Source organism: Micromonospora sp. NPDC000442 (assembly GCF_042898635.1).
Lineage (GTDB): Bacteria > Actinomycetota > Actinomycetes > Mycobacteriales > Micromonosporaceae > Micromonospora.
In genome coordinates, this window is record NZ_JBIAYZ010000003.1 from 111543 (window position 1) to 210975 (window position 99433).

102 protein-coding genes, 2 tRNA genes and 3 pseudogenes (1 of these 107 running past the window's edge) are annotated in these 99433 nt (G+C 71.2%); 71 read left to right on the forward strand and 36 right to left on the reverse strand.

The features are described 5' to 3' along the window. The 4 genes from ACFY2A_RS05435 to arfB all read left to right on the forward strand — a co-directional run. Positions 1–24, forward strand: partial view of a VWA domain-containing protein gene (locus ACFY2A_RS05435; RefSeq protein WP_387168828.1) — the 3' end only. 936 nt of this gene lie to the left of the window's left edge; 24 of the gene's 960 nt are visible here — the last part of the coding sequence; the start codon falls outside the window, past its left edge; the stop codon is at positions 22–24. Positions 25–84: 60 nt separating this feature from the next. Continuing rightward, on the forward strand, positions 85–945 hold the full coding sequence (locus tag ACFY2A_RS05440) for a trypsin-like peptidase domain-containing protein (protein ID WP_363916905.1): 861 nt from the start codon (positions 85–87) through the stop codon (positions 943–945). Between the two features lie 108 nt (positions 946–1053). Further along, entirely contained in the window at positions 1054–1350 is a 297-nt protein-coding gene (locus tag ACFY2A_RS05445; protein WP_363916907.1) for a hypothetical protein, read from the forward strand. 76 nt (positions 1351–1426) lie between these two features. After that, positions 1427–1852 carry an alternative ribosome rescue aminoacyl-tRNA hydrolase ArfB gene (gene arfB, locus ACFY2A_RS05450; RefSeq protein WP_210938751.1) on the forward strand — a complete coding sequence of 142 codons (426 nt, stop codon included), beginning with the start codon at positions 1427–1429 and terminating at the stop codon, positions 1850–1852. 26 nt (positions 1853–1878) lie between these two features. Here arfB and ACFY2A_RS05455 read toward each other — a convergent pair whose 3' ends face one another. Together ACFY2A_RS05455 and ACFY2A_RS05460 are read right to left on the reverse strand one after the other, a co-directional pair. Continuing rightward, complete coding sequence (locus ACFY2A_RS05455) at positions 1879–2772, reverse strand: 3-methyladenine DNA glycosylase (protein WP_387169484.1); 894 nt, start codon at positions 2770–2772, stop codon at positions 1879–1881. 115 nt (positions 2773–2887) lie between these two features. Beyond that, positions 2888–4198: a hypothetical protein gene (locus tag ACFY2A_RS05460; RefSeq protein ID WP_387168833.1), complete on the reverse strand. Its 1311-nt coding sequence runs from the start codon at positions 4196–4198 to the stop codon at positions 2888–2890. Between the two features lie 133 nt (positions 4199–4331). Here ACFY2A_RS05460 and ACFY2A_RS05465 point away from each other — a divergent pair, with 133 nt between their 5' ends. The 3 genes from ACFY2A_RS05465 (at position 4332) to ACFY2A_RS05475 (ending at position 5513) form a co-directional block, all read left to right on the forward strand. Further along, complete coding sequence (locus ACFY2A_RS05465) at positions 4332–5135, forward strand: fumarylacetoacetate hydrolase family protein (protein ID WP_210830059.1); 804 nt, start codon at positions 4332–4334, stop codon at positions 5133–5135. Positions 5136–5231: 96 nt separating this feature from the next. After that, positions 5232–5303: transfer RNA gene (locus ACFY2A_RS05470), tRNA-Gln, on the forward strand. A gap of 137 nt (positions 5304–5440) precedes the next feature. Beyond that, positions 5441–5513 (forward strand) — tRNA-Glu (locus tag ACFY2A_RS05475). A 160-nt stretch (positions 5514–5673) separates the two neighbouring features. Here the strand turns inward: ACFY2A_RS05475 and ACFY2A_RS05480 are convergent. Continuing rightward, positions 5674–6360, reverse strand: a complete 687-nt coding sequence (locus ACFY2A_RS05480; RefSeq protein ID WP_092373513.1) for an IclR family transcriptional regulator — start codon at positions 6358–6360, stop codon at positions 5674–5676. 49 nt (positions 6361–6409) lie between these two features. Between ACFY2A_RS05480 and leuC the strand changes: the two genes are divergently transcribed. The 4 genes from leuC (at position 6410) to ACFY2A_RS05500 (ending at position 11295) form a co-directional block, all read left to right on the forward strand. After that, positions 6410–7855, forward strand: a complete 1446-nt coding sequence (gene leuC, locus ACFY2A_RS05485) for a 3-isopropylmalate dehydratase large subunit (RefSeq protein WP_387168837.1) — start codon at positions 6410–6412, stop codon at positions 7853–7855. 14 nt (positions 7856–7869) lie between these two features. Then, positions 7870–8457, forward strand: coding sequence for a 3-isopropylmalate dehydratase small subunit (leuD, locus tag ACFY2A_RS05490; protein WP_387168840.1), 588 nt, complete (start codon positions 7870–7872; stop codon positions 8455–8457). A 172-nt stretch (positions 8458–8629) separates the two neighbouring features. Continuing rightward, on the forward strand, positions 8630–9235 hold the full coding sequence (locus tag ACFY2A_RS05495) for an HU family DNA-binding protein (RefSeq protein ID WP_387168843.1): 606 nt from the start codon (positions 8630–8632) through the stop codon (positions 9233–9235). 152 nt (positions 9236–9387) lie between these two features. Next, positions 9388–11295 carry an endonuclease/exonuclease/phosphatase family protein gene (locus ACFY2A_RS05500; RefSeq protein WP_387168846.1) on the forward strand — a complete coding sequence of 636 codons (1908 nt, stop codon included), beginning with the start codon at positions 9388–9390 and terminating at the stop codon, positions 11293–11295. A 28-nt stretch (positions 11296–11323) separates the two neighbouring features. On the opposite strand, the gene ACFY2A_RS05505 is transcribed toward ACFY2A_RS05500, so the two are convergent. From ACFY2A_RS05505 to cofC, 5 genes are read right to left on the reverse strand one after another with little or no spacing between them, the layout of a single operon-like run. Beyond that, the gene (locus ACFY2A_RS05505; RefSeq protein WP_387168849.1) at positions 11324–12193 is read right to left on the reverse strand and encodes an NUDIX domain-containing protein; all 870 of its coding nucleotides are present in this window, start codon (positions 12191–12193) and stop codon (positions 11324–11326) included. After that, positions 12190–13722 (reverse strand): CHAD domain-containing protein, encoded by a 1533-nt coding sequence (locus ACFY2A_RS05510; protein WP_387168852.1) that lies wholly within the window; start codon positions 13720–13722, stop codon positions 12190–12192. The genes ACFY2A_RS05505 and ACFY2A_RS05510 overlap by 4 nt, the downstream gene beginning before the upstream one ends. A 23-nt stretch (positions 13723–13745) precedes the next feature. Then, complete coding sequence (locus ACFY2A_RS05515; RefSeq protein WP_363916926.1) at positions 13746–16040, reverse strand: RNA degradosome polyphosphate kinase; 2295 nt, start codon at positions 16038–16040, stop codon at positions 13746–13748. A gap of 53 nt (positions 16041–16093) precedes the next feature. Beyond that, entirely contained in the window at positions 16094–16291 is a 198-nt protein-coding gene (locus tag ACFY2A_RS05520) for a cold-shock protein (RefSeq protein ID WP_363916928.1), read from the reverse strand. Positions 16292–16341: 50 nt separating this feature from the next. Then, positions 16342–16983, reverse strand: coding sequence for a 2-phospho-L-lactate guanylyltransferase (cofC, locus tag ACFY2A_RS05525; RefSeq protein ID WP_363916930.1), 642 nt, complete (start codon positions 16981–16983; stop codon positions 16342–16344). Between the two features lie 129 nt (positions 16984–17112). On the opposite strand from cofC, the gene ACFY2A_RS05530 reads away from it, so the two are divergent. The 5 genes from ACFY2A_RS05530 (at position 17113) to ACFY2A_RS05550 (ending at position 21975) form a co-directional block, all read left to right on the forward strand. Further along, entirely contained in the window at positions 17113–17850 is a 738-nt protein-coding gene (locus ACFY2A_RS05530) for a lysophospholipid acyltransferase family protein (RefSeq protein ID WP_387168857.1), read from the forward strand. Between the two features lie 64 nt (positions 17851–17914). Beyond that, the gene (locus ACFY2A_RS05535; protein WP_363916934.1) at positions 17915–18913 is read left to right on the forward strand and encodes an NAD(P)H-dependent glycerol-3-phosphate dehydrogenase; all 999 of its coding nucleotides are present in this window, start codon (positions 17915–17917) and stop codon (positions 18911–18913) included. Positions 18914–18921: 8 nt separating this feature from the next. Then, positions 18922–20070: a cystathionine gamma-lyase gene (locus ACFY2A_RS05540; RefSeq protein ID WP_387168860.1), complete on the forward strand. Its 1149-nt coding sequence runs from the start codon at positions 18922–18924 to the stop codon at positions 20068–20070. Then, positions 20070–20891, forward strand: a complete 822-nt coding sequence (locus ACFY2A_RS05545; protein WP_387168863.1) for a putative protein N(5)-glutamine methyltransferase — start codon at positions 20070–20072, stop codon at positions 20889–20891. Before ACFY2A_RS05540 ends, ACFY2A_RS05545 begins: the two co-directional genes overlap by 1 nt. A 37-nt stretch (positions 20892–20928) precedes the next feature. Beyond that, complete coding sequence (locus tag ACFY2A_RS05550) at positions 20929–21975, forward strand: ROK family protein (protein WP_387168866.1); 1047 nt, start codon at positions 20929–20931, stop codon at positions 21973–21975. A gap of 84 nt (positions 21976–22059) precedes the next feature. Here the strand turns inward: ACFY2A_RS05550 and ACFY2A_RS05555 are convergent, their stop codons facing one another. Then, complete coding sequence (locus ACFY2A_RS05555) at positions 22060–22260, reverse strand: DUF397 domain-containing protein (RefSeq protein ID WP_363916940.1); 201 nt, start codon at positions 22258–22260, stop codon at positions 22060–22062. A 5-nt stretch (positions 22261–22265) separates the two neighbouring features. Next, positions 22266–23111 (reverse strand): helix-turn-helix domain-containing protein, encoded by an 846-nt coding sequence (locus tag ACFY2A_RS05560; protein ID WP_387168869.1) that lies wholly within the window; start codon positions 23109–23111, stop codon positions 22266–22268. Between the two features lie 275 nt (positions 23112–23386). Between ACFY2A_RS05560 and ACFY2A_RS05565 the strand changes: the two genes are divergently transcribed. Continuing rightward, complete coding sequence (locus ACFY2A_RS05565; protein WP_363916944.1) at positions 23387–23623, forward strand: hypothetical protein; 237 nt, start codon at positions 23387–23389, stop codon at positions 23621–23623. A 149-nt stretch (positions 23624–23772) separates the two neighbouring features. Further along, positions 23773–24879: a D-alanine--D-alanine ligase family protein gene (locus ACFY2A_RS05570; protein ID WP_363916946.1), complete on the forward strand. Its 1107-nt coding sequence runs from the start codon at positions 23773–23775 to the stop codon at positions 24877–24879. 43 nt (positions 24880–24922) lie between these two features. Here ACFY2A_RS05570 and ACFY2A_RS05575 read toward each other — a convergent pair whose 3' ends face one another. Continuing rightward, positions 24923–25543, reverse strand: coding sequence for a DUF3515 family protein (locus ACFY2A_RS05575; protein ID WP_363916948.1), 621 nt, complete (start codon positions 25541–25543; stop codon positions 24923–24925). Further along, positions 25544–25777, reverse strand: coding sequence for an Lrp/AsnC ligand binding domain-containing protein (locus ACFY2A_RS05580; protein WP_111134411.1), 234 nt, complete (start codon positions 25775–25777; stop codon positions 25544–25546). 177 nt (positions 25778–25954) lie between these two features. Here ACFY2A_RS05580 and ACFY2A_RS05585 point away from each other — a divergent pair, with 177 nt between their 5' ends. Both ACFY2A_RS05585 and ACFY2A_RS05590 read left to right on the forward strand, forming a co-directional pair. After that, positions 25955–26893 carry a thiamine-phosphate kinase gene (locus ACFY2A_RS05585; protein ID WP_387168874.1) on the forward strand — a complete coding sequence of 313 codons (939 nt, stop codon included), beginning with the start codon at positions 25955–25957 and terminating at the stop codon, positions 26891–26893. A gap of 49 nt (positions 26894–26942) precedes the next feature. After that, complete coding sequence (locus tag ACFY2A_RS05590) at positions 26943–27404, forward strand: GNAT family N-acetyltransferase (RefSeq protein WP_363916952.1); 462 nt, start codon at positions 26943–26945, stop codon at positions 27402–27404. A gap of 89 nt (positions 27405–27493) precedes the next feature. On the opposite strand, the gene rpmB is transcribed toward ACFY2A_RS05590, so the two are convergent. Then, positions 27494–27685, reverse strand: a complete 192-nt coding sequence (gene rpmB, locus ACFY2A_RS05595) for a 50S ribosomal protein L28 (protein WP_093401721.1) — start codon at positions 27683–27685, stop codon at positions 27494–27496. A gap of 216 nt (positions 27686–27901) precedes the next feature. On the opposite strand from rpmB, the gene ACFY2A_RS05600 reads away from it, so the two are divergent. Beyond that, positions 27902–29503 (forward strand): DAK2 domain-containing protein, encoded by a 1602-nt coding sequence (locus tag ACFY2A_RS05600; RefSeq protein WP_387168878.1) that lies wholly within the window; start codon positions 27902–27904, stop codon positions 29501–29503. Further along, the gene (gene recG, locus ACFY2A_RS05605; RefSeq protein WP_387168881.1) at positions 29500–31704 is read left to right on the forward strand and encodes an ATP-dependent DNA helicase RecG; all 2205 of its coding nucleotides are present in this window, start codon (positions 29500–29502) and stop codon (positions 31702–31704) included. Before ACFY2A_RS05600 ends, recG begins: the two co-directional genes overlap by 4 nt. A gap of 224 nt (positions 31705–31928) precedes the next feature. On the opposite strand, the gene ACFY2A_RS05610 is transcribed toward recG, so the two are convergent. Then, positions 31929–33446 carry a cell wall anchor protein gene (locus ACFY2A_RS05610; RefSeq protein ID WP_363916958.1) on the reverse strand — a complete coding sequence of 506 codons (1518 nt, stop codon included), beginning with the start codon at positions 33444–33446 and terminating at the stop codon, positions 31929–31931. Positions 33447–33731: 285 nt separating this feature from the next. Between ACFY2A_RS05610 and rsmD the strand changes: the two genes are divergently transcribed. From rsmD to mutM, 8 genes are all read left to right on the forward strand, one after another. Further along, a complete protein-coding gene (gene rsmD / locus ACFY2A_RS05615) occupies positions 33732–34295 on the forward strand; it encodes a 16S rRNA (guanine(966)-N(2))-methyltransferase RsmD (RefSeq protein WP_387168885.1) in 564 nt (187 codons plus the stop codon). Then, a complete protein-coding gene (gene coaD, locus ACFY2A_RS05620; protein ID WP_387168888.1) occupies positions 34292–34777 on the forward strand; it encodes a pantetheine-phosphate adenylyltransferase in 486 nt (161 codons plus the stop codon). Before rsmD ends, coaD begins: the two co-directional genes overlap by 4 nt. Before the next feature lie 231 nt (positions 34778–35008). Then, the gene (locus ACFY2A_RS05625; RefSeq protein WP_363916964.1) at positions 35009–35506 is read left to right on the forward strand and encodes a hypothetical protein; all 498 of its coding nucleotides are present in this window, start codon (positions 35009–35011) and stop codon (positions 35504–35506) included. A 230-nt stretch (positions 35507–35736) separates the two neighbouring features. Further along, positions 35737–36300 (forward strand): YceD family protein, encoded by a 564-nt coding sequence (locus ACFY2A_RS05630; RefSeq protein WP_363916966.1) that lies wholly within the window; start codon positions 35737–35739, stop codon positions 36298–36300. A gap of 5 nt (positions 36301–36305) precedes the next feature. Further along, entirely contained in the window at positions 36306–36479 is a 174-nt protein-coding gene (rpmF, locus tag ACFY2A_RS05635; protein WP_091435485.1) for a 50S ribosomal protein L32, read from the forward strand. 129 nt (positions 36480–36608) lie between these two features. Beyond that, positions 36609–37562, forward strand: coding sequence for a phosphate acyltransferase PlsX (locus ACFY2A_RS05640; RefSeq protein ID WP_387169485.1), 954 nt, complete (start codon positions 36609–36611; stop codon positions 37560–37562). Further along, positions 37559–38437 (forward strand): ribonuclease III, encoded by an 879-nt coding sequence (rnc, locus tag ACFY2A_RS05645; protein ID WP_387168892.1) that lies wholly within the window; start codon positions 37559–37561, stop codon positions 38435–38437. The genes ACFY2A_RS05640 and rnc overlap by 4 nt, the downstream gene beginning before the upstream one ends. Next, on the forward strand, positions 38430–39287 hold the full coding sequence (gene mutM / locus ACFY2A_RS05650; RefSeq protein WP_387168896.1) for a bifunctional DNA-formamidopyrimidine glycosylase/DNA-(apurinic or apyrimidinic site) lyase: 858 nt from the start codon (positions 38430–38432) through the stop codon (positions 39285–39287). The genes rnc and mutM overlap by 8 nt, the downstream gene beginning before the upstream one ends. A 106-nt stretch (positions 39288–39393) precedes the next feature. Here the strand turns inward: mutM and ACFY2A_RS05655 are convergent, their stop codons facing one another. Together ACFY2A_RS05655 and ACFY2A_RS05660 are read right to left on the reverse strand one after the other, a co-directional pair. Next, positions 39394–40236: an endo alpha-1,4 polygalactosaminidase gene (locus ACFY2A_RS05655; protein ID WP_387168899.1), complete on the reverse strand. Its 843-nt coding sequence runs from the start codon at positions 40234–40236 to the stop codon at positions 39394–39396. Positions 40237–40344: 108 nt separating this feature from the next. Next, complete coding sequence (locus tag ACFY2A_RS05660) at positions 40345–41703, reverse strand: CAP domain-containing protein (RefSeq protein ID WP_387168902.1); 1359 nt, start codon at positions 41701–41703, stop codon at positions 40345–40347. Positions 41704–42074: 371 nt separating this feature from the next. On the opposite strand from ACFY2A_RS05660, the gene ACFY2A_RS05665 reads away from it, so the two are divergent. The 3 genes from ACFY2A_RS05665 to ACFY2A_RS05675 all read left to right on the forward strand — a co-directional run bounded on the left by ACFY2A_RS05665 (position 42075) and on the right by ACFY2A_RS05675 (position 46801). Continuing rightward, on the forward strand, positions 42075–42269 hold the full coding sequence (locus ACFY2A_RS05665; RefSeq protein ID WP_093401709.1) for a hypothetical protein: 195 nt from the start codon (positions 42075–42077) through the stop codon (positions 42267–42269). Between the two features lie 297 nt (positions 42270–42566). Continuing rightward, entirely contained in the window at positions 42567–46181 is a 3615-nt protein-coding gene (gene smc, locus ACFY2A_RS05670; RefSeq protein ID WP_387168905.1) for a chromosome segregation protein SMC, read from the forward strand. Further along, positions 46181–46801 (forward strand): HAD family hydrolase, encoded by a 621-nt coding sequence (locus ACFY2A_RS05675; protein WP_387168908.1) that lies wholly within the window; start codon positions 46181–46183, stop codon positions 46799–46801. The genes smc and ACFY2A_RS05675 overlap by 1 nt, the downstream gene beginning before the upstream one ends. Positions 46802–46835: 34 nt before the next feature. Here ACFY2A_RS05675 and ACFY2A_RS05680 read toward each other — a convergent pair whose 3' ends face one another. Both ACFY2A_RS05680 and ACFY2A_RS05685 read right to left on the reverse strand, forming a co-directional pair. Further along, a complete protein-coding gene (locus tag ACFY2A_RS05680; protein WP_387168911.1) occupies positions 46836–47357 on the reverse strand; it encodes a DinB family protein in 522 nt (173 codons plus the stop codon). A 53-nt stretch (positions 47358–47410) separates the two neighbouring features. Further along, entirely contained in the window at positions 47411–49120 is a 1710-nt protein-coding gene (locus ACFY2A_RS05685) for an alkaline phosphatase D family protein (RefSeq protein WP_387168914.1), read from the reverse strand. Positions 49121–49306: 186 nt separating this feature from the next. Between ACFY2A_RS05685 and ftsY the strand changes: the two genes are divergently transcribed. The 7 genes from ftsY (at position 49307) to ACFY2A_RS05720 (ending at position 58132) form a co-directional block, all read left to right on the forward strand. Beyond that, a complete protein-coding gene (ftsY, locus tag ACFY2A_RS05690) occupies positions 49307–50491 on the forward strand; it encodes a signal recognition particle-docking protein FtsY (RefSeq protein WP_363916984.1) in 1185 nt (394 codons plus the stop codon). A 6-nt stretch (positions 50492–50497) separates the two neighbouring features. Further along, positions 50498–51361: an aminoglycoside phosphotransferase family protein gene (locus tag ACFY2A_RS05695; RefSeq protein ID WP_363916986.1), complete on the forward strand. Its 864-nt coding sequence runs from the start codon at positions 50498–50500 to the stop codon at positions 51359–51361. A 313-nt stretch (positions 51362–51674) separates the two neighbouring features. After that, positions 51675–52937 carry an ammonium transporter gene (locus ACFY2A_RS05700; protein WP_387169486.1) on the forward strand — a complete coding sequence of 421 codons (1263 nt, stop codon included), beginning with the start codon at positions 51675–51677 and terminating at the stop codon, positions 52935–52937. A 25-nt stretch (positions 52938–52962) separates the two neighbouring features. After that, positions 52963–53301, forward strand: a complete 339-nt coding sequence (locus tag ACFY2A_RS05705) for a P-II family nitrogen regulator (protein WP_166458079.1) — start codon at positions 52963–52965, stop codon at positions 53299–53301. Between the two features lie 12 nt (positions 53302–53313). After that, positions 53314–55689 (forward strand): [protein-PII] uridylyltransferase, encoded by a 2376-nt coding sequence (locus ACFY2A_RS05710; protein WP_363916990.1) that lies wholly within the window; start codon positions 53314–53316, stop codon positions 55687–55689. Between the two features lie 217 nt (positions 55690–55906). After that, complete coding sequence (gene ffh / locus ACFY2A_RS05715; protein WP_363916992.1) at positions 55907–57478, forward strand: signal recognition particle protein; 1572 nt, start codon at positions 55907–55909, stop codon at positions 57476–57478. A 66-nt stretch (positions 57479–57544) separates the two neighbouring features. After that, complete coding sequence (locus ACFY2A_RS05720) at positions 57545–58132, forward strand: Uma2 family endonuclease (protein WP_387168919.1); 588 nt, start codon at positions 57545–57547, stop codon at positions 58130–58132. A gap of 24 nt (positions 58133–58156) precedes the next feature. On the opposite strand, the gene ACFY2A_RS05725 is transcribed toward ACFY2A_RS05720, so the two are convergent. Continuing rightward, positions 58157–59209 carry an NAD-dependent epimerase/dehydratase family protein gene (locus ACFY2A_RS05725; protein WP_387168922.1) on the reverse strand — a complete coding sequence of 351 codons (1053 nt, stop codon included), beginning with the start codon at positions 59207–59209 and terminating at the stop codon, positions 58157–58159. Beyond that, complete coding sequence (locus ACFY2A_RS05730) at positions 59206–59691, reverse strand: MerR family transcriptional regulator (protein WP_387168925.1); 486 nt, start codon at positions 59689–59691, stop codon at positions 59206–59208. Before ACFY2A_RS05730 ends, ACFY2A_RS05725 begins: the two co-directional genes overlap by 4 nt. A gap of 101 nt (positions 59692–59792) precedes the next feature. Here ACFY2A_RS05730 and ACFY2A_RS05735 point away from each other — a divergent pair, with 101 nt between their 5' ends. From ACFY2A_RS05735 to ACFY2A_RS05795, 13 genes and pseudogenes are all read left to right on the forward strand, one after another. Next, the gene (locus ACFY2A_RS05735) at positions 59793–60872 is read left to right on the forward strand and encodes an amidohydrolase family protein (RefSeq protein ID WP_387168928.1); all 1080 of its coding nucleotides are present in this window, start codon (positions 59793–59795) and stop codon (positions 60870–60872) included. A 132-nt stretch (positions 60873–61004) separates the two neighbouring features. Then, positions 61005–62411: a proline--tRNA ligase gene (gene proS / locus ACFY2A_RS05740; RefSeq protein ID WP_387168931.1), complete on the forward strand. Its 1407-nt coding sequence runs from the start codon at positions 61005–61007 to the stop codon at positions 62409–62411. Between the two features lie 211 nt (positions 62412–62622). Next, positions 62623–63270, forward strand: a complete 648-nt coding sequence (locus ACFY2A_RS05745; RefSeq protein ID WP_363916998.1) for a DUF402 domain-containing protein — start codon at positions 62623–62625, stop codon at positions 63268–63270. A gap of 250 nt (positions 63271–63520) precedes the next feature. Then, positions 63521–63982: a 30S ribosomal protein S16 gene (gene rpsP, locus ACFY2A_RS05750; protein WP_210940945.1), complete on the forward strand. Its 462-nt coding sequence runs from the start codon at positions 63521–63523 to the stop codon at positions 63980–63982. A gap of 1 nt (position 63983) precedes the next feature. Beyond that, a complete protein-coding gene (locus ACFY2A_RS05755; protein ID WP_013732101.1) occupies positions 63984–64217 on the forward strand; it encodes an RNA-binding protein in 234 nt (77 codons plus the stop codon). Between the two features lie 2 nt (positions 64218–64219). Next, positions 64220–64774, forward strand: coding sequence for a ribosome maturation factor RimM (gene rimM, locus ACFY2A_RS05760; protein ID WP_387169488.1), 555 nt, complete (start codon positions 64220–64222; stop codon positions 64772–64774). Positions 64775–64791: 17 nt separating this feature from the next. Beyond that, positions 64792–65565 (forward strand): tRNA (guanosine(37)-N1)-methyltransferase TrmD, encoded by a 774-nt coding sequence (gene trmD, locus ACFY2A_RS05765; protein ID WP_363917002.1) that lies wholly within the window; start codon positions 64792–64794, stop codon positions 65563–65565. 145 nt (positions 65566–65710) lie between these two features. Beyond that, the gene (gene rplS / locus ACFY2A_RS05770; RefSeq protein WP_093401691.1) at positions 65711–66067 is read left to right on the forward strand and encodes a 50S ribosomal protein L19; all 357 of its coding nucleotides are present in this window, start codon (positions 65711–65713) and stop codon (positions 66065–66067) included. A 183-nt stretch (positions 66068–66250) separates the two neighbouring features. Beyond that, a pseudogene (lepB, locus tag ACFY2A_RS05775) lies at positions 66251–67119 on the forward strand (signal peptidase I). Positions 67120–67128: 9 nt separating this feature from the next. Beyond that, the gene (lepB, locus tag ACFY2A_RS05780) at positions 67129–67764 is read left to right on the forward strand and encodes a signal peptidase I (protein WP_387168938.1); all 636 of its coding nucleotides are present in this window, start codon (positions 67129–67131) and stop codon (positions 67762–67764) included. An 88-nt stretch (positions 67765–67852) separates the two neighbouring features. Then, a complete protein-coding gene (locus ACFY2A_RS05785) occupies positions 67853–68341 on the forward strand; it encodes an NUDIX domain-containing protein (protein ID WP_363917006.1) in 489 nt (162 codons plus the stop codon). Next, a complete protein-coding gene (locus ACFY2A_RS05790) occupies positions 68335–69147 on the forward strand; it encodes a ribonuclease HII (RefSeq protein ID WP_387168941.1) in 813 nt (270 codons plus the stop codon). The genes ACFY2A_RS05785 and ACFY2A_RS05790 overlap by 7 nt, the downstream gene beginning before the upstream one ends. Then, on the forward strand, positions 69144–69467 hold the full coding sequence (locus tag ACFY2A_RS05795) for a DUF2469 domain-containing protein (protein ID WP_007075222.1): 324 nt from the start codon (positions 69144–69146) through the stop codon (positions 69465–69467). The genes ACFY2A_RS05790 and ACFY2A_RS05795 overlap by 4 nt, the downstream gene beginning before the upstream one ends. Positions 69468–69542: 75 nt before the next feature. Here ACFY2A_RS05795 and ACFY2A_RS05800 read toward each other — a convergent pair whose 3' ends face one another. Beyond that, entirely contained in the window at positions 69543–70193 is a 651-nt protein-coding gene (locus ACFY2A_RS05800; RefSeq protein WP_387168944.1) for a class I SAM-dependent methyltransferase family protein, read from the reverse strand. 134 nt (positions 70194–70327) lie between these two features. Between ACFY2A_RS05800 and ACFY2A_RS05805 the strand changes: the two genes are divergently transcribed. Continuing rightward, positions 70328–71059, forward strand: coding sequence for a peptidoglycan DD-metalloendopeptidase family protein (locus tag ACFY2A_RS05805; RefSeq protein ID WP_387168947.1), 732 nt, complete (start codon positions 70328–70330; stop codon positions 71057–71059). Here the strand turns inward: ACFY2A_RS05805 and ACFY2A_RS05810 are convergent. The 3 genes from ACFY2A_RS05810 to ACFY2A_RS05820 form a co-directional block, all read right to left on the reverse strand. Beyond that, entirely contained in the window at positions 70993–72174 is a 1182-nt protein-coding gene (locus ACFY2A_RS05810; RefSeq protein WP_387168950.1) for an aminotransferase class V-fold PLP-dependent enzyme, read from the reverse strand. The two genes, ACFY2A_RS05805 and ACFY2A_RS05810, sit on opposite strands and share 67 nt — an antisense overlap. A gap of 162 nt (positions 72175–72336) precedes the next feature. Then, positions 72337–73452 carry a tyrosine recombinase XerC gene (locus ACFY2A_RS05815; RefSeq protein ID WP_387168953.1) on the reverse strand — a complete coding sequence of 372 codons (1116 nt, stop codon included), beginning with the start codon at positions 73450–73452 and terminating at the stop codon, positions 72337–72339. 74 nt (positions 73453–73526) lie between these two features. Beyond that, on the reverse strand, positions 73527–74765 hold the full coding sequence (locus tag ACFY2A_RS05820) for a DNA-processing protein DprA (protein ID WP_387168957.1): 1239 nt from the start codon (positions 74763–74765) through the stop codon (positions 73527–73529). Positions 74766–74872: 107 nt separating this feature from the next. Here ACFY2A_RS05820 and ACFY2A_RS05825 point away from each other — a divergent pair, with 107 nt between their 5' ends. Next, complete coding sequence (locus ACFY2A_RS05825) at positions 74873–76423, forward strand: recombinase family protein (RefSeq protein WP_387168960.1); 1551 nt, start codon at positions 74873–74875, stop codon at positions 76421–76423. Positions 76424–76620: 197 nt separating this feature from the next. Here the strand turns inward: ACFY2A_RS05825 and ACFY2A_RS05830 are convergent, their stop codons facing one another. After that, positions 76621–76842: a hypothetical protein gene (locus ACFY2A_RS05830; RefSeq protein ID WP_387168963.1), complete on the reverse strand. Its 222-nt coding sequence runs from the start codon at positions 76840–76842 to the stop codon at positions 76621–76623. Positions 76843–77117: 275 nt separating this feature from the next. Between ACFY2A_RS05830 and ACFY2A_RS05835 the strand changes: the two genes are divergently transcribed. Further along, positions 77118–77288, forward strand: a complete 171-nt coding sequence (locus ACFY2A_RS05835) for a DNA-binding protein (RefSeq protein ID WP_387168966.1) — start codon at positions 77118–77120, stop codon at positions 77286–77288. A gap of 52 nt (positions 77289–77340) precedes the next feature. On the opposite strand, the gene ACFY2A_RS05840 is transcribed toward ACFY2A_RS05835, so the two are convergent. The 4 genes from ACFY2A_RS05840 to ACFY2A_RS05855 all read right to left on the reverse strand — a co-directional run bounded on the left by ACFY2A_RS05840 (position 77341) and on the right by ACFY2A_RS05855 (position 79810). Then, on the reverse strand, positions 77341–77598 hold the full coding sequence (locus ACFY2A_RS05840; protein WP_387168969.1) for a hypothetical protein: 258 nt from the start codon (positions 77596–77598) through the stop codon (positions 77341–77343). A 136-nt stretch (positions 77599–77734) separates the two neighbouring features. Then, a complete protein-coding gene (locus ACFY2A_RS05845) occupies positions 77735–78886 on the reverse strand; it encodes a hypothetical protein (protein WP_387168971.1) in 1152 nt (383 codons plus the stop codon). Beyond that, complete coding sequence (locus ACFY2A_RS05850) at positions 78886–79134, reverse strand: hypothetical protein (protein ID WP_387168973.1); 249 nt, start codon at positions 79132–79134, stop codon at positions 78886–78888. The genes ACFY2A_RS05845 and ACFY2A_RS05850 overlap by 1 nt, the downstream gene beginning before the upstream one ends. A gap of 286 nt (positions 79135–79420) precedes the next feature. Beyond that, complete coding sequence (locus ACFY2A_RS05855; RefSeq protein ID WP_387168976.1) at positions 79421–79810, reverse strand: helix-turn-helix domain-containing protein; 390 nt, start codon at positions 79808–79810, stop codon at positions 79421–79423. A gap of 158 nt (positions 79811–79968) precedes the next feature. On the opposite strand from ACFY2A_RS05855, the gene ACFY2A_RS05860 reads away from it, so the two are divergent. Further along, positions 79969–80202 (forward strand): hypothetical protein, encoded by a 234-nt coding sequence (locus ACFY2A_RS05860; RefSeq protein WP_387168979.1) that lies wholly within the window; start codon positions 79969–79971, stop codon positions 80200–80202. 182 nt (positions 80203–80384) lie between these two features. Here ACFY2A_RS05860 and ACFY2A_RS05865 read toward each other — a convergent pair whose 3' ends face one another. The 4 genes and pseudogenes from ACFY2A_RS05865 to ACFY2A_RS05880 form a co-directional block, all read right to left on the reverse strand. Further along, positions 80385–80657, reverse strand: coding sequence for a hypothetical protein (locus ACFY2A_RS05865; RefSeq protein ID WP_387168982.1), 273 nt, complete (start codon positions 80655–80657; stop codon positions 80385–80387). 359 nt (positions 80658–81016) lie between these two features. Then, positions 81017–82384 carry an AAA family ATPase gene (locus ACFY2A_RS05870; protein ID WP_387168985.1) on the reverse strand — a complete coding sequence of 456 codons (1368 nt, stop codon included), beginning with the start codon at positions 82382–82384 and terminating at the stop codon, positions 81017–81019. A 64-nt stretch (positions 82385–82448) separates the two neighbouring features. Beyond that, the gene (locus ACFY2A_RS05875; RefSeq protein ID WP_387168988.1) at positions 82449–82667 is read right to left on the reverse strand and encodes a hypothetical protein; all 219 of its coding nucleotides are present in this window, start codon (positions 82665–82667) and stop codon (positions 82449–82451) included. Positions 82668–82986: 319 nt separating this feature from the next. Then, positions 82987–83682 (reverse strand): annotated as a pseudogene (locus ACFY2A_RS05880) (ATP-binding protein); the annotation flags it as partial. Here ACFY2A_RS05880 and ACFY2A_RS05885 point away from each other — a divergent pair. From ACFY2A_RS05885 to ACFY2A_RS05910, 6 genes are all read left to right on the forward strand, one after another. Continuing rightward, positions 83664–85121, forward strand: a complete 1458-nt coding sequence (locus ACFY2A_RS05885) for a recombinase family protein (RefSeq protein ID WP_387169490.1) — start codon at positions 83664–83666, stop codon at positions 85119–85121. The pseudogene ACFY2A_RS05880 and the gene ACFY2A_RS05885 sit on opposite strands and share 19 nt — an antisense overlap. 116 nt (positions 85122–85237) lie before the next feature. Next, positions 85238–85465: a hypothetical protein gene (locus ACFY2A_RS05890; protein ID WP_387168991.1), complete on the forward strand. Its 228-nt coding sequence runs from the start codon at positions 85238–85240 to the stop codon at positions 85463–85465. Further along, complete coding sequence (locus tag ACFY2A_RS05895) at positions 85462–85671, forward strand: hypothetical protein (protein WP_387168994.1); 210 nt, start codon at positions 85462–85464, stop codon at positions 85669–85671. Before ACFY2A_RS05890 ends, ACFY2A_RS05895 begins: the two co-directional genes overlap by 4 nt. Position 85672: 1 nt before the next feature. After that, positions 85673–86212 carry a hypothetical protein gene (locus ACFY2A_RS05900; protein ID WP_387168997.1) on the forward strand — a complete coding sequence of 180 codons (540 nt, stop codon included), beginning with the start codon at positions 85673–85675 and terminating at the stop codon, positions 86210–86212. After that, positions 86175–86471 carry a hypothetical protein gene (locus ACFY2A_RS05905; RefSeq protein WP_387168999.1) on the forward strand — a complete coding sequence of 99 codons (297 nt, stop codon included), beginning with the start codon at positions 86175–86177 and terminating at the stop codon, positions 86469–86471. The genes ACFY2A_RS05900 and ACFY2A_RS05905 overlap by 38 nt, the downstream gene beginning before the upstream one ends. 82 nt (positions 86472–86553) lie before the next feature. Then, on the forward strand, positions 86554–88194 hold the full coding sequence (locus tag ACFY2A_RS05910; RefSeq protein WP_387169002.1) for an AAA family ATPase: 1641 nt from the start codon (positions 86554–86556) through the stop codon (positions 88192–88194). A gap of 402 nt (positions 88195–88596) precedes the next feature. On the opposite strand, the gene ACFY2A_RS05915 is transcribed toward ACFY2A_RS05910, so the two are convergent. After that, positions 88597–88800: a hypothetical protein gene (locus ACFY2A_RS05915; protein ID WP_387169005.1), complete on the reverse strand. Its 204-nt coding sequence runs from the start codon at positions 88798–88800 to the stop codon at positions 88597–88599. A 274-nt stretch (positions 88801–89074) separates the two neighbouring features. On the opposite strand from ACFY2A_RS05915, the gene ACFY2A_RS05920 reads away from it, so the two are divergent. From ACFY2A_RS05920 to ACFY2A_RS05950, 7 genes are all read left to right on the forward strand, one after another. Then, a complete protein-coding gene (locus ACFY2A_RS05920) occupies positions 89075–89395 on the forward strand; it encodes a hypothetical protein (protein WP_387169008.1) in 321 nt (106 codons plus the stop codon). A 1404-nt stretch (positions 89396–90799) separates the two neighbouring features. Continuing rightward, complete coding sequence (locus tag ACFY2A_RS05925; RefSeq protein ID WP_387169011.1) at positions 90800–92209, forward strand: phage major capsid protein; 1410 nt, start codon at positions 90800–90802, stop codon at positions 92207–92209. Between the two features lie 72 nt (positions 92210–92281). Continuing rightward, the gene (locus ACFY2A_RS05930; protein ID WP_387169014.1) at positions 92282–92482 is read left to right on the forward strand and encodes a hypothetical protein; all 201 of its coding nucleotides are present in this window, start codon (positions 92282–92284) and stop codon (positions 92480–92482) included. Between the two features lie 14 nt (positions 92483–92496). Further along, on the forward strand, positions 92497–95676 hold the full coding sequence (locus ACFY2A_RS05935; protein WP_387169017.1) for a hypothetical protein: 3180 nt from the start codon (positions 92497–92499) through the stop codon (positions 95674–95676). A 95-nt stretch (positions 95677–95771) separates the two neighbouring features. Further along, positions 95772–96197, forward strand: coding sequence for a hypothetical protein (locus ACFY2A_RS05940; RefSeq protein ID WP_387169020.1), 426 nt, complete (start codon positions 95772–95774; stop codon positions 96195–96197). A gap of 83 nt (positions 96198–96280) precedes the next feature. Next, positions 96281–96850 (forward strand): hypothetical protein, encoded by a 570-nt coding sequence (locus tag ACFY2A_RS05945; protein WP_387169023.1) that lies wholly within the window; start codon positions 96281–96283, stop codon positions 96848–96850. Positions 96851–97048: 198 nt separating this feature from the next. Further along, positions 97049–97507: a hypothetical protein gene (locus ACFY2A_RS05950; RefSeq protein ID WP_387169026.1), complete on the forward strand. Its 459-nt coding sequence runs from the start codon at positions 97049–97051 to the stop codon at positions 97505–97507. An 88-nt stretch (positions 97508–97595) separates the two neighbouring features. On the opposite strand, the gene ACFY2A_RS05955 is transcribed toward ACFY2A_RS05950, so the two are convergent. Next, positions 97596–97814 (reverse strand): helix-turn-helix transcriptional regulator, encoded by a 219-nt coding sequence (locus ACFY2A_RS05955; RefSeq protein ID WP_387169029.1) that lies wholly within the window; start codon positions 97812–97814, stop codon positions 97596–97598. A 262-nt stretch (positions 97815–98076) separates the two neighbouring features. On the opposite strand from ACFY2A_RS05955, the gene ACFY2A_RS05960 reads away from it, so the two are divergent. Continuing rightward, positions 98077–98229, forward strand: coding sequence for a hypothetical protein (locus ACFY2A_RS05960; RefSeq protein WP_387169032.1), 153 nt, complete (start codon positions 98077–98079; stop codon positions 98227–98229). 132 nt (positions 98230–98361) lie between these two features. Here ACFY2A_RS05960 and ACFY2A_RS05965 read toward each other — a convergent pair. Next, a pseudogene (locus ACFY2A_RS05965) lies at positions 98362–99261 on the reverse strand (magnesium chelatase domain-containing protein); the annotation flags it as partial. Between the last annotated feature and the right edge of the window lie 172 nt (positions 99262–99433).

Below are 99433 nucleotides of genomic sequence, written 5' to 3' on the forward strand. Positions count from 1 at the left end.
CGCTGGTTCTCCCGCCTGCCCTGAATCCGACCCCCCGATCCGCGACAGCGGCCGCAGCCGGCCGCACACGTGAGGAGCGTACGTATGGCAGTGCAGACCGGACTGGGCGAGCCGCGCGGGCCCTGGTTCGTCTCGCCCGATCTCGACCCGGACGGACGGGGTGGGTCGGACGCGGCGTCGCAGGCACGGGAGCGGTTGCTGGGCGGCTGGCGTCGGCGACTGCTGGCCGCGCTGGCGATGGTGTCGATCTCCGCCGGGTCGGGAGCGCTGGCCGGTGGGTGGGTGGCCGGTCGGGACGGTGTCACGGGCCCGGCCGCCGCGTCCGCGGCCGCGGTGCCGGCCGAGTTGGTGACCGCCGCCGAGAAGACCGTGCCCGGCGTGGTGTCGGTGCTGGTGGGCGGCACGCGCGGCTCGGCGAGCGGTTCGGGCTTCGCGGTCGACTCCGAGCAGCACATCATCACCAACGACCACATCATCGCCAAGGGCCGGGGCGGCCCGGTGACCGTCGAACTGCCGGACGGACGGCGGTTCGCGGCGGAGGTGGTGGGCCGGGAGCCGGGCAGTGATCTCGCGGTGCTCAAGGTGCCGTCGTCGGCCGGTCTGGCGGCGCTGCCGTTGGCCAAGCCGGGTTCGACCCGGGTGGGCGAACCGGTGCTGGCGGTCGGGTCGCCGCTGGGGCTGCCCGGCACGGTCACCGCCGGCATCGTCAGCGCGTTGGACCGCCAGGTGCGTCTCGGTGACAACCGGCACCGGGCGGTGCAGACCGATGCCTCGATCAACCCCGGCAACTCGGGCGGACCACTTGTCAACGCCCGGGGCGAGGTGGTCGGGGTGAACACCGCGATCGCGACCATCGACGGCAACGGTTCCATCGGTATCGGATTCGCCATCCCGATCGAGCAGGTGCAGCAGACCGCCGACACGATCATTGGAAAGGGGGGCTGATCACTGAAAGTGACTGTCCGATTACGGGGAGATCGGGGCAACTGTCGGATTCCGGCGCTCGATGATCGGAGAATGGAAATATTACGCTCGGTATGAATACTGGCGTGGGTGGAGCGTCCTCTCATCGCGGCCCTCCTGCTGGTGGGCCTCATCATCGGAAGTGGCGTCGGGTCGTCGTACGCGCGCGCCCGGCGGGGCTGGAACGACTACCAGGCGGCGAAGAAGACCGTGCCCGGTGCGCGTCGCGCCGCCTGGATGCTGATCAAAGTGGTCACCACGAAGGTGGGCGTCATCGCTCTGCTCCTGATCGGAGCGGTCGCGTACGCCGCCGCCGGTGGCAGTGACGATCCGGCACCGGCGGTGCCGACGCCGAGCAGCAGCGCGGAGGAGCGACCCGCCCGCTGACACCCGGAGGTCGAGCTGGATGTGCGCTCGCGGCGTTGGTGCGAACGCGTTCCGGACGCCGCGCTAGCCTCAGGGCGTGGACGACGGACTGCGGGTGACCGACCGGTGGGTGGTTCCCGCCGGTGAACTGCGGGAGCGGTTCTCCCGGTCATCCGGACCGGGCGGGCAGGGCGTCAACACCGCCGACTCGCGGGTCGAGCTGAGCTTCGACCTGGCCGGCTCACCGAGCATCCCCGAGTCGCTGCGCACCCGGGCACTGGACCGGCTCGCCGGACGCCTGGTCGACGGCGTGCTGACGATCGCCGCCAGCGAGCACCGGGCCCAGTTGGCCAACCGTGAAGCGGCCCGGGAACGGCTGGTGTCGTTGCTGCGCGAGGCGGTCGCCCCGCCACCGCCGCCGCGCCGTCCGACCCGCCCGTCGCGGGCGGCCAAGGAGCGGCGGCTGGCCGAGAAGAAGCGTCGAGGGCAGCGCAAGCGCGACCGTCGAGTGGACGGCGAGTAGTTCGGTCTCACCGGGCGTGGCCTGGATCACGCCTCGGTTCGTGCCGCCGGTCCGGCCCGGTCCAGCAGCGTCGAGCAGACCTCGATCAGTCGGGCCCGCAGTTGGCCGGCGCGCTGCGCGAACTCGCGTTGCCGCGCCACGTACTCGGACTTGCCCTCCGGCGTCTCGATCGCCACCGGCGGTTGACCGTACGAGGAGAAGTCGTACGGCGACGCCCGCATGTCGAGCAGCCGGATGTCACCGGCCAGCTCGAAGCAGTCGAGGGCCAACTCACCCGGGACGGCGGGGCCCAGCTTGGTGGCCCACTTGTGGCAGTCCATGGAGGCGTGCAGACAGCCCGGCTGGTCGAGGTCGACCTGACTCGCCCGGGTCGGTCGGAGGTGGTTGAGCTCGACCGCGTCGGGGGTGAAGAACCGGTACGCGTCGAAGTGTGTGCACCGGATCTGGTGCGACTCGACCACCGCGTCGGTGCCCCGCTGACCGAGTCGGAGGGGAAGCGGATGCCGGTGCTCACGCTGGCGGTACACCATTGCCCACTCGTGCAGGCCGAAACAGCCGGTGAAGGCCGGTCGGGACGCGATCGCGGTCAGCAGCCGGTGGATGAAGCGCACCGAGTCGTGCCGGTCGGTGAGGAAAGCTTCGACGTCGAGACGTACCGCGCCGTCGGCGTCCGTCGCGTACCAGCGCCACCGGTGCTGCGGTGCCGGACCGTCCGGGCCGGCTTCCAGCCGGACACCGACGCCCGGGTGCCAACGTCGTAGCACCGACGGCCGGGTGCCGTAGTAGTCGTACAGGAAATCGTCGATGGCGTGGCGTTCCCCGGTGGCCCGGCGGGCCCGGTGTCCCGCGGTGAGTGCGTCGGCGCGTCGTTCGTGACCCACCAGCAGGGGCCGCCAGGTGGCGGCGGGAAGACTGGCCACCCGCCGCCCGCCCGGCGCGCGGACCCGCCCGTCGACCCCACCGGCGACGGCGGGCGTGGCGGGGGCGGGGACGGCGGTCACGGCACCAAGGGTACGACCGCCGTCGGGCCGCCGGTCAGGGCACGTCGACCCGTACACCTGCGGAGAAGACGCCGCTGCGCAGCTCCAGCCGCTGCGGCGCCTCCCGCCCGTTGATCGTGAAGACCAGCGGCAGCACCACCCGGCTGCCGGCGGCCACCGGGTCGGCGAACACGTCGCGTCCCTGGTTCGCCTGGCGGGTGGCCGGCTCGTCGGTGGTGACCCAGTTGCCGTTCGCCAGGTACGCCCGTTGCAGCTTGCCGTGCCAGCTCTGGTGCTCCGGGGTGAGGTTGCGGACCCCGACGGTCGCCTGACACTGCCGCGCGCCCCGGCCAGGTTCGCAGGTCATCCGGTAGACGGTGAACTCGAACGCGTCCTCGCGCAGCGGCATCCCCAGCACCCCGCTGGCCCCGGTGCCCTTCCAGGCGCCGTTGGTCGGTTGGCTGTCCGTGTCGATCGCGGTGACCCGGCGGGTCGCGGACCACGCGGCGGCACCCACCGTGCCGGCCAGCACCATCGCGGCCACCGGCACCACGATCCAGACCGGTGGCTTGCGGCGCCGGGCCGGCGGTCGGGGAGCGGCCGGGCGTGGATAGATCGTGCCCGGCCCGTCCGAGGCCAGTGCCGCGGCCACCGGCCGTCGGCGGCGTCGCCAGGTGAGCAGTCCCACCACGCCCAGCACCAGCAGCGCGGTCCCGGCGACCAGTAGCGCGGGCGTCTGGCGACGCCAGCCCGTGGACTCCGGCGACTGGGACGCCGCCATCCCCGGCGCTGTCCAGGTGGCGCTCGCGCAGTCGTACGGCTGCCGGCCGTCGCTGGCGAAGGCGCACGTCGGCGCGGTCACCGGCTGTCGGGAGGCGGTCGTGGTGAGCGAGGTGCCCAGCGTGGTGGTGCTGCCCGGCGGCAGCTTCAGTCGCCAGGTCACCTCGGTGGCCGGCGACCCGCCGGGGCGTACCACCCGACCTCCGTCACTGACCGTCGTCGCCGAGACGCCCTGGGGCAGCTCCTGGCGGACGGTGGTCTCCACCGGGGTGCGGCCGGCGTTACGGACCTCGATCCGGTACCCGGGCGCGGCGCTCTGCTCCGGCGCGACCCGTACGCTCACCTTCGGCCTGGCGGCGGGCGAGGCCACCCGGGTCGGCGTCGGTACCGCCGGTGGTGCCGCCGGCATGCTGGGATCGGGTGCGGCCGCCGCCGGCTGGAGTCGTCCGGCCGTCGGAGCGCCGGTGGCGGTGGCCGTCAGAGTGTCCGGGACGGTTGCCGCCGGCAGCACCGGCAGGGCGGTCAGCAGGCCGACGCAGTGCACGATCGCCGCGAGGGCCCTGTGGTGTCGTGTCGATGCAGGCATACGAACGAACCTCCGCAGCCGACGCTAGGTGCGGGCGCGCGTCGTGCGGGTACGAAGCGGCGAATCCGACCCCGTCGGTGGGCGGCGGGGGTAAGCTGCGGCGATCGTTCGCCGGCCGCACTACATTGGCCTGGTGCGTATCGCTCGTTTCGCTCATGCCAAGGGAATGTCGTTCGGCGTCGTCGAGGGGGAGCCGGAGGCGGGCCCGCAGGGGCTCACCATCGCCGAGATCTCCGGCCACCCGTTCGGCCAGATCACGTTCAGCGGGGTCCGCTGGGCGTTGTCCGACGTCCGGCTGCTCTCGCCGATCCTGCCCAGCAAGGTGGTCTGCGTCGGCCGCAATTACGCCGAGCACGCCGCCGAACACGGCGCGGAGGTGCCGAAGGAGCCGCTGTTGTTCCTGAAGCCCTCGACCTCGGTCATCGGCCCCCGGGACGCGATCCGGCTACCGGAGTTCAGCAAGCAGGTCGAGCACGAGGCCGAGCTGGCGGTGGTGATCGGCGCGCCGGGCGCCCGCCGGGCGGACCGGGCCGCGGCGGAACGGGCCATCTTCGGCTACACCTGCGCCAACGACGTCACGGCCCGGGACCTCCAGCGCTCCGACAGCCAGTGGACGCGAGCCAAGGGGTTCGACTCGTTCTGCCCGATCGGGCCGTGGATCACCACCGGGCTGGACGTCACCGACCTGGAGATCCGCTGCGAGGTCGGTCGCGACCCGGAGGAGATGGAGGTGCGGCAGTTGGGCCGCACCGGGGACATGGTCTTCGACGCGCCGGCTCTGGTGTCGTACGTCTCACACGTGATGACGCTACTGCCCGGTGACGTTGTGTTGACCGGTACGCCGGCGGGGGTTAGCCCACTCACGGACGGGGATACGGTGAGCGTCCGGATCGAGGGGATCGGCGAGCTGACGAACCCGGTCGTGTCAGCGACCTGATCGCCGTTTTGGCAGCTCAGGGGCGCTTTGGGGAAGTCGATTTGGCCTGTCGGTGCCGGGAGGGTAGAGTTTGTTCCCGGCGCCGCAAGGGGCCAATGGGGTATGGGGTAATTGGCAGCCCGACTGATTCTGGTTCAGTTAGTCTAGGTTCGAGTCCTGGTACCCCAGCGCAGCCGAGATTCGCCACGAATCGAGGCCGCTGGATTCTGGTGGAGTTCGGCACCGATGCACCGCGAGGGGCTCCGGTAGCGAGGTCTGGTAGAGTTCGGCGGCACCACCGTGAAGGTGGTGCCGCGAAGTGTTCTGGCCCCGTCGTCTAGCGGCCCAGGACGCCGCCCTCTCAAGGCGGTAGCGCCGGTTCGAATCCGGTCGGGGCTACACATCGAAAGGCCCGTCCCACCCCGGGACGGGCCTTTCCGCACCCACCCCAACCCACCCCACCGCGTTGATCATGAGGTTAGCGGCAGTTAGAAGATCCACAACTGCCGCTAACCTCATGATCAACAAGGTGGGTGGGGCGGGGGGCGGGTGGGGTGGGTTAGAGGCCGGAGAGGCGTTGGCCGGCGCGGACCACGGCCATGGCGTGGCGTTCGCCGGGGCGGCGGCCGAGGCGCTCGATGGGGCCGGAGATGCTGATAGCGGCGATCACCCGGCCGGTGCGGTCGCGGATCGGGGCTGAGACGCTCGCCACACCGGCCTCGCGTTCGGCAACGCTCTGCGCCCAGCCTCGGCGGCGCACCTCGGCGAGGGTGCGGCCGGTGAACTTCGACCGGGGCAGCAGTGGCATCACCGCCTCAGGCGGCTCCCAGGCGAGCAGGATCTGCGCCGCCGATCCGGCGATCATCGGCAGCACCGAGCCGACCGGCACGGTGTCGCGCAGCCCGCTGGCCCGCTCGGCGGCGGCCACGCAGATCCGCTCGTCCGCCCGGCGCAGGTAGAGCTGGGCGCTCTCGCCGGTGGCGTCCCGCAGCGCGGCCAGCAGCGGCTCGGCAGCGGTCAGCAGCACATCCGGTGCCGCGTTCGCCAACTCGCCCAGGCGTGGACCGGGGCGCCAGCGACCCTGAGTGTCCCGGACCAGCATCCGGTGGATCTCCAGCGCCTGGGCCAGCCGGTGCGCGGTGGCTCGGGGCAGCTTGGTGCGTTCAACGAGTTCGGCCAGGCTGGCGCCGTCGACACAGGCGGCCAGGATGACCACCGCCTTGTCGAGAACGCCGACACCGCTCATACTGTGTCCCACAAGCCGAAATTTACCTCCCAGAATTTAGGATGTCCAGATGGTGGGAGTCACTCCTGAGCCGAGGACCCTGGCCGAGAAGGTCTGGGACGCACACGTCGTCCGGTCCGCCGATGGTGAGCCCGATCTGCTCTTCATCGACCTGCACCTGCTGCACGAGGTGACCAGCCCGCAGGCGTTCGACGGTCTGCGCATGGCCGGCCGCCGGGTGCGGCGCACCGACCTCACGCTGGCCACCGAGGATCACAACACCCCGACCGGGTACGCCGATCCCTCGTTCCAGCAGCGCCGTGGCGACCTGCTCACCATCGCCGACCCCACCTCCCGCACCCAGATCGAGACGCTGCGCCGCAACTGCGCCGAGTTCGGCGTGAAGCTCCATCCGCTGGGCGACGAGAACCAGGGGATCGTGCACGTCATCGGCCCGCAGCTCGGCCTCACCCAGCCCGGCATGACAATCGTCTGCGGCGACTCGCACACGGCCACGCACGGCGCGTTCGGTGCGCTGGCGTTCGGCATCGGCACCAGCGAGGTCGAGCACGTGCTGGCCACCCAGACGCTGCCACAGGCCCGACCCAAGACGATGGCGGTCACCGTCGACGGCCAACTCGGCCCCGGCGTCACCGCCAAGGACCTGGTGCTCGCCCTGATCGCCAAGGTCGGCACCGGCGGCGGGCGCGGGCACATCGTGGAGTACCGGGGCGAGGCGATCCGGGCGCTGTCCATGGAAGGGCGGATGACGATCGCCAACATGTCCATCGAGTGGGGCGCCAAGGCCGGCATGATCGCGCCGGACGAGACCACCTTCGCGTACCTGAAGGGGCGCCCCAACGCTCCCAGCGGCGCCGACTGGGACACGGCCTTGGAGTACTGGCGGACGCTGCCCACCGACGAGGGGGCGACCTTCGACTCCGAGGTGACGCTGGACGCCGCCGAGATCACGCCGTTCGTCACCTGGGGCACCAACCCGGGGCAGGGTGCGCCGCTGGGCGCGGTCGTGCCGGACCCGGAGGAGTTCGTCACCGAGCCGGAGCGGGCCGCCGCCCGCCGGGCCCTGGCCTACATGGATCTCAGCCCCGGCACCGCGCTGCGTGACCTCGCCGTCGACGTGGTCTTCGTCGGTTCGTGCACCAACGGGCGCCTGGAGGATCTCCGAGCCGCCGCCGACGTGCTGCGCGGCCAGCGGGTGGCTGACGGGGTACGGATGCTCGTGGTACCCGGCTCGGCCGCGGTACGGGAGGCCGCCGAGGCGGAGGGGCTGGACAAGGTCTTCACCGACGCCGGGGCCGAATGGCGCTTCGCCGGCTGCTCCATGTGTCTGGGCATGAACCCGGACACGCTCTCCCCGGGGCAGCGTGCCGCCTCGACCTCCAACCGGAACTTCGAGGGCCGCCAGGGCCGCGGTGGGCGTACCCACCTGGTCAGCCCGCCGGTGGCCGCCGCCACCGCCGTCGTCGGCCGGCTGGCCGCTCCCGCCGACCTGTAGAAGGGCTGCGACAGATGGACAAGTTCACCGTGCACACCGGCACCGCCCTGCCGCTCCGTCGGTCCGACGTGGACACCGACCAGATCATCCCCGCCGTGTACCTCAAGCGGGTGACCCGTACCGGATTCGCCGACGGGCTCTTCAGCGCGTGGCGCGAGGATCCGGGATTCGTGCTCAACGATCAAGCTTATTCGGGGGCGTCGATTCTGGTGGCCGGCCCCGAGTTCGGCACCGGATCATCGCGGGAGCACGCCGTGTGGGCGTTGCGTGACTACGGCTTCCGAGTGGTGATCTCGCCGCGCTTCGGTGACATCTTCCGCGGGAACGCCCTCAAGGAAGGGCTGCTTCCGGTAGAGCTCGAATTGAAAGCCGTCGAAGAAATCTGGAGCCTGGTCGAGGAGAATCCGACCACCCCGGTGGTCGTCGACCTGACCGCTCGCGAGGTGCGGGTCGACACCGCCACCTGGTCGTTCCCGCTCGACGACTTCAGCCGGTGGCGGCTGATGGAGGGCTTGGACGACATTGGACTCACCCTCCGCCACGAGGACCGGATCAGTGCCTTCGAGGCCGGTCGGCCGGCCTTCCTGCCCCGGGTCGCGTAGCCGAACACCCCGATCCGCAGCCGATTTCGCCCCCACCGGTGCCACCGGTGGGGGCGAATCCGTTACGACACAAGGGCTTTTTTCCGCCGAATGTTTGTGTCCCGCCAGCACAGGGCATACCGTGCGCGCAGAATGGCTCGCGTCGAGTCAGTTGCACAATCAGGAGGAAGTCGTGAACAAGGCCGAGCTCATCGAGGCGCTCGCCGTTCGCCTGGGGGACCGGAAAACGGCGACGACCGCGCTCGACGCGGTCCTCGCTGAGGTCCAGGCGGCGGTCACCAAGGGCGAGAAAGTGGCGATCACCGGTTTCGGAGCGTTCGAGAAGCGTGTACGGGGCGCGCGAACAGCCCGCAACCCGCGTACGGGGGAGGCGGTGAAGGTCAAGAAGACCTCGGTGCCGTCGTTCCGCCCCGGCGCCGGGTTCAAGGAGATGGTGGCCAGCGGCAAGGTGCCGAAGGCCACGGCTGCGGCGAAGAAGACCGCCGGAGCCACCGCCAAGACCACCGGTGCCAAGGCGACCGCGGCGAAGAAGACGACCGCGGCGAAGAGCACCGCCGCCAAGAAGACCACGGCGAGCAAGACCGCGGCGACCAAGAAGACCACCGCGACCAAGACGACCGCCAAGGCCGCTCCGGCCAAGAAGGCTGCCACCAAGAAGGCCGCCCCGGCGAAGAAGACCGCCGCGGCGACCAAGGCGACGGCGGCCCGGAAGACCGCGGCGGCCAAGAAGGCACCGGCGAAGAAGGCGCCGGCCAGGAAGGCTGCGACCCGGCGCTGAGCCGGTCGTACGACGAGGGCGCCCGCCGGTACGGTGGGCGCCCTCGCCATGTCCACCCTGACGGTCCACCGCCACGGCGCGCGGGGAACCGTTGACCGGCCCGGGACCCGGCCAGCAGAATCGCCGCACCACCCCTCGCCGGAAAGAGAACCGTGTTGAGTCAGCGTCGTCTCGGCACCGCCACCCTGGCCCTGGGACTCGTCGTCCTGACCGACGTGCTGCGGGTCTTCCTGCCGTCGGTCATCACCATCTTCGGTCAGGCCGCGTCGACCCCGGCCGAGCTGCTCGGCGCGTTCGCGGTCGGCTGGTTCGTGCTGGCGCTCGCCGCGCCGGCCCTCGTCGTGCGGGTCGGCCCCGCCACCGTCGGTGTCACGGCGGTGCTGGTGCTCGGCGCCGCCCGGCTCGCCCTGACCGCCGCGCCGGGTGGCCGGGCTCAACTCTGGCTGGCCAGCGCCGGCCTGCTCGCCGGTCTGGTCTGGCTGGCCGCCACCGCCGCCAGGGTCGGGAATCCGGTGCCCGGGCTGGTGCTGGGGCTGACCGCGAGCGCGCTGGGTCACGCCCTGCTCGGCACGTACGACCTGGTGTGGTGGGAGCGGTGGCCGGCGTGGGCGGCCAGCGTGGCGGTGGTGGCGGCGCTGCTGGCCGCCGAGACGGCGTTCGGTCGCCGCCGCGACGCCGCCCAGCCGGTCGACGATGCGCCGCCGGCCCGCCGGGCCTGGCTGCTCGTCGGGCCGGCGCTGCTGCTCGGCGGCATGGTGGCGCTGTCACCCGCGGTCGCGATCTCCGCCATGTCCTACTGGTACGGCGAGGCGGGCACCGCCGCGCCGCCGCCGTTCGCGCTGGCGCCGTTGGGTGTCGCGGCGCCACTGTTCCTGCTCGGTGCGTTGACCCCGTGGCACCCACGGTGGCGGGCGTTGCCGCCGGTGCTGCTGCTGGCCGGCGCTCTGCTGTTCGGCTACGGCCCGCCGACGCTGCTCACCGTCGCCATCCTGGTCAGCGCGGCGGGACTGGGCGGCTGCCTCGGCCTGGCCGGTGGCGGACCGTCACCGCAGCGGGCTGTACGGAGCACCGGTCCGGCGTACGCGGCGGTGGGCGGGATGCTCGGTTTCGCCGTCGCCGCGCTGCTGTACTACGCCGCCTACGACCTCGGCTACCCCAACGAGTGGGTGCCGGCCGTGGTGGCCGCCCTGACCGGGGTGGTCGCGATGCGCGGCGCGGCCGCGTCCGACGGGTTATCGGAGGCGGAACCCGAATCAGGGCTTCCCCGGTGGCGGCTCGCGGTGCTGGCCGCCGTGGTCGCCCTCGCCGCCGCCTGGCTGCACGGGCCGTGGCTGGTGGCCAGCAACCGGGACGGGCCGCCGGAGCGGGTGCGGCTGGTGGCGTACAACATCCGGATGGGCTTCGGCCTCGACGGCCGCTTCGACCTCACCGCCCTGGACCGGGCGGTCGGCCGGGCCGACGTGGTGGTGCTCAGCGAGGTCGACCGGGGCTGGCTGCTCAACGGTGGCCACGACACGCTGGGCCTGCTCGCCGCGCGGCTGGGGATGCCCTACGTCTTCGCGCCCGCCGCCGACCCGCTGTGGGGGGACGCGGTGCTCAGTCGTTGGCCGGTGCAACGGGCCCGTACCCGTCCGCTGCCGGCGGTGGGCGCGCCCACCGGGGCGCAGGCGCTCGGCGTCACCGTGGACCTCAGCGCCGGCGTACGGCTGGCCGTGGTGAGCACCCACCTGCAACCGCCACCCGGAGCGGACCCGGTGGTCCAGGCCCGCGCCGTCGCGGACTTCGCCACCGGGTACGCCGACGGTGCGCCGCTGGTGGTCGCCGGTGACCTCAACACCGAGCCGGGCGATCCGGCCTTCACCGCGTTCACCAGCGCCGGCCTGGTCGATGCGCTCGCCTCCGCCCGCCCGCTGCCGACCAGCCCGGCGGACGATCCGCACGAGCAGATCGACCACGTCTTCGTCTCACCCGACCTGGTGGCCGCGGATGCGGTCGCGGTGCCGGGCGTCGCCAGCGATCACCTGCCGGTGGCCGTCACCCTCACCCTGCCCAGCCGCTGAGCGACGGTCTCTGCGGCGGGACACCCGGTCAGAGGCGGTCGGCGGCGACGAGGCGGTCACCGGTGAAGGCCAGCAGCCAGCCGCCCCCCTTGCCGGTGGTGTAGTCGCCGCACCGTCCGGCCAGCCGCTCCAGTGCGCCCGGGATCACCTTGCCCTGGCTGCACACCGCCGCCGGTTCTCCGGCGGCGGCCAGCGCGGCCAGGCGTGCGGCGGCGGCCAGCACGCACTCGTCAGGCTGCTGGCCGGCGCTCGGCTCGTCCAGGTCGCCGCAGATCTCGATCGGCAGGTCCAACGACGCGGCGGCCGGATCGAGGGTCTGCACGCACCGGCGTGCCGACGCGGAGAGCAGCCGTGCCGGGCGGATCAGCCCGATCAGCGGTGCCAACGCCTGCGCCTCGGACCACCCCCGGGCGTCCAGCGGCCGCCCGGTGTCCGGGCCGGGCCAGGCCAGCCGCTTACCCGCGTGGCCGTGCCGCACCAGCACCAGGGCCGCGGTGACCGGCGGCAGCGCCGCGAACGCGGCCAGCACCTCCACGTCGTGCGGATAGCTCACCAGGGTCATCGCGTCGTCGACAGTCAGCCAACGGACCTCGTCGACCTCGGTGTCCGGTTGGAATCCGCCGGTGCCCACCGCCCGCATCGACCAGTAGTCGACCACCTTGAGCCGGCCTTCGCTGCGGTACCGCACCGACGGCAGCCGCAACTGCGGCGCGGCCTGCGCGTCGGCCTCCTCGGCAACCTCCCGGGCGGCGGCGAGCAGCGGATGCTCGCCCGGCTCCAACTTGCCCTTCGGCAGCGTCCAGTCCCCGTACCGGGGCCGGTGCACCAGGCACACCTCGACGTGGTCGCCCCCCGCTGGCCGCCACACCACCCCGCCGGCCGCCCGGATCATGGTCATGCCAGCCACCGGGTCCGACGCCGCCGGCTGGCTCGCCGCCAGGCGTACGGGAAGTCCGCCCGCGCCCGTCGCACGGCCGCCCGCTCGCGCTCCAGCAGCCGGCCCGCGGCCACCGCCAACTGATGGTCGTCGGGCCGAGCCTCGGCCACCGCCCGCCAGGTCTCGGCGGCCACCGCCGCGTCCTGGTGCTCACCGAGCAGGTTCTGCACCTTCGTCAGCGCCCGGGCCAGCTTCGCCGCGTCCGCGCCGAGCACCGGCGCCACCGCCGTCACCGCCGAACGGGCCTGCTTGCCCTGCTTGCGTACGGTGTGCCACTGCTCGTCTGGACCGGCCGGTTGCAGCATCGCGACGCCGCCCGGCTTCTTCGTCGTACCGGCCAGCCGTCGCCACGGACGGGCCACGAGTCGAGGCAGCACCCGCCGGGCCGGCGTGTTCGCGCGGGGCGTGAGTCGCGGCGACCGGGCGGCCAGCACCAGCGCGTCGACCAGGGCGAGGTACCGCGGTGAGCGCAACGCCTCGTCGACCCCGGTCAGCGCCTCCTCCTGCCAATCGGCGAGTACGGCGTCCAGCCGGTCGACCGCCGCCGGATCCACCGGGCTGACCGGGTCGGCGGCGGCGGTGCGGTGCAGCCGCTCCCGCAGCACCTCCGCGTCCCGGGCGGCGCCCAGGGCGTCCGCCAGCCATTTCAACTCGGTACGCAGCGGCCGGGCCCACGCGGGGCGGACCAGTGGGCCGAAGGTCTTCAGGTCGCTACGCAACCGCCGGCAGGCCACCCGCATCTGGTGCACGGCGGTGTCGTCGTCGCCGACCGGTGCGCGCAGCCGGACCAGCGGGTCGTGTGCCAACAGCCGAGCCACCTCGCGGCGTACCGCCTCGGTGACCACCGCCGCGGCACTCGGATCGGCCGGCAGCTCGTCCGGAGCGACCAGGTCCGGTTCGGCGGTGGCCGCCCGGCCGAGCGCGCGTACGTGCTTGGGGGTGAAGTCGCCACCCTGGGCACCGGCGGCACACAGCAGCTCGGTGAGCCCGTCGAGCAGTGCGACGTCACCGGCCTTGCGCTCCACCTCCACCTCGCGGAAGGTGCCGGTGGTGGCGCCCTCGGCGTCGAGCACGGTGACCTGGTCGTCGACCACCTCGGCCAACACCCGGCCGGCGTCGTCGACGATCTCCTGGGTGTGCCGGACGGTCCGCACCACCGCCGCCGGGGTCAGCGCGGCACCCCGGTGGAACACGGTGACCAGCTCGACCAGTTCCGCCGGCATCGCGTCGGCCGCGCCGGGGCGGGAGATCTCGTGGCGGAGGCCGGGGCTGCCGGTCGGCAACTTCACCGTCCACGGCACCTGGTCACCCTCGCGGTACCGCAGCGAGACGCCCGCCCGGGCCAGCCGCAGGTCCACGGTGTCGTGGTAGGTGGCGACGAGGGTCGCCGGTGTCAGCCTCCGGACGCTCCCCGAGGCCGGCACGGCGGGGGAGAGATCGGGTAGCAGCCACCCGGCCGCCACCGTGAACTTCCGTTCCTCCTCGACCATCTGCTCACCCTATTCCGATCCGGTCAACCGGCCGTGCTGCCGACGCGACGCAGCAGCAGGTGCTGAAGGTGGCTCAGGGGCGCCTCCGGCCGGCCCGCGCGGCGGCTCCAGGTGCCGTCACCGGCCAGCTCGAACGCGTCCACGTCCGGGCTCATCGCGGCACCGAGCACATGGTCCAGCTCGGCCCGGGCCACCGGGTCGGTGACCTGGACCAGCGCCTCCACCCGCCGGTCCAGGTTGCGGTGCATCAGGTCGGCGGAGCCGATCCAGAACTCCGCGTCGCCGTTGTTGCCGAAGCGGAAGACCCGGGAGTGTTCCAGGAAACGGCCGAGGATCGAGTGCACCCGGATGTTCTCCGACAGCCCGGGCACCCCCGGTCGTAGCGTGCACATCCCCCGGATGATCAGATCGACGTGTACGCCGGCCTGGGAGGCCCGGTACAGCGCGTCGGTGATCTCCTCGTCGACAAGCGAGTTCACCTTGAACTGGACGAGTCCCGGCATGCCCAGCCGGACGTGGTTGATCTCCCGTTCGATCCGCTCGATCAGGCCGCTGCGGATGCCCTGCGGTGCCACCAGCAGCCGCCGGTACGCGGTCTGCCGGCTGTACCCGGTGAGCACGTTGAACAGGTCGGTCAGGTCGGCGCCGATCTCCGGGTCGGCGGTGAGCATGCCGAAGTCCTCGTAGAGCCGGGCGGTCTTCGGGTGGTAGTTGCCGGTGCCGATGTGGCAGTAGCGGCGGATCTGGTTGCCCTCCTGGCGTACCACCAGGGCGGTCTTGCAGTGGGTCTTGAGACCGACCAGGCCGTACACCACGTGGCAGCCGGCCCGTTCCAGGGTGCGGGCCCAGCCGATGTTCGCCACCTCGTCGAAGCGGGCCTTCAACTCGACAAGCACCACCACCTGCTTGCCGGCGGCGGCGGCTTCGACAAGCGCGTCCACGATCGGTGAGTCACCGCTGGTGCGGTAGAGCGTCTGCTTGATGGCCAGCACGTTCGGGTCGGCGGCGGCCTGCTCGATGAACCGTTGCACGCTTGTCGCGAAGGAGTGGTACGGGTGATGCACCAGCACGTCGCCGTCGCGCAGGGTGGCGAAGACGCTGCGCGGCACCTCGCCCTCGGCGAGCCGGGGATGGGTGGCCGGAACGAACGGCGGGTCCTTCAGGTCGGGCCGGTCGGCCTCGCCGTACAGCTGCCACAGCGCGGAGAGATCCAGCAGGCCACGGACCCGCAGCACGTCCTGGGTGTCCATGTCCAGTTCCCGGACGAGCAGTTCCAGCATGTGATCGGAGATCGAGGCGGCCACCTCAAGCCGTACCGGCGGGCCGAAGCGGCGGCGGGCCAGTTCCCGCTCCAGCGCCTGGAGCAGGTCCTCGTCCCGGTCCTCGTCGACCTCCACCTCGGCGTTGCGGGTGACCCGGAACAGGTGGCACTCGACCACCTGCATGCCGGAGAAGAGTTGACCGAGGTGAACCGAGATGAGGTCTTCCACCGGCAGCATGCGGACACCGGGCTGGTCCCGGTCGACCCGGACGAACCGGGGCACGTTGTTGGGCACCTTCACCCGGGCGAAGAGCTCCGGCCCGCCGTCCGGGTCGCGTACCGCGACGGCCAGGTTGAGGGAGCGGCCCGAGATGTACGGGAAAGGGTGCGCCGGGTCGACCGCCAGCGGAGTGAGCACCGGGAAGATCTTCTCGCGGAAGTAGGTGCGCAGCCGTTCCCGCTCGGCGTCACCGAGGTCGGACCAGCGCAGCACCCGGATGTCCTCGGCGGCGAGCTTGGGCACCAGGTCGTCGACGTAGCAGGCGGCCTGCCGGGCCACCAGCGCAGCGGCCTTCTCGGAGATCAGCGCCAGTTGGGTACGCAGCGGCAGCCCGTCGCCGCCCCGCACGGGTAGGCCGGCGGAGAGCCGGCGCTGGAGCCCGGCCACCCGCACCATGTAGAACTCGTCGAGGTTGCTGGCGAAGATGGCCAGGAACTTGGCCCGTTCCAGCAGTGGGGTGTTCGGGTCCTCGGCCAGGGCGAGCACCCGGGCGTTGAAGTCGAGCCAGGACAGCTCCCGGTTGAGGAACCGGTCCTCGGGCAGCGGATTGGCGGGCGTCGGGTCGTCGGCGGGCTGAGGCAGGCCCGGCTCCGAGACCGGGTCCAGCACCTCCTCCAGACCGGCGGAGGCCGCCGCCGGGTCTGGCTCCGGGACGTCGTCGCGGTTCGGACGGGTGCTGCGGTACCGCCCGTCGGTCCCCCGGGGGCGACCTCCGTTGCGGCTGGTGGTGTCGTCGGTGGCGGCGGGGCTGGCGGGGCGTTCGCGAGGGGTGCTCACCCGCCCATAATCACCCGAACTCGGTTAACGCAAAATGAACTTGCGGCGGGTTGTCAGGACATCGTCGGCAGCGTCACGCGTACGACGTCGCCGGAGGCGTCGGTCTCCACGCGTACCCGCTGGCCGAGGCGGAGCAGGCGCAGCCCGGAGGCGTCGAACGCCCGGGCCGGGAAGGGCAGCTCGCTGCCGTCGTCCAGCAGCAGCAGCCCGCTGCGGGTCGCCGCGTCGAAGGTCGCCACCGTGCCCTGCATGCCAGCACCGTACCGAACCCTCGGGGGCGGTGGGTGGAACGCCTGCGCCGTCAGGGCGAAAAGGATTCGGTGAGGCAGCCGGCGGTCAGCGCCGTGGTGCGCGGGCCCAGCCCGAGCCGTGCCGCGGTGGCCAGGTCGTCGGCGGTGTCCACGTCGCGCCGCAGGCTCGGCCAGTCGCCGGTGAGCGGGTGGGCGCCGCTGGCCGCGTGTGCGGCGGCCGAGTCGGGCCCGAAGCGCGGGTCCAGGGGTACGCCCGGCGGGGCCGCCAGCAGCACGGTGCCGGTGCCCGGGGCGTCGGCCACGAACCGGCGTACCCCCGCCGGCCCGGTCAGCGCCGTGTGCAGCGCCGCCGCCAGCTCAGCCGGGCGCAGGGCGGGCAGATCGGCGGTGAGCCCGGCCACCCAGCCGGCGACGCCCGCCGCGCCGTGCCGGAACGCGGCGTTGAGCCCGGCGTCCGCGACGTCCGGCACTACCCGGGCACCACCGGCCCGGGCCGTGTCGGCGACCCGGGCGTCGTCGGTGACCACGAGTATTTCGGCGACCCCCGGGCAGGCCCGCACCGCCGCCAGGGTGTCCGCGGCCAGTGCCAGGGCCAGCTCCTGATGGGGTACGCCCGGCAGCCCGCCACGCAGCCGGGTCTTCGCGGCTGCCAGGCGTTTGACCGGCACCACCACCGTCCAGGGCTGTGTCACACCTGCCATCCTGCCAGCCGGGCGGCGGTACCCTCACTGGCCGTACCCGGGGCGAGCAGGCATGATTTCGGCTGCGGACCTCACCGGGCTTCTCCGGTGGGCGGGTCGGGGCGGGCACGAGGAGGCACGGTGGGTCGGCGGAGGCTGGGATTCTGGCAATGGTTCGCCGTGGTGCTGGTGAAACCGGTGATGACCGTCTGGACCCGGCGTACCTGGCGGGGCATGGAACACCTGGACCAGGACGGTCCCGTGATCATCGTGCCGAACCACATCTCGCACGCCGACCCGTTGGTCTCCGCGCACTTCGTCTACGACGCCGGGCGGTGGCCGCAGTTCCTCGGCAAGGCGAGCGTGTTCAAGGTGCCGGTGATCGGCTGGATCCTGCACCGGTGCCGGCAGATTCCGGTCGAGCGGGGCTCGGTAGACGCGGTGAAGTCGCTGGACGCCCTGGTCCGGGCGCTCGACGAGGGCGGAGCCGTGATCATCTACCCGGAGGGGACCACCAGCCGGGAGCCGGACCTGTGGCCGATGAAGGGCAAGACCGGTGCGGCAAGGCTGGCGCTGGCCACCGGCGCCCCGGTGGTGCCGCTGGCGATGTGGGGACCGGAGCGGATCTTCGATCCGCGTCGGGCCCGGATCAACCTGCGCCCCCGGATCCCGGTGACCGTGGTCGCCGGGCCGCCGATCGACCTGAGTCGTTGGGCCGGCGCCAACCCGAGCCGCCAGGTGCTGGAGGAGATGACCGACGTGATCATGCTGCGCCTGCGGGACATGCTCGCCGACATCCGGGGCGGGACGCCGCCGCCGCTGTGGCAGCGCACCCCCCGCCCGCAGCCGGACCGCCAACGCCCGGAGACGGCGGCATGAGCGCGAATCGTCGGTGCAGCGCGGTGGTGCCTCACGACCGGGCCGACCGCAGGGGGGCGGCGGCGTGAGTGGGCAGGTGGCGGTGCTGGGGGCGGGATCGTGGGGTACGGCGTTCGCGAAGATCCTCGCCGACGCCGGCCGGGAGGTGACGCTCTGGGCGCGGCGACAGTCGATCGCCGACGTGATCCGCGCCGAGCGGCGTAATCCGGAGTACCTGCCCGGGGTGGTGCTGCCGGACCGGGTCACCGGAACCGGCGACCCCGTCGAGGCGATCAAGGGTGCCGAGATGGTGGTGCTGGCGGTGCCGTCGCAGACCCTGCGCGGCAACCTCGCCGAGTGGGTGGAGCACCTGCACCCCGAGGCCACCCTGGTGTCGCTGATGAAGGGCATCGAACTTGGCACCACCAAGCGGATGAGCGAGGTGATCGTCGAGACCGCGCAGGTCGCGGCGGACCGGGTGGTGGTGGTCTCCGGCCCCAACCTGGCACCGGAGATCGCCGCGGAGCAACCCGCCGCCACCGTGGTCGCCTGCACCGATTCCGATCGGGCCACCCTGGTGCAGCGGTCGATCACCACGCCCTACTTCCGCCCGTACACAAACGACGACGTGATCGGCTGCGAGTTGGGCGGGGCGGTCAAGAACGTGATCGCGTTGGCGTACGGCATCGCCACCGCGATGGGCTTCGGCCACAACACCCGGGCGATGCTTGTCACCCGGGGGCTGGCCGAGACCGCCCGGCTCGGGGTCGCCCTCGGCGCGGATCCGCTCACCTTCGCGGGTCTGGCCGGGATGGGTGATCTGGTGGCCTCCTGCTCGTCGCCGTCGGCCCGCAACCGCACCTTCGGCGAGCACCTCGGTCGGGGTGCCACCCTGGAGGAGGCGCGGGTGGCCACCCGGCAGACCGCCGAGGGGGTCAAGAGCGCGCTGGCGATCCGGGATCTGGCCCGCGCGCACGGGGTGGAGATGCCGATCACCGAGCAGGTCGAGCTGGTCTGCCACGAGGGGGTGGACCCACGGCTGGCGGTCCAGGCCCTGATGAGCCGCACCACGAAACCGGAGTGAGCAGCACCATGAGCGAGCATGGCGTCGCTGCGCAGCCGCACGACCACCCGTCGCAGGGGGACGGCACCCGATGCGTGCACGCCGGCCTGCCCGACCCCACCCCCGGGGCGCCGTTCCTGCCCGGGCCGGTGTTCGCCGCGCCGTACCACCTCGACCCGTGGCAGGGCCCGTCGGCGGCCCCGAACGGGTACGGGCGTCCGGACAACCCGACCCGCCGGCTGCTGGAGGCTGCGGTCGGCGAGTTGGAGGGCGGCGACTGCCGGGTCTTCGCCACCGGGCAGGCAGCGATAACCGGGTTGCTGCTGGCGCTGCTCCGGGCAGGTGACACGGTGGTCCTCCCCGCCGACGGGTACTTCCCGGTGCGCGCGTTCGCCACCGACACCCTCGCCGGCAACGGCGTACGGGTGCTGTTCGCCCCGACCGTCGGGCCGTACCCGGACCTCGACGGGGTACGGCTGGTGCTGGTGGAGACGCCGGCGAACCCGGGGCTCGACGTCGTTGACCTGCCGGCGCTGGCCGAGCGGGCGCACGCCGCCGGTGCTCTGCTGGCCGTGGACAACACCACCGCCACCCCGCTCGGGCAGCGGCCGTTGGACCTCGGTGCCGACGTGGTCGTGGCCTCCGGCACCAAGGCGTTGACCGGGCACTCCGACCTGTTGCTCGGCTACATCGCCACCCGGTCGGCGGAACTGCTGTCGAAGGTCACCGCCTGGCGTACCGCGACCGGTTCCGTGCCGGGCGCGTTCGACGCCTGGCTGGCCCACCGGTCGCTGGCCACTCTCGACCTGCGTCTGGCCCGGCAGACGGCGAACGCGGAGGCGCTGGCCCGGCTGCTGGCCGACCGCACCGACGTCTCCGGCCTGCGCTGGCCCGGCCTGCCGGAGGACCCGGCGCATCCGGTGGCGGTGCGGCAACTGCGGCGGATGCCGGGGGTGCTCTCCTTCGATCTCGGTAGCGCCGAACGGGTCGCCCGCTTCCTCGACGCGGCCCGGCTGGTCGTCGCGGCGACCTCCTTCGGTGGCCTCCACACCACCGCGGACCGCCGGGCACAGTGGGGCGACGACACCGCGCCCGGTTTCGTCCGGCTCTCCTGCGGGGTGGAGGACACCCCCGACCTGGTCGCCGATGTCACGGCCGCGCTGGACGCAGCCGTCTGATGGGAGCGCCGGTCTCCCCGGGCGCGTACGAAGTCCTGGTCGCCCGCTTGCGGCGAGCCGGCTGCGTGTGGGCCGAGGAGGAGGCCCGGCTGCTGATGGCGGCGGGCGCCGACCCGCAGTCGCTGGCGGAGCTGGTCGACCGGCGGGTCGCCGGTGAGCCGCTGGAGTACCTGCTGGGCTGGGCGGAGTTCTGCGGTGAGCGGATCGACGTCGACCCGGGCGTCTTCGTGCCCCGGGCGCGTACCGCCCTGCTGGTCTCGGCGGCGGTGCGGGTGACCGGACCGGCGGCGACCGTGGTGGAGCTGTGCTGTGGCTCCGGTGCGTTGAGTCGGGTGCTGGCGCGTCGGCTCGCCACGCCCCGGCTGCTGGCTGCGGTCGACGTGGACCCGGCGGCGGTGGCCTGCGCGCGCCGGAACCTGACCGCCGTGGGTGTGCCGGTCCTCGCCGGTGACCTCTTCGATCCATTGCCGGCGGCGTGGCGTGGCCGCCTCGATCTGGTGGTGGCCAACGCTCCGTACGTGCCGACGGCGGCGATGACGCTGCTACCGCCGGAGGCCCGCCGGTACGAGTCCGCCGCGGCGCTCGACGGTGGGCCGGACGGGCTGGCCGTGCTGCGCCGACTGGCCGCCGCCGCGCCGAACTGGCTCGCGCCGGGCGGGCACCTGGTGGTGGAGGTCGGCCAGGGGCAGGTCGAGCGGTTCCGGGCGGTGTTGACCGAGGTCGGACTGGTGCCGTCGGTGGTACGCGACGACGCCTACGACGCCACCGTGATGCTGGGCCGCTGCCCGGACGACGTGGCGGTCGGGCGATACGAGAACTAGCCTCACGTCAGGTGTGACGGCGGGAGGCGGAACTCGGGTGGACAGCGCAACGGTGGTCGTCGGGATCGACAACGGTGGCACGACCAACAACGCCACCGTGCTCACGCTTGACGGACGGTTCCTGGTCGACCGCCTGGTGGAGACGCCGAGCCGGGTGCAGGAGGGCCCGGTGGCGGCAGTGGCGGCGATGGCGGACGCCGTCGACGGCGTACTGGCCCTCACCGGGGTGCCTCGCGGACAGGTCGGTGCGGTCGGTCTGGACACGCCCGGTCCGGCCAGCGCCAGCGGTGTCATCTCGTCGAAGGGCTCCACGAACTTCTCCCAGCCGGCCTGGCGTGGCTACGACGTGCGGGTCGCCCTCGAACGTCGGCTGGGGCTGCCGGTGGTTTACCACAACGACGGCAACGCCGCCGCGCTCTACGCCCATCACGTCCACTTCGGGGCCGACGCGATGCAGCGCTCGTCGGTGTCGGCGATCGTCGGCACCGGACTGGGTGGCGGCCTGGTCGAGCACGGCCGGGTGATCTCCGGCGCGGCGGGGATGGCCGGCGAGCTGGGGCACGTGCACATTCCGTTGACCACCGTGTTGGCGCCGGGGCAGCCGGTACCGACCTGCGCCTGCGGCTTCGCCGGTGACGTCGAGAGCGTGGTGTCGCTGACCGCGATCGAGCACAACCTGTTGCCGTACTGGTTGACCCGTTATCCGCGGCACCCTCTGGTCGCTGAGTCGCCGGAGCGGGCGGCGAAGCTGGTACGCGGCTACGGCGAGCGGGGCGACGAACTGGCCCGGGAGATCTTCGCCCAGCAGGCGAGGGCGCTCGGCGCACTGTTCACCATCGCGTCGAACTTCACCGATCCGCACGCGTACTTTGTCGGCGGTGGGGTGGTGGAGACGGATCCGGAGTTTCGCGACTGGTTCCTGGCCGCCGTGCGGGAGCACACTCTGCTCCGGGCGGAGCAGGCCGCCCTCGCCACCTTCGCCCTGGTGCCGGACCGCGACATGGCCGGTGCGCGGGGCGTGGCGTTGGCGGCGCTGGAGGCCGTCCGGGCGCTGCCCTCGCCGCCGCCGTTGGTCGGGGAATGAGGCGACGACAGCGGAGGGGCTGACCGGGCCGGCGGTGCCCTTACCGGCCCGGTCAGCGGCTCTGGGGTGCGGTCCCTCCGGGGCTCAGGGGGTCGGCGGAGCCTGGGCGAAGGCGGTCCACGCCGACGGCCGGAAGATCAGCAACGGGCCGTGCGGGTCCTTGGAGTCGCGTACGGCGACCGTGCCGGGGACGACCGCCATCTCGACGCAGGCTCCCTCGTCACCGCTGTGGCTGCTCTTGCGCCAGCCCGTCACGGCCTCCGCGGCATTGGTCGTCGGTGTCATCGCATTTACCGTCCCTTCAGGAGTTTGAAAATTGCCTCGCGACTGTCCGCCGGGCTGAGCGCGACGGTGCGCAGGTGCTCCATGATCTTGGTGCAGGTGCGCAGGTCACCGGGACGGTCGAGGATCATCTGCCCGGCGACCGTCTCCACGGAGGCGATGATCGGGTCCTCCGGGTCGGCGAATTCGAGGATGTGCAGGGAGCCCCGGGTGCCCCGGTGGTAACCGGCGACCAACGGGATCATCTGCACGGTGATGTTCGGCAGCTCGCTCATCTTGAGCAGGTGACTCAACTGGCCCTGCTGCGCGGAGTCGTCACCCACCGGACGTAGCAGCGCGGCCTCGTCGAGAATCGCGTCGAAGATCGGCGGGTCTTCCTCGAAGATCCGCTGCTGGCGGTCGAGCCGCATGCGTACCCGCTCCTCCACGTCGTTGTCGCTGAGGGTGTGCGGCCCGCCCCGCATCACGCCGCGGATGTAGTCAGCGGTCTGCAACAGCCCCGGCACCACCGACGGCTCGAAGTTCGCGATGGCGACGGCCTCGGCCTCCAGCGCGATGAAGTCGATGGTGCGTCGGTCGAGCAGGTACGAGTAGGACACCCACCAACCCGGCTTGCGCGCGTCCTTGGCGAGCTGGACGGCGGCCGCGACCTCCTCCGCGCCGACCCCGTAGAGGGTGAGCAGTGCGCGCACGGTAGCCGGGCTGACCAGGGTCTGCGCGTTCTCGTAGCGGGAGAGCGTGCTGCGGGTGCTGTTGATCTCGTCAGCCGCCGTCTCCAGGGTGAGGCCGGCGGCCTCCCGATGGTGGCGCAGAGCGATGCCCAATCGACGGGCGCGTGCGGTCTTCGGAGCCATGTATAGATGGTCGCACGTATTTGGGAAGCTGTACATGAGAGAACGCCAGTGAGAGTTGCATTCATGCCCATGGAGCTGTCAATCTGTTAGCGCGTCCTCACCGCCGGTTGTCGTGGCGACGGTGGTGGTGAGCGACCGGAGGGGATGGGGCGCGCGGCGGTCGGGTTTTCCCCCGTACCCGACCGCCGCGTGCCACGCCAGTTGGTCGGCCACCGGAAGGGAATCGACGTGCAGACTGGTCAGCGGGTTTTCGGCGAGCGCCGGGGCGGCCGGCGATGACACGTTTCCTGGTGGTGCTGACCGACGTCCGCCCGTACGAGGTGGACGGTCGTAACGAGCGACTGGCCCCCGAGCGCCGCCGCCAGGTGGTCGGCGCGAACAGCCGCGAGGCGGCCGACCGGATCGCCGGCGCCTTCATGGCACTGGGCATGGTGCGGGCCGGCCGGCAACGGGTCAAGGTGCTCGCCATCGGCCGCCGACACGCGTACGGCGAGCGCGAGATGGCCGGCTGACCTCGGCCGCCCAGTTACGTTCCGTATATCACCAGTTGACCGTTTGCGGCCGGGCCGCGTTCCCGCAGGGTATCGGCTACCCCCATCCGCCACGCACAGTAAGGTCATCCGGGAGAGCGCCAGCAGTGCGTCCCGGAAAGGTGATCACAGTGACCACCCCAGGCAAGACCCGCGTGGCGATCGTCTTCGGCGGCCGCAGCCCGGAACACGGCATCTCGTGCGTCAGCGCCGGCAGCGTGCTCGGCGCGCTGGACCCGGACGAGTTCGAGGTCGTGCCGGTCGGTATCACCCGGGCCGGTCAGTGGGTACTCACCAGCGGCGACCCCGGGCAGTTGGCGATCAACGCCCGCCGGCTGCCGGAGATCACCGCGGAGTCCGGCACCGACATCGTGCTGCGCACCGACCCCACCGGCGGCGGGCTGCTCGTCCTCGACCCGACCGAAGGGCCCCGGGCACTCGCCGACGTGGACGTGGTCTTCCCCGTGCTGCACGGCGCCTACGGTGAGGACGGCACCATCCAGGGCATGCTGGAAATGGCCGGCATCCCGTACGTCGGGGCGAAGGTCTTCGCCTCGGCCGCCGCGATGGACAAGGAATTCACCAAGAAGCTCTGCGCCGCCGAGGGCATCCCGGTCGGCCCGTACGCGGTGCTGCGCAGCGGAACGACGCTGAGCGAGGCGGACAAGCAGCGGCTGGGCCTGCCGGTCTTCGTCAAGCCCTCCCGGGCCGGCTCCTCCTTCGGCATCACCAAGGTCAACGACTGGGCCGACTTGGACGCGGCCCTCGCCACCGCCCGGGAGATCGACAGCAAGGTGCTTGTCGAGGGCGCCATCGTCGGTCGGGAAATCGAGTGCGGCGTGCTGGAGGGCGAGGCCGGCGGCGCACCGGAGGCGTCCGTGCTGGCCGAGGTCCGGGTGGTCGGCGACTACGACTTCTACGACTTCGAGGCCAAGTACATCGACGCGGAGTCCGCCTGCGAGTACGACATCCCGGCCGACCTGCCGGAGCGGGTCACCCGGCAGGTGCGCGACTACGCCGTACGCGCCTTCACCGCGCTGGACTGCGCCGGGCTGGCCCGCGTCGACTTCTTCGTCACACCCGAACTCGACGTCTACCTCAACGAGATCAACACGATGCCCGGCTTCACGCCGACGTCGATGTTCCCCCGGATGTGGGCGGCAGCCGGCCTGGAGTACCCGAAGCTGGTCGACCGGCTCATCCGCACCGCGTTGACCCGGGGGCCGGGGCAGCACTGAACCCGCCCCGGCGGCGGGCGCGGGACGGACCTCGACCTGGTGGTCAGGAGGTGCAGCCGGACGGTGCCTCGCCGGACGACCGGATCGACTCGACGATGGTGGCGGAGACCGGGGAGGCCCACTGCAACGCCTCGCCGTAGAAGTGCGGCACCCGCAGGGTCACCGCGGTCTCCCGGTCGACGGTGGTCAGCTCCGTAGCGTCGGGCCCCTCCACCGCGTACCAGCAGACCGAGTTGACCAGGTAGAGGTGGTCGTCGGGCTGCACCTCCGGCTGGTCGCCGCCGCAGGCGACCGTGAGCGCCGGGTCGCCGTACGCGGCGTTCTGCTCCGGCCCGGCGCTGACCGGCCGTTGCGGCAGGTCGCGGTATGAGTCGGGCAGTTGGGACACCAGGGCGCGGCAGACGACGGTCGGGCGCTCGCCGAGCTGAGGGGCGGCCATCTCGACCGGCGCGGTGGAGACCGGAGCGGGTGTGGTCGCCGACGGCTGCGGCGCGGCGGCCGGCTCGTCCGGCGAGAGGTTGCCCAGCGCGAGCGCACCCACCAGCAGGGCCACCGGCACCGCCACCGCCGTGGCGATCAGCGCCGCACTGCGGTTGGTCCGGTCGGGTGCCTTCGCGTCCGGGCGGTCGGCCTGGGCGACGGGGGATTCAGCGTGCTCGTCCACCTACAGGTGCACCACCGAACACGTGAGGGTGCGGGTGATGCCGGGCACCATCTGCACCTTGCTGACGATGAGCTTGCCGAGCTCGTCGACGGTGTTCGCCTCGGTGAGCACGACCACGTCGTACGGCCCGGTCACCGCGTCGACGCGGACCACGCCAGCGAGATCCGCGATGAGACCGGCCACGTCACGCGCCCGGCCGACCTCTGTCTGGATGAGGATGTACGCCTGTACCACGACTCGACCTCCCTCCGTCGCCGCCTGCCAGGCGGCCCGAAGGGAGAAAGTACCTTACGGACCAGGGCAGACCCCGATCGGTGGCCAAGGAGAAGCAATGAGCGAGCGCAGCGAGCGAGTCATCAGGCTCAGTGCGGTGGTGCCTCACGGCGGCACGCAGCGCAGCGGAGTGCCGTCGTGAGCGTCGCGGGTGTCGGCGAGTTCGGGTTGATCGACCGGGTGACCGCCCGGCTGTCGTACGGCCCCACGGTGCTGCTCGGCCCCGGTGACGACGCCGCAGTGGTCGCCGCGCCGGACGCCCGGGTGGTCGCCACCACCGACGTCCTGGTCGAGGGGCGGCACTTCCGCCGGGACTGGTCCGGTGCTCACGACATCGGCCGGCGGGCGGCGGCGGCGAACCTCGCCGACGTGGCGGCCATGGGTGCCGAGCCGACCGCCCTGCTGGTCGCGCTCTGCGTACCGGCGGACGTCGACACCAGTTGGATGGAGCAACTTGCCGACGGGCTTGGCACCGAGGCGGCCGGTGTGGGGGCCAGCGTGGTGGGCGGAGACATGTCGGCCAGCCCCACGCTTACCATCGCGGTCACCGCGCTCGGCGACCTGGGTGGTCGGTCACCGGTGACCCGGGCCGGTGCCCGACCCGGTGACCTGCTCGCCCTGGCCGGTCGCACCGGGTACGCGGCGGCCGGGTTCACCGTGCTCTCCCGTGGCTTCCGGACGCCCCGGCTGCTGGTCGAGGCGTACCGGCGACCGGAGGTGCCCTACCCGGCCGGACCGCAGGCCGCCCGGCTCGGTGCCACCGCCATGATCGACGTCTCGGACGGGCTGCTCGCCGACCTCGGGCACGTGGCGAAGGCCAGCGGAGTGGCCATCGACATCAGCCGGGACGCCTTCGAGGTGCCGCCGCAGATGCGCGACGCCGCGCAGGCGCTCGGCGTCGACCCGTACGCATGGCTGCTGGCCGGTGGCGATGACCATGCGCTGGCCGCGACCTTCCCCCCGGCGACGGCCCTGCCACCGGGCTGGCGGGCGATCGGCCGGGTCGCCGAGGGCTCCGGTGTGACGGTGGACGGCCGACCGTTCGACGGCCCGGCCGGATGGGACCATTTCCGCTGACCACCGGCCACCCGGCGGTGTGCCGCCAGCCGGGTCGTACCCTGCACGGGTGCAGGAAATCGAGATCCACACGGTGCCGTTCGACTCTCCGGTGGCCCAGCGGTTGATCACCGCGACCCTGGCCGACCTGGGCGCCCGCTACGGCGGCAGCGGCGACGAGACCCCGATCGACGCGAGCGAGTTCGCACCGCCGACCGGGGCGTTCCTGGTCGCCCGGATCGACGGGGTGCCGGTGGGCTGCGGCGGCTGGCGCAGCCACGGCGAGGAGATCGCCGAGTTGAAGCGGATGTACACCGCGCCGGAGGCCCGGGGACGGGGCGTGGCCCGTACCGTGCTGGCGGCCATCGAACGCTCGGCCCGTGAGCACGGCCGTCGGCGGATCATCCTGGAGTGTGGTGACCGGCAGCCCGAGGCGATCGCGTTGTACAAGGCGGCCGGCTACGAGCGGATCCCCAACTTCGGTTTCTACGCCGACGAGCCCGGCTGCCTGTCGTTCGGCCGCACGCTCTGAGCATCCGGCTCCCTGCGGACACGACAACACCGGCGGGCCCGCTGGGGCCCGCCGGTGTTGACAGTCGTGATGTCCCTGGTGCTACCGCGTCAGGCGCGGGCGACCTTGCCCGCCTTGATGCAGGACGTGCAGACCTTCAGCTTCTTGGTCGTGCCGCCACCGGCCGGGGTACGCACCGACTGGATGTTCGGGTTCCAGCGGCGGTTGGTCCGCCGGTGCGAGTGGGACACGTTGTGGCCGAAGCCCGGCCCCTTGCCACAGACGTCACACACGCTAGCCACGGGATACTCCTGGGATTGAAACGTTCATGAAGTCGGCACCAGGCGCAGCCCGGGCAACCTGGCCAGGGTACCCGATGGGAAGTCGCCCGCCCAACCGGGCTCGGCCACCGACAGGCGCAGCAGGCGAACCGGACAGCAGGGTGCCCGCGAAACCCGAATTGGGCCGGACCCACCCGGTGTCGGGCAAGTGTCAGCGTACGCCAGTAGGCTGCCACCGTGCTGGACACCCTCGACGCCGCCGCCGTGCGCCGCTGGTGCGCCAGCGGCCTGGCCGCGCTCAAGCGGCACCAGGGTGAAATCGACGAGCTGAACGTCTACCCGGTGCCCGACGGTGACACCGGCACCAACCTGGTGCTCACCCTCACCTCCGCGCAGCAGGCGCTGGCGATGGATCTCGACACCCACGCCGACGGCATCTCGACCGCGCACGGGCACGCGTTGCGCCTGATGGCCCGGGGTGCCCTGCTCGGCGCGCGGGGCAACTCCGGGGTGATCCTGTCGCAGATCCTGCGGGGTCTCGCCGACACGCTGGCCGCCGCCCCGAAGGTGCGGGGCCGGGAGCTGGCCGCCGCCCTGCGCGAGGCCACCGACGCGGCGTACACGGCGGTGGCCCGCCCGGTCGAGGGCACCCTGCTCTCCGTGGTCTCGGCCGCCGCCGACGCGGCCGAGCAGGCGGGCAGCGACGAGCTGCGCGTGGTGGCCCGGGCGGCGGCCAACGCTGCGGCCGGCGCCCTGGCCCGCACCCCCGAACAGTTGCCGGCGCTGGCCCGGGCCGGGGTGGTCGACGCCGGTGGGCAGGGGCTGTGCCTGCTGCTCGACGCCCTGGTCGAGGTGGTGACGGGGGAGCGCCCGGAGCGGCCGGCGCCCAGTCTTCCCCCGGTGCGTCCGCCGGTCACCGTCGCCCGGGAGACCGGCTCGCCGGAGTACGCCTACGAGGTGCAGTTCCTGCTCGACGCCGAGCCGACTGCGGTGGAGCGGATGCGGGAGACACTGGCCACGATCGGCGACTCCCTGGTGGTCGTCGGCGACCAGGGCACCTGGCAGGTCCACGTGCACGTCAACGATGCCGGCGCGGCGATCGAGGCGGGGGTGGTGGCCGGCCGCCCGCACCAGATCGCGGTGACCCGCTTCGCCGACCACCTGGAGCCCGCACCGCCCCGACTGCCCGACGGGCGGGCCGCCGTGGTGGTGGCCGCCGGTGCCGGGATCGCCGAGCTGCTCGCCGCCGAGGGAGCGGTGGTGGTGCCCGGCAACCCCTCGACCGGGGAGCTGCTCGACGCGGTACGCGCCACCGGCGCGGCCCGCGTGGTGGTGCTGCCCAACGACCCGGACGCCCAGGCGGTGGCGAACCAGGTCGCCGAGGAGGCGCACCGGCTGGGGGTGGAGGTGGCGGTGGTACCGACCCGGTCACCGGTGCAGGCGCTGGCGGCGCTGGCCGTGCGCGATCCGCAGCGCCGCTTCGCCGACGACGTGATCGCGATGGCCGAGGCCGCCGGGGCCTGCCGGTACGCCGAGGTGTGCCGGGCCGGCCGCGAGGCGCTCACCGTCGCCGGCCCGTGCCGCGCCGGTGACGTGCTCGCCCTGGTCGAGGGAGAGGTGAACCTGATCGGCGCCGACCTGGTGGACACCTGCGTCGCGCTTGTCGACCGGATGCTCGGCGGTGGTGGCGAACTGGTCACCCTGCTCGTCGGTGCCGACGCGCCCGACGGGCTGGTCGACGCGGTGCGGGCGCACATCACGGCGCGCTGGCCCTTCGTGGAGGTGCAGGCATACCCGGGCGGGCAACCACACCATCCCCTGCTGGTCGGTGTCGAATGACCGCCGATCCGTCCGACCTGGACACTCCGCTGAAGAAGCTGGTCGGTGAGAAGACCGCCAAGGCGCTCGCCGGCCACCTCGACCTGCACACCGCCGGTGACCTCGTCTACCACTTCCCCCGTCGCTACGACGAGCGTGGCGAGCACACCGACATCCGCGCGTTGGACGTCGGCGAGCAGGTCACCGTGCTGGCCCAGGTGCAGCGCACCGCCGTACGCCCGATGCGTCAGCGGCGGGGCAACCTGCTGGAGGTCACCGTCGGCGACGGCTCCGGGGGCAGCCTCACCCTCACCTTCTTCGGCAACCAGGCGTGGCGCGAACGCGAACTGCGGCCCGGCCGGTGGGGGCTGTTCGCCGGAAAGGTCACCGAGTTCCGCGGCCGGCGGCAGCTCAACGGCCCGGAGTACGTCCTGCTGGGGGAGCAGACCGACACCGAGGTCGCGGCCAGCGAGCAGATCGAGGAGTTCGCCGGGGCGCTCATTCCGGTCTACCCCGCCGCTGCGGCGGTGCCCACCTGGGTGATCGCCCGCTGCGTGCGGGTGGTGCTGGACACGGTGGCCCCGCCGGAGGATTCGTTGCCCGCGACGGTGCGGGCCAGCCGGAACCTGGTCGGCCTGGGCACCGCCCTCCGGGAGATCCACCGGCCGTCCAGCCGGGAGGAGCTGTACCGGGCCCGTCGGCGGCTGAAGTGGGACGAGGCGTTCGCCGTGCAGGTGACCCTGGTCCGACGGAAGCGTGACGCCGCCGCGTCGCCCGCGCGTCCCCGGCCCGGGCGATCGGGTGGTCTGCTCGACGCGTTCGACGCCCGGCTGCCGTACGAGCTGACCGCCGGTCAACGTGACGTCGGCGTGGAGATCTCCGCCGACCTCGCCACCGGTCATCCGATGCACCGCCTGTTGCAGGGTGAGGTCGGCTCCGGCAAGACCGTGGTGGCGCTGCGGGCGATGCTCCAGGTGGTCGACGCGGGCGGGCAGGCCGCGCTGCTGGCCCCGACCGAGGTGCTCGCCGCCCAGCACCACCGGGGCATGCTCGACCTGCTCGGCCCGCTCGCCCAGGCCGGTGAGCTGGGTGCCGCCGAGCACGCCACCCGAGTGGAACTGGTCACCGGCTCGCTGGGCGCGGCGGCTCGGCGTCGGGCGCTGGCCGAGGTCGCCAGCGGTGCGGCCGGCATCGTGCTCGGCACCCACGCCCTGCTCTACGAGGGGGTCGACTTCGCCGATCTCGGTCTGGTCGTGGTCGACGAGCAGCACCGGTTCGGCGTCGAGCAGCGGGACGCGTTGCGGGCCAAGGCGGATCAGCCGCCGCACGTACTGGTGATGACCGCCACCCCGATCCCTCGTACGGTGGCCATGACGGTCTACGGCGACCTGGAGATCTCCACCCTGTCCCAACTGCCGCGCGGTCGGTCACCGATCGCCTCGCACGTCGTACCGGCCGCGGAGAAGCCGGCCTTCCTCGATCGTGCCTGGCGTCGGCTGCGGGAGGAGGTGGCCGCCGGCCACCAGGCTTACGTGGTCTGTCCCCGGATCGGGGATTCGACGTCCGGCGCCGAGGAGGAGCCGCCGCCGGTCGACGACTCGGAACGGCGTCCGCCGCTGGCGGTGACCGAGGTCGCGCCGTTGCTGGCCGACGGGCCGCTGCACGGTCTGCGGATCGGGGTCCTGCACGGCCGGCTGCCGGCCGACGAGAAGGATGCGGTGATGCGGTCCTTCGCCGCTGGCGAGCTGGACGTGCTGGTGGCCACCACGGTGGTCGAGGTGGGGGTGGACGTACCCAACGCGACGATGATGGTGGTGCTGGACGCCGACCGGTTCGGCGTCTCGCAGCTGCACCAGTTGCGCGGTCGGGTGGGCCGGGGCAGCGCGCCCGGGCTCTGCCTGCTGGTGACCGAGGCGGCCGAGGGCAGCGGGGCACGCGAGCGACTGGACGCGGTCGCCTCCACGACGGACGGTTTCAAGTTGGCCGAGCTGGACCTGGAGCAGCGGCGGGAGGGGGACGTACTGGGTGCCACCCAGTCCGGCCGCCGTTCGCACCTGCGCCTGCTGTCGTTGCTGCGCGACGCGGAACTGATCCGGGACGCGCGGGCGGAGGCGATCGCGTTGGTCGAGGAGGATCCGGAACTGGCCCGACATCCGGCGCTGGCCGCCTCGGTCGCCGCGCTTGTCGACGCCGACCGCGCCGAGTATCTCGAAAAGGGCTGACCGGGTTCCGAGCCGCTGGCTGCTCCGATCCCCCGCGCCCGGGTCACCGGGGCGGACATGCCCTGATCGTCCAGGTCAGAGCGACATGAGCATGTCATCTCGACATCGACGACGACGCGGGAGCCTGTCCCGCCAGGTTCCCCGCTGCACGGGCGGTCGCGACAAGCGAACCGCCCCGGTCACCCGTGGAACGGGGTGACCGGGGCGGGCACGCTCAGCTCGGCTCAGGCGGTGAAGTGGATCCGCCGCCGCCGCGCCATCACGAACAGGACCGCGCCCAGCGCCAGCAGGGCGATCGCGCCCGCGGCGATGCCGCCGGCCGCAGCACCGGTCACCGGCAGGCCCGGCTCCTCGCCGCCGCCACCGCCACCGCAGCCCTCGGGCGCGTAGACGACCTCAAGCTCCAGGCCCAGCTCCGGCAGGACGACCAGCGCCGCCTCCTCTTCACCGGCCGGGAAGGTGACCTTCTCCGACGAGCCCGGCGCGACGGTACGGGTCTCGGTCTTGTCGCCGTAGGTGAACTCCACCTTGACCGGCATGCCACCCTCCGGGTTCGACGCGGTCAGCCCGAAGGTCTCGCAGTCCGCGTCGGTGGTGACCGTCGGCAGCGGGCAGTCCTCGGGACGCTCCCAGGAGTAGGTGCCGTTCTCGATGACCTTGCCGTCGACCAGCACCTCGATCTTGCCGGCGTTCTCGGCGGGCACCACGGTCTCGTTGTCGGCCTTGCCCGGCGCGACCGTGACGGTCTTGGACCAGCCGTTCTCGCCCCGGACCTCGAACTCGACCGGGTACTTGGAGATCGAACCGTCGTTGCTCAGCGAGACGGTGACGCTGCCGTCGCAGGCGGAGGAGAAGGTGGACGCCGGGGTGGTGCAGTTCTTGCTGCCGCCGTTGTACCAGCCCTGCGGACCCGACGAACGGTTGCCGGGAGCAGCCTTCTCGCCCAGCTTCTTGGAGCCGTAGCGCGGGCCGTCCTCGACCAGCGGGTCGATGACCTCGTCGACGCCGCCCCAGATCAGGTCGACCTGGGTGTGGCAGTCCGGGACACCGACGTTCAGCTCGATCTCGTTCTGGCCGGCGCCGAGGAAGTCGCTGTCCGGCTCGCCGTAGACGTACTGCGGGGTGGCGAACTGCGGGCGCGGCGCGAAGTACGACACCAGGGTGAAGTACTGCTTCTCGTCACCGCACAGCGGCAGGTCACCCTCCAGCTTGACCGTCGCCGTGCCCTTCGGACCGTCGAAGGTGTGGCTGTACTTCGCCTCGCTGGCGTCGACGCACTTCGGCGCCGGGGTGCACGCACCGTCCGCGGTGAGGTCGATGGTCTTCGAGTCCGACGACCGCGGCGCCTTCTTCTTCCAGGGGTCGCCCTTCATGAACCAGGCGGCGTCGACCGTCAGCGTGGCGCTGGTGGTGTCGCCGGGCACCCGCTGGACGGCCTCGACGGAGCCGCCCTTCTGGATCACCGCGTCCTTGAGGTGGGTGGTCCCGTCGCTCAGGAGCAGGACGTCGGTCTCCGGGTTGGCCTTCACACCGGTGATGGTGGCCGTCTTCCGCTTCTCGCTGTTGACCACCGTCCACGTGATGACCCGCTCACCACTGAGCTGGTCGCAGGCGACGATGGCGGAGATGGTGGTGTGGTGAGCGCTGGCGGGGGTGGCCACCGCCGCTGCTCCGGTCAGGCCGATGAGGGCGGCTGCCAGGACAGCCAGCGGCCGCCGCAGCGACAGCTTGGGTCGGATCACGCGTACTCCCGGGGTGAAGAAGCGTCAAGGTCGGCGCGGGCGGGACGGACGGCGCTGGCGGCACGTGCCGCGCCTGAGAGGGTGCCTCCCGTGCCGATGACCGACGGCGAAGCGCCGGCACCGGGCAGACCCTAGCGAGATCGTGAGAAACGAAACAGCCCTCAGGCAAGCTTAAGTGAGATGTTATGAATGTGAGATTATTGATATACCCGCAGTGATCATGTGAGGGCTGCACGCTCCGATTGCCGCCTCGCGTAGCGTCAGGAAGGTGAGCAGGAGCGAGCGATGACCCGCATCGTCGCGGGCAGCCTCGGTGGCCGGCGGATCACCGCCCCGCCCGGTGCCGGCACCCGACCCACCTCCGATCGGGTACGCGAGGCGTTGTTCAGCGCGGTCGAAGCCGAGGTGGACCTCGACGGGAGCCGCTTCGCCGACCTCTACGCCGGCTCGGGTGCCGTCGGCCTGGAGGCGCTGTCGCGGGGCGCCGCGCACGCGCTGCTGGTCGAGTCCGACCCGCGTGCCGCCCGGGTGATCCGGGAGAACCTGGCGGCGCTGCGGGTCGGTACCTCGGCCCGACTGGTCACCGGCAAGGTCGCCACCGTGCTGGCCGCCGGTGCGGAGGATGGCCCGTACGACGTCGTCTTCGCCGATCCGCCATACGCCCTGCCGGACGACGGCGTCCGCGCGATGCTCGCCGCTCTGGTGGACGGGGGGTGGCTGGCGCCGGAGGCATTGGTGGTGGTCGAGCGGTCCAGCCGTGGCGGACCGGTCGAGTGGGTGGAAGGCATCACTGGCCAGCGCAGTCGCCGGTACGGCGAGACCACCCTTTGGTACGGTCGCCGATCATGAGACGTGCGGTGTGTCCCGGATCGTTCGACCCGGTCACCAACGGTCACCTCGACATCGTCGGCCGGGCCAGCCGGCTGTTCGACGAGGTGATCGTCGGCGTACTGGTCAACCAGTCGAAGAGTGGCCTGTTCACCGTCGAGGAGCGCATCGACATGCTCCGCGAGGTGACCGCCTCCTACGGCAACGTGCGGGTGGAGTCCTTCCGGGGTCTGCTGGTGGACTTCTGCCGGGCGCAGCGGGCGACCGTGCTCATCAAGGGCCTGCGGGCGGTCAGCGACTTCGACTACGAGTTGCAGATGGCCCAGATGAACATCGGCCTCGCCGGGGTCGAGACGCTGTTCATGCCGACCAACCCGCTCTACTCCTTCCTCTCCTCAAGTCTGGTCAAGGACGTGGCCAAGTGGGGCGGCGACGTCACCCCCCACGTACCCGACGTGGTCCGCGACGCCCTCAAGGCCCGCCTGGTCCCCCCACCACCCTGACGCGCGACCTGTGTCCCACTTCCGCGATCTTGCAGTTCTGGTCGCCTTTCTGTCGCTTTCGGCGTGGTTTGCGGGGACGGAAAGTGCAAGATCGCGAGATGGGGCGGGGCGACACGCCCGAGGAGGGGTCGGTGCGGGGTTGGTGGCGGACGACATCATGGGTGAAGCGGGAAACCGGCCGCAGCCCGCATGATGTAGGTCGGCCCGACGAACGACAGGAGTGAGGTACCGGTGGACCCGCTCGACCGCATCGACGAACTGATCACCATCGTGGAGCAGGCGCGCTCCGTGCCGATGTCGCGCAACAACTGCATGGTCGACCGGGGCGAGATGATCGCGGCCCTCGACGAACTACGTGCCGAACTCCCCGCCGACCTGCGCCGCGCCGCCGCTCTGCTGGAGGAGCGGGACAAGATCATGGAGGCCGGCAAGCGGGAGGCCGACCGCATCATCAACGAGGGTGAGGCGGAACACGCCCGCCTGGTCTCGGTGAACGAGATCACCGTCTCCGCCGAGCACGAGGGTGCCCGGATCATCGCCGAGGCGCGGGCGGAGGCGCAGCGGCTGCGCGAGGAGGTCGACGACTACGTCGACACCGCGTTGGCCAACTTCGAGCAGTTCCTCACTCGGGCGCTGGCCTCGATAGAGCGCGGCCGGGACAAGATGCACGCGCTGCGGGAGATCGGCACCTTCGCCGGCGACGAGGCGGAGCGCCCACTGCCCTTCTGACCACCGGCGCGTGTCTCCCGGAAGGTCCGCCGCCTCCCCTCTCCCGGAAGGTCCGCCGCCTCTCCGGGAGATCCCGCCGTCGGTCGGAACGTCCGCCATCGGCCGGGCTGTCCGGCGTTCCCGGATCGCCGACCCGGGAACGCGGCGGGCCGCTGGTCACCCCGGTTCGACGCTGGGGCGTCCGTCCAGGTAACCTCGTTTGTCGGCCTCTCACCGGCCGGAGTCTAACTATGCCCAAGAACTCACCCACTTCACTCGACCCCAGGTCGCCGCTGGTCCTCGACACGAGGGAGTTGCCGCGCCGACCTGGTGCTCTGCGTACCGTCGAACGGGTGGTCCCGGCACCGTCGGACCTCGGCGTGGAGTTGATCGGCGTGCCGGAGGGCGCGGGCCTCGACCTCGATCTGCGGATGGAGTCGGTGTCCGAGGGCGTGCTCGTCTCGGGGACCGTCAGCGGTCCGATCCGGGGCGAGTGCGGTCGCTGCCTGCGCGAGATCAACGACTCGGTGACGGTGACGATCCAGGAGCTGTACGCGTACGAGAACAGCACCACGGACGCCACCACCGAAGAGGACGAAGTGGGTCGAATGCAGGGAGACCTGATCGACCTGGAACCGGCGTTGCGGGACGCGGTGGTGCTCGCGCTGCCGAACAATCCGCTCTGCCGCCAGGACTGCCCAGGTCTGTGCCCCGAATGCGGGGTGCACCGGGACGATCTGCCGGCCGATCACAGCCACCAGCAGATCGACCCGCGTTGGGCGGGCCTGTCGCAACTGACCCGTACAGAGGAGTAAGAACCGTGGCCGTCCCCAAGCGCAAGATGTCGCGCAGCAACACCCGGTCCCGCCGGGCGAACTGGAAGGCCGCGGCGGTCGCGACCGTCGCCTGCCCGCAGTGCAAGTCCGCGAAGCTGCCGCACGCCGCCTGCTCGGTCTGCGGCACCTACAACGGCCGCCAGGTCCTTGAGGTCTGACCTGGACGGCGCGTGACGTCTCCGACCACAGGTCGGGTGACGCACACCCCCCGGCGGTCGCCCGCAACTCCGGCCGACGCCGGCCGGCTCAGGCCGGTCGGCGTCGAGACGGAGTCGGGCGTCGCACGGATCGCCGTTGACCTCCTCGGCGGGGACGAGGCTCCCGCCGTCGTGGTGGACGGCGCTCTGCGGGCGGTGTGCGACGACCCGGACCTGCACCTGCTCCTCGTCGGGCCGACCAGGGCCGCCGGCGTGTTGATCGACGCCCTCGATCCGGCGCAACGGGATCGGATCACGGTCCGCCCGACGCACTCCGTCGTCGACATGGCCGACGACCCCAGCGCGGCACGCGCCGAGACCACCGTCCGGGCGGCGGTGGCCGCTGTCCGTGCCGGGTACGCTGACGCGCTGGTCTCCGCCGGCGCCACCGGCGCGACCGTCACCGCCGCCGCCCTCGGCCTCGGACGCTGGCCCGATGTACGGCGTCCGGCCCTCGCCGCCGCGCTGCCCGCCGTCTCCGGCACCGTCGTCCTGCTCGACGTCGGTGGCTCGCTGGAACCGAACCCGACGACGCTCGCCCGGCACGCCGCGCTCGGTGCCGCCTACGCCGCGGTCGCCCACGGCGTCGTTGCGCCCCGGGTGGGGCTGCTCTCCGTGGGCACCGAACCCGGCAAGGGCGACCGGGCCCGCCGGCTCACCGACCCCATGCTCAGCGCGGCGGCGCTGCCCGGCGAGGCCCGCTACGTCGGGCTCGTCGAGGGTTACGACGTCTGCCTCGGCACGCGGGCCGATGTGGTGGTCACCGACGGGTTCACCGGTAACGTGCTGCTCAAAGCAGTCGAAGGCGCGTTCGCCATGGCCGGCGGGACCCCGCCCGGTGGCGGCGCCCCCCGGGCGGCCGCGCTGCTCGGAGTGGCCGGCACCGTCGTCGTCTGCCACGGCGCCGCCCGCGTCGATGACATCGCCTCCGGCATCGCCCTGGCCGCCCACCTCTGGCGGCGCGACGCCACCGAGCGGGTCGCCGCGCTGCTCGCCGGGGACCGCACCGATCGCACGACCGACACCGAGGTACGCACATCATGAGCAACGACAAGCGTCGGCGGCCCGCAGTCGGCCACCTGGAGGCCGCCTTCGGCGTCTCACTCGACCCGGAGCTGCTGGAACGCGCGCTCACCCACCGTTCGTACGCGTACGAGAACGGCGGCCTGCCCACCAACGAGCGGCTGGAGTTCCTCGGCGACTCGGTGCTGGGTGTGGTGATCACGACCGCGCTCTTCCAGAACCATCCCGACCTGCCGGAGGGCCAGCTGGCGAAGCTGCGGGCCAGCGTGGTCAACATGCGCGCGCTCGCCGACGTGGCGCGCGGTCTGGGCCCGGACGGGCTCGGCCAGTACCTGCTGCTCGGCAAGGGCGAGGAGACCACCGGCGGCCGGGACAAGGCCAGCATCCTCGCCGACACCCTCGAAGCGCTGCTCGGCGCGATCTACCTCCAGTACGGCCTGGACACCGCCGCCATCGTCATCCACCGGTTGTTCGATCCGCTGATGGCCGAGTCCGCCGGCCGGGGCGCCGCGCTGGACTGGAAGACCAGCCTTCAGGAACTGACCGCCGCGCTCGGCCTCGGCGTCCCGGAATACCGGATCGAGGGCACCGGGCCGGACCACCTGAAGACCTTCACCGCCTGGGTGGTGGTCGCCGGCAACCGGTACGGCGGCGCCGACGGGCGGAGCAAGAAGGAGGCCGAGCAGCGGGCCGCGGAATCGGCGTGGCGGACCCTTACCGAGCAGGCTGAGGCAACCGCCGACGGCCAGGCAGGGGCGACCGCCGACGGTCAGGCTGGGCCGACCGCCGACGGTCAGGCTGGGTCGACCGCCGACGGTTCGGCCGACGATCAGGTGAACGCGGTGGTCGACGACCAGCGGGTGGGCGAGGTCGAAGCCCAGGCGCACCATGCCTGAGTTGCCGGAGGTGGAGACCGTCCGGCAGGGCCTGTCCCGCTGGGTCATCGGCCGCCGGATCCACCACGTGGAGGTACGCCACCCCCGGGCGGTTCGTCGACACGTGCCCGGCGGGGTTCATTTCGCCGACGTACTGGCTGGCCGGAAGGTGCTCGACGTCCGGCGGCGCGGCAAGTATCTCTGGCTGCCGCTGGACAGCGGTGACGCCGTCGTCGGGCATCTCGGGATGTCCGGGCAACTGCTGCTGCAACCGGCGGACACGCCGGACGAGCCGCACCTGCGGGTCCGGTTCCGTTTCGACGACGGCGGGCCCGAGCTGCGCTTCGTCGACCAGCGCACGTTCGGCGGGCTGTCGGTCAGCGAGGGCGGCGGCACGCTGCCGGCGGAGATCGCCCACATCGCCCGCGATCCACTGGACCCGGAGTTCTCCGACACGGAGTTCGTGGCCGCGCTGCGTCGGCGACGTACCGAGGTGAAGCGGGCGCTGCTCGACCAGAGCCTGATCTCCGGCGTGGGCAACATCTACGCCGACGAGGCGCTGTGGCGGGCCGGCCTGCACGGCACCCGGTCCACCGACGCGCTGACCCGCCCGGCCGCCCAGCGGCTGCTCGCGCACGTGCGGGACGTCCTCGGTGAGGCGATCACCGCGGGTGGCACCAGCTTCGACGCCCTCTACGTCAACGTCAACGGCGAGAGCGGCTACTTCGACCGGTCGTTGAACGCGTACGGACGCGAGGGGCAGCCCTGCTCCCGCTGCGGTGCCCCGATCCGCCGCGAGCCCTTCATGAACCGCTCGTCCTACAGCTGCCCCCGCTGCCAACCCCGCCCCCGCCCCAAACCCCGCCCCTGACCCCGCCCCCCTTTCTCGGCGATCTTGCAGTTTCTGTCCCCGCTAAGGCCGCAAAAGGTGCGTTTCGGCGACCAGAAGTGCAAGATCGGCGCAGCTGGGGTGGGCGTCAGGGGGATGGGCAGGGTAGGCGCCAGGCGTCCAGGCTGCGGTTCTTGCGGATCGAGGCGAAGCCGTAGCCGACGCTGGTCACGCAGAAGTCGGTGGTGGCACCGGCGTACTCGACGTGGAAGACCGGTTTGCCGGCGTCGGCGAAGGGCAGCAACTTGTCGCACTGGCCCCGCCGTACGCACTCCTCGTTGACGGCGAAGTCGAAGTCCGGTGCCAGCGCGGCGACCTGCGCCAGATCGCCGAGCAGGCCCGGGGAGAGGTCGAGCGAGCGGGCCAGCGTGGCGACCCGACGGTTGAACCTCAACTGGTCGTCGAACTCCAGCGCGAAGCCGGAGCGCTTGTCGTAGCCGTCGGCGTCGGCGAACATCACCGCGCCGAAACCCTTCCCACGGCAGAGCCGGAACCGGTCGGCCAGCACCGGCCGCAGGACGTCCCACCGGCGTACGTCCAACCAGACGCGCCCGGTCCGGGCCACCGTCGCGCCGCGTACGCGTGCCGGGTAGCGGCTGGCGTCGGGGTCGCTCGGACGCACCGACCCGATGTGCACCTGGCAGACCAGCCGACGGTGCCGGGAGCGCAGCTCGGCGGTCTGTGCGGCGGTGGTGTCGACCGGGTCGAGGACGAACACGTCCGCCTCGACGTCCGGATCGAGCACCCCGTCCAACTGCCACTGCCACTGCCAGTGCCGCGCCGAACTGGTCGGCCAACTGGTCGGCGCCCCGGGCGGGGTGAGGTCAGGCCGGCAGGCGGCAGCCGTGACGAGCAGCGTGAACGTCAGACCGGCCGGCAGCGCCCGGCGGTGCATCCACCGCGCCGGTCGCCCGCCCAGGCCGTACCGCATCGCCAGCTCCGCAGGTCGCGGGGGCGGCGTCGGGCCGCCCGAGCCGGTACGCCGGGTCTCGGCGTACCCACCCGGTCAAACGAGCGCAGACCCGACAAGGACTCGCGCTCAGCGCGGTGCGGCGAAGACCTGCGTCCAGTACGGGCCGTTGCTGCTCGCCACGCCGACGCCGATCTCGGTGAAGGCGCAGTTGAGGATGTTGGCACGGTGTCCGTCGCTGTTCATCCAGGCGTCCATGACCGCCGCCGGAGTCCGCTGGTTCCAGGCGACGTTCTCGCCGTAGGTGCGCCAGGCGTAGTCGACCCGGTCGATCCGGTCGCCGGGGTCGCTACCGTCGCTGCCGGTGTGCGACATGTTCCGGTGGTCGGCCTGGTCCTGGCTGTGCCGCTGAGCCGCCGTCATCAGCTTGTCGTCGATGCTCAGCGCGCCGCAGCCGGCCTTCGCCCGTTCGGCGTTGACCAGCGCGACCACCTCGGCCGCTTCCGAGGCGACGTTGCCGGAGGACGACGGACCGGCGGAGGCGGCCCGGCTCGGGCTGCCCTGGCGGTCGGCGCTCAGCCGGGAGGGGGCGGTGCTGCGCGAGGGCGCGGGTTTCGGCCGGGTGGTCCGGCTCGGTGACGGCGACGCCGTCGCGGCGCTGGGGGAGACGCTGGGGCTGGGACTGGCGCTCGGGCTCTCGCTCTCGGGCAGGTCGAGCGCCAGCTCCTGATCCTCCTCCGGCACGGCGGGCGCGCTGGCGACCGGTGCCTCGCCGGCCGTGGTGTTGGTCGGGCTGTCGTCGCCGGGCAGCGCGAGGGCCGCGACGCCGATGCTCACCACGAGGGTGGCGACCGCGGCGGCGCCACCCATCACCAGGGGGCGTGGCAGCCGGCGGGACCGACGGGTCCCGGCGGTCGGTTCGAGCGGCGGCTCGTCGACGCCGGCCAGCTCCGGGTGTCCGGTCTGCGGCCCGTAGTGAGGGCGGACGACCGGTTCGGCGTACGCATTGCTCCGGTCGGTATACCCGACGGGCTGATCGGCGTACCGGTCGAGCCGATCATCGTAGGCGTACGGGCTCTCCTGCCGCGACGCGTGGTGCGTGGGCCAGTCGGCGGCGTGGACGGCAGTGAGGTCGTCGTCGCGGTGGTGCCGCCCGATCTCCTGGTGGAACGAGCCGGTCTCCTGGTGGAACGAGCCGGAGGCGTCGTACCAGTCCTGCCCCGCCACCGGGTACGACTGCTCCGCCGGCTGGTACGCCTCCGTCGGCTGGTACGCCTCCGTCGCCTGGTAGGGCTGGGCAGCGTCGGACCGCCACTGCTCGGTCGGCTGATCGCGGTACCACCCGTCGGCCGGATCCTCCGGGTCGTCGCCGAACAGGTAGGACGACCGTGGCGCCGGCCGGTCGGTCAACCAGGCCGGGTCGTCGGTCGGCGGTTCCGCGCGCCGCGGGGTGTGCTCCGGGTCGATCGGATCATTCCAGCCGTGCACGCCTGTCGCCTCCACGGGTCAGTTACGGGCCGGGGTGACGCTACGTGTTGTGTCTGAGCAGCAGCAATCCGGCTAAGGAAGAGTTAAGAGGAGCCTGTACGTCCGGGTGAGGTATTCGGTGATTCCGGAGCGTAGAGTCGGGGCGTCCGGACAGAGCGTGTCCGCGCCTCGTGGCAGCCTCCCGAGACGGGTGTGGCCGACGCCGAGATGATCTACGGCCTGCGAGAACTTGACGAAGCAGGGGCTGTCGGCTCAATATGGTGATGTCGCCAGTCGCGCCCGGCCGTGCCCAGAAATTGTGGGAATGGTAGTCGCGTTTGAAGGGGCGCGCGTTGGCCGGCCTCTCCGGCAGCGCACATCAAGGAGTAAAAATGGCGAAGGCCCTCTACGGCCACGTAGGTGCGGCGCCCGACCGGCGCCTGCTCGACGAGGTCACCCGACTGCGTGCCAGGGTTCAGTCACTGGAGTTCGAGGTCACGCGGCTGCGTGCCGAGAACGATCGGCTCGCGGCGGCCGCGGCGGAGGCAGACGATCTGCTTCGTCTGGCCGAGCCCGCGTTGACCTGACCTGGTCGCCGCACGAGCGACTGCACCACCTGGTCGCCGCAAGCGACTGAACCGCATGGTCGCCACAACTGAACAGCACCACCGCACTGAGCGCGCCGACACGATGTGCCGGCGCGCAGCTCTGTGCGTAGCCGATCGCATCGGCCGTTCGGTGTGGTGGCGCGGTCCGGTCGGTGTCCGGCGGCCGGCAGGTGGGTCGCGTCGGGTGTTCCACCCGGTCCCGGGTTAGTCTGCGGGTTTACCAGGGTCCGCGCAGCCGGGCGACGGTACGGCGGCCACCGGACGAGGATCGAGAAGGTGCATCTCAAGAGCCTGACGGTGAAGGGTTTCAAGTCCTTCGCCTCCGCGACGACGCTCAAGCTGGAGCCGGGGATCACCTGCGTGGTGGGCCCGAACGGCTCGGGCAAGTCCAACGTCGTCGACGCCATCGCCTGGGTGCTCGGCGAGCAGGGTGCCAAGGCGTTGCGCGGCGGCAAGATGGAGGACGTCATCTTCGCCGGCACCGCCGGGCGGGCCCCGCTGGGCCGAGCCGAGGTGACCCTCACCATCGACAACACCGACGGTGCGCTGCCGATCGAGTACACCGAGGTCTCCATCACCCGCCGGATGTTCCGCTCCGGCGAGAGCGAATACGAGATCAACGGCGATTCGTGCCGACTGCTCGACATCCAGGAGCTGCTGTCGGACTCCGGCATCGGCCGGGAGATGCACATCATCGTCGGGCAGGGTCGGCTCGACGGGATGCTGCACGCCAAGCCGGAGGACCGGCGGGCGTTCATCGAGGAGGCGGCCGGCGTCCTCAAGCACCGCAAGCGCAAGGAAAAGGCGCTGCGCAAGCTCGACGCGATGCAGACCAACCTCAACCGGCTCACCGACCTCACCGCCGAGCTGCGCCGACAGCTCAAACCCCTCGGACGGCAGGCCGAGGTGGCCCGCCGCGCCGCCGTGATCCAGGCCAACCTGCGCGACGCCCGGCTGCGGCTGCTCGCCGACGACCTCGCCACCCTGCGGACCACGCTGGACAAGGAGATCGCGGACGAGACCGCGCTTCGGCAGCGCCGAGAGCAGGTCGAGGCCGAACACGCCGAGGTGCAGTCCCGCCTCGGCGAGCTGGAGGAGGCGTTGGCCTCCGACGCTCCGCTGCTGGCCGCCGCCCAGGACACCTGGTACAGGCTCTCCGCGTTGCAGGAACGGTTCCGCTCGATCGAGCAGCTCGCCGTCGAACGGCTGCGGCATCTGACCGCGACGCCGGACGACGAACGCCCGGGCCGCGACCCGGAACAACTGGAGGCCGAGGCCGAACGGGTCCGCGAGCAGGAGGAGGAACTGCGCGCGGCGCTCACCGACGACCAGGTCCGGCTCGCCGAGGCGGTCGAGCACCGCCAGGAGCTGGAGCGGCAGCTCGCCGCCGCCGAGCGGGAACTGGTCGCCGCCGCGAAGGCGATCGCCGACCGGCGGGAGGGCCTGGCCCGGCTGACCGGGCAGGTGAACTCGGCCCGGGCGCGGACCACCAGCGCCGGCGAGGAGATCGAGCGGCTCGCCGCAGCGCACACCGACGCGATGGCGCGCGCCGAGCGGGCCCAGGCCGAGCTGGACGCGGTCGCCGAGCAGTCCACCGAGGCGGACCGGGACAACGCCGACCTGGACGCCAGGCACGCCGAGGCCGTCGCCGCCCAGGAGCAGGCACAGGCAAACCTCCGGTCCCTGTCGGACGCGGAACGGGCGGCGGAGAAGGATGCCGCGACCTGGAAGGCTCGGGAGGAGGCGCTCGCCCTCGGTCTGCGCCGCAAGGACGGGGCCGGGGCCCTGTTGGCCCGCGCCGACCAGGTGCCCGGCCTGCTGGGTGGTCTCGCCGGCCTGCTCACGGTGGCTCCGGGGCACGAGGCGGCGCTCGCCGCGGCGCTCGGCGGGCTGGCCGACGCGGTCGCGGTGACCGGCGTGGACGAGGCCGTCGAGGCGATGCGCCTGCTGAAGATCTCGGACGCCGGGCGGGCCGGGCTGCTCGTCGGCAGCCCGGCCGGGCCGGGGATGTCCGGCTCGGCCGACGCGTTGCGTCCGAAACTGCCCGAAGGTGCCCACTGGGCACCCGACCTGGTCGACTGCGACGCCCAGATCCGGCCCGCAGTGCACCGGGCGCTGCGGGACGTGGTGCTGGTGGCGGACCTGTCCGCCGCCGCCGAGGTGGTCACCGGAAATCCCGAACTGCGGGCGGTCACCCGGGAGGGTGACGTGGTCGGCGCGTACGCGGCGGCCGGCGGGTCGGCCAAGGCACCCAGTTACATCGAGGTGCAGGCGGCCGTCGAGGAGGCCCGGGCCAATCGGCTGGCGGCCGAGCGGACCAGCGCCGAACTGCGGGAACAGCTGGTCGAGGCGCGCGCCGAGGTGGCCACCGCCAAGGAGGCGGTGCAGCACGCCGCGGCGGCCAAGCGGGAGGCGGAGAGCCACCGCAACGCCGCCGCCCGGCGGCTCGCCGAGCTGGGTGCCGCCGCCCGGTCGGCGAAGGCGGAGACCGACCGGCTGGGCGAGTCCCGATCGCGCGCCGAGGCGGCCCGGGAACGGGACCTGACCACCCTGGCCGAGCTGGAGGAGCGGCTGCGGTTGGCGGAGGCCACCCCGATCGACGCGGAGCCCTCCACCGAGGAACGCGACCAGTTCGCCGCCATGGTGCCGCAGGCCCGGCAGAACGAGATGGAGGTCCGGCTCGCGGTGCGTACCGCCGAGGAGCGGGTCGCCTCGATCGCCGGGCGGGCCGACTCGTTGCGTCGGCAGGCCGGTGCCGAGCGGGCGGCCCGGGAACGGGCGGCGGCCCGGCGCGCGGCGCGGACCCGGGGCGCCGCCATCGCCCGCGCGGTGGCCGGTGGCGCACGCACGGCGTTGACCCAGCTGACCAGCAGCATCGCGCAGGCCGAGGAGCACCGCGACGCGGTGGCGCGGGAACGGGCCACCCGCGAGGCGGAGTTGCAGGAGGTGCGGGCTGCCGCGAAGCGGTTCGGTGCGGAGTTGGAACGGCTCACCAGTCAGGTGCACCGGGACGAGGTCGCCCGCGCCGAGCAGCGGTTGCGCATCGAGCAGCTGGAGGCCAAGGCCGCCGAGGACTTCGGCCTGACGGTCGAGACCCTGGTCGCCGAGTACGGCCCGAGCCAGTTGGTGCCGCCAACCGAGGCCGAGGTGGCCGCCGCCGAGCGGGACGGCCTGGCGGTGCCCGAGCCGGTCCGCTACGAACGCCCGGTGCAGGAGAAGCGAGCCGCCAAGGCCGAACGGGAACTGGCCCTGCTCGGCAAGGTCAACCCGCTCGCTCTGGAGGAATTCGCGGCGCTGGAGGAGCGGTACAAGTTCCTCTCCGAGCAGTTGGAGGACCTCAAGGCGACCCGGCGGGACCTGCTCACCGTCGTCAAGGACGTCGACGAACGGATCCTGGAGGTCTTCGCCAGCGCCTTCGCCGACACCGCCCGAGAGTTCGAGCAGGTCTTCACCGTGCTGTTCCCCGGTGGCGAGGGCCGGCTGATCCTCACCGACCCGGACGACCTGCTGACCACCGGTGTCGAGGTCGAGGCCCGCCCGCCGGGCAAGAAGATCAAACGGCTGTCGTTGCTCTCCGGCGGAGAGCGGTCGCTGACCGCCGTGGCGATGCTGGTGGCGATCTTCCGCGCCCGACCGAGCCCGTTCTACATCATGGACGAGGTGGAGGCGGCCCTGGACGACGTGAACCTGGGCCGGCTGATCACCCTGCTGGCCCAGCTACGGGAGAAGAGCCAGCTCATCGTCATCACGCACCAGAAGCGGACGATGGAGATCGCCGACGCGCTCTACGGTGTGACCATGCGCGGCGGGGTGACCCAGGTGATCAGTCAACGGCTCAACCGGGCCGACGGCGATGACGAGCGGCAGGGCCGCGGCGAGGAGAACAGGTAGTGGCTCGGGAACGCGCGACGGCGCTCCTGGTGGACTTCGACGGTGTGCTGCGGCGCTGGGATCCGGCGGTCGCCGCCGGCGTCGAGCGGGAGTACGGCCTCTCCGCCGGTGTGCTCGGCGAGATCGCCATGCAGTGGGGGCGGCTGCAACCGGTGCTGACCGGCCAGGTCAGCCACGCCGACTGGATGACCAGCGTGGCCGACGCGCTCACGCCGTCCGTGGGTGACGCCGAGCGGGCGCGTGCGGCGGTGGCGCAGTGGCAGCGCTATCGCGGTGAGGTCGACCCGGAGGTGCTGGCGTTCGTCCGCGAGGCGAGGGCCGCCGGCATCCGGGTCGGGCTCGGCACCAACGCCACCGACCTGCTCGACGCCGACCTGGCCGCGTTGGGGCTCACCGACGAGTTGGACGTGGTGGTCAACTCGTCGGCCATCGGGGTGCACAAGCCGGCACCCGAGTACTTCCAGGCAGCCTGCGCGGCGCTGGAGACCCCGCCGGCCCGGGTGCTCTTCGTCGACGACGAGGACCGGGCGATCAGCGGCGCCCGGGCCGCCGGGCTGTCGGCGTACCGCTGGAACGGGTCGGCCGACCTGCGCTACCTGCGCGCCGTCCTGGCCGGCTGAGGCGCCACCGGGCGTCGACCAGCCGCACTTTCGGTCACTCGCCGACGGCGCCGTCGATGCGTTCGCGGATCAGGTCGGCGTGCCCGTTGTGCCGGGCGTACTCCTCGATCATGTGGACGTAGACCCAGCGCAGGTTGAACGTGCGCCGTTTCGGTCCCACCTCGGTGAACGTCTCGTCGAGCGACCGGCCGACGACGGCGGCGCGGGCCAGCGCCACCTGTCGGTGGTAGGTGGCGAAGTCCGCCTCGGCGTCGGCGGTGCTGACGTCGTGGTCGGCGTCCGGATCGTCATCTGTGTAGTACGGGTAGTCGACAGGCTCGCCGGCGAAGTTTTCCCGGAACCACCAGGCCTCCACCTCAGCCAGATGCCGGACCAGCCCGAGCAGGGTGAGGCCGGACGGCTCGACGCTTGCGGTGCGCAACTGCTCGGCGGTGAGGCCCGCGCACTTGAGCAGCAGGGTCTGCCGGTGATAATCCAGCCAGCCCTCCAGCATGGTGCGCTCGTCGCCAACGTAGGGCTCGGGGGTCCGGTCGACCGCCGGTGCTGTCCATGTCATCCGGGCATTCTGGCCCGGACATCTGACTGCCGGCGACAGCTTTTGTGGTTCGTTCAGCGGCCGTGCGCGAGCCGGTGCCGGGCGACCTCGTGCAGGTGACCGTCACCGGTGGTGCCCTCGATGACCACCTCGGCCCCACGGCCGGCGTGGGTGAGCGTCGCCACCGCGTTGCCGAAATAGGGCCCGGCCAGCTTGCGCCACTTGACCAGGGGCCGGCGGACCCCGGCCGTGCGGGCCAGGGCACGGGCCGCTCCGGCCGGGCCGCGTGCCCACCCGAGCCGCATCAGCGGGCGCATCCCGGCCGGCACCTGGTTGTGGATCGGCGAGCAGGTCAGCTGGTGCACCGGGGTGTGCACCCCAGGGTCGGCGAACCTGACTCTCGCCACGTACGAGTGATGCACGTCGCCGGAGAGCACGCTTATCGACGCCGGTGGCGGGTACGCCGGCCCGGCGCCCTTGCGGTCGTCGGGCTTACCGGGTGCGCCGGCGCCGATGCGGGCGAACAGCTCCGCCAGCGCGTCGAACGAGCGGCGGAACGCGGCCCAGTGCTCCAGATCCAGCGCGCGGCGCAGCCGTTCGCCCAGCCCGGCAACCCACCGCCGGGGCGAGTCGGCCAACTTCTCGTTCCACGTCTCGACGTGGTGGATGCCGGGCGGCAGCAGCCACGGCAGCGAGGAGCCGACCACGAGGTGGTCGTAGCCACCGTGGGCACGGTCGACGAACCACGACCACTCACCCGGCGGCAGCATCGCCCGCCGACCGGGTAGCAGCACCCGGCTGCACCGGTTGTCCAGCATCACCAACCGGGTGCGCCCCAGGTCGAGCGCGTAGCTCCACTGGTACTGCACCGCCCGCCAGCGCTCGGTGTCGTGGGCCAGGTCGGCCTCGGTGTCGACCCGCGCACCGAACTCCCGCAGCACCCCGGTGGCGTTCTCCGCCGTGCTCACCTTGGCGAACACCGGGTCCGCGGCGATCTCGTCCGGGGAGAGGTTGCCCAGGTGCTGGTAGACCCAGTAGGAGGCCAGCCCACTGGCGATCCGCTCGGCCCACCACGGCTGATCGCGCATCTCGGCCCGCCAGGAGGCCGAGGTGTTCCAGTCGTCGATGATCTCGTGATCGTCGAAGATCATCACGCTCGGCACGGTCGAGAGCAGCCAGCGGATCTCCGGGTCGCGCCAGGACTCCAGATAGAGCTTGGTGTACTCGTCGAAGCTGACCACCTGGTCCCTCGGGGCGCCCTCCGGACGCCGCCGCCGGCGGCGCAGCAGGCGCTTCACGGTCGGCGAGGTCTCGTCGGCGTAGACCTGGTCGCCGAGCAGCAGCAGCAGGTCGGGCAGGGCCGCCGGGTCCGGGTCGGCGATCACCCGCCGGGCGTACGCGTCGAGCGCGTCCGGCGGCAACTTGCGGGTGGTCGCGTGCTGGGTGGTCTCCCGACAGGAACCGAAGAGCAGTCGGACCGGCTGGTCCCGGTCGTCGGAGGCCCGGGTGCGGATGACACTGGGTGGGAAGCGACTGTCCGGCGTCGGCCAGACCACCTCGTCGTCGACCAGCACCTCGTACGCGCTCGTGCTGTCCGGGGTGAGCCCGTCGACCACCACGAGCGCGTAATGATGGTCGTACGCGCTGAAGGTGGGCGCGGTGCCGGTGGCGCCGCCGACCGTGCGGACGGTGACCACCGCCGGCGTCGTGGTCTCCACCCAGACGGTGGCCCGAGTGCCGACGACCCGGCGCAGCAGGGGGCCGATGAGCAGCTCGGCGGGCATACGGGACCTCCAGACGAGAGAACTTCATCCTTTACTACCCGGCCGGCGGCGCACCACTGCCAACTGTGGCCGAGACTACCGCCGCTTCCTGGGCCGACACCCGGAGCGGTCGGGCGCCGGGGAACTGCCGGGCCCGGCGGGAGCGGTGGCTGAGACGTGATCGCCGGCATCTGACAGGATTCCGGCATGACGGAATACCTCCTCATCGCTCTCGCCCTGCTCGGTCTGCTGATCCTCGGCGGCATCGGGCTGGTCGTGCCGCGGCTGCGTCGACGGCCGCAGCCGCCGTTGCCGCGTACGGAGGTCGACACCCGGGCGGAGGAGGATCTCGCCGGGCCGCCGGTGCAGGCACCGGAGGCCGATCTGTCCACCGGTGTCCTGGTCGAGCCGCCGGTCGAGGCGCCGGCACCGACCGTCGAGGTGCCCGAGCCGACCGCCGGCCGGCTGGTGCGGCTGCGCTCCCGGCTGTCGCGGTCGCAGAACGTGTTCGGCAAGGGCCTGCTCGGCCTGCTCAGCCGGGACCGGCTCGACGAGGACGTCTGGGAGGAGATCGAGGACAGCCTGATCACCGCCGACGTGGGCGTCGACGCCACCCGGGACATCGTCGACCGGCTGCGGGAGCGCACCCGGGTGCTGGGTACCCGGTCGGTCGCCGAACTGCGCTCCCTGCTCGCGGCCGAACTGGTGAACGCGCTCGACCCGGGGCTGGACCGGTCGCTGCACACCGCCCCGAAGGAGGGCGTGCCGGCGGTGCTGCTCGTGGTCGGGGTGAACGGCGCGGGCAAGACCACCACCTGCGGCAAGATCGCCCGGGTGCTCATCGCCGACGGCCGCAGCGTGCTGCTCGGCGCCGCCGACACCTTCCGGGCCGCCGCCGCCGACCAGTTGCAGACCTGGGCCGGGCGGGTCGGGGCCGAGACCGTCCGCGGTCCCGAGGGCGCCGACCCGGCCAGCGTCGCCTTCGACGCGGTCAAGCGGGGCATCGAGACCGGGGTGGACACGGTCCTCGTCGACACCGCCGGCCGGTTGCAGAACAAGATCGGCCTGATGGACGAGTTGGGCAAGGTCAAGCGGGTGGTCGAGAAGCACGGCCCGATCGACGAGACACTGCTGGTGCTCGACGCCACCACCGGTCAGAACGGGCTGGAGCAGGCGCGCGTCTTCACCGAGGTGGTAAACGTCACCGGTGTGGTGCTGACCAAGCTCGACGGCACCGCCAAGGGCGGCATCGTCATCGCCGTGCAGCGCAAGCTCGGCATCCCGGTGAAGCTGGTCGGCCTCGGCGAGGGCCCGGACGACCTGGCGCCGTTCGACCCGGCGCAGTTCGTCGACGCGTTGCTGGGTACCGAGTCCTCCGGTCAGACCGCGTAACCTCGGGTGACCAGAGACGACCGCGCGTACGCGGGCTGGCGCGAACCGAGCCACCCGTCGCAGCGCCTCGGGAGACCGTACGTGACCTCGCAGGAGATCCCGCTGCACGGCGGGAACGTGAGCACCGTGGTGCGGGTCGGTGACACCGTGCGGCGCAACGCCGGGCCGTGGACCCCGTCGGTGCACGCCCTGCTGCGTCACCTGGAGTACGTCGGGTTCACCGGTGCGCCCCGTGCCCTCGGCATGGACGAGCGCAACCGGGAGGTGCTGTCGTACCTGGAGGGGGAGTGCGGGGAGTACCCGCTGGCCCCGCACTGGGTCACCGACGAGGCTCTGGTCACCGTCGCCACCATGCTGCGGATGTTCCACGACGCCCAGTACGGTTTCGTGCCGCCGCCGCAGGCGGTGTGGCGCTCGTTCGGCCCGCCGCCGCCGGACACCGAGGTCATCTGCCACCACGACGCGGCACCGCACAACGTGATCTGGCGGCCGGACGGCACCCTCGGGCTGATCGACTTCGACCTCGCCTCGCCCGGTGCCCGGATCTACGACGTCGCGTACGCCGCGTGGACCTGGGTGCCGATCTTCTCCGACCGGGACTCCATCACCCTCGGCTGGAAGCGCCCCGACCGACCGCGCCGGCTGCGGCTCTTCGCCGACGCGTACGGGCTCATTCCGCGCGACCGGCACCGGCTGATCCGGACCATCCGCAAGCGGATCGTCGACCACGTCGAGGGCATCCGCCGGATGGCCGCGGCGGGGGAGCCGGCCTTCGTCCGGATCGTGCACAAGGGCCACCTGCGGCGGCCGATGCGGGATCTGCGGCTGCTCGACTACGAGCGACACGCCCTCGAGCACGCCCTGCGCTGAGAGATCTACGGGGTCTCCCGCCGATCTCTGGGCCGTCGGGGGGATAGACCGGCACCAAATGGCCGATCCACCCCCGTCGAAGCGCTGAGGTGTGCGTTTTTCTTCACACGTCCGAAACAAGCCGTCACGGTTCGGAAACCAGCCGGGGACCCTGGGTGAAACAGCGGACTACCAGGCTTCCGCGCAACCGGCGTACGGGCGATGCTGCGCGATGCCGGGAGGGAGGGAAAACAACCCGAGAGGAGGCAGCGTGCCGGAGCTAGATTCTGGTGCCACCGCCTGGATTTTGACTTCAGCCGCCCTGGTGTTGCTCATGACGCCCGGCCTGGCGCTTTTCTACGGCGGCATGACGCGGTCCAAGTCCGTGCTCAACATGATGATGATGAGCTTCGGTGCGATCGGCCTGGTCAGCCTGTTGTGGGTGTTCTACGGCTACAGCATCGCGTTCGGTGAGGACGTGGGCGGGATCACTGGTGATCTTTCCGCCGCCGGTCTGCGCGGCATGCTGGAGAGCGGGACCGAGGGTGGCATCCCCGACCTGCTCTTCGCCGGTTTCCAGTTGATGTTCGCCGTGATCACCGTCGCGCTGATCAGCGGCGCGATCGCCGATCGGGCCCGGTTCGGCCCGTGGCTGCTCTTCGCCGGCCTGTGGGCCACCCTGGTCTACTTCCCGGTGGCGCACTGGGTGTGGGGCGGTGGCTGGATCTTCGAGCTGGGTGTGCTCGACTTCGCCGGTGGCACCGCGGTGCACATCAACGCCGGTGCCGCGGCCCTCGCCCTGGCGCTGGTGCTCGGCCGCCGGGTCGGCTGGCCGAAGGACAGTTTCAAGCCGCACAACCTGCCGATGGTGCTGCTCGGTGCCGGCCTGCTGTGGTTCGGCTGGTTCGGGTTCAACGCCGGGTCGGCGCTGGCCGCCAACGGCACCGCCGCGGTCGCCTTCATCAACACCCAGGTCGCCACCGCCGCCGCGGTGCTCGGCTGGCTGCTGGTGGAGAAGCTCCGCGACGGCAAGCCGACCACCCTCGGTGCGGCGTCCGGTGCCATCGCCGGCCTGGTCGCCATTACCCCGGCCTGCGCCTTCCTGGAGCCGCTCGGCGCCATCGCGCTCGGCGTCATCGCCGGTGTCGTCTGCGCGCTGGCCGTCGGCCTCAAGTACCGCCTCAAGTACGACGACTCGCTCGACGTGGTCGCCGTGCACATGGTCGGCGGCATCATCGGCTCGCTGCTCATCGGCTTCCTGGCGATGGAGGTGCTGGCCGGTGAGGGCAACGACGGTCTGCTCTACGGCGGCGGCGTGACGCTGCTGGGCAAGCAGGCCCTCGGTTCGGTCGCCGTGCTGGCGTACTCGTTCGTGGTCGCGTACCTCATCGGCTTCGTGATCGACAAGACCATCGGCTTCCGCGCCAGCGCTGACGCCGAGGTCGAGGGCATCGACAACGCCGAGCACGCGGAGAGCGCGTACGAGTTCAGCTCCACGGGTGGTGGCGGCGGTGCGTTCGCCGCCGCGGGAATCGGTACCTCGGCGGCGCCGAAGACCGAGCCCACCGAACCGGTAAGCGAAAAGGTCGCCGGCTAACGTTTCGGGAATGGAGGGGTTGGACATGAAGCTGGTGACCGCGGTCATCAAGCCGCACCAGTTGGACGCCGTCAAGGAGGCCCTGCACACGCTGGGCGTGGCCGGCCTGACGGTGAGTGAGGTCCAGGGCTACGGGCGGCAGAAGGGCCACACCGAGGTCTACCGGGGCGCCGAGTACACCGTCGAGTTCCTGCCCAAGATCCGGGTGGAGGTGCTCACCGACGAGATCGACGTCGAGAAGATCGTCGACGCCGTCGTGTCGGCCGCCCGGACGGGCAAGATCGGTGACGGCAAGGTCTGGGTGACCGCCGTCGAGGAGGTCGTCCGGGTCCGCACCGGCGAGCGCGGCCTGGACGCACTGTAGGACGGAGCATCGATGACCTCGTTGACCAGTAGGACAGCCTCGGAATTCCCCGGTAGCGCTGACCTCCTGGTCAACGAGGTCGTCGGCGTACCGGCCGGGGTCGGCGCGACGGCGCGCCGGGCCCGGGCCGACGCGTACGACGCCTGGCTGGCCCGGCTGCTGCCGGCCCGGTCGGGCGTCGCGCTGCTCGCGGTCGGCGGGCTGGGCCGGCGACAGTGCGCCCCCTACGGCGACCTCGATCTGGTGCTGGTACACGCCGGGGTGCCCGGCATCGACGAACTGGCCGCCGCGCTCTGGTACCCGATCTGGGACGCCGGGCTGCGGCTGGACCACTCGGTCCGGACCGTCGCCGAGGCGCTGTCGGTCGCCCAGGACGACGTCAAGGTGGCCCTCGGGCTGCTCGACGCCCGGCTCGTCGCCGGTGATCCGGACCTCGCCGACACACTTGTGAGCAGCGCGACCGACCACTGGCGGCGCACCGCGGTCCGCCAACTCGCGCCGCTGCGGGAGAGCAGCGCCGCCCGCTGGCAGGCCCACGGCGAACTGGCCCACCTGCTGGAGGGCGACCTGAAGGAGGCGGCCGGGGGGCTGCGTGACGTGGGTATCCTGCGGGCCATCGCCACCGCCGGGATCACCGACGCGCTACGACCCGCCGTACACGCCGCACACCTGCGGCTGCTGGACACCCGGGACGCGTTGCACCAGCAGGTCGGCCGGCGCATCGACCGGCTGCTCGCCCAGGAGCGCGACGGGGTGGCCGCCCTGCTCGGCCTGCGCCGGACACCGTCCGCTGAGGGTGTCCCGCCGGGCGCGGTGCCGCCACAGTCTGCCGGCACGTCATCGGACCAGCGGTCCGACCCCGCGTCGCGTCCCGAGGACGGCGACGGCGACACCCTGCTGCGTCGGGTCGCCGGCGACGCCCGGACCGTCAGCCACGCCCTGGACGACGCGTTCCGCGCCGCCGACCGGCTGCGCTCCGGTCGCCGTCGGGGCGCCGACGGAAGGCCACTGCGCCGCCCGGTAGCCCGGGACGTGGTCGAGCACGACGGCGAGCTGGTGCTGGCCCGCACCGCCATCGGTGCCCGCCCCGACGCCAGCCTGTCGCTGCGGGTGGCCGCCGCCGCGGCGACCACCGGGCTGCCGATCGCCCGGGCCACCTGCGAATGGCTCGCCGCGTACTGCCCGCCGCTGCCGACGCCGTGGCCGGCCGAGGCCCGCGCCGCCCTGACCACGCTGCTCGGTGCCGGCGCCGGCATGATCCCGGCCTGGGAGACCTGCGACCGGTACGGGCTGATCGACGGATGGTTGCCGGAGTGGACCCGGCTGCGCAGCCTGCCTCAGCACAATCCGGTGCACCGGTTCACCCTGGACCGGCACCTGGTCCAGACGGCCGCCGAGGCCAGCCGGCACACCCGCGACGTGGACCGCCCCGACCTGCTGCTGCTGGGCTCGCTACTGCACGACGTCGGCAAGGGCCTCGCCGGTGACCACAGTGTGGTGGGCGCGCCGATCGCCGAGGGGATCGCGACCCGGATCGGCCTGCCGACCGCCGAGGCGGCGCTGATCGGCAAGCTGGTCCGGCTGCACCTGGTGCTGCCCGAGGTGGCCACCCGGCGGGACCTGTCCGACCCGGTCACCATCGCCCGGGTGGCCGAGTCGGTCGGCGACGTGACCACCCTCGACCTGCTGTACGCGCTGGTGCGCGCCGACGCCGCCGCCACCGGTCCGGCCGCCTGGTCGGACTGGAAGGGCCGGCTGGTTGCCGAACTGGTCGCCCGGGTGCGCACCACCCTCGACACCGGCGACGTACCCGCCCCGCCGGCACCGGACCCGGCGCTGGTGGCCGGGCCACTGCCGGTCGTACACCTGACCGGGGACCGGGTGGCGGTGGCCGCAGCCGATCGTCGCGGCCTGCTCGCGACGGTGGCCGGCTGCCTGGCCCTGCACCGGTTGGAAGTGCTCGCCGCCGACGCCTCGACGGTGGACGGGCGGGCCCTGGTGCAGTGCCGGGTACAGCCGCGCTACGGACTGGCCCCGGATCCGGTGGCGTTGAGCGCGGACCTGCGCCGCGCGGTGCGCGGCGACGTGTCGGTGACCCAGCGGCTACGCGGTCGGGCCCTGGCCGCACGGGGGGCCGGGGCCCAACCGCGGGTGGTCTGGCACCGGGACGCCGCCACCGACGCGGTGCTGCTGGAACTGCGTGCCGCCGACGCCGCCGGTCTGCTCTACCGGGTCACCAGTGCGTTGGACGCGGCCGGCGCCCAGGTCCGGGCGGCCCGGATCGCCACGCTCGGCGGCGACGTGGTCGACGTCTTCTACCTGGTCGGTGGCTGGCCCCCGGAGCACGAACGGACCCGCCTAGAGACAGCCGTCCTAGCCGCCGTCTAACCCACCCCCCGCATCTGTGGCAGTAGAGGTGTCTACGGATCGGCGTGTCGACTACCGCAACTGCCACAGATCGTGGCGCCTTCAGTGGGTCGGGTGGGTGGGGGTGGGGTGGCCGGCTGGGAGCGTGGGTGTGGGTGGCGGGCTACCCTAGCGGTGGTCGGACAGCTCTCCCGACCTCGTTCGTGCTCGCCGGAACACTGACAAACGGGATGTTCGCGTGTTTGACACCTTGAGTGACCGCCTCTCCGGGATCTTCACCAAGCTCCGCGGCAAGGGACGTCTCACCGACGCCGACATCGACGCCACCGCGCGCGAGATCCGCCTCGCGCTGCTGGAGGCGGACGTCGCGCTGCCGGTGGTCAAGGGTTTCATCGCAAACGTCAAGGAGCGAGCCCGCAGCGCGGAGGTCTCCCAGGCGCTCAACCCCGCCCAGCAGATCATCAAGATCGTCAACGAGGAACTCATCGCCGTGCTGGGCGGCGAGGGGCGGCGGCTCCAGTTCGCCAAGCAGCCGCCGACGGTGATCATGCTCGCCGGCCTCCAGGGCTCCGGCAAGACCACGCTCGCCGGCAAGCTGGCCCGCTGGCTCAAGGCCCAGGGGCACCAGCCGTTGCTGGTCGCCGCCGACCTGCAACGTCCCAACGCCGTCGGGCAGCTCCAGGTGCTCGGTGGCCGCGCCGGTGTCGAGGTGTACGCCCCGGAGCCCGGCAACGGCGTCGGCAACCCGGTGCAGGTGGCGAAGTCCTCCATCGAGCACGCCCGACGGGCCGCCCGGGACGTCGTCATCGTCGACACCGCCGGCCGGCTCGGTATCGACGCGGAGATGATGCAGCAGGCCGCCGACATCCGTGACGCGGTCGACCCCGACGAGGTCATCTTCGTCATCGACGCGATGGTCGGGCAGGACGCGGTGCGGACGGCCGAGGCGTTCCGCGACGGCGTCGGCATCACCGGCGTGGTCCTCTCCAAGCTCGACGGCGACGCCCGTGGTGGTGCCGCGCTGTCGGTCCGTGAGGTGACCGGGCAGCCGATCCTCTTCGCCTCCACCGGCGAAAAACTGGAGGACTTCGACGTCTTCCACCCCGACCGGATGGCCAGCCGGATCCTCGGCATGGGCGACGTTCTCACTCTGATCGAGCAGGCCGAGGCGGCCTTCGACACCGATCAGAAGGAGAAGATGACCGCCAAGCTGATGGGCGGCGAGCAGTTCACCCTGGAGGACTTCCTCGACCAGCTCATCGCGGTACGCCGGATGGGGCCGATCGCCAACGTGCTGGCCATGATGCCGGGCATGGGGCAGGTCAAGGACCAGCTCGCCGAGCTGGACGACAAGCACTTCGACCGGATCACCGCGATCATCCGGTCGATGACCCCGGCCGAGCGCACCAACCCGAAGATCATCAACGGCTCCCGGCGGGCCCGGATCGCCAACGGCTCCGGCGTGACCGTGATGGACGTCAACCAGCTGCTCAACCGCTTCACCGACGCGCAGAAGATGATGAAGCAGATGGGCGGCATGATGGGCCTGCCCGGGGCCGGGCGGCGCAAGGCGACCAAGTCGCCGAAGAACAAGCGCAAGGGCACCAAGGGCGGCAACCGGCCACGCAGTGGTGCCGGCACCCGGGGTGTGCAGGGCGGGCTGCCGGGTGGCTTCCCGGGCGGGATGCCACAGTTGCCGCCGGGGATGAACCCCGACGACCTGGCCGCCGGACAGGGCCTGCCGCCCGGCTTCAAGCTGCCGAAGATCGACTTCAACAAGTTCGGCAAGGACGGTAAGCCGCCCCGCTGAGCGTGTCGGTGACGGTAGGTGGCGTTGTCGGCACTTAAGGTGATGCCGCCCCTGCAAGGAGGAGTCATGACCGTGGCCCCCATGCCGCCCATCCCACCCGAACGCTCGGAGTGGACGGTCGACGACCTCGGCGACCTGCCGGAGGACCTTCCGTACGAACTGGTCAACGGAAGGTTGATCGTGCCGTCGCCGACCGCCCTGCATCGGGATCTCTGTGTCGAGCTGCTGCTCGCCCTTAGAGCCAACTGCCCACCCGACTACCTGGTCAGCATCGATCTGTCGATGCGGGTGGACCGCCGCAACGAGCCTCGTCCCGACGTGGTCGCCATCGCCCGTAAGCACGCCAACCGCTCGCCGGTCCCGGTCGAGGACGCCCTTGTCGCCGTTGAGGTCATCTCCCCGACCAGCACCTTCCGGGACATGTATGACAAGGCGAAGGTCTACGCGCAGGCCGGGGTGCGGTCGTACTGGGTGGTGGACCCGCTGCGGGACCGGATCACCCTGACCGAGTACGCCCTCGGCGCGGACCGGCAGTACGCGCAGGTCACCCACACCGAGGACCGGTTCGTCACTGAGCAGCCGTGGAAGGTGTCGGTCGACCTGCCGGCGTTGACCGCCCGGCTCAACGAGTTGCGCGCCGCCGACGAGCAGTGATCGACGGCGGCGCGTCAGCCCTCGTCAGGTGGTCACCAGGCCGAGCGCGACCAGACTGTCGGCAGTATCGGCGATTGTCTGCTCCGCCGGGCGGGGCCGCCAGCCCAGCAGGTTACGGGCCTTCGCATTACTGATCACCGGGACCTGTCCGTCGAGGCGGGCGGCCTCGCCCAGCGCGGGTTCGGTCTTCGCGGCCTCGCGAACCTCCTCGATGGTGAGTTCCCGGGACGGTAGCCGGTCGGCCAGCGCCGGCAGGTGTCGACCGATCATCTGCACGAGGTCGTGGAAGCTGGCCGCTGGACCGGCCACGCCGATGAACCGCTCGCCGGCCGCCGCCGGATGCCGCATCGCCCGCAGGTGCAGATCCACCACGTCCCGGACGTCGACCACGCCGAAGTACATCCGTGGCACCACCGGGGTGCTGCCGTCCATGAACGCCTTCACCAGACCGGTGGAGGCGGACAGCTTCGGGCCGAGCAGCGGGCCGAAGATGCCTGTCGGGTTGACCACGCTCAACTCGAACCCGTCGTGCTGCCGGGCGAAATCCCACGCCGCCAGCTCCGCCAGCGTCTTCGACCTGTGGTAGGCGGGGATGTCGTCGGCCGGGTCGGTCCAGTCCAGCTCGCTGTACCGGGCGTCCGGCTTGAGGGTGTAGCCGACCGCCGCGTACGACGAGGTCATCACCACCCGGCGGACCTGGGCGGCGCGGGCGGCCCGCAGCACCCGCAGCGTCCCGTCGACGGCCGGGCGGATCACCTCGTCCTCGTGCGCGGGCGGGGAGAACGGGAACGGCGAGGCATGGTGCAGTACGTACCGGACCCCGTCGGCAGCGGAAGCCCATCCCTCGTCCGAGGAGAGCACAGCGGTGCGGAACTCGACCCGTCCGTCCGGCTGTGCTCCCGCCCGCCGGACCCGGGCGAGCACCTCGTCACGTTGGCCGGGCTCGCGCAGCGTCACCCGTACGCGGTGTCCCTCATCGAGCAGCCGGGCGATGGAGTACCCGCCGACGTGCCCGGTCGCGCCGGTGACAAGCACCAGTGAATCGTCGGTGGTGCGCGCTTCGATGTCGTTCGTCACTGTGGTGACCTTCCTGGCAATAGTTCTCCGCGGGCCCGTTCGACCCGCCGTACCGCGTGGAACTCGGCGTCGGCGTCACGACGAGCCCGCGCGTCCCACATGTCTGCCTTGGCGCGGATGTACTCGCGGCGGGTCCGCAGCCGCGCCATCTCGGCGTCCAGGCGTTCGGCGTGCTGCGCGAAAAGCTCGCGCTGCCGCTGCGCCCCCTGGTCGTCGTCCAGATCGAGCAGTTCCAGATACCGGCGCATGTCCGTCACCGTCATCCCCGAGGACCGCAGGCACGCCAGGGCCTCGATCCGGTCGACCGTGACGCCGTCGTACCGGCGGTGACCGCTGTCCGGATCCCGGGCGACGCGGCCCAGCAGGCCGATCCGCTCGTAGTAACGCAGCGTCGGCTCGGTGAAGCCGGACCGGCGGGCCATCTCCTGGATGGTGAGGACCTCGTCCGGACCTTCGCGCTGCTTCCGCACCGTTCCCGTCATGTCACCGAGCGTTCCCGGGTTGAAGCGCTTCAAGTCAAGACGTGTGACCGGGAACGCAGGTGCGGGGCGCGGAACGGGACAGATGGGGTAGGACTGTGCGCATGGCTCTGCATGTGCGCGGTGTGCTCCTGCCCGACGACGAGGTACGCGACCTGTGGCTGGTCGGCGACCGGGTCACCTTCGACCCGGTGCCCGGCGCGGAGACGGTCGCCGACGGCGGCTTCATCCTGCCCGGCCTGGTGGACGCGCACTGCCACATCGGCATCGCCCGGGGCGGGGCACCGATCACCTCACTGGACCAGGCGCGCGCGTTGGCGCGGATCGACCGGGACTCCGGCGTCCTCGCCCTCCGGGACGCGGGATCGCCCTTCCCGTACCCGGAACTGGACGACGAAGCCGACCTGCCCAGGCTGATCCGTGCGGGCCGGCACGTGGCACCGCCCAAGCGGTACCTGCGCGACATCGGCGTGGAGGTCGGTGCCGCCGAGGTGGCCGCGACCGTGGCGGAGCAGGCCGCCGCCGGCAACGGCTGGGTGAAGCTGGTCGGCGACTGGATCGACCGGGGCGTCGGTGACCTTGCACCGGCCTGGGACGCCGACACGATGACCGCCGCCGTGGCCGCCGCCCACGCCGCCGGGGTACGCGCCGCCGTGCACACCTTCAGCGAGTCCGCGGTGGAGATCATGGTGCGGGCCGGGGTGGACTCGGTCGAGCACGGCACCGGGCTCAGCCTCGACCTGATCGACCTGATGGCCCGGCAGGGCACCGCGCTGATCCCCACGATGATCAACATCCGTACCTTCGGCCACATCGCCGATCAGGCCCGGGAGAAGTTCCCCGGGTACGCCGAGCACATGCTCGCCCTGCGAGACCGCTTCCCGCAGGTGGTGCGGGCCGCGTACGAGGCCGGTGTGCCGATCTATGTCGGCACCGACGCCGGTGGCGGCATCGACCACGGTCTCGCCGTCGAGGAGATGCTCCTGCTGCACGAGCAGGCCGGCATGTCCACCCTGGACGTTCTCGCCGCCGCCTCCTGGGGGGCCCGCGCCTGGCTCGGCCTGCCCGGCCTCGTCGAAGGCGGCCTGGCCGACCTCGCCATCTACCCCCGGGACCCCCGCACCGACCTGACCACCCTCCGCACCCCCACCCGCCTCATCCTCCGCGGCCACCCCCTCCCCTGAGCCGGTCACGCCGTCGATCATGAGGTTGTTGTCGCGACACGCCGGGCGGGGTCGGCAACAACTTCATGATCAACGGCGGGGGTGGGCGGGGGAGACGGTGCGGGAAAAGGTGGGCGCATAGGATGTGCGGTCATGGCGCGCGTGCTTACTCCCCGGGCTGAGGACTTTCCTCGCTGGTACCAGGATCTGATCGCCAAGGCGAAGCTGGCCGACAACGGGCCGGTGCGAGGGACCATGGTGATCCGACCGGCCGGCTATGCCATCTGGGAGCGGATGCAGGCCGAGATGGACGACCGGATCAAGGCGGCCGGGGCGGAGAACGCCTACTTCCCGCTGTTCATCCCGGAGAGCTACCTCAAGCGCGAGGCCGAGCACGTCGAGGGCTTCTCGCCCGAGCTGGCGGTGGTCACCCACGGTGGTGGCAAGCAGCTCGCCGAACCGGTGGTGGTGCGGCCCACCAGCGAGACGGTCATCGGCGAGTTCATGGCCAAGTGGATCGATTCGTACCGGGACCTGCCGCTGCTGCTCAACCAGTGGGCGAACGTGGTCCGCTGGGAGCTGCGCCCCCGGGTGTTCCTGCGGACCAGCGAGTTCCTCTGGCAGGAGGGGCACACCGCGCACGCCACCCGGGAAGACGCCCGTGCCTACGCCCGCAAGATCCTGCACGAGGCGTACGAGGACCTGATGGTGAGCGTGCTCGGTATCCCGGTGGTGGTCGGGCTCAAGACCGCCCGCGAGCGTTTCGCCGGGGCGACCGCCACCTACACCTGCGAAGGCATGATGGGCGACGGCAAGGCGCTCCAGCTCGGCACCAGCCACGAGCTGGGCCAGAACTTCGCCAAGGCGTTCGACATCAGCTACTCCTCGGCCGAAGGTGGCCGGAAACACGCCTGGACCACCTCCTGGGGCACCTCGACCCGGATGCTCGGTGGCCTGATCATGTGCCACGGCGACGACAACGGGCTGCGGGTGCCGCCGCGACTGGCGCCGACTCAGGCGTACGTGATGGTGGTCAAGGACGGCGACGGCGTCACCGAGGCGGCGGCCAAGCTGCGCGACGCGTTGCGTGACGCCGGTGTCCGGGTCGCGCTCGACGACCGCACCGACACCCCGTTCGGCCGCCGGGCCGTCGACGCCGAGCTGCGCGGCTATCCGGTACGCGTCGAGGTCGGCCCCCGCGATCTGGCCGCCGGTAACGCGGTGGTGGTCCGCCGTACCGACGGCTCGAAGGCACCCACGCCGGTGGCGGACGTGGTCGGTGCGGTGCTGGCGGCCCTCGACGCCGACCAGCGGGCGCTGCACGACCAGGCGCTCGCCTTCCGCGAGTCGCGCACGGTCGACGTGGCGACGCTCGACGAGGCGCTGGAGGCGGCAACCACCGGCTGGGCCCACGTCCCGTGGTCGGCTGTCGGCGTCGACGGCGAGGCGAAGGCCAACGCCCAGGGCGTCACGGTGCGCTGCCTGATCCGCGCCGACGGCACCGTCCCCGACACGGAGGACGAGCCCGACCTCATCGCCATCCTCGCCCGCGCCTACTAACCCACCCCACCCACCCCCCACCCCACCCACCCCCCACCCCCCACCCCACCCCCCACCCACCCCACCCACACCTCGTCGATCTTGCACTTTTCGCCCGGGCGAATGCCGTGAAAGCGGGCGTATCGCCGACCGGAAATGCAAGATCGGCGGAGAGTTGGGGGTGGTCGGTCGGTGTGCGGGGGGTCGGGGGCGGGGGCGGTAGGGTCGGGGCGTGAGGTTCGAGCCGGGTCGGGTGGTCGTGCACCGCAACGTGCGGCGGGGGCGGATCGGGTGGGTGCGGCCTGCCCGCGTGGTTCGCGACGACGAGCGGGGGCTGCTGCTCTGGGTGGCCGAGGGCACGCCGGTGGCCGGCGAGGTCAACGAGGCCGGGCTGGGTATGCGAGCGGTGCCTTTCCGGGAGTGGCTGAGCCCGACCTACCGGTTGGCGCAGGGCCGCTGGAACGGTCCACCGCTGTTGAAGTTTCTTCCTACCGACGCGGCCCACTCCGTCTGGTGGTTCCGCGACGTGCGGGGCCGCTTCGCCGGCTGGTACGTCAACCTGGAGGAACCGGGCGTCCGCTGGGACGACGGGGGGCTGGCCGGCGTCGACATCGTCGACCAGGACCTCGACGTGTGGGTCCGCCCGGACCGATGCTGGGAGTGGAAGGACGAGGACGAGTTCGTCGAGCGGCTGGCCTTTCCGGAGCACTACTGGGTGACCGACGAGGCGGCGGTGCGGGCTGAGGGCAAGAGGGTGATCGCGCTCGCCGAGGCTGGCGTCTTCCCGTTCGACGGCACCTGGTGCGACTTCACCCCACCGGCGCACTGGACCGTCCCCGATCGCCTGCCCGATGGCTGGGATCGACCGCCGGTACGCTGACGGGATTTGATGTGTTCTTCGTCACGTAAGTCCCGCCCCGGGTGATGTGGGCCGGTGCGGTGTCAGCGTTCCGGTCGGGATCTGGCAGAATGGCTGGCTGGTATCCGGCGCGTGTCCGGCGCCCTCTAACCCGGGCACGTCGCCAGTCCACCCGAGTGGTCTCCGGCCCAACCCCACTGTGCCGGTTGGCGCTCACCCATGCACACCACCCGTACCGGGTCGGTGAGATCGCAACAGGAGCGAAACAACCGTGGCCGTAAAGATCCGGCTCCTGCGGATGGGCAAGATCCGCAACCCGCAGTACCGCATCGTCGTCGCCGACTCGCGTACCAAGCGCGACGGCCGGGCGATCGAGTTCGTCGGCATCTACCAGCCGAAGGAGGACCCTTCGGTCATCGAGGTCAAGTCGGAGCGGGTCCAGTACTGGCTCTCCGTAGGCGCCCAGCCCAGCGAGGCGGTGCAGCGGCTGCTGGAGCTGACCGGTGACTGGCAGAAGTTCAAGGGCCTGCCGGCCCCGCCGCCGCTGAAGGTCGCTGCCGAGCGGGCTGACCGCAAGGCGGCCTACGAGGCCGAGGCGAAGGCTGCCGCAGGAGTGGCCGACACCCCCGCCAAGCCGGCGAAGAAGGCAGCCAAGGCCGCCGAGGCGCCGAAGGCCGAGGAGGCCCCGAAGGCCGAGGAGCAGCCCGCCGCGGACTCCGGCGAGCAGGCCTGACATGGCGCTGCGGCCGGCGTTGGAGCACCTGGTCAAAGGCATCGTCGACCACCCCGATGACGTACGCGTCCGGATGGTCGATTCCCGTCGAGGGAAGCGGCTGGAGGTCCGGGTGCATCCCGAGGACCTGGGCACCGTGATCGGGCGGTCCGGGCGGACAGCCAAGGCGCTGCGCCAGGTGATCGGCTCCATCGGTGGGCGCGGCGTACGCGTCGACATCGTCGACTCGTACTGATGCTGCTCATCGTCGGCAGGATCGGCAAGCCGCACGGCATCCGCGGTGAGGTCACCGTAGAGGTGCGTACCGACGAGCCCGAGACGCGGTTCGCCCCCGGCATGGTGCTCAACACCATGCCGGGGGCGAACGCCGCCCCGCCCGCGCCGGACGGTCCCGGTGTGCCGTTCCGGATACCCGACACGTTGACCGTCGAGTCCGCGCGTCGGCACCAGGAGCGGCTGCTGGTCGCCTTCGAAGGGGTGCTGGACCGCGACGTCGCCGAGGCGCTGCGCGGCACCCTGCTCGCGGTGGACAGCGCGGACGTCGCCACACCGGAGGATCCGGAGGAGTTCAACGACCACCAGTTGGTCGGGTTGGCGGTGGTGACCCCGACCGGCGAGCGGTTGGGCGAGGTCGCCCGGATCGACCACGCTCCCGCGTCCGATCTGCTGGTGCTGCGGCGTCCCGAGGGGCGCACGGCGCTGATCCCGTTCGTCAAGGAGATCGTCCCCGAGGTCGATCTCGCCGGTGGCCGGGTCGTGGTAGACCCGCCCGGCGGCCTGCTCGATCTCTAGCTGGCGGAGCACCCCTGATGCGCGTCGACATCGTGTCGATCTTCCCGGAGTACTTCGCCCCGCTGGACCTGTCGCTGATCGGCAAGGCGCGAGCCAACGGGACACTGCGGCTTGCCGTACACGATCTGCGCGGTTGGACCCACGACGTACACCGGACCGTCGACGACACCCCGTACGGCGGCGGGCCCGGCATGGTGATGCGGCCGGAGCCGTGGGGCGAGGCGTTGGACGCCCTGGCGCCGACGGAGCTGACCCCGCCGCGACTGTTGGTGCCGTCGCCGGCCGGCGTGCCCTTCACCCAGGCGTTGGCCCACGAGCTGGCCGCCGAGCCGCACCTGCTGTTCGCCTGCGGCCGGTACGAGGGCATCGACCAGCGGGTCCTCGACCACGCGGCGACGCGGATGCCGGTCACCGAGGTGAGCCTCGGTGACTACGTGCTCTTCGGCGGTGAGGTGGCGGTGCTGGTGATCCTGGAGGCGGTGACCCGGCTGCTGCCGGGGGTGCTCGGCAACGCCGGTTCGCTGGCCGAGGAGTCCCACGCGCACGGGCTGCTGGAGGCGCCGATGTACACGAAGCCGGCGACCTGGCGTGGACTGCCGGTACCGGAGGTGCTCCGTTCCGGCGACCACGGCCGGATCGCCCGCTGGCGCCGCGACGAGGCGCTGGTCCGGACCGGTCGCCGCCGGCCGGACATGCTCACCGCACTGGATCCGCAGAGCCTGGACAAACGGGACGTGGCGGCGTTGGACCGGGCCGGATTTCAGGTGCCCGGACCGGATGTGGCAAAGTAGGGGGGTTGCCGCAGTCGTCTGCGCCCGTGGGCGGCTGCGAGGATCTTCGACCGGGGTCGGTTCGCACCGGCCACCACCCGGGGATCAGTATCACCCATCCGCGCGCCGAGTGACGGTGCGCCGTGAGCCTCACGAGGACACAGCGATGAACATCCTGGACGCCCTTGACGCCCAGTCGAAGCGCACCGACCTGCCCGACTTCCGTGCCGGTGACACCGTCAAGGTGCACGCCCGGGTGGTTGAGGGAGCCCGGTCCCGGGTCCAGATCTTCCAGGGCGTCGTCATCCGTCGCCAGGGCGCTGGGCTGCGCGAGACCTTCACCGTCCGCAAGCTCAGCTTCGGCGTCGGGGTCGAGCGGACGTACCCGATCAACAGCCCGGCGATCGACCGGATCGAGGTCGTGGTTCGCGGTGACGTCCGCCGCGCCAAGCTCTACTACCTGCGTGAGCTGCGGGGCAAGAAGGCCAAGATCAAGGAGCTGCGCGAGAAGCAGCCGAGCTGACGTCGCGCTGCGCCACGCCGCCCGAGCTGCGCGTATGCCGTACTGGCCAGTCCGCACTACCCTGGTCGTACGGGCGCAGCGCGGCGGTGACCCGCCTCGTGTGGCGGGCGACCTCCACTACCGCCCGGGGAGCCTCGACGAGGTTCCCGGGCGGTAGTCGTTTCTGCGGACCGGGGAGTGGGCGTGGTGCAGGCGCTTGACGACAGCGGTGCAGTCGATCCGTGGCGTCGGCGCACCCGGCGCGGTAAGCGGCAGATGCCGCTCTGGCAGGAGCTGCCGCTGCTGCTCATCGTCGCCTTCTGCCTGGCGGTACTGATCCGCACCTTCCTGCTCCAGGCGTTCTTCATCCCCTCCGGGTCGATGGAGGACACCCTGCTCGTCGGTGACCGGGTGGTGGTCAACAAGGTCGTCTACAACGTCCGGAACCCGCAGCGAGGCGAGGTGGTGGTCTTCCGGGGCACCGACAAGTGGGTTCCGCAGGTTGACGTGCAACCGCCCACCAGCTTCGCCGACAAGCTCGGCCGCACCGTCGGTGATCTGGTCGGCGTCGGTCGTCCGGGTGAGAAGGACTTCATCAAGCGGGTCATCGCGCTGCCCGGGGACCGGGTGAGCTGCTGTGACGACCAGGGACGGGTGCTGGTCAACGGCACCCCGTTGGACGAGTCGGCGTACGTGCTGCGGGACTCGCCACTGGATCTTCCGCCGAACCCCGACGAGTGCCGCTCCCGGCGGTTCGAGGAGATCGTCGTCCCGCCCGGTCAGATGTTCGTCCTCGGCGACCACCGGCAGGTCTCGCAGGACGCGCGTTGCCAGGGGACGGTGCCGATCGACAACGTGGTCGGACGGGCGTTCGCGGTGGTCTGGCCGTCCAGCCGGTGGCACTCGCTGCCGATCCCTGAGACCTTCGCCACCGTCGCCCCGCCACCCGCGGCCGGTGGCGCGGCCCCGGTACGCCCCGACCCCGCCGGGGGTGTCGTCCTGCTTCTCCCGATTGCGGCCACACTATCCGTTCTCGCGCGTTCCGGACGGTGGCGCTCGGTCGGGCAACGTAGGCTCCTCCCGTGATTGACGAGCAGACCGACAAGCCGCGCCACTCCTTCTGGAAGGAACTGCCCATCCTCCTCGGGGTGGCGATCCTGGTCGCGGTACTGGTACGTGCCTTCGTACTGCAGACCTTCTTCATCCCCTCGCCGTCCATGGAGAACACTCTCAAGATCGACGATCGGGTACTGGTCAACAAGCTCGTCTACCACACCCGTTCGCCCCATCGCGGCGAGGTGATCGTCTTCAAGGCCCCGCTGGAGTGGAGCGGCAATCCGGCGGGGGAGGACTTCATCAAGCGGGTGATCGGCGTCGGCGGAGACCGGGTGGTCTGCTGCGACGACCAGGACCGCCTGCTGATCAACGGTGCGCCGCTGGACGAGCCGTACATCTTCTCCGTCGATGGTCAGCGGGACAAGCCGGCGGACCAGGAGTTCGACGTGCAGGTGCCCGAGGGGCGGCTCTGGGTCATGGGCGACCACCGATCCGCCTCCGGCGACTCGCTGGAGCACTACCAGCAGTCCGGTCAGAACATTCAGTCGGCCACCATCCCCGAGGACGACGTGGTGGGACGGGCCTTCACCATCTTCTGGCCGTTCGACCGGGCGACCCTGCTGACCGTGCCGGAGGAGTTCGACGCGATTCCGACGTCCTGACCAAGGCCGGCCCGCCGCCCGCCGTGACGGGCAGCCGCCGGTTGTGCCGGGCGTGGGCGACGTCGCAGGAGTCTGGCAGTCTGGTGCGGTGACCGTCTACACCCCGAGGTGTGCCGCTCGCGTCCTGCTGGTCGACGCGGCCGGTCGGTTGCTGCTGTTCCGCGGCTTCGACCCGGCCCGCCCGGAACGCGGGCGGTGGTGGTTCACCCCCGGCGGAGGACTTGATCCGGGGGAGACGTACGCCGAGGGCGCGGTCCGTGAACTGGCTGAGGAGACCGGGCTGCGGCTGACCGTGGCCGATGTCGGTCAGCCGGTGCACGCCGACGTCGTCGAGTTCTCCTTCGACGGCGTGTGGTATCGGCAGGAGCAGCAGTTCTTCCTGGTACGCGTGGCGGCGCACGAGGTCGACACGGCCGGGTTCAGCGAGGTGGAGCGGGGCAGCGTCGACGGTCACCGGTGGTGGTCGGCGGGCGAGTTGAGCGGCACCGGGGAGCGCTGCTACCCACTTGACCTTGCAGAGGTGCTGGCCCGCGCGTTGGCCGGTACGACGGCAGTCATCGAGGGACGGGCATGCTGACTCCACCACGCACCGTGATACGCCGCGAGGCCGGGCTCTACGCGTTGGAGCGGGCCCTGCAACGGCGCGGCTTCCGGTACGTCGCGGGTGCCGACGAGGCTGGCCGTGGTGCCTGCGCGGGGCCGCTGGTCGCCGCCGCCGTGGTGCTGCCGGAGGGCCGGCGGGGTGAGATCGACGGGCTGGCCGACTCCAAGCTGCTGACTCCGGCCAGCCGGGAACGGATCCACGACGAGGTCGTCGAGCGCGCGCTGGCGTACGCGGTGGTCGTCATCCCGGCCGACGAGGTCGACGCCCGGGGGCTGCACGTGTGCAATCTGGCCGCGATGCGCCGTTCGCTGGCCTTGCTGGCGGTCCGGCCGGAGTACGTGCTGACCGACGGGTTCGGCGTCGACGGCCTGGGCGTTCCCGGGCTCGCGGTGTGGAAGGGTGACCGGGTCGCCGCCTGCGTGGCGGCGGCGAGCGTGCTGGCGAAGGTCACCCGGGACAGGATCATGGTTGGCCTGGACGCCGAGCATCCCGGCTACGGGTTCGCCGAGCACAAGGGGTACATCACCGCCGAGCACACCGCCGCGCTGCGCGAGCGCGGGCCGTGCCGGGAGCACCGTTTCTCGTACGTGAACGTGGCCGCCGCCTCCGGGCTCGACGACCGGCCACCCCGCTCCCGGCGACCGTTGGGCGCAAGTCGGGAAGAGCCGATGGAGCGCTCGGGCGCGGCAGGGGGTACCGTCGGCGTGGCGTTGGGCGAGCAGCCTCGGCCTCCGGCGCCGGTGGGGGAAGATGTGGTCATGGAAGGCGGAGTGCGATGAGCGCGGAAGATCTCGAGAAGTACGAGACCGAGATGGAGCTCCAGCTCTACCGGGAGTACCGCGACATCGTCCGTCAGTTCTCCTACGTGGTGGAGACCGAGCGCCGGTTCTACCTCGCCAACCAGGTCGACCTGCACGTCCGCAACTCCGACGGCGAGGTCTACTTCGAGGTCGAGATGCACGACGCCTGGGTCTGGGACATGTACCGCCCTGCCCGGTTCGTGAAGAATGTCCGAGTGATGACGTTCAAGGACGTGAACGTCGAGGAGTTGGAGAAGCCGGACATCTCCCTACCCGCCGACTCGGGCTTCGGCGGCTGACCGCCCGGTACCGGCTGGCACGGCGACGGCGTCCCCCCGCGCCGTCCCGCGTCCACAGTGCACCGGCTTGGTTCGTCAGTGCCCGGCGGTCTGCGGGCGCCCGACGAACTCGAACATCGTCGCGTCGGCTGGCCGCTGTCGGGGCGGACCGAGCAACCGGTGCGCGCCCACTCCGACCCCCTCCGCCGGAGTGCTGACCGCGACCTGCTCGAACCCCTCCGCGACGAACCAGTCGCAGATCGTCGGCAACAGGTCCGGCTCCCATCGGCCCCGGGTCCAGATGACGGTCCCGCCGGTGGCGCAGAGCCAGGCGCAGTGTCCCACCACCGCCCGCACGTCGGTGTCGGAGATGTTGCCGAAGATGCCGCAGGCCAGCACCAGGTCGGCCGGAACCATCCCGGCGTAGGCATCGGTGCGGGCCGCGTCGCCACACACCACCTCGACTGCGGACAACCCCGCCTGGCGGACGGCGGCGCGAGCCGGTTCCACGTTGCGGGGCTCCTGCTCGACCAGCAGAGCGGTCACCTCACCGCCACGCGGATGGGTTGCCAGCACGGGAATCAGATCCCGGCCCTGCCCGGCGCAGAGACTGACCGCCCGCAGCGGCCCCGGCGATGCCTCGTCCAGGACGGTGCCGATGCGCCGACGCACCTCGGTCAGCCGCCGCGACAGCGATGAATCCGGATCCTCGTAGTGGTGGTGCCAGGCGTACCAGTCGCGGGTCACGCCCCGAGCCTAGGCGACGCTCGCCCATAGCAGATCGACAAGTTCGTGCGTGGACCGTCCACAGGACGCCCGGTCGTCCACAGATCGGCCGCTCGGGGTCGTGGACTCCGATGGGCCCGGTCAGGCTCGACGGCATGTCGCCACGGATGTCGATACTCGGCGGGCTCACGACGCTCCTGCTGCTGGCCCCCACCGGACCGATGGGCGGTGCGGCCGGGGCGCGTAATTGGTCGCCCGCGCCGTCCGCGCCGAGCGGCTGGTCGCGCCCGGTGGCTCCACCGCAGGCGAGGGGCACTCCGGGCACCGGTGGTGGCGGGCCGTTGCGGTGGCCGGTCGAGGGGGTGCCGCAGGTCGTCGGTGGCGGGCGGTTCCGGTGGCCGGTCGACGGCGTGCCGCAGCCGGTTCGCAGGTTCGACCCGCCGCCCCGACCGTGGCTGGCCGGTCACCGGGGAGTCGACCTGCTGGCCCCGGCCGCCGCCACGATCCGGGCGGCCGGCCCCGGCACGATCCTGTTCGCCGGCATGGTCGCCGACCGACCGGTGGTCACCGTCGGCCACGCCGACGGCCTACGGACCAGCTACGAACCGGTCCAACCCGCCGTCACGGCAGGCACGGTGGTGCCGGCCGGGGCGTCACTGGGCACGCTGCTGCCCGGCCACGCGGGCTGTCCCGCCGCCGCGTGCCTGCACTGGGGACTGCGCCAGGGCGACGACTATCTCGACCCGCTGGCCCTGCTCGGTCTCGGGCGGGCCCGACTGCTGCCCGTCGGTGACCTCACCGTCGCCGCGGGTGCGTCCGCTCAACGCTGGGCGAGCAGACCGGGCAGCCCGACCGCCAGGCGCTGGTACTCCTCGGGCGCGTTGTAGACCTGGCCGCACAGCCGCAGCCAGCCGCGGCCGTCCCAGGTCGTGACCGCGACCTGGGCGGCGAGCCGCTCGGCGATCCGGGTCTGCAACGCCCGGGCACCGTCCAGGGTCGTGGCGAGGCCCGCCGGCAACGGAATGAGTCGCATGGCGACCGTCGGTCCGCCGGGGTCGGGCAGGTCGGCCGGTGGCACGCCGAGCGCGTCCCCCACCACCCGTTGCCCGTACGCGGCCAGTCCGGCGTTGTGCGCGCGTACCCGGTCGACGCCGAGGCTGCGCAGCGTGTAGAGCCCCGCCGGTGCGCTCAACCAGGCCGTGTAGTCGGCGGTGGCCTGCCACTCCAGGCGAGCCGGGAAGCCCGAGTCCTGTTCCCAGGAGACCACCAGCGGCTCGATCCGGTCCCGCCACGGGGCTGCCACCACGAGCACGGCGGTGCCGCGTGGGGCGTACCCCCACTTGTGCAGGTTGCCCACCCAGAAGTCGGCTCCGATGCTGAGTACCGACGCGGGCAGCATGCCCGGAGCATGGGCGGCGTCGACAAGCACCGGCACGCCGTGCTCCCCGGCCACCCCGACGATCGCGGCGACCGGGAACAGCCGTGCCGTGGCCGAGGTGAGCTGGTCGACCACCAGCAGGCGGGTACGGCCCGGACGCAGCCCGTCCCGCACGATCTGCACCACCTCCTCGTCGGTGGCGGTCAACGGCACCCGCAGGACCCGATGCGTCGCCCCAGTGCGGCGGCACTCCCGGCGGATGGAGTATTCGACGGCACCGTAGCCATGGTCGGTGGTGAGCACCTCGTCACCGGAGCGCAGCCCCAGGGACTGGAACACCACGGCGGCACCGGTGGTGGCGTTCGTGGTCAGGGCGGTGCCGTCGGGATCGGACCCGAGGAAACTAGCCAGATGCCGACGAGTGTGCGCGATCCGGTCGACCAGGCCCCGCGTGAAGAACCGCAGCGGGTCGGCCTCCATCTCGTCGCGCAGCCGTTGCTGCGCCCGCTGCGCCACAATCGGGACCGCCCCGAACGAACCGTGGTTGAGGTGACTGACCGCCGGGTCGAGGGAGAAGAGCAGACGGGCGCCCGTGATCGGCTCGGGCGGCGGCGGGACGCTCACCCGATGATCATAGCCGTCAAGCGCGGCGCGTCCGCCCCAGCTTGCCGCCCATCACCGCTCAGGGACGGCGTGCCGCCCGTTGCGGTCAGGGACGGGTGCCGCCCTCGTCACTCAGACGTAGGGCTCGTCTTAATGGCCCCGCCCGGCCTGGCCGCGCGGTCGTCAGGCGCGAGGGTGGGCCTGACGGTAGGCGGCCCGGAGCCGTTCGACCGAGACATGTGTGTAGATCTGGGTGCTGGCCAGCGAGGAATGCCCCAGCAGTTCCTGCACCGCCCGTAGGTCCGCCCCGCCTTCGAGCAGGTGGGTGGCGGCCGAGTGGCGCAGCGCATGGGGACTGGTCCGGGGTAACCCCGCCGCCTCGGCGTAGCCGCCGACGATTCGGCGGGCCGTGGTCGGGTGCAGCCGGCCACCGCGGGCACCGAGCAGCAGCGCGTCGCGGGAATCGGGGACCGCCAGCACCGGCCGTCCGTGTCGCAGCCAGTCGTCGAGGGCGCGTTGCGCCGGCAGCCCGTACGGCACCGTCCGCTCCCGCCCACCCTTGCCGCGTACCCGGACGACCCGCCGATCCTGGTCGACGTCGTCCATGTCGATTCCGCACACCTCGCTGACCCGAACCCCGGTGCCGTAGAGCAGTTCGAGCAGTATTCGGTCGCGCAGCCGTACCGCCTCGCCGGTGTTCTCGGACGCATCGGCCACCGGCGACTCCTCGGCGGTCGCCGGATCGGCACCGGCAGCGAGCCCACCGGCTGCCGATCCGCTGGGTGTCGGCCCGCTGGGTGTCGATCGGCTGGGTGTCGGTCCGCTGGGTGTCGGTCCGCCGAGTACGGGCGTGGCCGGGCGGCGGGCAGGTTGCTCGACGAGCAGGGCCGCCTGCTCGGGACGAAGCACCGTGGGTAGCGTCCGGCGCGGTCGGGGGCTGGCGAGCGTGGCGGCGACGTCGGAGGGCAGCAGCCCTTGCCGGTGAGCCCAGGCGCTGAAGGTCCGAGCCGCGGCGGCCCTGCGGGCCAGCGAGGTGCGGGCGGCGCCGGTCGTGCGTTGTCGGGACAGCCAGCTGCGTACCGTGTCGAGGCTCAGCTCGGCCACCTCGGTGCAGCCCATCCGTCCAGCATGATCCAACAGCGACACCAGATCGGCGACGTACGCCCGCACGGTGTGTGCCGAGCGATTTCGGACCGAGGCCAGGTACCCCGCGAACTCGTCCACCGCGTCCCGCAGCGGCGCCGGCAGCGCGTCGTGCATCGCTTGGGTGCCGTTGGCGGCCGGCCCCTGCCTGCCCATCCTGCCCACGAGATCCACCCTACGATCGGAACGCCCGGACGGCGAACAGGCGGCGCGCTCGACGGGACCGGTGATCAGGCGGAAGGTGGGGCGTCGGCGGCCATCGGCCCGCTCGCTGGCGCGGCCAGGCCGGGCCGGGTGGTCCGCCGGCTCGGTGTGACCAGGGCATAGCCGTCCTCCCGCCGCACCACCAGGGCCAACTCCTGCAACAGCGGCAGTTTGCGTAGCACCGTGCGGACGGCAAGGCCCGCCCGCGCCGCGAGGGCGTCGACACCGATGCGGCCGCGTCGCGGCATTGCCTCCACGATCGACCGGGCGTCGTCGTCGAGCAGATCGGTGGGCCGTTCGGGCCCACGCGGCACCGGGGCCAACTCGCCGATCCGACCCACCTCCTCCAACACCTGGGCGAGGCCGGTCACCAACCGCGCCTCCGGATGTTCCCGCAGCACCTCGTGGGCACCGACCGACATCGCCGAGGTGACGGGGCCCGGCACCACCATCGCCGGTCGACCCAGGGCGATGGCCCGCCGGGTGGTCTGCGTGGCGCCGCTGCGGGCTGCCGCCTCGACCAGCACGGTGCCCCGGGTGCCCGCCGCGATCACCCGGTTGCGGATGAGGAAGCGGGGACGCAGCGGCTCCGCGCCCGGCGGCCACTCGCTGACCAGCAGACCGGTGTCGGCGATCCGGTCGAACAGCGCGGCGTTGCCCATCGGGTACGCACGGTCCACACCGCAGGCGAGCACCGCGACAGTGAGCCCGCCGGCGTTCAGTGCCCCACGGTGCGCGGCGGCGTCGATGCCGAACGCGCCGCCGGAGACGACGGTCCAGTCCCGGTCGGCCAGGCCGTAGCCCAGATCCGTGGCGATGTGGGTGCCGTACGCCGTGGCGGCCCGCGACCCCACCACCGCCACGGACCGGTCCAGCGCCTCGGCCAGCGGCCACGAGCCGCGTACCCAGAAGCAGAGCGGCGGCGCGGTCTCGACGTCCACCCGGCGGCGGGCGTCGAACAGGCGGAGCTTGCGCAGGTGCTCCACCGTCCCGGGCCATTCGTCGTCGCCGGGAATGACGACCCGGACACCGAGCCGGTCGGCGCGGTGCAGCGCCTCGGCGGCGACCACCCTGGCATCACCGGCCCGGCTGCGCGCCGCCACGGACTCGCGCAGTGCCTGCTGTGGTGCTCCGCCGTTCAGCAGCAGTTCCAGCGCGCCCACCGGGCCGAACTCGTCGACCAGTCCGTGCACCGACCGGGTACCCGGCTCGGCCAGCCAGGTCAACGCCACCCGCGCCAGGGTCAACTCCTCGTGGGTGCTCATGTGCCCTCTCCCGTCCTGAGCGTGATGGCCTCGTTGACGTCCCCGGCGTCCGGCCGTGCCCGCCCGTCGAGGTCGGCGATCGTCCAGGCAAGCACAAGGATGCCAAGATGGCAGACGTGGACACCGTGATTTACCTCCGACAGAGCCAGGACCGGACCGGGGATGAGCTGGGCGTGGCCCGCCAGCGGGAGGACACACGCAAGCTCTGCGAGCTTCGCGGCTGGCGCGTGGTGGCGGAGCACAGCGACAACGACACCAGCGCCTCCGGCAAGCGCCAGCGGCCAGGCTTTGAGGCTGTCCTGGCCGCCGTCCAGGAGGGCCGCGCGGCGTGCGTGGTCGCCTGGGACATGACCCGGCTGACCCGCAACGCCAGGGACCGCCTCCGCCTCCTGGAGCTGGGCAAGCGCCACGGCCTCACGGTGGCCTTCGTGCGCGGGACGGACCTGGACCTCAGCACTCCGGCGGGCCGGCTCACGGCGGACATCCTGGGCTCCGTGGCACAGCACGAAATCGAGCAGAAGTCAGACCGCCAGCGACGCGCCGCGCTCCAAGCGGCGGAGCAGGGCCGCCGCATCGGAGGCCGCCGTCCCTTCGGCTATGAGGCGGACGGCGTGACCATCCGGGAGCCGGAGGCCGCCGCCGTCCGGGACGCCTATGAGGGTGTCCTGGCCGGCGTCCCCCTGGGCCGCGTGGCGGCGGACTGGAACGCCCGGGGCCTCCACACACCCCAGGCCCGATTCACCCACGGATGCGACGGAGCCTGTCCGGCCAGCGTGCGGCCCCGTGCCTGCCCGAAGCGGACCGCCACGGAGCCCAGCGAGTGGACCGCGCAGACAGTCCGCCCGGTGCTGCTGAACCCGCGCTACGCGGGCCTGCGGGCACACGTCACGGAAGCGCTCCGGGAGGTCATGGACCCTCGCGCGGCCAGGCTGAAGGCCATTGTGGGCCCGGCGGCCTGGGAGGGTCTGGTGTCGGAGGAGACGTGGCGGGCCGTTGTGGAGCTACTGACCGACCCGTCCCGAGCCAATCCGGCGCGCGGCGGGAAGGGCCTCCTGACCGGCGTGGCGCTGTGCGGGGTGCCGGAGTGCGGAGCGACCGTGCACCGTGGCGCGGCTCCGGCCAGGAGAGGGAGGGAGGGCCACGCCACGTACCGATGCCGGGCCGCCCTGGGCCACGTCGGGCGCGCCGTGGGCCCGGTGGACTGGTGGGTGACGGAGGTGGTCATCGGACGCCTGGAGCGCCCGGACGCCGCCCTCCTCCTGGCCGACGACAAGCGGCCGGACGCCGTGAAGTTGCGCCGGGAGGCCCGCGCGCTCCGGACCCGCCTGGACAATCTGGCGGGCCTGCTGGCGGACGGGACGCTCACGGAGACCGGCGTCCGCCGGGAGTCCGCGAAGCTGCGCGCGAAGCTGGAGGAGGTGGAGCGCCAGCAGGCGGACGCCGGACGGGCGGACATCCTGGGCCCCCTGATCAACGCCCCGGACGTACGGGCCGCCGTGGAGGCCCTGGACACGGACCGGCTCCGGGTGGTCATCGACACGCTAATGACCGTGACCCTGCTCCCGCCTGGCCGTGGCGTCCGCTTCGGCCAGGACGTGGCCGCCTGGGAGCGGACGGCGGAGCGGATAAGCGCGTCCATCGTGATCGACTGGCGCTGAGTTACGCCCGGTGGGTCCTGGCGACCGCTAGGACGGGCCGGGCGTAGGTGTGGCGTACCGCTCCAGGCGGTCCCGGGCCCAGTCCAGTGACCGGCATCCGTCCGGTCGGCACCGGGGACAGCGGGCCTCCTGGTGCTCAGCGATGGTCCATGCGGCCAGCCGGGGGACCCAGACCTCCCGGGGGACCTCCCGCTCCATCACGGCCGGGGGGTGGCGAAACGGGCGGGCCGGTTGGCGGCCAGGCGATGCTCCTTCACCACGCCGATGGCCCAGCCCAACATCCAGCAGCCATCATCCCGGCACTGAGCGCACCGGCCGGTGGCCCGGTGAGGGCTGGCCGGCTCCGCGTGCTGCGTGATGACCCGCTTAGCGGTCCAGAGGACCAGCGCGGGAGTGATCGGACCGTCGTCCATGGGCATAGCTCCACCTCCAGAGACAGGCAGGTCCGGGAACGGAGCCCCGCTCACGTACCCGGACCGCTACCCGGTGTGTTGCCCGTCCAGGGGACCGGATCGCCCTACCCCCTGTCAAGTATGAAAGTGGACTGGCTACGTATCAGAAGTAGCTCTGAGCTGCGCGTACGGGTGAGCTAACCAGGGCTTTCACATCCGTAAGGGGATGGCGTCGTGATGCTCAGGAGATGGCCTGGCGGCGGAGGTTGTACGGGAGCGCGGAGCTTCAGGAGCGCCTGGGCGTGTCCCGCGTCCGGGTCGTCCAGCTCACCAGCCGGCCCGACTTCCCGGAGCCCTTCGATCACCTGGCCGGCGGGTCCGTGTGGCTGGTGGAGGACGTGGAGCGCTGGATCACCGACCACCAGCCGTGGAAGGCCAGGGGAGCGGACGAACCGCCGCCGCCGGAGGACTGAGCACACACGGAACGGCCCGGACCGCGTGGTCCGGGCCGTTGTCTGTGAGGGCTCAGCGCTCCGCAATCTTCTTCAGCCAGTCCGAGATGTGCCGGGCGTGCGTCCCCACTCCGAAGTTGTCCTGGTCCTCCAGGGCGTCCTCCACACCGTTGACCGCCTCCCGGAGGCCCCGGACCTCCTCAGCCAGCCCTAGGAGCGCGTACACCAGCGCCTCCTGGCGGTATACAGCCGCGTCCGCCGGGTCAGTGTCGTCTGAGTCAGCGGCTTCCAACATGCTGGTCACGATGCTGTGGTTGGTCGGTTTGGCCACGTTGCGTCTCCTCCGGTGATCGGACCCGTTCCGCGATCCTGTCCGGCCCGGAGCGTGCCGGGTGAGGAGTGTCGGGTGGACGACACGGAACGGCCCGCCCCGTAAACCAGGGGGGCGGGCCGTAGTCCGTACCGGCTCAGGCGGTGGCCTTCGCCTTCCTGGCCGCCTTCGCCTCCGGCTCCGTGGCGTAGCGGGACAACGGAGCCAGCGTCTCCGCCGCCTTCGTCCGGACCTCCCGCGCGGCGGCCCGCGAAGCGTTCACCTGGCCGGTGAGCGCGGAGCCCTGAGCGAACAGGCGAGCCCCGGCGGCCAGGGGGCGCTCCACGTTGGCCCGCATGGCGTCCACCGCCACCAGGTCACCCAGCGCGGCGTCCAGCTCCGCCAGGGCGGCGTCCAGCCGGCCCAGCGCGGCCCGGCCCTGGCCGCCCAGGTACGCCAGCCACTCCGCCCGGTTGCCCTCCACGGCCTTCACCACGGCGGCCCGGGTGGCGCTCAGCGCGTCCTCCGTACCGTCCGCTACCGCCTTCGCGGCCTGGGCCTCCAGCTCCAGGTCCCGGATGCTCTGGGCCGCCTTCGCGGCGTCCGTGGCGCGGCCATGGATGGCGGCCTGCGTCGCCTCCCGCCGCAGCTCCCGGGGAGCATTGGCGGCCCGCTCCTGGGCCTCCTGGGCCGCCCGGTGTAGCTCCGCCGCCTTCAGCGACAGGTCCCGGTACGCGGCCAGGGAGGGCTGGACGGCGGGGTGGACGTGGCGAGCCGGCACGCTGACCCGCAGGCCACCGGCCCGGAAGTCCACCGGTTCCGCCTCCCAGACCTTCGGGGCCTCCTCCCCAGTGCTCAGGGGCTGGAGCGGGCCGGCTCCGGCAGGGAAGGCCACGGTGAGGTCCCACAGCTCCGTGAGGCCGCCGCGCTCCACCAGCTCCTTCGCCTGGCGCTCCCCGTCCACGTTGCGGAGCGGGCACTGGCGGCCCTGATGCTCCTGGCCGGTCCCGGGTGCCACCGTGACTGGACTGCCGTGACCGATGACCATGAGTCGGCTGTCCGCACCCCGGGCCTGACCCACGAAGTGGCCGTGAGGCGACGTCGGGACCCGGCGCTCAGGCCCGTCCCAGTACTGGTCCCCGGGGTCACAGGTGCAACCCTCCAGCCCGGACTCCGCCTCCCTGGCCAGGAACATGCTCCAGCCCAGGATCTTCTCCGCCTGGCCGGGGCTCACGGCGGTCATGCCGGCCATGTCCACGGTCCAGACGCCCAGCTCCGGGGAGTAGCGGACCCGTTCATCCCTGATCATTAGTTGCTCTCCTTCAGTCCGAGCATGGCCCGGCGTCGTGTCGTCGCTGAGTCGGTGGGGGTTTGGTCGGTGGCGGAGGGCTGCTCCCCCTGGCCGCCGGCCAGCATGGCGCGGCGGCGGGCGGCGGCGTCCCGCTTCGCCTGATTGAGCAGGGCCCGCTTGATCTGGGCCGGTGACTTCCCTGCCTGGGCGGCCAGCATGGCCACGCGGCGGAGCCTGGCCTGTGCGGCGGCGTCCTCAGTGGTCACTGGTCCTCCCCGTTCAGGCGGGCCACGGCGGCCAGGGCGGCCTCCTGGACGCACTCCGGACACCGGGCCCGGGTGGCCGACATCGGACGGGTCCGGGGGAGCGGCACGCCAGCTTCACGAAGGCGGGCGGCGGCCTCCTCACTCAGGCGGCGGGCGGCGGCCTCCTCACCGGGTCCCGTGGGGACCCGGACAGGTCCCAGCGGGACCCGGTGGGTCCGGCAACGGTCCTGTGACCCCGGACCCAGGAGACGGGAGGTCCCGGACCCGGGACCCAACCTCAGAGGGCTCACCGAAGGACCTCCTGGGTCCCGGGACCCATCTCGTGTTGGACCACCACGGCGGACGGGAGGCGAAGTCCGTAGAGCTGGACCCGTTCCCGCTCAAGGGAAAGGAGGAGACCCAGGACCTTCACCGTGTCCTGAAGGGACAGCTCCGGGGACTCCAGGAGGACATTGGCCCGGCGCATCCAGCCGTTGAAGCGTGCTTCCGACTGGCGGCGGAGTGTGTCCGCCTCCTGGGCCGGTATGCGCTCCAGGGCGGCCTGGACCCGGCGCGCGGCGGTCCGCCGGCTGACGTCCAGGCGCTCCGCGATGGTGTCGATGGAGTGGCCGGCGTTGCTCAGCTCCAGGGCCTCCAGCTCCTGGAGGTGACGCTGACCGGCTGGCATACGACTCATGTTCCGGACCATATACGCCGCGAAGTGCCAGAAACTAGTCCATAGTGCCACTGGCGCAAACATCATAATGACTCTTATTGCTACATCGGACGGTGCGGCGGACGTCTCCTGGCGTGGCTTGGTCGATGCCTGGGCGCGCGGAGGCGAGAATCCATCGCATGGCGGACGACACCTACCCGGACGGCACCCCGTTGCCCAGGTGCTTCAAGTGCGGGGAGCCCATCGAAGCTGAGGAGCCCATCTGCCACCGGGGCTTCATCTGGTCCGACCACACCGTGAAGACCACCCAGTGGACGCTGGAGAGTCCGGCCGTGTGCGCGCATCCGCGCTGCGTCTTCGACTACGGCCAGTTGATGGGCCTCAACAGGAGCCCCAATTCCCGGGAGTGGTGACCTCCGCCCAGCCGGGCCTAGCCGGCCAGGGGTGGCCCCTGGCCTGGGGATTCCGTTAGGCGACCGCCCAGCCCCGCCTAACCAGAGGCAACAGGGCAACCAGGCGAAGACGGGCCGTGGGCTGGGGATTCCGTTGCCTCTTCAGGCAGCCAGAGGCAACCAGGTCCGGAGTCACCGTACGTTCAGGCGGCCAGGGAGGAGGTCCTGGCGACGAAGGACCGATGCCGGCCGGTCTCCACCTCTGGGAGTCCAGCGGTCCGCCAGCGCTCCCGGAGAGCCTGGCCCAGCATGAAATGGCCGACCCACACGCCATTCAGCTCCAGGCGACACCGGGCCTCCCGGACGCTGGCGGCCAGCGGGACGTCACACAGCTCCAGCTCCTCCATGACGGCGGCCAGGCCGCGCGGCATGATCCAGTCCCCGTCCGGGCGGGACTTCTCTTCCCAGGTGGTCACACCTCCACCATACGGCGGGGGGTATGTGGGCCCGGCTGTCTCAGGCGGCCAGGGAGGGCTCCTCGTCTGGCCGCGTATCGGAATGGATCTTGTTTGTTTCTTTTCTGTCTCTGGCCGGGTGGGGGAGTAACTAGTTACTCCCCCCCGCCCGCACAGGTAGGTAGCTGTGCGCACAGCGGAAATGGCCTGTGACCTGGGCCTTCCCTGGCCGCTGGGCTGTGCGTCGCACAGTCTCGGCACAGCCCAACTGTGCGGCGCTGTGCGCACAGTCCCCTGAGCTGCGGTTTTACCTGTCCGACATGCCGGTCCCGCACAGTCCGCACAGTGCCGCTGTGCGGGACCGGCATATCGGACATTGCTCACGCCGTGGCATCCTTCCGGGCCTTCAGTGCCCGATTCAGGAGCGCGTCCGACATCTTGACCTCCGCCCGGTTCAGGTACTCCCGGGCCGTGGGCCGCCCGGCCCCCGCCGGGACCCCGGCCCGCTCCAGTTCCGACAGGGCCGCCTTCAGGTCGTCGGATACCGCCTGGCCGATGACGTGGCGGAGGAGCGGCACGTCCTCCCGGACCACGGCCAGGGAGTCCGCTCCGGGGTGCCGGGGCCGGTTCTTCACCCGGGTCAGGACCAGCCGGTCCCGGTCCTTCACGTTGGCGGAGGCCAGGGCCCAGGACACGGCCACGTTGTCTCGCTTCGCACTGGAGTCCCGCTCGCGGTCCCGGTTGGCGTACCCGACGTGATCCAACTGGATGATGGTTTTACCGCTGGCCAGGAGCGGCACGAAGGACAGGTTGTACATCAGTTGCCAGCGGTCGGACTGGCTGGCCTGGCCGTACTGGCTGAATTTGGAGATGGTGTCGAACACCACCACGTCCGCCCGGTAGCGGTCCACCTTCTCCCTCAGCGCGTCCGCGCCCTCCTGAGTGGCCAGGTCCGGGAGCGCGACGAACGGAAGAACCATGAGCCGGGTCCGCTCCTCCTGGGTGGCCCCCATCTTCTTCAGCCGGCGGCGGATCACGTCCGGCGCGTTCTCCTTGTCCAGGTACAGGACCCGGAGCCCTCGGCGGACCATCTGGAGCGCCCAGTCCAGCATCAGGAGGGACTTCCCCACCTCCGCCGGGCCGAACAGCGACATGTAGTCACCGCGCGCCACGATGCCGTCCACCATCCAGTCCGGCTCCCGCTCCATGTCGTCGCTGTCGTCCCAGTCCAGGACCTCTGGGTCCAACGCCTGGAGCCCCAGGGCCGCCAGGAAGTCCGACTGGACCTCCTGGGTGTTGATGCGGCACGCCCGGCTGTGCCGGTAGTCCGTGTGCTGGAGGCGGCCCTGACCCACCGGTCCGGGCCGCCCTTCGTGGCTGTCCCAGACCACCATGTCCTCCTCGCACAGCGGGCACGCGAAGCGGACCAGGGCCAGGGGGTCCTCCGCCGTGACCGTCTGGACCGAGATGTCCAGGCGGGTCAGGGCGGCCAGGATGGGGGAGAGCTTCCTACGGGTGGTCACGCCGGCCTCCAGGCGCTCCAGGACCTCTCCCCGGTAGTGCTCCCGCTCGTCCGCCTCCAGGCTCTCCAGCGGCTGCTCCTCCAGGCGGACCCAGTAGAAGTTCACCAGGCTGTCCAGGTAGGTCAGGTCCGCCTTCGCGCGTTCCAGGGCGGCGGCGTGAGTGTCCGGGTCAAGGCCAACGGGCCAATCAGTGTTGATCAGGACTGCGGTGTTAGACTGAGTCACGAGTCAGTACCTTTCTTCGCTGAGGCCCGGTGCCAGCCGGGCCTTCGGCATTTCTGGGGATAGGTCAGGCGGCCCGCTGGCCGGCGGAGCCGGCGGCGGTACCGAAGACAGCGCGGAGCCGGGCCACCTGATCAGGGGTCAGCTCCGGCGCGCGGTTCACCACGGCGGCCACGGCGGAGGCCAGGTGCGCGCGGCTGGCGCGCTCGCGGCGCTGCTCCGGGGTCAGGGCGGCGGCGGAGGCCCGGCCAGCTTTCGACGTGCGCTCACGGACGGACAGAGGCATGGCAACGCTCCATGAATCGGAGTAGTTGCGCGTGCCTCCGGCTGGCTGACCGGCGCGCGGGATAGGGCCTGAAGTGCCTCCGGCCCCCGGGTGCCATCCGGTTTCTGCGTGGGACCGGCCGGCGGACCGTGCGCCAGGGGGCGCTGGTATCTCGCCTGCACCCTTCACGTTAGTGGCTCACAGCCCCCGGGGCAACCCTGTTGATCTATGTTTCCGCAGGTCAGAGCAGTTGTGATGTGGACTGATTGGACAGTCTGCGCAGCTCAGCTCACCGCGACCGGAGGATTTCCTGTCCGAAGGAGTTACGCCATTCCTCTATCCACGGGAGTCGGACGACCCGGTCGAAGCCGCGGGCGGAGAGCGACCCGGAGTCGAGCCGAGACCGCAGCTCGACGGTGACCCGGCCGGGCAGCCGCCACGGCGCCCGACGCAGCTCCGGACCGGGTATCTCGGCGTTGAGCCGCCGACCCAGCGGTGCCCAGCGCTCGGCCGCCGCCGCCCGTGCCGCCGCCACCCGCCGGGCGACCACCGCTGAGGACTCGTGACTGGTGGTCTCCATCAGCTCGGCGGCACGCATCGGTGATAGCCGCACCTGGAGATCGATCCGGTCGAGCAGCGGACCGGAGAGCCGGCCGAGGTAACGACGGCGGGCCAGTGGGGGACACTCGCAGCGGTCGTCGCCGGCCGGGTTCGCACACGGGCAGGGGTTGGCTGCGATGACCAGTTGGGCGCGGGCCGGATACTCGGCGCTGCCCCGGCTGCGGGTCAGCAGCACCCGGCCATGCTCCAACGGCTGACGCAGCGCCTCCAGCGCCGCCTTGCTGAACTCGGGCGCCTCGTCCATGAGCAGGACCCCGCGGTGGGCGAGCGAGATCGCACCGGGGCGGGCGAGCCCGGACCCACCACCGACGATCGAGGGAACGCAGGCAATTCCGGCAGGTGGGGAGTTGTCAGCAGGGCAAGGACCGTGTTTTGGTACGCGGCATGGGCGAGACGATGCGGCCTTACCTGCGGGTCAGTGACAACAAGGGCGGTACCTCCGGCTCTACCGTCGAGCAGCTCGGCGAGCTGGAGACCGACGCGAGCGGCCACGGCTGGACCATCGGCGAGGCATATCGCGACGACGGGGTGTCGGCCAGTCGGTACGGCACCAAACGGCGCGACGACTACGACCGGTTGATGGCGGACCTGGCCGCCGGGACGTTCGGTGCCGGCATCCTCGGGCTATGGGAAGGTTCCAGGGGTAGCCGGCAGGTCGGCGAGTGGGTCAGCCTGTTGGAGGCGCTCGAACAGGCTGAGGTCAAGGTCTGGGTTTCGACCGAGGAACGGCTGTTTGACCCTCGCGTGCCGGGTGACCGCAAAGCGTTGCTCACGATGGCTGTCGACGCCGAACACGAGTCGGCCAAGACCCGGCAGCGGGTGCTGCGGTCCGCTACGGCGAGCGCTGTCGCTGGCCGCCCCTGGGGCGTGCTGGCGTACGGGTACCGCCGTCGGTACGACGAGAAAACCCGCAAGCTGGTCGAGCAGTACGAAGACCCCGCCGAGGCGGACAACATCCGCGACCTGTTCCAGAAACTCGATGACGGCTGGTCGTTGAACCGGATTGCCAAGGATTGGGCAGCCAAAGGGGTCGTCTCGCCCGGCACCGGTCGCCCGTTCAGCCCGGCGCACCTGCGACAGATGGCAATCAAACCGGTCTACGCGGGACGCCGCAAGCACGGCGACAAGATCTACCCGGCGAAACTCTGGGAGCCGATCGTCGACCCGGCGCAGTGGGACCGGGTGAATGCGACCCTTCGTGACCCGAGCCGCAAGACGACCCGCGCAGGGCTCGGCATCCACCTGTCGACAGCGGTTGTCCGGTGCGGTGTCTGCGGCAGCAAGATGTCCACCTCGGAGCGCGGAGACGAACCCCGCCACCTGAGGTGTCACGACCGAGACTGCGTGCAGATCAACCAGGCGATCGTTGACTACCTGGTCGAGGAAGCGATCATCGACGCATTGAGCGACCAGCAGACAGCGCGGCGACCGGAGGGCAGCGACGAACGGCTGGCTGAGGTGCGGCGCGAGCTGGCTGCCGTGAAGCTGCAGCTCGCCGACCTCGCCGCAGCGGTGGCCGCTCGTCGGTTGTCGATCACCCTGGCGGCCAGCGCGGAACCTGCGCTACTGGCGGACGAGCGTCGCCTGGAGAAACTCGAAGTTGAGTTGTCGGTGCCACCGAAGGCATCCCGGTTCGTCGCCCCCTCGGACGCAGAGGCGCGTAAAAGTTGGGCGGCCACCCCGATGAGCGGTCGACGCGACCTCGCCCGGGAGTTGTGCGTGCCCGGCCGACTCGGGGTGCCGACGGTCCTTAAGACGACGGATCGCAGTTGGTGCGCCGATCCGGAACACGAGAAGCCGGTTCAGACCTGCATTCACACCGTCGAGCGACGCCTTATCTGGAGGCGCGAATAGTCGCCATGTGACCGTTGCCACTGGAAAACACATTCCTCATTTCTGGGAATGTAAATCGCATGCTCCGCTGGGCATAGAAGGCGAAAAAGCCACCCAGCGGGAGAAGGCGATTAACAATGGCGAAATTGTCATGGGCCGGAGACCTCCGGTTGCGGACAGCCGACGCGCGTATTGGTCACCGGACGGCACGGCTGGGCGCAGACGCACAGGAGACGCGAGAAGCCCACACCGAACGCCGGGCGATCCGGGCTGAGCTGGCGATCGAGGACCTGCTCGGCAACACCCCCGGGCCGACCGCCGAGCAGATGCAGCGACTTCGCCGGCTGCTGGATGGTGCCGCATGAAGCGCAACCTGCGCCGGCTCGCCATCTGGGTGGCTGTCGCGACCGTCGGCGGGACGACGGTCGTGCTCGGGATGGCCGCATCGGTCGATGCGACCTGGGACCCACGCGGAGCGGTCGTACTCGGTCTCGCTGGGTTCTGGCTTCCGCAAGCACTCATCACCGCAAACCGTTACCGGCGGACCCCCTCCGCCAAGGAAGGAAACTGACATGAGCGAGCTGCCTGAGCACCGGATGCCGTACCCGACCCCGCCCGGACCGCCGACCGGCGAAGCACCTGGTGGCGTGGATGAGCCGGGGCACGGTACCGAGACTCCGACCCCGGTTTGTGCCCACCCCCGACACGAACTCGCTGTTCCCGCAAACCTGCTGCCGGTCTGGGCTGAGTGGCGGATGGTCGATCTGCTGCTCGCGATCGCTGGCAGCCTCGGTAAGGCTGCGTTGCTCGGCCAAGCCGACGACGGCGGTCCGATGATCTGCGTCTGCCCGGAACTGGACCCAGCGCAGGCGCTCGCAGCGGGCGGAATCGTCGGGCTGTCCTCCGACGCGTACAGCCGCGAAGCGGCTGACAGTTCGGTGCACGCCGGAACGGTCTGGATCGTGCTGGCCCACCCAGGGCTGCCGCCGGTCTACGTCTACGGAGTGACCGAGCAGTTCGCCCGGTCGGTCGAAGAGAAGGCCGTCGAGAACCAGATTCGGAAGGAGGCGCAGCGTGGAATCGACGCGATCAGCGCCCACCTCGCCGCGTAGGCGTGGCCGCCGGGGCACCGGACGCGGCAAGCAGTTCCGGCCGTCCGCACCGACCTCAGCGCAGCAGGCGATGTTGGCCGCCCTGTACGGCTCGGCAGCCACCCGGGACCGACTGCGGCTGATGGCGAAGGCGCACGGCGACGTGTCCGACGGCGGATTCGCCCGGCAGCTACGGGCGATGGTCCGGGCGGGGGTGGTGCACGTCGAGCAGTGCGGCGGCCAACTCCTTTACCGATTGGACGAGAGGCACCAGAAATAAGCGTTCGGCCCGGAGGCGGCGAACCTCCGGGCCGAGTGTCCAAAACATCCAGGGCGAGGATGACGGGAGAGGACCCACACAGGTGACCACGAGCCTTATTGCAGACACAAGCCCGCCGATTGCCGCCGACGAGCGGGCGGCGCTGGACGAGTTCTTTCCGCCATTCGACTTCGACAGTCTGTCGGAGCAGGACCAGGCGACCCAACTGACCGCACTGCGGCGGCACCCCGACCGCGACTGGCTTATCGAGGAAGCCCGCCGGATCCAAGCTGGCGAGGTCGAGTTGGTCGAGTGGGTCGACCACAAATGCGACCTCGCCAGTTGCCAGGACTGCAACCCGCACGACTGTGAGACGCCGATCTGCTGGTGCGAACTGCCGCCCTGCTGGGTCGACGGCGTGACCGACGCCGAGCGAGTTTGGCTCGACTGCTGGGTGCCCGGCTTTGAAGACATGGACGAACAGGAGCAGGGGATGGAAGTCGAGCGGCTGCGGGCGGAACCCTGGCACGAGCAGGCGGCGCAGCGCTGGCCGGACCGCCCGGACATGTGGCCATCCCCGTTGTCTGCCCCGGTGCGTCCGAGGGCACCGGAGACCGCCCCCGTGACCACGGGGAGCGCCTCGCAGGGACCGACGGGTATGTCGGTCGGGATCCAGCCCGTCCCGGTGCCCGGGAAGCAGCTCGTAGGGGTCGGCATCCCGGGCGAAATCGTCCAACCGCCGACCGTGCGCGACAAGTACCCGCCGACCGCCTGGGGTGACCTGCTCGACGTCGAGCTGCCACCGCTGGAGCAGTGGCCCGGCTCGCTGCTGGCACCGGGCGAGCAAGCCAGCCTCTACGGTCCCGGAAAGGTCGGCAAGAGCCTCATCGCGCTGGACATGGCCTACCGGATCGCCGCCGGGCTGCCGTGGCTGGGCGACCCGGCGCGGCGGCCAGCCCGAGTGTTGTATCTGGACAAAGAAAACGGGCTGCGGGTGTTCATCGGCCGGATGCGGTCGCTCGGGTTCCGGCCCTGCGGCAACCTCGTCTATCTCAGCTTCCCGCACCTGCCTGCGCTGGACACGCCGCAGGGTGGCCGCGAACTGTGGGAGGTGGTCAACGAGTACCGGCCCGAGCTGGTCGTGTTCGACACGATCTCCCGGTTCATCTCCGGCAAGGAGAACGACGCCGACACCTGGCTTGCGCTGTACAACAACAGCTTGATGCCGTTGAAGGGTGCCGGCATCGCCTCGCTGCGGCTGGACCACACCGGTAAGGACAGCGAGCGAGGCACCCGGGGCAGCTCGGCGAAGAGCCAAGACGTCGATCACGTCTGGGCGATCTCCGAAGTGGCCGGGCAACTGCTGTTGGAGCGGACCGACACCCGGACCGGTGACGGGATCAGCCGGAGGTGGATCGAGCGGAAAGCCGACCGAGGTCCGGCAGGTTGGTCCAACACCCGGCACCTGACGAGCGACGGGCCGGATGCCAAGCCCAGCGGCTCAGGCTGGCTGATCCAAGAGAAGATCATCGAGTGGATCGCCGAGAACCTGGGGACCGACACCGGGAACCCGAAGGTTCTGGCCCGCAAGGCGGAACTGGTCGAGCACCTGCGAGGTGTCAGCGGCTCGGCCGATCTGAAAATCTCAAACGCGGTCATCCGGACGGCCATCGAGACGATGAAGGCCCGGGTAGCCAGGGGCGAGCCGGCGACGCTGCCGCAGGTGCCGGCACTGCCGGAGTAGGCAGCCAGATAACCAACGACGAGTGAGGGCACTCTCTACGGAGGGTGCCCTCAAGGTTGTCGGTAATGCCGACAATATTCATCGGTCCTTACATGACTCGGAGGCACAACAAGGTGTCGACAACATCCGGCGGCCAGCAAGTACAGCGTGGCCGGTCAGAGGCCATGTCGGATGTTGTCGACAACATCGCAACAACATCCGACAACATCATCGGCCGCGACCAGGACAGATGTTGTCGTCGGGGGGACACACCCGAAGGGTGTCCCCCGACAACAATGTCTGTCGCCGACAACAGCACAGAGAGAAGAACCCCACCCGTGTTCGGTCGGGTGGCTGCCTGCTCTGCCCGACACCCTCCGGGCGACCCCAGCCCCCGCCAGGGATCGCCCGGAGGCGAGGGTGTCAGGAGTCGCGACCGCTGAGAAACCGGATGGCGGTCAGGATCAGCAGGAAGGCACCCGCGAACCCGGTGCCGCCAGCGACCAGCGTCCGGCCGAAACCCGGCTCGATGGTCGAAGAGATCCAGCCCGTGGCCGTACCGACCCACCCGCCGAACAACACGGCGACCAGCAGGCACAGCAGCCGGATCAGAGAACTGCTCTCCATTGCTCACCCTTCACTAGACACACTTCACCCTTGATGGGTGCGTTGGGGTCATGTGAGGGAGATCTGGAGTTGTTCATCTAATGTGTCCGGTCGGCGATCGCCTGCCAAGGCTTTGTGACGGCGGTCACCCGGTGGGGGCGAGGCACTGAGCGTGGGTCGGCTCGACTTGGCTGAGTGTCGCTTTCGCGACATCGCCCGTTCGTGGGATATCGAGACATCCGCCCCTGGATTGTGGTCCTTGCCCGACGCCCAAACGGCGGGGTTCGCTTCCGCCATGGGAACCAAGCTCGCTCGACGCCCCGCCCAACACACCGACCCGGACGCCCTCGCCTTCACCGCCGTGACCGTCGTGCGGTTGCTGGCCGCCAACCACGGCATGTTGTCGACACGCGACCTGTTGGCAGGCGGAACCGAAACCTTCCAGAAGCAAGCCCGCGAGGCGCTGCGACTGCTCGGTCGAATGGGCGTCGTTCAACGCGGCGGAGCACGCGGAGGCGGGAGCCGCTACCGGCTCACCCAACCTGTCACCGCAGAGTTGCTGACCGTCCTCCGACCGGGCGGGCCACCAGACCCACCCCCCACCCCCGAGGGCTGAACTACCTACCCCTACCTACCCCTACCTACCCCTACTCACTACCTACCCCCCTGCCCGGTGGCACCCAGGGACAGCCCCCGCACGACAGGTACGACGATGGCCCTCCCGTCCACGGGGACAGCCTGGGAGCCCACGCCCGGTATGTCGGTGGGGATGCGCCCAGACAGCCGTCACGGAAGCCAACCGAGAGCGCGTGTCAGGCTGGCTGCCGACCTACCCACCGAGACCGACGCCCAGCAGACGACAGGCAGGACAGTCGGCACACGCAAGCGAAACAGCGCAGACCTCGACCATCGAGGCGACAGCGGCGGTTCGCTTTTTAGAGGGGAAACTGGTCGTGGCAACCCAGCCACTTGTCGTTTTCTCTCTCTCCGGGCTGAGGCGGGTTCCTTGTAAAACCGACAGATCAAACGGAGTGTTTTACTCGGTTTTATGGAATGGGTCGAGCCTAAGCGGAATGTCGAATCGGGGGAGAGTATCCGCGATTTCAAACGCCGGGCGAGGGGTGAGCGTGCGGCGTGGCTACGTGCTTCGGGTTTGGCCTGGATCGAAATCGCGGATCAGGTCGGGTTGGCGTCGAGAGGTGCCGCCCTGAACGCCGCTAAACGATTCGGTCGACCGGAGGACGTCGCTCGTTGGTGTGGCGGCCAAGATGGTTAAGGACATCCGCAGTACCCGGCGCTTTCGGAAAGCTAAGCGGCTTATGTTCCAGATGTTCGGGGATGTCTGCCACATCTGCGGCCACCGAGGGGCGAAGACCGCAGACCACCTCGAACCGCTGAGTTTGAACCCGCGCCAGCCGATCGACGCAACCAAGATGCGCCCGGCACACGGGGTCGCTCGGCAGCGAGGTCCGGGCGGGATCTACTTCGACGCCCGGTGCCCGACCTGCCGACGGGCATGCAACTCCGAACGTGGTAACCGGCCGTTGTCTGGTGTGGCTGCCACGGAGGCCGATTTCGAGGATTACGAGGGTGGCTACTGAATGAAGAATCGTCGGCGACCTGCGCAGGAGATACCGCCGGAGGCTGCCCCTTGTGCCGGTTGCTCTCGACCGGCTGCCGTTAAACGGCGGATTCACCGTGGCATGACGTGGCGGCCACGTGGCCGCTGGCATTGGCGCTGAAATGGCACGCCGCTAAACCTCGTGTTGGAATAAAACACGCACGATCGAGCTGCGGTCTTGTCGACCCCCTTTTCTCACGTCGGGGGGCACGACTCGAAAGCCCGGCCATAAGCCCTCTGCTTACTCCTGAGGGTGCCGGAGCTGCCACCGCGCCGACGTGCCGGGGTTCGCCCCGCCGGGGTCCGGCACGCAGTTCCCTGACCCGCCACTCCCGGGCCAAAACAGACACGTTCCTACGTCTTTGCGGCCCGGAGTTGGCTGCGGAAGGGCAACCGGATATGACCGAGCTGGAGAAGCTCAAGAAGCGTCAGTTCGAACTCGCCGATCGACTGAGCGAGATCGCCCACAGCGAGGGCGAACTGACCGAGAAGCAGTGCCGCGAGATCGACACTCTCGGTGAAGAGGTGCGCAGCAACGAGCAGGCGATCGACAAGATCCGTGCGGACGAGCGGCGGCGCAAGCTGGTCGAAGAGTCCCGGGCCAAATGGGGCAGCACCCACGTCAGCCCGGCCACGGGCGACCCGTACGACATCGACACCCGCCGGGCGGACAGCCGGACGGTGCTGGAGCGGGCACGGCAGATCGTCGGCGAGCGCGGCCAGGTCACCGAGCACCTGGCCGACGAGCAGCGCGCCCAGGTCGAGAAGCTGCTCCGCACGAAGACCGACGCGACCGACGGTGCGGAGATCGCCCGTCACATCGTCGCCTCGTCCCGCGAGGAATACCGCAGCGCGTTCATGAAGGCGGTACGCGGCAAGGCGGACGAGATCACCGACGTCGAGCGTCGGGCGATCTCGGAGGTCCGGGCGCTCGCGATCGGCACCGGTTCGACCGGTGGATTCGCCGTGCCGGCCGTGCTCGACCCGACGCTCATCATGACCGGGCAGGGCTCGTCGAACCCGATCCTGAACATGGCCCGGGTCGAGACCATCACCAACGACAAGTGGAAGGGTCTCAGCTCCGCCGGGATGACCTGGCAGTTCAACGCCGAGGCGGCCGAGACCACCGACAACAGCCCGGAGGTCGCGCAGCCCGAGGTGCCCGTACACCGGGCGGACGGGTTCATCCCGTTCTCGATCGAGGTCGACATGGACTGGCCGAGCTTCGCCTCGGACATGTCGACGCTGATCCAGTCCGGCTACCTGGAGCTGCTCGCGGAGAACCTCGCGATCGGCACCGGGGCGAACACCCCGGTCGGCCTGGTGTCTCGCCTGGCTGCCACGACCACGGCACGGGTGGGGACGGCGACGGCCGGCACGGTCGCTCCGTCGGACATCTACGGGTTGTGGAACTCCCTGCCCGAGCGGATCCGTGGCCGCCAGGCCAACGCGTGGCTGTCGAGCGTCTCGGTGGAGTCGACCATCCGGCAGTTCGGTACGACCGACCCGAATTTCTCGGTGAACATCACCGAGGACGGCATCTCGCGGCTGTTCGGTCGCCCGTACCGGACCACGGACTACATGAGCCCGGCCGTCTCGGGCACCACGGCCGGCAACCTGCTGGTGGTCGGCGACATGCGCGGCTTCCTGGTCGCGCAGCGCGCCGGTATGAACATCGAGCTGGTCTCGCACCTCATGGGTACGAACCGGCGGCCGACCGGCGAGCGTGGGTTCTTCGCCTGGGCGCGGGTCGGCTCGGACGTCATCGACCCGACGGCGCTCAAGCTCCTGCAGAATAAGACCTCCTGATCCGGTTTTCGGTGCTGCGGGGGTGGGCGAGGCACCTCCGCAGCACCGACCGCCCGAGGAAGGGGCGCAGGCATGGAACCACTCATTGTCAGGCAGGCCAAGTTGGCTGCCCGGATGGTCGAAGAGACCGGCGAGTACCGCAGCGGCGAATTCCACCAGCGGCGTTGTGCGGGGGCTGGCTGCCGCGTGATCTGTGGCCGCTACGACGGCAGGCGGGCCGACGTGCTCTGCCGCGACTGCCGTAGCCCGAAGACCGCCGACGAGAAGAACTGAGAGGCAGCTCGACCGTGACAGACGCCTTTCCCACTGAGGAACTGCCCGTCACGGTCGAGCTGTGCCTCAAAGGCGACTCTTGGACCGACATCAGCGGGGACGTCCGGCTGTCGGATGCCGATTCGGGCGGTGGGTTGACGATCGCCAGGGGCATCCGGTCTTCGACCACCCGAACCGATCCGGCGACCTGCACGGCGGTACTCGATAACCGCCAGGGCAAATACTCGCCCCGCTGGCCGCTGTCGACCAACTTCGGCAAGATCGGGCGCAACACCCCGGTGCGTGTCGGGATCGAGCTGGCCGCCGACGACTACGGGCGAACCGACACGGCAGGGTGGGGCGGCCAGTGGACCGCATCGGGTGGAACAACCTCCACCGACTACCCGGTGGCTGCCGGGGTGGCGCAGCACCTGCACCCGTCGGCGAACGTCCTGCATCAATCGTTTCTGCCGACCGCCTACACCGACGTAGAGCAGTTGACGAAAGTCAACGTGTCGGCGATAGCGACCGGTTCGGCAGCCAGGGCTGGGCACTACGCCAGGTGGGTCGATGCCGACAACCACCTGTGGCTGCGGCTCGGTTTCGAGACCGGCGGCTCGGTGCAGGTTCAGACCTGCCGTCGGGTCGGCGGGACGCTGACCGTCTTGAACCTCAACGTCGTCGGCACCTACACGGGCGGCCAAGACTGGTGGCTGAGGTCGAGTGTCTGCGACAAGCGACTGTCGGTGAAGGCTTGGCCGGACGGCACCTCTGAGCCGGTCGGTTGGCAGTTGACCTCGGTCGACGGGGCGATCACCGGCCCCGGGCTGGTCGGTCTCGCCTCACGGCGGGAGGCCGGCAACACCAACAGCAACCTCGAAGTGTCGTACTCGGCGTACCAGGCGATCGACCGGCGCGGGTACTTCGAGGTGCCGAGCTGGCCGCCACGGAGGGACATCACCGACAGCGACCGGTGGGTGCCGATCGAAGCTGCCGGCATCTTGCGCCGGCTCGGCCAGGGAACCCCAGCGCTCGACTCGCCGCTGCGGCGGCACTATGAGCGGCTGGCCGCCGACAGCGGCGCGAGCCCGGTCGACTATTGGCCACTGGAGTCCGGCGACGGACGTGAGGCCGAGGCGTTCATTTCGGCGACCGGAGGCCGCCCGCTGCGGGCTTTCCCCGCCGACTCCGGTAACCGGCGCAAGACCGGTGTCGTCTCGGGCAGCCAAGCCGGCCCACCTGGGGGCAGGGAGACGGTAGACCTGTCCGGTCGGGGGATGCTGGTCGCTGGCCTGCAACCGGCTCCGTACTCGACGATTTACACAGTCGAGCTGGGTGTGCTGTTCACCGAACCGGTGGCCGGCGAAGAGTCGGGAGTCGTGTTCCGGCTCCACTGCGGTGACACGCTGATCAACGTCTTCGCCCAACCGACGCCAGGCTACGAGACCTCGATTGAATTGAGTGGCTCCGGCGGGTTCACCTCAGTCGGGACGACCACACGGGTCGACGATGGCCTGTGGCATCTGCTGCGCCTGGAAGTGTCGGACGATGGCGGTTCCTGCGCCTACACCCTGTGGATCGACGGGGCGCAGGTGTTGACCGGTACGGCGTCGGGCGTTGGGTTCGAGCAGCCCACGGAGATTCGGATCTCGCCCTCCGGCGACATGGATGCGGCCAGTCATGTCGCCGTGTGGCGCGGCCTCGGCTGGGGCACCCAGCCGTCCCTTGATGCGTTCACCGCCTACCTGGGCGAGACTGTTGGCGCTCGGATGGTCAGGCTGGCTGCCGAGGAAGGTCTCAGCCTTGCGATTCAGGGCGAGGCGACGGCTCCGATGGGCATCCAGGGGCCGGAGAAACTGCTGGACCTGCTCGGCGAGGGTGCCGAGCTGGACGGCGGTCTGCTGTTCGAGGCGCGCGACGAGCTGGGACTGGTCTACCGCGCCCGACAGGACTTGTTGAACCAGCCGGGCACCCTGATCCAGTTCGCCCAGGTCTCCGAGCCGTTCGAGCCGCAGCCCGACGACTTCGAGCTGTTCAACGATGTCACCGCTGAGGGCAAGGCTGAGGGCAGGGCGAGGGCGGTTGTTGAGACCGGTCCGAACTCGATCCAACCCCCGCCCGAGGGCATCGGCCGGTACGACACCGCGCCGAGGTTCAACGTCGCGGCGGCCAGCCAGCTGCGCAGCTTGGCCTACTGGCAGCTTCATCAGAAAAGCGCCGATGAGGTGCGGTACCCGCGCATACGGGTCGATTTCAGCAGCCGATGGTGGAGCGACACAGAACAGCGGCACCGGGTGGCGGCCACCGACACGGGCGGGATGCTGTTGATCGACGGTCTGCCGGACGACGCGGGGCAGACCCTGCAGATGGCCGGGGGGTACACCGAGACCATCGACGCGTTCGATTGGGACATCACCTTCAACACCACCCCCGGGTCGGTGTGGACCGCCTTCGTCATCGGCGATCCCGTGCGTGGCCGCCTCGCCACCGCAGGCTCCGAGTTGGGGGTGGCTGCCGGCATTGGTGACACTGAACTCGTCGTGCAGACGGACACGGGTAAACGCCGATGGGTGACCACAACTGAGCACCCACAGAGCTTCCCTTTCGCCATCCAGATGGGGGGCGAATTGGTGAGAGTGAACGGGATCGGCGAGCCGATTCTCAACCAGAATTACGACTTCGAGACGACCATCTCGCCGTGGGCCGCCAACCTGTCGGGTACCGTAACCCGCTCAACCGCGCAGAAGCGCTTCGGTGGTGCTTCACTGCTGTTGACGCCCGACGGCGTATCTGCGACTGCGGGAGTCATCAGCGAGCAGGTGCTCGGCATCGTCGCCGGCCAGCAGTACCGCGCGGGGGCGTGGGTTCACTGCGCCGCCGCGCGGACGATCAACCTGCATCACCTGTGGTACGACTCCGGAGGCGGGTTCGTCTCGCTGACCAGCAGCTCGATCGTCGTGCTGGCCGACCGCTGGACGCCGCTGTACTCGATTGCAGAAGCGCCTGCTGGGGCAGCCAGACTCGCCATCCGATTCACGATGGGCAGCACGCCATCAGCAGCCACACTGCTCCACATCGACCACGCGATGATTCATCGCCCGGATGCCGGTGTCTCGCCCCAGACGTTCCACGTCGAGCGCGGGTTGAATGGCATCGACAAGGCGCACCCCGCCGGGACTCGCATTCAGATCGCTATGCGTGACGTGTCGGGCTGACCTGGACACGCCCGGCGGTACGGCAGGGCTTGTGCCGCTGGGAAGCCGCGTTTTCGTGTGGAGAAGACAGCCACCCACACGATGGAGGACGCGAAATGTTCGACGGTCTGGAAGACGAAGCACGGTACTGCCTGGCACTCGCGGTGAAGCTGACCGCAGAGGACGCTGCCCGGCAGGTCACCAGCGGCCAGCCCGACCCGCTACACCGGTTGACCGACGGCTACCGCATCCCGATGTTGGCCAAGGAGCTGATGCGGGTGCGTCACGCCGACCTGTTCTTGGCCGCCGGTTCGGACTGGTGGGACGAGATCGAGTGCGACCTCAACCAGGCGGTAGCTGACCTGCTGCCCGAGCCGGAGTCGGAGAACTACACGGTTCTGTGCACCGTCTGCGGACTCGACTATTGGGGAGCCGATTTCGAGCAGGCGCGTTACCTGCATGACCTCGCGGAGGATCACGCCTGCCAGCCGGGCGAGTGCGGGTCGGATATCGGGGGCGACGCCGGTTCGCTGGCTGCCTGAATTCGAATAATTGTGGCGAATTCATGCGAGATGTTTGGATTTTTACCAGAGAGGCAAGATCGACACCTCAGAAGGAGCCACCAATGACCGCCAAGCGCACCCGCCCCACCTCGCCGAAGCCCTGCCGCTGCTCGACCTTCGAGGTCGGCGAGGCGTTCGAGACGACCGGCTGCGACCGGCAGACCGCCCGGCTGTTCGCCCAGGGCCACGACGCGAAGCTGGTCAGCTTCCTGGTCCGGGCCGAGCTGGACGGCAAGGACATCCATTGGGGTCGTGAGACCGGGGTGCTGTACAGCGGCGACGCCGTTACCGCAGCACAGTCGGTGAGCCTCGCTCTCGCGGCCAAGGCGGGTGCCATGTTGGCGAAGGCGCAGGAGCGGGCAGCCAAGAAGGCGGCCAAGACCAAGAAGGTTGAGCCGGAGATCGACGCCCGGGAGCTGCGCGACCTGGACGAGCTGGAGGTCGACGACCTCGACTCAGACCCCGGTGTGGTCGACGCCCCGGTGCCGGCGACGGGTGCCCACGGTCAGACCATCAAGGTCGGGCGCTGGACGTACCCGGGCACGGTCATGCCGGACGGCGTTGCCATCTACCACGACAAGAAGGGTCACCGCCGGGTCGCCCGGAAGGGTGAATTCAGGGTGGTCGCCTGAGACCTGTACGACCGGAACCCCGGTGTGACTCAGTTCACACCGGGGTTCTCCCGTGCGGGCTGGCCTGCGCTGCTAGTTGATCAAACTTACCCGCTTGTCAAACTAGATGTAGTGGTCGGCATCGCGCCCTTGCCCCACATCTGGGGTTACGCCTACCGTCGCCGCTTGTCCGACACGGGACGACGAGAGGGGTAAGCGATGGGGAAGACCGGGGAGCCGGTGGTGCCGAATGGACCGACGATGGCCCAGCTACGGAGGGTCGCCGTCAAGGCGATGAAAAAACTCGGAGACGTGATCGAGCCGGAGACCATGGTGGGCGGGCCGACCATCTTCGGTGTGGTGGCTGAGAAGTGGCCGGAGGCCGACTTCGCAGCGCTCGCATCGGACGTTGTACTCGCCTCACAGTGGGCGCTGGAGGACTGGAACGAGGCCGAAGAGCGGCGCATCCGAGTCCTCCGCTTCATTCAGGCGGCACAGAGGTGTTTCGACAAGGAACCAGCGCCCGAGCTGGTTCTGCGTCTGGCCGCCATGCTGGAACTCAACCACCGGCTCAACGAGGGACTCGACATTGGGGACGGACAGGAGGCGTACCGCGCCGTCCGCCGTGAGGTAAAGGCGGTGCATCGCGGGGGCAACCCGTTCCTCTTGGTCCCCTGAAGGTTTCCCGGGCCACGAGGGCCGGTAGGGGTGCGACGACACCCCTCCGGCCCTCTCCGTTTGTCCCCGTGGCTCCCGGATGCCCTCGCTACCCCTGCTCGTCCTCGTCTGCGGGTGGGCGTGGCTGCCGGTACTGCGCGATCCAAGCTTCGATGTCCGAGCGCAGCCACACCGCGCCGGCCATCAGGACCTGGAACGGCTTCGGGAATGTCGGGTACATGGCGAGCTGGCGAAACCGCGACCGGCCGACGCCGAGCATCTGCTGAATCTCGCCTGGTCCGACCAGCGGACCGGGGACCTCACCCATGCGCCCGAAGGTAGACACGCCCAGGTCTACCCAATCTGGCCTACGCAATGCGGCCTGCCATGATTGACAGGGGGGCAAGAGCCGGGTTGAGATCGAGATATGCCCCCCGGCTGCTGGAGGCCGAGCCCGGTGGTCGGGGGTGCAACCCGTCTCGGCCCGGGAAGGAGCCCCCCGAATGCAACGTCACGGACCCGTTCGCCCCCTTTGGTTCTGCGCCGCGTGCGCCCATGGCTGGCCCTGCGACCAAGCTCGACTTGAACTGTTGGCCGAGTACGCGAGTGGCAGCTTGCTCGGGCTCGACATGGCCGCCCTACTCGAAGAGGCGACCGAAGACCTGCGCCAGCTCGGCGCACCACTCGACCCGCTGTACGGGTACGTCCGGTTCATGGGCTGGGTCCGGAAGCCCGCCCGATGACCGACCCGATCGGCACCTTCTTATTGGCGCTCGCCGTGGCCGCCCAACTCACCTACGTGTGGGCTGGCCGCCGCAACGCCGAGACGTCGCCACCGGCCGACTGGCGGCCACGGCACCGACGCTGAGATACTCAACGAGCCCTCGGTCTGCGGGTCGAGGGCTCGCCCATGCGCAAAGTCCCACACCCGCTGGAATCGGGAGCACGGTCGCGGTGTGATGAGGTGCCTGGAACGGTGGGCGGCGGATCAACCGGCCACCCGCCGGCAACAGGCCGGCGATCGAATGCAGCGCGGTGACCTCCAGCGCGGCCTCGTCGTCCAGTTCCGGCAGGATCGACGGCAGGCGTTCGGCGAGCATCGTCTTGCCCGCTCCCGGGGGCCCGATCAGGGCCAGATGGTGGCTACCGGCGGCAGCGATCTCCAGAGCGCGGCGGCCCAGACCCTGCCCGGCGACCTCGGCCAGGTCGGGGCCGGGTGCGGCCGGCGGCGGGGCGTCGACCGGCGGCTCGATCAGCGGCGTGCCGTCGCGGACGAAGGCGACCAGCCGGTGCAGGGTGTCCACGCCGCGTACCAGCAGCCCGGGGACGACCGCCGCCTCGGCGGTGTTGTCGGCCGGGACGATCACCCGTTGGACGCCGGCCTTCGCCGCCGCGGCGACCATCGGTAGTACGCCCCGGACCGGTCGCACGGTGCCGTCCAGGCCCAACTCCCCAAGGACCGCCACGCCGTCCAGCGGCAACAGCGGAAGCTCGCCGGAGCCACCGAGCAGCGCCACCGCGATCGCAAGGTCGAACGCCGAGCCGAACTTGGGCAGGGTGGCCGGCAGCAGGTTGAGGGTGATCCGGCGGTTCGGCCACCGCTGGCCGGAGTTGACCACCGCGGCCCGGACCCGGTCGCGCGCCTCGTGCAGGGCGGTGTCGGGTAACCCGGAGATCACCACCCCGGGCAGGCCGGCAGCGAGATCCACCTCCACCTCCACCAACTGCCCGGTCACCCCGACCAGACCGACGCAGAGCACCCGGGCGTAACTCATCGCGCCACCTCGCTTCGCTCGGCGTCACGATGAGGCACCACCACACTGGGCCGAATGATTCGTTCGCTGCGCTCACTCATCGCGCCACCTCGCTTCGCTCGGCGTCACGATGAGGCACCACCACACTGGGCCGAATGATTCGTTCGCTGCGCTCACTCATCGCGCCACCTCG

Excerpts from the sequence above, each read along its gene's own strand:
- ACFY2A_RS05805 (WP_387168947.1), top strand. The coding sequence starts at position 70,328 with ATGTCGCCACGGATGTCGATACTCGGCGGGCTCACGACGCTCCTGCTG.
- ACFY2A_RS05540 (WP_387168860.1), top strand. The coding sequence starts at position 18,922 with ATGAGCGAGCATGGCGTCGCTGCGCAGCCGCACGACCACCCGTCGCAG.
- ACFY2A_RS05700 (WP_387169486.1), top strand. The coding sequence starts at position 51,675 with ATGACGCCCGGCCTGGCGCTTTTCTACGGCGGCATGACGCGGTCCAAG.
- ACFY2A_RS05680 (WP_387168911.1), bottom strand. The coding sequence starts at position 47,357 with ATGACATGGACAGCACCGGCGGTCGACCGGACCCCCGAGCCCTACGTT.
- ACFY2A_RS05560 (WP_387168869.1), bottom strand. The coding sequence starts at position 23,111 with ATGGCTCCGAAGACCGCACGCGCCCGTCGATTGGGCATCGCTCTGCGC.
- ACFY2A_RS05730 (WP_387168925.1), bottom strand. The coding sequence starts at position 59,691 with ATGACGGGAACGGTGCGGAAGCAGCGCGAAGGTCCGGACGAGGTCCTC.
- ACFY2A_RS05460 (WP_387168833.1), bottom strand. The coding sequence starts at position 4,198 with ATGCCTGCATCGACACGACACCACAGGGCCCTCGCGGCGATCGTGCAC.
- ACFY2A_RS05520 (WP_363916928.1), bottom strand. The coding sequence starts at position 16,291 with ATGCAGGGCACGGTGGCGACCTTCGACGCGGCGACCCGCAGCGGGCTG.
- ACFY2A_RS05795 (WP_007075222.1), top strand. The coding sequence starts at position 69,144 with ATGAGCGCGGAAGATCTCGAGAAGTACGAGACCGAGATGGAGCTCCAG.
- ACFY2A_RS05790 (WP_387168941.1), top strand. The coding sequence starts at position 68,335 with ATGCTGACTCCACCACGCACCGTGATACGCCGCGAGGCCGGGCTCTAC.
- ACFY2A_RS05895 (WP_387168994.1), top strand. The coding sequence starts at position 85,462 with ATGAAGCGCAACCTGCGCCGGCTCGCCATCTGGGTGGCTGTCGCGACC.
- ACFY2A_RS05755 (WP_013732101.1), top strand. The coding sequence starts at position 63,984 with ATGGCGCTGCGGCCGGCGTTGGAGCACCTGGTCAAAGGCATCGTCGAC.
- ACFY2A_RS05930 (WP_387169014.1), top strand. The coding sequence starts at position 92,282 with ATGGAACCACTCATTGTCAGGCAGGCCAAGTTGGCTGCCCGGATGGTC.
- ACFY2A_RS05565 (WP_363916944.1), top strand. The coding sequence starts at position 23,387 with ATGACACGTTTCCTGGTGGTGCTGACCGACGTCCGCCCGTACGAGGTG.
- ACFY2A_RS05705 (WP_166458079.1), top strand. The coding sequence starts at position 52,963 with ATGAAGCTGGTGACCGCGGTCATCAAGCCGCACCAGTTGGACGCCGTC.
- ACFY2A_RS05555 (WP_363916940.1), bottom strand. The coding sequence starts at position 22,260 with ATGACACCGACGACCAATGCCGCGGAGGCCGTGACGGGCTGGCGCAAG.
- ACFY2A_RS05875 (WP_387168988.1), bottom strand. The coding sequence starts at position 82,667 with ATGCCTCTGTCCGTCCGTGAGCGCACGTCGAAAGCTGGCCGGGCCTCC.
- ACFY2A_RS05820 (WP_387168957.1), bottom strand. The coding sequence starts at position 74,765 with ATGAGCACCCACGAGGAGTTGACCCTGGCGCGGGTGGCGTTGACCTGG.
- recG (WP_387168881.1), top strand. The coding sequence starts at position 29,500 with ATGACCGCCGATCCGTCCGACCTGGACACTCCGCTGAAGAAGCTGGTC.
- ACFY2A_RS05630 (WP_363916966.1), top strand. The coding sequence starts at position 35,737 with ATGCCCAAGAACTCACCCACTTCACTCGACCCCAGGTCGCCGCTGGTC.
- mutM (WP_387168896.1), top strand. The coding sequence starts at position 38,430 with ATGCCTGAGTTGCCGGAGGTGGAGACCGTCCGGCAGGGCCTGTCCCGC.
- ACFY2A_RS05510 (WP_387168852.1), bottom strand. The coding sequence starts at position 13,722 with ATGGTCGAGGAGGAACGGAAGTTCACGGTGGCGGCCGGGTGGCTGCTA.
- ACFY2A_RS05900 (WP_387168997.1), top strand. The coding sequence starts at position 85,673 with ATGAGCGAGCTGCCTGAGCACCGGATGCCGTACCCGACCCCGCCCGGA.
- ACFY2A_RS05480 (WP_092373513.1), bottom strand. The coding sequence starts at position 6,360 with ATGAGCGGTGTCGGCGTTCTCGACAAGGCGGTGGTCATCCTGGCCGCC.
- ACFY2A_RS05845 (WP_387168971.1), bottom strand. The coding sequence starts at position 78,886 with ATGATCAGGGATGAACGGGTCCGCTACTCCCCGGAGCTGGGCGTCTGG.
- trmD (WP_363917002.1), top strand. The coding sequence starts at position 64,792 with ATGCGCGTCGACATCGTGTCGATCTTCCCGGAGTACTTCGCCCCGCTG.
- leuC (WP_387168837.1), top strand. The coding sequence starts at position 6,410 with ATGGTGGGAGTCACTCCTGAGCCGAGGACCCTGGCCGAGAAGGTCTGG.
- ACFY2A_RS05710 (WP_363916990.1), top strand. The coding sequence starts at position 53,314 with ATGACCTCGTTGACCAGTAGGACAGCCTCGGAATTCCCCGGTAGCGCT.
- ACFY2A_RS05655 (WP_387168899.1), bottom strand. The coding sequence starts at position 40,236 with ATGCGGTACGGCCTGGGCGGGCGACCGGCGCGGTGGATGCACCGCCGG.
- proS (WP_387168931.1), top strand. The coding sequence starts at position 61,005 with ATGGCGCGCGTGCTTACTCCCCGGGCTGAGGACTTTCCTCGCTGGTAC.
- ACFY2A_RS05830 (WP_387168963.1), bottom strand. The coding sequence starts at position 76,842 with ATGCCCATGGACGACGGTCCGATCACTCCCGCGCTGGTCCTCTGGACC.
- ACFY2A_RS05955 (WP_387169029.1), bottom strand. The coding sequence starts at position 97,814 with ATGGGTGAGGTCCCCGGTCCGCTGGTCGGACCAGGCGAGATTCAGCAG.
- ACFY2A_RS05945 (WP_387169023.1), top strand. The coding sequence starts at position 96,281 with ATGACCGCCAAGCGCACCCGCCCCACCTCGCCGAAGCCCTGCCGCTGC.
- ACFY2A_RS05950 (WP_387169026.1), top strand. The coding sequence starts at position 97,049 with ATGGGGAAGACCGGGGAGCCGGTGGTGCCGAATGGACCGACGATGGCC.
- ACFY2A_RS05665 (WP_093401709.1), top strand. The coding sequence starts at position 42,075 with ATGGCGAAGGCCCTCTACGGCCACGTAGGTGCGGCGCCCGACCGGCGC.
- ftsY (WP_363916984.1), top strand. The coding sequence starts at position 49,307 with ATGACGGAATACCTCCTCATCGCTCTCGCCCTGCTCGGTCTGCTGATC.
- leuD (WP_387168840.1), top strand. The coding sequence starts at position 7,870 with ATGGACAAGTTCACCGTGCACACCGGCACCGCCCTGCCGCTCCGTCGG.
- ACFY2A_RS05940 (WP_387169020.1), top strand. The coding sequence starts at position 95,772 with ATGTTCGACGGTCTGGAAGACGAAGCACGGTACTGCCTGGCACTCGCG.
- ACFY2A_RS05720 (WP_387168919.1), top strand. The coding sequence starts at position 57,545 with ATGACCGTGGCCCCCATGCCGCCCATCCCACCCGAACGCTCGGAGTGG.
- rsmD (WP_387168885.1), top strand. The coding sequence starts at position 33,732 with ATGACCCGCATCGTCGCGGGCAGCCTCGGTGGCCGGCGGATCACCGCC.
- ACFY2A_RS05815 (WP_387168953.1), bottom strand. The coding sequence starts at position 73,452 with ATGGGCAGGCAGGGGCCGGCCGCCAACGGCACCCAAGCGATGCACGAC.
- ACFY2A_RS05505 (WP_387168849.1), bottom strand. The coding sequence starts at position 12,193 with ATGACCATGATCCGGGCGGCCGGCGGGGTGGTGTGGCGGCCAGCGGGG.
- ACFY2A_RS05545 (WP_387168863.1), top strand. The coding sequence starts at position 20,070 with ATGGGAGCGCCGGTCTCCCCGGGCGCGTACGAAGTCCTGGTCGCCCGC.
- ACFY2A_RS05440 (WP_363916905.1), top strand. The coding sequence starts at position 85 with ATGGCAGTGCAGACCGGACTGGGCGAGCCGCGCGGGCCCTGGTTCGTC.
- ACFY2A_RS05915 (WP_387169005.1), bottom strand. The coding sequence starts at position 88,800 with ATGGAGAGCAGTTCTCTGATCCGGCTGCTGTGCCTGCTGGTCGCCGTG.
- rnc (WP_387168892.1), top strand. The coding sequence starts at position 37,559 with ATGAGCAACGACAAGCGTCGGCGGCCCGCAGTCGGCCACCTGGAGGCC.
- ACFY2A_RS05825 (WP_387168960.1), top strand. The coding sequence starts at position 74,873 with ATGGCAGACGTGGACACCGTGATTTACCTCCGACAGAGCCAGGACCGG.
- ACFY2A_RS05735 (WP_387168928.1), top strand. The coding sequence starts at position 59,793 with ATGGCTCTGCATGTGCGCGGTGTGCTCCTGCCCGACGACGAGGTACGC.
- ACFY2A_RS05890 (WP_387168991.1), top strand. The coding sequence starts at position 85,238 with ATGGCGAAATTGTCATGGGCCGGAGACCTCCGGTTGCGGACAGCCGAC.
- coaD (WP_387168888.1), top strand. The coding sequence starts at position 34,292 with ATGAGACGTGCGGTGTGTCCCGGATCGTTCGACCCGGTCACCAACGGT.
- rplS (WP_093401691.1), top strand. The coding sequence starts at position 65,711 with ATGAACATCCTGGACGCCCTTGACGCCCAGTCGAAGCGCACCGACCTG.
- ACFY2A_RS05920 (WP_387169008.1), top strand. The coding sequence starts at position 89,075 with ATGGGAACCAAGCTCGCTCGACGCCCCGCCCAACACACCGACCCGGAC.
- ACFY2A_RS05685 (WP_387168914.1), bottom strand. The coding sequence starts at position 49,120 with ATGCCCGCCGAGCTGCTCATCGGCCCCCTGCTGCGCCGGGTCGTCGGC.
- ACFY2A_RS05885 (WP_387169490.1), top strand. The coding sequence starts at position 83,664 with ATGCGGCCTTACCTGCGGGTCAGTGACAACAAGGGCGGTACCTCCGGC.
- ACFY2A_RS05860 (WP_387168979.1), top strand. The coding sequence starts at position 79,969 with ATGGCGGACGACACCTACCCGGACGGCACCCCGTTGCCCAGGTGCTTC.
- ACFY2A_RS05855 (WP_387168976.1), bottom strand. The coding sequence starts at position 79,810 with ATGAGTCGTATGCCAGCCGGTCAGCGTCACCTCCAGGAGCTGGAGGCC.
- ACFY2A_RS05925 (WP_387169011.1), top strand. The coding sequence starts at position 90,800 with ATGACCGAGCTGGAGAAGCTCAAGAAGCGTCAGTTCGAACTCGCCGAT.